A 115,343-nucleotide genomic window follows, 5' to 3' on the forward strand; every position below is an offset into this window, starting at 1 on the left:
GCGTTGTTCAGAGTCGGGTTCGGTTGATATTCGGCCCACAGCGAGGTCGCGCCACCGATCAGGAACAGCGCCAGCATGCAGGCGATGATCGCGCGGCTCTGACGCAGGTCCTTGACGTAGTGGCCGAAGGTGAACACCAGCGCCACCGGAATCAGAATGATCGACGCGACTTCGAACAAGTTGCTCCACGCGGTCGGGTTCTCGAACGGATGCGCCGAGTTGACGCCGAAGAAGCCACCACCGTTGGTGCCCAGTTGCTTGATCGCAATCTGACTGGCGGCCGGGCCGAGCGGGATCACTTGATCAACGCCCTGCATGGTCACTGCATTCACATACTGCGCGAAGGTTTGCGGCACGCCCTGCCAGACCAGATACAGCGCCAGCAGCAGGCACAGCGGCAACAGGCCGTAGAGGGTGGCGCGGGTCATGTCGACCCAGAAGTTGCCGAGGGTTTTCGTCGATTTGCGGCCGATGCCACGGCACAGCGCGACCAGCACGGCGAGGCCGGTGGCGGCGCTGACGAAGTTCTGCACGGTGAGGCCGACCATCTGGCTCAGATAGCTGAGCGTCGCTTCACCGCTGTAGGACTGCCAGTTGGTGTTGGTCATGAAACTGACCGCGGTGTTGAACGCCTGGGTCCATTCCTGGCCCGGCAGATTTTGCGGGTTCAGCGGCAAGTGATCCTGGAACAACAGAATCGCGAACAGCAGCAGGAAACCGGCAAGGTTGAAGGCGAGCAGTGCCAGCGTGTACTTCTGCCAGCTCTGTTCAGCCTCGGGGTCGACACCGGCGATGCGGTAGCAACCGCGCTCGACCGGGCCGAGAACCGGTGTCAGCCAGGTACGCTGACCTTCCATCACTTTGTAGTAGAAGCGCCCGAGGAACGGCGCCGGTAGCAAGACCACCGCAAAGAACGCGAGGATCAGCCAATAGTCATAACTGTGCATAGCCGCTCCTAGTTCCGATCCGCGCGCAACAGCGCAACCAACAGATAAATGAACAGCCCCACTGCCAACAGCAGTGACACCCCGTCCAGAACGCTCATGGAAGATCTCCGTGTTACGGCGTATTGCCGCGTGTGCAGGCATTGTCGGAAAGGAGGCTGTAAAGGAACGAGAGCGAGGGTGTTGGCTGTGCATAAAGAAAGCGTAAAGAGTGGGTTTATGCAGGCTTTACAGGTGGGTTTTGCGCTGTATGGGCGGGCCTCATCGCGCGCAGGCTCGCATTTTGAAATGCACTCCCCTGTGGGAGCGAGCCTGCTCGCGAAGACGGCATAACCGCCAACATCGCACCCAAGTGGCGCACAAAAAGCAGCCATCCCCCAACAAACATCCCCGATACGACAGCATTCAACTCATTACGACTTGTTTCAGCGCAATGGCACGCCCACTGCACACACCCTCCCCCGAGCTTTCCAAACCGTTCAGGGAGCAACCGCATGAACACACAACTCAAACCCACGCTGGGCACTTTGCACCTGTGGGGCATCGCCGTAGGGCTGGTGATTTCCGGGGAATACTTCGGCTGGAGTTATGGCTGGGGCGTGGCCGGAACGCTGGGTTTCCTGGTGACCTCGTTCATGGTCGCGACCATGTACACCTGCTTTATCTTCAGTTTCACCGAACTGACCACCGCGATTCCCCATGCGGGCGGGCCGTTTGCCTACAGCCGCCGCGCCTTCGGTGAAAAAGGTGGATTGATTGCCGGCCTGGCCACGTTGATCGAATTCGTTTTCGCTCCGCCGGCCATTGCCCTGGCAATTGGCGCTTACCTCAATGTGCAGTTTCCGGCGCTCGACCCGAAACACGCAGCAGTCGGTGCCTATATCGTCTTTATGGGCCTGAACATCCTCGGTGTGAAACTGGCCGCGACCTTTGAGTTGATCGTCTGCGTATTGGCGGTAGCCGAGTTACTGGTATTCATGGGTGTGGTCGCGCCGGCGTTCAGCTTCAGCAACTTTGCGCTCAATGGCTGGGCGGGGTCGGATGTATTTGGCGCGCCGGCGATTGCCGGGATGTTCGCCGCGATTCCTTTCGCTATCTGGTTCTTCCTCGCCATCGAAGGCGCCGCCATGGCCGCCGAAGAAGCCAAAGACCCGAAGCGCACGATTCCCAAGGCCTACATCAGCGGCATCCTGACCCTGGTGCTGCTGGCGATGGGTGTGATGTTCTTTGCCGGTGGCGTCGGCGACTGGCGCACCCTGGCCAACATCAACGACCCGTTGCCGCAGGCGATGAAAACCGTGGTCGGCGACAACTCCGGCTGGCTGCACATGCTGGTATGGATCGGCCTGTTCGGTCTGGTGGCGAGTTTCCACGGAATCATTCTTGGCTACTCGCGGCAGTTCTTCGCCCTCGCCCGCGCCGGCTATCTTCCCGCTTCGCTGGCGAAACTCTCGCGCTTCCAGACACCGCACCGCGCCATTATTGTCGGCGGCATCATCGGCATCGCCGCGATTTACAGCGACGGCCTGATCAACCTCGGTGGCATGACCCTTACCGCCGCGATGATCACCATGGCCGTATTCGGCGCCATCGTGATGTACATCATGAGCATGCTCAGTCTGTTCAAACTGCGTAAATCGGAACCCAATCTCGAGCGTACTTTCCGCGCGCCGTGCTATCCGTTGATTCCGCTGATTGCCTTGGTGCTGGCGGTGGTGTGTCTGGTGGCGATGGCGTGGTTCAACACGCTGATCGGCTTGATCTTCCTTGGCTTCATGGCCGTCGGTTTCGGCTACTTCCTGCTGACCGGACAACTGCGTGCCGACGCACCAGCCGATGCGATGCTGACAGGTCATTGAGGGATTTCGGGTGTACCGGGTGCAAGCGGCCTAGAATGGAACCACTGCGAGTTCACTTCGCTCAAAAGTGGTATGCAGCGTTGCACGGCGAAATCCTCGTCCGTCGACCTGCCCTTAAGGAGAGCCGTTATGCCTTGGTATGCCTGGTTGATTCTGGTCGTTGCAATCGGCTCGATCGTGGGTGGATTAATGATGTTGCGCGACACCGCCAACAAGGTCGATCTGACCGATGAAGAACGCCGACGCGTTGCCCAACGCAATGCCGAAGCGGACGCCAAAGACGCCCAAGACCGCTGAACACAACCCCGCCTGATCGGCGGGGTTTGTGCTTTTTATAGCCATTGGAGCTATCTGCACGCTTTTAAGAAGTAGAAGTACAGTCACCATCTAATTTTCCTTGGTTAAGATGGGGACATTGTTGCGGAGAGTTCCAGATGCGTTATTCGCAGGACCATAAAGCCCAAACCCATCAGCGCATCATCAAGGAGGCTTCGGCACGTTTTCGCAAGGACGGAATCGGCGCTACCGGCCTGCAACCCCTGATGAAAGCGCTGGGTCTGACCCATGGCGGTTTCTACTCACATTTCAAGTCCAAGGACGAGTTGGTCGAGAAGGCCTTGCAAGAGGCCGGCAACCAGGTCGATGGGTTATGTGCCGAGATTTTTGCCCAGGACAACGCGTTTGATGTGTTCATCGAGACGTATCTGTCCGAATGGCACCAGACATCACCACACGAAGGCTGCCCATTGCTGACCATTTCTTCCGAGTTAGGGCTGCGCGGGCAACCGAGTCCCACCAGTGACGTGGTACTCAACGCACGGCTGGAGCAGATCGAAAACAGCCTCGAAGGTGAGAACAGCGCTGACCGCGCCATCGTCATCATGTCGACCCTGGTCGGTGCACTGCTGCTGTCGCGCAGTGTCGCGGATGCCGGGTTTGCGCAACGCATCCTCGATATCACCCGCGATCACCTCAAGAACCGCGACTAAGCCTGCCAGCGCTTGAACAATACGCTGGCATTGACCCCGCCAAACCCGAAACCATTGGACAGTGCATATTCGATAGACATTGGCCGAGCCTGGCCATGAACAATGTCTACACCTGCGCTCGCCGGATCGGGATTGTCGAAATTCAAAGTCGGCGGCACCACCTGATCACGAATCGCCAACAGTGTGAAAATGGCTTCAAGCCCGCCTGCAGCGCCGAGCAAATGACCGGTGGCTGACTTGGTCGAGGTCACGGCGATTTTATTCTCGGTACCGAACAACGCCTTGATCGCGGCCAACTCACCCAGATCGCCCACTGGCGTCGAGGTCGCGTGAGCATTGAGGTGCTGCACCTGATCCGGCTCGATACCCGCCTGCGCAAGTGCCAGCGTCATCGCCCGCCGCGCCCCGCTGCCATCTTCAGGCCCGGCCGTCAGGTGATAGGCGTCGGCGCTGGTGCCATAGCCGACCAGCTCCGCCAGCGGCGTCGCGCCACGCGCCAGCGCATGCTCGAGGGATTCGATCACCAACAACCCCGCGCCCTCGCCCATGACGAAACCGTCGCGCCCGCTGTCGAACGGCCGCGAGGCGCGCTGCGGGGTGTCGTTGTAACCGCTCGACAGTGCCCGCGCTGCCGCGAAACCGGCCAGACTGACGCGGTCGATGCAGGCTTCCGCACCGCCACACACGGCAATATCCGCTTCGCCGGCGCGGATCAATCGTGCCGCGTCGCCAATCGCTTGAACACCCGCAGCGCACGCCGTCACCGGCGCACCCAAAGGCCCCTTGAGGCCGTGTTGAATGGACACGTGACCTGCCGCGAGATTGACCAGAAACGACGGAATGGTAAACGGTGACAAACGCCGAGGACCGCGACTGTCGGTGGTGCGCACGGCGTCGGCAATCGCGCCAAAACCGCCGACACCGGAACCGATGATCGTTGCGCTACGCTCCTGGCTTTTGCTTTCTGAAGGATGCCAATCGGCCTGCTCCAGCGCCTGTCGGGCAGCCTCCATGGCGAACAGAATGAAGCGATCCATCTTCTTCTGCTCTTTGGGCGGCGTGGCGCGATCCGGATCAAATCCTGCTTCAGCGTCCTCCTCCAGCGTCGGCACCGCGCCGCCGACTCGCGTGGGTAAATCAGCGACCGTTGCCTCAGGCAAGTTACGCAAACCAGAGCGACCGGCCAGCAAACGCTGCCATACGACTTCGAGATCGCTGCCCAAGGGTGAAACCAGGCCCATGCCCGTGACGACTATTCGACGCGAATCCATACTGTGGTGACCTCTGATCAATTCAATTGCCGGACTTATAGCGTTGCGCTGCAGCACTGCGGGAAAGGTTCGGCGCCATGACATGGCGAGCCGCAACAAAGGCGTGCCATTCGCCTGCGTCAGGCAGCGAAGGAATGGTGATCAACTCGCCCTGATCCAGACCGGCCAGCGCCGCATCGACCATCTCGCCCGCCTCCATGACCATTTCTGCCGGAATGCCACTGGCATCGATACCTGAGCGCTCCCAGATTTCGGTGCGGGTCACACCCGGCAGCACGGCCTGGATCTGCACGCCGGTGCCTTCGAGTTCAGTGTTCAGCGACTGCGTCAGGCTCAGTACATAAGCTTTGCTGGCGCTATAAGTAGCGTTGAAGCGTTCAGGAAACAGCGCCACCACCGAGGCGATATTGATGATGGTGCCACGACCGGCCTTGGCGAAACTGGCGGCGGCCGCCGATGCCAGGCGGGTGACGGCGGTGATGTTCAACTGGATCAGTCGCTCCAACTGGTCCATATCGGCGTTGGCCAGCAAACCGTCCGCCGCTACACCGGCGTTATTGACCAGCAAGCTGATGCTGGAATCGCTGCGCAGGCGTTGTTCCAGTTTGAGCACGTCATCCTTCTGCGTGAGATCGGCCTTGAGCACTTCAACCTGAACGCCATGGGCATCACGCAACTGGCTCGCAGCACTCTCCAGACGCTCCTTGTCACGGGCAACCAGCAGCAGATCAAAACCACGCGCCGCAAGGCGCTGAGCGTAAATCGCACCGATACCCGACGATGCGCCGGTGACGAGAGCAGTACCTTTGGATCGTGCGGAATTCATGTAAGTGCTCCTGGAATGCTTGATGGGGAATCGTCATTGAGTCGCATAGGCTCAACGAACCGGCAAATTATTATAGGCATAATCCTGGCGCAATATGATAGCCGTAATTTTTAGTCGTCCGACCGACGCCTTTTTCACGTCATCACGAGCCATGCATTGCGCTAAACAAAAAGGCCGGTCAATGACCGGCCTCTTGGCTTATACACTCAGCTTAGTTGACTTCCAGCTTGTCACGATTGCGATCAAGGATCGCCTTGCCGATACCTTTCACTTCCAGCAACTCATCCACCGATGAAAACGGCCCGTTTGTTTCTCGATATGCAACAATCGCCTTGGCCTTCGCTTCACCTACTCCGGCCAGCTCTTTTTGCAGCGTTGCCGCATCGGCATCGTTGAGATCGACTTTTGCGCTTTGTGCAGGTGCTGTTGTATCCATCACCAAAGGCGCTTTGGGTGACTCCGCTGGCGCCAAGGGTGCGGCGATCGCGGCAATCGAAGCGCTGGCAAGGAAAGCAAAAATCAGAGAACAGAAGTAACCGGTACGCATTTTTGACGCTCCATCATCGTTTGAGAAAGCAGCTTTTCCGAAGCTGCTCTCCAAACGTAGGTCATGATGGGTGTATGTCAAAAATGCGAGCGTTACAGAATGTGAAACAATCAGGGTTCGAGACGGCGTTGCTGATAGATCCAGTCGACAATTTCGCCATCGGGGGTGTAGCCGCTGACGGTATCACGCAGCAACTGGCGAACGCGCGAATAATCATCCTGCTCGACGGCATCCAGCAAATCCGTCAAACGAAGCTTGAGCAAATCCCATGGCAAATGATCTTCGCTGGCACTCATGATCATCGGGTGCTCAGTCGCCAATACGTTATCGCCAATCAACAACTCTTCATAAAGCTTCTCGCCGGGGCGTAACCCGGTGAACTCGATCGAAATGTCGCCTTGCAGATTTTTTTCCGAACGCACGCTCAAACCGGACAAATGAATCATCTTCTTCGCCAGTTCGACAATTCTTACCGGTTCCCCCATATCGAGTACGAACACATCGCCGCCCTGCCCCATGGAACCGGCCTGAATCACTAGTTGCGCGGCTTCAGGGATAGTCATGAAGTAACGGGTAATCTTCGGATGGGTAACCGTCAGTGGCCCACCGGATTTGATCTGACTGTGGAATAGCGGAATGACCGAACCAGAAGAGCCCAGCACATTCCCGAAGCGAACCATCGTGAAGCGAGTCTTGTTGACTCGGGATACTTTGGATTTGTCACCGAATAGAACGGGGGCGATTTCTCGACTCAAGGCCTGAAGCGTCAGCTCGGCAAGTCGCTTGGTACTGCCCATTACGTTAGTGGGGCGAACAGCCTTGTCCGTGGAAATCAACACGAAATTGGACACACCCGATTGCAATGCAGCCTGGGCAGTATTAAGCGTCCCGATGACGTTATTGAGCACCCCTTCCGCAATGTTGTGTTCAACCATGGGCACGTGTTTATACGCGGCAGCATGATAAACAGTTTCAACATTCCAGGTCTTCATGACATCCAGCAATTTATGCGGATGACGAATGGAACCGAGTATTGGCAAGAGCTGGACCGACGCCGACTCCCGGTTTCCTCTTTGCTCCAGTTCCGAAAGTACGCTGTAAAGGTTGAATTCACTGTGGTCAAACAACAAAAGCCTGGTGGGGCCAAGCGAGTAAATCTGCCGGCAAAGCTCTGAGCCAATGGAACCGCCAGCGCCAGTAACCATTACCGTCTTGCCTGTGATACAGCGCTCAAGCAGATCCGGTTGTGCAGGTACCGAATCACGCCCCAACAGATCCGCGATATCCACTTCCTGAATATCCTCGACCTTGACTCGGCCACTGGCAAGGTCAGTGAAATTCGGAACACTGCGAATATGTAGCGGAAAACTCTCCAGAAGCGTGAGAATCTCCCGGCGACGTGCACGTGTCGACGACGGCAGCGCCAGAAGAATTTCCTGCGCACCTGTTTCATCGATCATCTGTTGAATGTGCTTGGGTTTATAGACCTGCAGCCCGGCAATTACCCGATCAGCAATGCTCGGATCGTCATCGATAAATGCCACCGGGCGCATGGTTCGCCCCATGCGCAATGCTGCGACCAATTGATTACCCGCGACGCCTGCCCCATAGACTGCAACTTTGATAAGGCTATCGTCACGACTGGAAAACGGAACGTGTTGAGCGCCGGCGAACCAGTCACCCATGAAATACTGACGCATGCACAACCGCAAGCCTCCGATGATGACAAGGCTTAGCCACCAGTAATTGAAGACAATCGAACGCGGGACTACTGCCTCGTGGTTGCTATACCAATAGACAACCAGCGCCAGAATCAATGCGGACAGACTGACCGCTTTGATAATAGCGACCAGCGCATCGTTGCCGAAATAGCGCATGACCGCACGATACATGCCAAAGCGAATGAACAAGGGAATCGCAACAATAGGTGCACATACAAAAAGCCAGAAATGCACCTTGAAAGGGTTGTACATATCGTCCAGGCCCAAGCGAACGATAAAGGCCAGCCACAACGCGGCCCAGACGAGCACGATGTCTGTGGCAACCTGAAGCAGTCTCTTGCGGCGCCGGGGAAGGCCTAACAGGTACTCTCTGATTTTATCCATAAACCCTTCAATTACCTTGATCACTCCTTTGAGCAGCACTCTCCATCGTGCCGGCTCAACGGCATTTCGTGATCACTCTAAACCTAAATGACCTGGCAATTACTGCTTAGTTCTTGACCACCGGAATCTCGAGATCTCCGGCGTGAAACTTTATTGCCAAAGCGATCAATGGAATGTAAGCCAAAAGCACACCCGAAGCACCGTCCAAACCGAGGCTCGTGACACAAAAGGCAATGGGCAACAGCCAGAACAGATTGATCACGCCGACCGCAACAGTGACCGGTAAGTGTTTGCCAAAGCGACGTGAAGCGAACTGGTAGGCATGACTACGATGTGCTTCATAGATCTTTTCTCCTCTCAGCATGCGATGAAACAGCGTGTACGTAGCGTCGACAATGAACACACCAAGCAAAATCATCCAGGCCCAGAGCATCGGTGCGCTCACCCATGCCGCCTGCAGAGACAATCCGCCAAGGACGATGCCCAGAAACCCACTGCCAGCGTCGCCCATGAATATCCGTGCCGGAGGGAAGTTCCAGTATAGAAAGCCGCCAACGGCAGCAGCGAGCAACAAAGGCGCCCAGATCAGATTCTCCAATCCCGACAACCAGTAAAGCAGACACGCACCGACGCAGGCACAAATCGCTTCTACACTGGCGATTCCGTCAATGCCGTCCATGAAGTTGTAAAGATTGAGTAGCCACACAAGATAAAAAGCACCCAGCACAAAGCCCAGCCAACCCAGCTCGATCGAAGTACCGAACAACTCAACGGGTGGCATGCCCCCTATCCACCCCAACAACCACAAAGCTGAAGCAAAATGCCCCAATAATCGCCATCGCGCGGCGATATGCCCGTGATCATCCATGAATCCAATCAGGGCAATGGCAGCACCGCCACATGCCATTGCGAAAAAAAACCGGGCGGAAATCAAATCCGTGAAAAACAGAAAACCCAGGGACAAGATAAATGCAACAACAATCGCTACACCGCCACCGCGTGGCGTAGCCACAACATGAGAGCTGCGTGCATTGGGAACATCCATCAGACTTCGAGATATCGCATACCGGCGCAAAACAGCAGTCAGCAAAAAAGAAATACCGAAAACCAATGGAATGAAATATCCGTAACTCATCTTTTGTGAGACTCCAGAAAATGCTCGGCCGTCGCCTTCAAACCCTCATCCAGCGTGAAGGGCGGACGCCAGCCTAACAACTCTCGATTCTTCTTGATATCGACCTGTAGCGAGCCGAAAAGCCGCTGAGCGACTGCACCTCGCCCCACCAGGCTAGCCAAGAACTTCAGTAGCGAAACAGGAATGGGGACGAGCCAGGTTTTTCTACCCAAGAAAGTCAGAAGACGTTGCATCAATCGGGTTGTAGAAACATCTTCATCATCACTGACCAGAAACACCTGGTTTGCGGCCCGAGGATGATCGACACACGTACTGACCAAATCAACGACGTTATCCAGTGAAACGAGACTTCGCAGGTTGTGAACAGATCCGAAAGGCATTGGAATGCCCTTCGTGAGCCAGTGCATCATTTGACGAAAGTTCGCACCTACACCTGGACCATAAATTAGTACCGGGCGGATGATTACAACTTCTATTGCGCCTGTCTGGGCAAGCTGCATTAGTTGTTGCTCTGCTTCGTGTTTGGAGATTCCATAAGCATCTGATGGGAGCGGAGTGTCGCCGGCACTAAAGGCATGGCCGAGCGGAGTAGTTTCGCCATTAACCTTGATAGAACTAATATAGATGAACCTCTTGGCACCGGCCGCGACGGCCTGCCGTGCCAGACAAAGTGTTCCTTTGACATTAACCGTGCGAAAATCTTCAATCGATTGTGCCGAGTCTTCTTGCATGACATGCACTCGCGCCGCAGCATGTACAACAACATCCACACCAGTTAGAGACTCTCGCCAGTCGGTATCGTCACCGATATCTGATACACGAGTAACCTTTACTATTTCTGGTAACTTATCACTGACATTACGGAGTGGAGCCACCACGGAAATATCTGGAAAAGTGACAAAATGCTGAACCAAGGACCTTCCAAGGAATCCTGTCGCACCGGTGACAAGTATTTTTTTTGGCATTTTATACCGACTTCAAGCGGGTTGATAAGTAAAATTACCTAAGTTACCACGTGATGCAGAAAGGTGAAATCTATAGTGTGATACTTTCAGAGCACTCCATATCCAAAACCATGCTAGATTATGAAAATGTCAGCTCGAGCAGATCATCAAAACTTTAAAGATTGATCAATCAAACGACTTATTAAATACGAATTAAAAGTACGCACTACCAACCTGATGCCACGCGCATAAATAACACGCAAAAAAAATTAACGCAACTTCAAAACTCTCAGCACCTTATTGATAATTCGATAAAGAGTAAGCTTTGCCCCGCCCTCGTACATCGATATCTCTATCAGTAGTCGATAATGGGATATTCTTTTAACAATTCCATTCCAAACTGATACACGAACAGGCTTAATTCGCCCATCACCTAGTAGATTCCCTCCTTTTTGAAAAAGGGCAGTCCATTGAGATGCAACTACTGAGATCTCGAACCTGCTATGCACATCGGCATAGGCCCTCTCGGCAATACTCGCCCTGTATACCTCATCATTTATATAACACTCAATAGCTGTAGCCCAACAATCAGAAGAACCAGCTTCAATCAACAATCCAGTCACGCCTTCATCTACGGAGCCAACGTAGCTTTCGGACACTGAATAGATTCCCGCGCATCGAAAGGCAGAGTACTCACGATATTTATTATTAGTTTTGTATTTATTGGAGCTCTTGCTATCAAGTGGGGCCAAGCCGATCTTCCAACCCCGCTGAGCTTGAAAGGCTATGTAGTCGGCATAACTATGCATATGTTCAAAAAATCTTACCCTGGGACCTAGCTCCAACCAACTAGGAAAACAACCAATAAACTCGAAAACGACGTTATCAAATTTATTTATAATCAGTGGAACAACATCCCGTAGAATTGCCAAGTCCGCCTCACGCGATGGACTACCCGCGAAACCGATTCTATACTCCGAGTTCGTTTCATTCTGGCCTATCGGTAATAACGAAAAATCAAAAAAAGCAGGGAGCAAAACAGTATTAAAGTTTTTTGGAAGCAAAAAATCCTTAAGGGTCGCGGAATTCGTTATTATGACGCTTGCGTTTTCCACTACAAATTTTAGTGAGCGCCGTATAATTGGATGCCTGTAATATTTAGCTAAAGGAGTGTCTCCGCCTATTAGCCAAAAATTATCATCAATGTAGTAATAGTAGGGAATATTGCTGCGCCTAAGAGCTTCCATCCAATATACTGCGACAGGATCAGCTGTGCGCACAAATAACGGCAAAGCATGTTTGGAAAAAGACTCCTCATCAAGTTGAGCCAGATAAACCTTTTTGTATCTGACACCAAATCTCGCGCACTCCGACAGCAATTGTTCTGTCAATTGAGTAGTCGCAATATCCGACTCAATAATCAGCAGAATATCGACACCAGAATTAATATTACTCATCATTCGTAAAGCATACATATGGAACTTTTTTACGACCACTGAGCGGCCAAAGGGACGTAACAGAGCACTCTACAACCTGAACGGATATATCCAAATCTCTACCAAAGATCCTAACACTCGCAACGCTCTCTTGTTTCAGTGGCGCCATTAAAGAAAAACTAATAACGCCAATACCACGCACGCTACTCAATGACTCCACAGAATTCCATAAGATAGAGTTATCTTTACCAACAACCTCAACACCAAGCTTTGCCGTTACAGAATCGTCGGACAAATAAACACAGACAGAAACGCTATTATAAAAGCCTTTAGATGCTATCGGGTACTCGACATACCCCTCATCAAAAAGCTTTTCACTAAGACTCATCTCATTCGATGAGACACGACGGTAGTTGGCGCTCAGATAGTCATTGAAACGCCTAAGTTGGTTATCCGGCAACTCAAGTTTGCCCGCGAGGAACGTGATTAGCTTTTCATTTTTTAGTATGTGTCTCTCACACGCTACAATGTGATCATATTGCGATTTTAACTGCTGACTTAATTGCATGTACTGCTCTACGCGGAGTTCAACTTCAAGCGTTTCGCGAAATTGCCGTTCAGCCGCAATCAGGGCGTGGCTACCTTCGCCTTCGTGAGTCAGCGAGTTCTCTCTAGCTTTCTGTAAAGCAGGCGTATCTAAGAAAGGATAGACATCCAAATGCTTGGTCAACTCGATATAATCATCATCCGATTTATCTTTCCACACTACAAGGTGGTAAACAACCTGATGACAAACATCAGTTAAATTCTGACGAAGCTCTCTTTGGCAGGCAAGCTCCAATCGACTGAACCGAGGAAAGTAAAAGAACTCCATTCTAAGCAATCGAATATCTAAGCCTGGATTAGAGTGGTCCGACTCCGATAGCCCCCACGGAGCTGCGTGGGGGTGGTAATACTCTCTTTCATCTATGGGCGCCCATGGAAAACTTGTCCAAAACCTTGGGGTATGCTCATTAAATACTTGGAGATGATATGGATTGGCTAAGTTTAATTTTTGCTCGAAATATGGCGCAACAATACAAATCTGAGATTTGTGCTTACAGACTCGATAGAGTTCTCTCATTGTAAACATCAAGTCTGAAACATGTTCCAAACTATGAGCAGCATGTACTAAATCAACAGAATCGTCTTCAAACGGTAGCGATTTATCAAGATCCGCGACCACCATAACACCAGGCAGCGAAAATCTATCGACACCCACAAATTCCGGCAGGCATTTTGGCCCACAGCCAATATCTAACTTCATCGGCATTACCTATACAGTCGATATTTCCACAAATGGGTATACAGGGAGGCGCTTCAAACCCGCATAACGATATTTAACCAACTCAAACATATAAACAGGATGTGTCGCACGCGCAAACACACGGAGCTTGTAATCCGACGAGGACGAAGCGGTTACATGATCTACAGTAAATTCCACAGGTAACGATAGATCTACTCCACTTAACGACACTACTCTGTTAAAAACTACAGAGCCACCTCCACCAACGAGCTCAACTCCCACCAAACCATCCTGAAGCCCATCGGTCGTGAATGCCACCATAATAGATTTAATAGTTGCAGGAATGGCGATCGGATATTCAACATATGGAATATCATGAAGAGATTTTGATAACTCAAGAACAATATCAGCACTACCGCTTTTAGCGGCTTGTGAAAATTCTTTCATTTGGCCAAATTGGGGCATCAAACTCTCCCACAAATCATGCTTTCGGGCCATGAATCCTAATCGCTTAGAATTAGAAGCTGCCTGCCTAAGCCTAGCTAACTCTTCGAGACTTTCAATCAATTTTTTGGGACTTTTTATTACATCATTTGCTGGAAGAGCAATGCTGCCACCGTGCTCACTGGCTATCATTTTCAATCTGCTTTCAACCGTTGAAAACCCATTGAATTTGACTGATTGAGTCATGAAGTCTAGAACGCTGCAGCTGGTCGAGCCTGAAAATTGTTGCTCACAATATGCCCTGTTATTATTTTTTACTTCCTGAAAATCAATTCCGTCCAAACTTTGCAACATATCAAGCCAAGAACGTGCAATGAACGGTGAAGATACAACACAACCAATATTCAGCTCCCGCAACTCTGAATAAGGCATGTAATCAGGAACAACGAGCAAAGCATTCAAAACATCCGCAGACTTAGCTACGTTCATTGTCTTGTATTTATTATTGATTGTTTCGCTAGGCGCATGAATAAGAACATCGGGACTGTATTTAGAAATCTGCAATAGAGCAGATTCCCAATTCAGCTCAAAAGGTATAGTTACCAAATCAAACTTATCATGCTTCTTGAATTCTTCTGAAAACGCAGAACTAGCGCCGCCCACAATTAACTTAATGCTTCTGCCTGATTCAACATACTTCAAAAAAGCGGGCAGCATTACCTCTTGAAGGGCAGATAGTCGATGACTCCCTCCTGCGAAAGCGATAACTAATTGCTCTCGAACAGGAACTGATTCATCGACACCTATCTTCAAGTCACGAAAGGACGGGGAAAAAACTCTACATTCGAATGAATCAGATGTTCCTTAAAGTACTCTTGCAAAGTACCGGTACTTGTTAAAACGCCAGAAAAATCCTTCAGCTTATTTCGCAGTGCTTTCTTACTAAAATCTTCAAAGAAGTTCATTTCCTTGCTTTCTTGAAGTAAAGTAAGGTTATCATCTGTAAAATAATAGCAAGGAACTTGCATTTTTTGCGCAGCTGCTATCCATTCAAAAAACGGATCCAACTGCCGAACAAAGACAATGCAACTAGCATGGGCAATTTCAGAGATCGGCCAACCACCAGGATATCGAACTACGCGAACTCGACTTTTCCATTCTTCAGGCAAATAATCAAAATAGATACTGGTGCAAGCATCGTGATTACCAGTGATCACCAGAACTTTTCTGTTATCATCTGATTTATTTAACGAACTTTCTATCTCAAAATTAGTTCGGGTACGTGCGTGCGCGACAGCCATCTCTCTCACAGCAACAGCGGTACAGTGAGATGCAGAATCAGGTAACCCGAATATATCATAATCTTCAAAATTTTCCGGCCGTAGCGCGTTATCGCGCTCTTGCCTCATTTTCTCTTCGGATGCCCAAGTATCCAGCGCATACGTGTTACCGAGGCTGTCATTGGTCGCAGGACCACCAATCTCCCCAACACATACATCCACGAAACGTAAAATATACTTCCTTGAGACCCTTCGCCATAAATCCCAATCACACAAACGTGTCATAAGGATATGAGGATCATACAGTCCTATATCATCAAGAATACCACGGGGCACCAGAACAGCATTATTCGAAATGCAATTCCAACTGTTTATATTATGAGATGCTAAACTTGCACCGAGGGGAACAAGTTGCTCATTACCAGACCCCACATCCTTAATTCTCATCCCGACTGTGCCATAAATGACCTGATCGGGTGTAGCCTTAGCATGCCCATAAAGCTCTAATAAAGCATCGGGGAAGAATACGTCATCATCGAAAGCAAACGCGATATATTGACCGCGCGACCTCGAATAAGCCTCGTACTCAGATACAGCAGGGAGCCCAATGTTTTTAATATGCCGTAGACAACTTACTCGCGAATCCCTGGCCATGAACTCAGCAATAATCTCAGCACTACCATCGGTACTCGCGTCGTCTACTATGATCAGTTCAAGATCAGTTAGTGTTTGGCTTAAAACGGACTCAATAGCGCTACGAAACTTACCACTTTTTGCCCGTCTAAAAGTCGGCAAAAGAACGGAGACGATAGGGCGTTTCTCCTCAGCATACGAACTGCCGGGCATCCATTGAGTTTCGCGAATAAGATCTCTGACTTTCATGTTCAAACCTTAAACAGTTGCCGAATAATTATCTGAATAAGTCTTTAGCACCTGGTCGGTTTTCCCATCCATGCGGACTTTTCCTTTTTCAAGCCAAATCGTACGCTCGCAAAAATCGCTAACCAGATCTGGAGAATGACTCGAAAAAACAAGAATTTTTCCTTGAGTCATAAACTTCTTCATCCGTTCTTGAGCTTTATGAGCAAAATTTATATCTCCAGCGCCCATAACTTCATCAAGAAGCAAAACTTCAGGATTGATTGCGGTCGACACTGAGAATGCCAAGCGAATAAACATGCCAGCTGAGTAAGTGCGTACCGGATAGTTCAAAAACTCGCCCAACTCTGAAAACTCTGCAATTTCTTGCATTTTTGCTTTGATTTCTCGAGGTTTCAAACCTAGTAACAGTGCGCGAATTCGAATATTGTCCCATCCGGATTGATTCATCTCAAAACCGGTCGCAAATTCAAACATGGGACAAACATGTCCTAGTGTGTTCGCTGTCCCAGAGGTAGTAGGATATATACGCGCCATAACCTTTAACAGGGTGCTTTTTCCGGCCCCGTTCAATCCGATTAGACCGACGCGCTCGCCTCGTTCAATTGACAAATTGATATTAGAGAGCGCATTAATCGTATATTCCTTAGTGTTGGACATGACTGGCCGACGGAGTATCGTATTTTTCAACCTACCTACGAAGTCAGTCTGCCCAGAAAAAACGACGCTCGCATCCTTTAGGGCTATAGAAATATCGCTCATAACATATAAACCACTTTCTTGTCCATTTTAGACCCAAGCACTATACAGATTACCCATAGAAGAGTTAGATAGGCTGCGCAAAACATATAGTCTTGCTTGACGGCAAACGTTCCCTCCAAAATAGGGAAACGCACAACATCCACCAGATAATAAAGCGGGTTATACTTATATATAAAATCCAGACCGCGATCTTTCAACATAGCGACCGGAAACATGATCGGAGTAACAAAGAACAAGACCTGAAAAATCCCGCTCATTGCATGCGGAAGATCCCTAAAGCGTGCAGATAGGTATGCACTTAGAGTTATATGCCCTAGACCCGCAACCAATAGAATCCCCAGCCCTGGCAGCGCATACAGCCAACCAATGGGTTTAAATCGATCAAAAAATAACAGCGTACCTGCCAGAGCAACAACGCCAACAAGCATTACAATAGTCAACGTTACCAATACTCGAAACAGATAAATTTGTTTCGGAAAAGAAAACTGTTTGATATAGCCCTCAGACCCCACAAACGCATATCCTCCATCAACAAAAGACGAAACGAGGAAGCCCCAAATTATCAAACCGCATGTAAGGTACGGAAGAAACTCCGCCATTGGCTGTTTAAGTAACACTCCATATACCATACCCGCACCCAATACCATCATTGCGAGGTTTATCAGTATCCAGAACGGCCCCATAGCCGACCTTCGAAAGCGTGCCTTAATATCCTGAAGCCCCATGTATAGCCATACACGCCACTCGAGAAGCGATTTTAATGCACTAGGTAAAAAACTATTCTGACTGATCATCTAAAGCCTATTTAGCTCAAGCACTATTAATTTACCGTTGCGGGAAACTTCATTGAAGCCCAGTTTTTCGTATAACTTAATCGCCCTGACGTTATCTTCCAGAACTTCTAGAAACACACTATCAAGCGCAAGCTGCTGCCAACAGGTTTCAATCAACAGCTGGCAGCCTCGCTTGATATAACCTTTACCCGCATTGTCTGGCGCAGCGACAAAGCGTCCGACCTCGGCACGCTTTCTTTTTAGATCCACGCCATAAACAGCGCATTGCCCAACCAACTCACCATCTGCCGCGATGACGAACACAAAATCATCAGACTTTTTTGAATAGAACTCGAACCACTTTACGTGACTGTCCCATTCGATGATGTTTGAGTTAATAAACCATCGGCGGTTTTCGTCTCGGTTTCTCCAGTCCAAAGTAGACTGTAAATCAGCCGCCTCTAATAGACGGATCTCGACGACTTCATCAGATGCTGAGTGGAGGGTAGGTTTCATTTTGCGTACTTGGCAACCAATTGAGATACGGTGTCTACATCGGCTTTACTGAGGCCCATGTGTACCGGGAGCGAAATAATTTCCTGGGATGCCAATGCTGCTTTAGGGCAGGTGCCATTACCATGCGCATACATACGATACTCCGTGTTATCACGGTAATGTACGCCTGGGTATACCTGGTGCTCGTTGAGGGCCAGCATCAGCTCTTCACGGTTTTTGACACGGATTTGCACAAGGTGAGTTGACGACTCACATTCCGGATTAATTTCAATAAAGCGTACTTTATCGCTACCTTCTAGGTTTTCGCGATACCACTTAGCGAGCTGGCGACGGTAAGCGTTATCACGATCCAGATACTTCAACGCAACCAAGCCCATGACAGCCATGATCGAGTTGCCGTGGTATTTGAAACCGACTTCTTCAACATCGTACATCCACTTGTACGCGCCCTGAGCGGCAGTACGTGCGTAAGTATCCTTGTTGATACCCAACCAGCTCATCTTTCGTACGCGTTCGTCATCTTCCGCGTTTTTGAAGCAGATCATGCCCGAGTCGGCTGTTGCCAGGTTTTTTACGGCCTGGAAGCTAAACACCACAACGTCCGCTTCTGGACATACATGACGCCCATTGATGCGAGTACCCGACATATGGGCAGCGTCAAGAATCAAAGCAATGTTACGTGCTTTACAAATTTCAAGGATTTTCGAGTACTGACCGACGTTGCCACCAATACCTACAAAAATCAGTGCCTTGGTCTTGTCGGTGATGCGCTGCTCGACGCTAGCGGGGTCTAGACACAGCGATTCGTCAACATCCGCGAATACAGGCGTCAGGCCTGCGTAGAGAATTGCGTGGTTAGTCGATACGAAAGTCAGCGGAGTAGTAATGACTTCTGCATCATCGCCCCATCCATTCTTCGTCTTGAGCAAGCGGAAAGCTAGCTCCAGACCTACGGTGTTCGACGAAAGAAAATGTGCGTGCGGCAGCCCGGTATAGGACTTCCATGCTTCTTCCATCTCAACAGTTTTAAAACCTAACCCAGTCCAGCCTTTCTCAAGACATTCACGAATCCCTTCAAGGCATTCGTCGACACGAAATTTAGGTACAAACAGTTGAATTGACATGTATTTAGCCTCGAATCACAAGTGCTGTGCGGTTTAAATTTTTATCCAATTACATCTTTCGCGGAAAGGCCCCAAAAGCCAGCCCAGCCGTTTGCGGATCAATGACTCTCGTGCTCCAGGAGGCGCTTGAGGTACTTTCCGTAGCCATTTTTGATTAATGGCATAGCTAACGCGAGCAATTGATCGTCTGATATCCATCCCTTGCGCCATGCCAACTCTTCAGGGCACGCGACTTTAAGGCCTTGTCGGTTTTCCAAGGTTGCAATGAAATGGCTCGCTTCAAGCAGGGATTCGTGAGTCCCAGTATCCAGCCAAGCATATCCCCTTCCCATAATTTCCACCGAGAGGTTGTTACGCTCTAGGTAAACGCGATTCACATCAGTGATTTCAAGTTCGCCACGCTCAGAGGGTTTAATACTCTTAGCAATTTCCACGACGCTTGCATCATAAAAATAAAGACCGGTCACGGCGTAGCTCGATTTCGGCTCTAACGGCTTCTCTTCCAAACTAATAGCCTTGCCCGACTTGTCAAACTCGACCACGCCATAACGCTCTGGATCATTGACATGGTATGCAAAAACACTTGCGCCACAATCACGCTGCATAGCGCTTGCCAAGAGTTCCTGAAAATCATGCCCGTGGTAAATATTATCGCCAAGCACCAATGCGCACGCATCACCGTCGAGGAATTCCTCACCAATGATAAATGCTTGAGCCAGTCCATCAGGGTTTGGCTGAACGGCATAACTAAGGTTGATTCCCCATTTTGAACCGTCGCCGAGGAGTTGCTCGAAACGAGGCGTGTCCTGAGGGGTGGAAATAATTAATATGTCTCTAATTCCCGCCAGCATTAAAGTGCTCAGCGGATAGTAGATCATTGGTTTATCAAAAACCGGGAGAAGCTGTTTTGAAATTGCAAGTGTTGCTGGGTGTAAACGCGTACCCGAGCCACCCGCAAGAATTATACCTTTACGAAACATAATCATCCCTGCCAAGCCATATCAGAAATCGTACGCCTAATGTGATTCTTCCAGTCAGGAATATTTATATTAAACGCACTTTTAATTTTAGAGTTATCAAGTCTAGAGTTTTTTGGCCTGATAGCTTTCGTAGGATATTCGGCGCTGCTGACGGCTAGAATATCTTCCTCAGTGCACTTCAAATCCATCCCTAAATCAAGAGCCTCAGAGACCAAATAGCGAGCGTACTCATACCAACTCGCATAACCTGACGCCACCAAGTGGTACGTGCCACTCAGGCGTTGGGGATCCTCACAATTTAGAATTCTGTAAAGACACAGGACTGTCGTATCGGCAACCAACGACGCGCTAGTAGGAGCTCCAGCCTGATCATTTACTACTGAAAAAGTACTTTTACTCGCAGCAAGGCGCAGAATCGTTTTCGCAAAGTTACCACCCCGGGCGGAGTAAACCCAACTTGTTCTCATTAAAAGGTGGTTACATCCACTATTAACAACCGCACTCTCACCTAGAGCTTTTGAACGCCCGTAAGCGCTCAATGGGTTAGGACGATCAACCTCTGTGTAAGGCAAAGCTGACTGCCCATCAAAAACATAGTCAGTAGAATAATGTACAAGCCAAGCACTGTTGATTGCGGCGTAGTCCGCCAGAGCTTTAACCAGATGATAGTTGATTTTTTGCGCTTCTTCCTCGAAAGTTTCAGCCAAATCTACAGCGTTATAAGCGGCCGCATTAACAATAATATCTGGACGTTCCAATTCAAGATAAGCTGATACAGCGTCCAAATCAGAAAGGTCGACTTTGCTACGATCACAAGCGACTAAGTTCCCAAGCAAAGGCAGGGAGCGTTGTAACTCCCAGCCTACTTGCCCATTACTTCCAAATAAAACAATTTTTTTCATGTGTACTGCCTGCTTACCCAATCACGATAAGCTCCGCTAGTGACATTACCTACCCATACCTGATTATCGAGGTACCACTCGACAGTCTTTCGAATGCCAGTTTCAAATGTTTCAGCGGGTTTCCAACCCAATTCCCGCTCAAGCTTTCGAGCGTCAATTGCGTAACGACGGTCGTGGCCTGGACGATCGGTAACATAAGCGATCTGGTGATGGTAAGGCTGGCCGTCAGCGCGAGGACGCAACTCATCGAGCAAACCACAAACGGTGTGGACGATGTCGAGATTTGGCTTCTCATTCCAGCCACCAACGTTGTAAGTCTCTCCGACCAATCCGGCTTCGAGTACACGGCGAATAGCACTGCAGTGGTCTTTGACGTATAGCCAGTCGCGAATTTGCTGGCCGTCGCCATATACAGGCAAAGACTTACCTGCAAGGGCGTTGACGATCATCAACGGAATAAGCTTTTCCGGAAAATGGTACGGGCCGTAGTTGTTCGAGCAGTTGGTCGTCAGAACAGGCAAGCCATAGGTATGGTGGTAAGCACGTACCAAGTGGTCACTTGCTGCCTTGCTCGCCGAATAGGGACTGTTCGGTTCATACTGATGGGTCTCGGTGAACGCAGGATCATCTTTTGCCAGCGACCCATAAACCTCATCCGTAGAAACGTGCAGAAAGCGGAACGCCTCTTTTGCACCCAGCTCGAGTCCGCCCCAATAAGCTCGCACTGCTTCCAATAGTCGGAATGTCCCGACAATATTGGTTTCGATGAAATCTTCCGGACCGTGAATTGAGCGATCAACGTGGGATTCAGCGGCGAAATTGAGGATCGCACGAGGCTGGTGCTCGTTTAGCAAGCGTGTTACCAGCGCACCATCACCGATATCACCTTGCACAAATACATGCCGCGCATCCCCGTCCAGACTTGCCAGGCTTTCCAGGTTCCCGGCATAGGTCAGCTTGTCCAGGTTGATCACCTGTTCATCCGACTGTGCCAGCCAGTCCAGTACAAAGTTCGCCCCGATAAAACCGGCACCGCCGGTGACTAAGATGGTCATAAATTTAGATCTTTTTCAGTAGAACAACGAGAATAAGCCCCAGATTTCCAGACAACGTCTGCCGGTATATACCGGCACGCTGAAAACCCAGGATTCTTGAAAAGAGTTTCTGAGTGCGTGCATCTTTGAATCGAGCCAGAGTCACTTGATGCTCAGGGCTCAAACGATGATACATCGCTTCAAGCGCATTGATGATCTGGTCGTTCCACCTGCAGAAACGACCTTGAAAAATCAAGGGTAAGCGCTTGAGGCGCGCAGACCAACCTGAATTCCCACCAATCAGATTTTCCTCATGCTGGCGATAAAGGAGCATAGGCTCAGGGTCGTAATGAACTTCGCCACCCGCTCCAGAAACAAGAAGGTAAGCCCACCAATCGTGGCATGGCACATCAACACGGTCGCCCGCCTCCAGCAACAGATCGCGCGCTGCCCGGTTAAAGACCATGGTGTTGCCACCACCAATACTCTGAACCAGTGCATTTGAGAAATGGGGAGGAAGACTAAAACGTGGTGAATACCCGCACGAGACACCCGATTCGCCAATCAGCTCGGTACGGCCACAGTAGAGAGCCGGGACCTGATCGGGTACTCCCTGTAACCACGCAAGCGCCTTCTCGAGCTTTGCATCCTTCCATATATCGTCCTGATCCGACCAAGCAAAAAAATTTGCCTCGATATCAGCTCGACAGGACAAGGACAGGAAATTCGCTACAAACCCTCTCTTGGGACCTTTCGATACTTGGACGCGATCCGCCCCCATTTCAGTTCGAAATGTTTCCAAAATTTCCAGAGTTTGATCTTGAGAGCCGTCGTCGGAAACATAAAGCGTCCAATTGCGATACGTTTGACGTTCAAGTGAGTCGAGTTGCTCAGCAAGAAATGATGCACCGTTGTATGTACACATAAGAATTGCGACATTCGCAATATGCTCGCCAGCTACCTGGACGGCATTATCTGTACCAAAACTCTGGCTGGAAACCGTCACAAAATCCCTCTTTGCACGAACCGTCGCCCCAAAAAGGCGCCCATCACTAATAAAAAAACATCCGATCTTTGCTTTTGCTCTTACCGTCCGATTGCGCATTCTACATCAATTGACACGCCTCACACCCAAAAAAGCGACGACAGCCACGGCGGCTCTAGCCCGTCGCCGAGCCAGACATAGCTGCATCCGAGAGAGGTAAAACGGAAGATTGATACCTAGTGACTACGCAGGATTCCACAGGTGAAGAGCTAATGATCAGCGTGAACAAGACCTCGCAGAGGTGACATCATATAGCCATCAGCGAGAAAGCAGATCCGCAGGCAAGAGAACTACTAACGGCTGCTGACGAGCTAAACCTGCGCCATCACTGCGCTTTTGAAGAACCTTAAAATACAAGCGCCCGCCCGAGCGCAACCGAGCTGTACGAGGCCAATACGGAACAAGTTCCAATCGTCAACAGCAATAACAAATAACAGCCTCTAACCGCCAAAATAAACTATCAGCCTTTATTCCACACCAACATCATCTTCCAACAGACAATGAAAAATAATAGCTTATCGCGAACCCGACGCCGACAACACCACGCACTAAAAGAAAGCCTGAACAATTGTGAGCGACTCAACGAGAACCAACTTGATACAAAGGCAGTAGTATCACTCCCCACCACCCTGGCAATTAGTTGCACCTGACTAAACCACCAACCATTATTAATAGTTTTATATCGAGCCACCAAAGAGCGCAATCCGGTATTGGCGCCTACTTGATTACTATCATGCTGGCGATAATCCATGGAAGGTATCGGATCAATGAACCATCGATACCCATGACTACGCGCATATGCGTAAAAGAACCAATCATGCAGACTGACGCCCTGTAAAGCATCCCAATTGCTTACCACCGACAGCTTAATCGACTCAAACAAACGCTTGGTCAAAACGTAGGTACAGCCCGGGCCAGCCGCTTCAAACAGATAATCCCATGCAACTTGGGGTTGCGCCTTATCCAGCAACCTTGTTTTACCATCCAGCCAGAAAGCCGTAACATTACTGGAGTATGCGTCAGCCCGTTGCTGCCCGAGCTGAGACACCGCACGCAGAAGCTTATCCGCGTACCAGACATCATCCTGATCAGATAAAGCAAAAAACTCAAAATTGCCGACATCAACATCGCGGATCAGTCGAAAGAAATTGCGAGATGCACCACCAAATCGCCCAGCGGACGGCAACAGGATGACATTCGGCAGGTTAGTTGCAAGCGTCGCACACCAAGCTTCAGTTCCGTCTGTCGAGGGGTCCACGCTGATATATACAGTTACTTCAACCCCAGACTGCGCAAGAATCGAAGTCACCTGCTCTTCAATCCACCGAATTCCATTATACGCCGCTAGCAAAACCGCAACTTTTGGTAATTTTACAGTCATGCCATCCCACTTGTAGCGTTCAGCTCGGAAATCAAAAAAATTAAACTGCAGTCAAACGAGAGGAGCTGCAGCCCGCCTCGGCCAGACAGAAACGACCCATTACGATTGAGGAGCACAACTCTACGAATGAGATGCTCGACCCCTTAAGCAACACCATGAATCCTGGAGATAGCAGTGGCTGCGGTACAAGGTAGCCCTCTGGCGCAGAGCAGCAATCAAACAAGATGCTTGCGCGACCTCTGGGAAAAACGCCCGAGAAACCAGCCGAGCACTGGACCGACAAGCATTCCGACCAACAGAGCCAAGACCACGAGCATAGAAACCGGCAACCGGGGCATCGACCAGCCAAGAAACAATAGCGACACTGACTGCTGATTCTCCAGCACAAAGGCCAGAATCACTAACACCAGCAAAAGAACAAGAGCACCAAGAAGCACGCGCTTGAGGTTACGCATTTGCGCCTCCTTGATAATAAGTAGAGAAAATCAAACCCCCTCCTCCTCTTCCTCATTCACCCGATCGCGCAGCTCTTTACCCGGCTTGAAATGCGGTACGAACTTACCGTCCAGACTGACGGACTGACCGGTCTTGGGATTACGACCGACGCGCGGCGCACGGTAGTGTAGAGAGAAACTGCCAAACCCACGGATCTCGATACGATCCCCGGTGGCCAGACATTGGGACATTTGTTCAAGCATGGTCTTGATGGCCAGCTCCACATCCTTGGATGAGAGCAGCCCTTGATGGGTGACAATTCGTTCGATCAACTCCGACTTCGTCATATTTTTCCCTTCTTTTTCAAGCAGCTAGATCAGCGCTTGAAAGGTTTTAGCACGCCCGGAAGATTTTGAACAGCCCAGGGATTGACATATCTTCCACCGCGTCGAAACGCCCGTTTTCAGGGCATCACAGCAACAAACAGGGCATGGCATGCTTAACGGCATATCACCAGCATGGTTCGTGTCACGTAGCCTGCCGGGTTGAAGCCAAAAGGAAACTCATCTTCATCCTTGGCATCATCCGATCGCGTAATCACCTTGTACCCCGCCCCCTTGCACTCCTTTGCCGCACGCTTCTGACATTTCTCCCAGCCAGAGCCCAATCCAGAGCAGTCGACCTCTATACCACTGACACCACGCACGGCATGGGTCTTGGCACTGGTCGTACAGCCTGCCAAAACCAGTACACCCATGAGGACAATAAACTTGTTCATCCACTTCCTTATGCCAGGCAACTGCCCGACGACTACACGCTTAAGACCAAGCTTAGTCGTGAATAGGCGATTGATCCGATTAAAGAAACAGACCACCCGGAAGCCAGATTGGTTTCACCAAAACCTTCATGCAAGCCGCGGACACTAAATCGCAGACACAAAAAAGGGCGACCGAAGTCGCCCTTTTTCATGATCAAGCAGAACTTAGTTCTGTTTGGCCATTGCCTGGCGCAGCAGTGCCGCCATGGTGGTGTCGCCAGTAGGAGCTTCTTCAGCCTTCAGGCTTTGGATAGCTTCTTTCTCTTCAGCATCGTCTTTCGACTTGATGGAGAGCTGGATCACGCGGCTCTTGCGGTCAACGCTGATGATCTTGGCTTCTACTTCCTGGCCTTCTTTCAGAACGTTGCGCGCGTCTTCAACGCGGTCACGGCTGATTTCGGAGGCTTTCAGAGTCGCTTCGATATCGTCGGCCAGAACGATGATGGCGCCTTTGGCGTCAACTTCTTTCACAGTGCCTTTAACGATTGCGCCTTTGTCGTTCTCTTGAACGTACTCGGAGAACGGATCGCTTTCCAGCTGCTTGATACCCAGGGAGATGCGCTCGCGCTCTGGGTCAACCGACAGGATAACGGTGTCCAGCTCGTCGCCCTTCTTGAAACGACGAACAGCTTCTTCGCCAACTTCGTTCCAGGAGATGTCGGACAGGTGAACCAGACCGTCGATGCCGCCGTCCAGACCAATGAAGATACCGAAATCGGTGATCGACTTGATGGTGCCGGAGATTTTATCGCCCTTGTTGAACTGGCCAGAGAAATCTTCCCATGGGTTAGATTTGCACTGCTTGATGCCCAGGGAGATACGACGACGCTCTTCGTCGATGTCCAGAACCATAACTTCCACTTCGTCGCCGACTTGTACGACTTTCGAAGGGTGGATGTTCTTGTTGGTCCAGTCCATTTCCGAAACGTGTACCAGACCTTCAACGCCTTCTTCCAGCTCAGCGAAGCAGCCGTAGTCGGTCAGGTTGGTTACACGAGCGGTAACGCGAGTGCTTTCTGGGTAACGGGCTTTGATAGCAACCCATGGATCTTCGCCCAGTTGCTTCAGGCCCAGGGAAACACGGTTGCGTTCGCGATCGTATTTCAGAACCTTGACGTCGATTTCGTCACCAACGTTGACGATCTCGGAAGGATGCTTGATGCGCTTCCAGGCCATGTCGGTGATGTGCAGCAGGCCGTCCACGCCACCCAGATCGACGAATGCGCCGTAATCGGTGAGGTTTTTGACGATACCTTTGACTTGCTGGCCTTCCTGCAGGGATTCCAGCAGAGCTTCACGCTCGGCGGAGTTCTCGGCTTCCAGGACGCTGCGACGGGAAACGACAACGTTGTTGCGCTTCTGGTCCAGCTTGATGACCTTGAATTCCAGCTCTTTGCCTTCCAGGTGCGTGGTGTCGCGCACTGGACGGACGTCAACCAGGGAACCTGGCAGGAACGCACGGATGCCGTTAACGTCGACAGTGAAGCCGCCTTTAACCTTACCGTTGATAACGCCCTTGACCACTTCCTCAGCTGCGAATGCTGCTTCCAGAACGATCCAGCACTCAGCGCGCTTGGCTTTTTCACGGGACAGCTTGGTTTCACCGAAACCGTCTTCAACCGAGTCCAGAGCAACGTGAACTTCGTCACCGACATTGATAGTCAGATCGCCAGCGTCGTTGTAGAACTGCTCAAGCGGGATGAGTGCTTCAGACTTCAGGCCAGCGTGAACGGTTACCCAGCGAGCTTGGTAATCGATATCAACGATAACACCGGTGATGATGGAGCCTGCCTGAAGGTTCAGGGTTTTTAGGCTTTCTTCAAAGAGTTCCGCAAAGCTTTCGCTCATTTTAATTCCTGTAAATGAGGGCGAAGGATACGCCCATCTCCACACCCCAGACGGTGTGGGTTAGTTTCATTAAAAAGAAGCACCACAGGACTATGACTGGTCCCCTGCGGCCTTCTTGGTCACCCGGCGATATCGCGAATGGCGATCTCGCTCATGATGCGTTCAAGCACCTGATCGATGGACAACTCCGTGGAATCCAGCTGTATGGCGTCAGCCGCCGGCTTAAGCGGGGCTACCGCTCGCTGGGTGTCACGCTCGTCGCGTGCACGGATCTCATCTAGCAGACTCGACAGACTAACACCCTCGACTTTGCCCTTCAACTGCAAATATCGACGGCGCGCCCGCTCCTCGGCACTGGCGGTCAGGAAAATCTTCAGCGGCGCATCAGGAAAAACCACCGTGCCCATGTCGCGACCGTCGGCCACCAGGCCCGGCGCTTCCTGGAATGCACGCTGGCGCTGCAGCAGCGCCTCGCGCACGGCGGGCAATGCAGCCACTTGCGAAGCACCGGAGCCGACGCTTTCGGTGCGGATCACATCACTGACTTCGTCGCCCTCCAGAATGATTCGCTGCAACTGACCTTCGGTCGCCGCAATGAACTGCACATCCAGATGAGCGGCGAGTTTCTTCAGCAGCTCTTCATTGGTCAGGTCGACACCATGGTTGTGCGCAGCAAAGGCGAGCAAACGGTATAGCGCACCGGAATCCAGCAGATTCCAGCCCAGACGCTTGGCCAGAATCCCGGCGACCGTGCCCTTGCCCGAGCCGCTTGGCCCATCAATGGTGATGACCGGTGCAATGTTTTTCACGACTGAGCCTCTTGTGCCACACGAATACCGACCTGCCCGCACAGCGCGAGGAAGTTGGGGAACGACGTCGCGACGTTAGCGCAATCATGGATGCGGATCGGTGCAGTGGCGCGCAACGAGGCAACGCTGAACGCCATCGCAATACGGTGATCGCCGTGACCATGCACTTCGCCGCCGCCGATCTGGCCGCCGTCGATGATGATGCCGTCCGGGGTTGGCTGGCATTTCACGCCCAGCGCCAACAGGCCGTCAGCCATCACCTGAATACGATCCGATTCCTTGACCCGCAGCTCTTCTGCGCCAGTCAGCACAGTGCGCCCTTCGGCACAGGCTGCGGCGACGAACAGCACCGGGAATTCGTCGATAGCCAACGGGACCAGCTCTTCAGGAATCTCGATACCTTTAAGCTTAGCTGCCCGCACGCGAAGGTCAGCGACCGGCTCGCCGCCAACTTCACGCTGGTTCTCCAGAGTGATGTCCGCGCCCATAAGACGCAGGATGTCGATGACGCCAGTGCGGGTCGGGTTAATGCCGACGTGCTCAAGCACCAGCTCCGAACCTTCGGCGATCGAGGCCGCTACCAGGAAGAATGCCGAGGAGGAGATATCACCTGGCACTTCAATGTGGGTCGCGGTCAGCTTGCCGCCAGACTCAACCGAAGCCGTGGCGCCATCCACATTTACCGGGTAGCCGAAACCACGCAGCATGCGCTCGGTGTGGTCGCGAGTCGGAGCCGGCTCGGTCACAGTGGTCTTGCCTTCAGCGTACAGACCGGCGAGCAACAGGCAGGACTTCACCTGAGCACTGGCCATCGGCATGGTGTAAGTCAGGCCTTTGAGCTTGTGGCCGCCACGAATGGTCATCGGCGGACGACCTTCGGCAGCAGTTTCAATCACCGCGCCCATTTCACGCAGCGGATTGGCTACGCGATTCATCGGGCGCTTGGACAACGACGCATCGCCAGTCAAAACGCTGTCGAAGTTCTGCGCAGCCAGCAAACCGGACAGCAGACGCATCGAGGTGCCGGAGTTACCCAGATAGATCGGGCCCGGCGCCGGTTTCAGACCGTGCAGGCCGACACCATGAATAGTCACGCGGCCGTGGTGCGGGCCCTCGATGACCACGCCCATGTCGCGGAATGCCTGCAAGGTCGCCAGGGCGTCTTCGCCCTCAAGGAAGCCTTCGACTTCGGTGACGCCTTCGGCCAGCGAGCCGAGCATGATCGAGCGGTGGGAAATCGATTTGTCACCCGGTACGCGAATCCGACCGGACAGGCGGCCACCAGGTTGAGCCAGGAAGATCAGATCGTTGGAATTCATAGCGTCCACATAGGCCCTGCGGGCCAGGATTTTACTGAAATGCTCGCGGGCAACCCGGGCGCGCGTGAAAACGCCCAACAATTGGTGCCCATCCCCTGCATCGACCGCGTCGCGCAAGGCGTCGAGGTCGCTGCGAAATGTATCGAGTGTGCGCAGGACAGCCTCGCGGTTGGCGAGGAAGATGTCGTGCCACATCACCGGGTCGCTTCCGGCGATTCTTGTGAAATCGCGGAAACCGCCCGCAGCGTAACGGAAGATCTCAAGATTTTCATTGCGCTTGGCCAACGAGTCGACCAGACCAAAGGCCAGCAGGTGCGGCAAATGGCTGGTCGCAGCCAGCACTTCATCGTGACGCTCGACCTGCATGTGCTCGACGTCGGCGCCCAATTCGCGCCACAGACGGTCGACCACAGCCAGCGCAGCCGGATCGGTTTGCTCAAGCGGCGTGAGGATTACTTTGTGGCGACGGAACAGTTCCGCATTGGAGGCTTCCACCCCGCTCTGCTCGGAACCGGCAATCGGATGGCCCGGCACGAAACGCGGCGGCATGGCGCCAAACGCTTCGCTGGCTGCGCGTACAACATTGCCTTTGGCGCTGCCGACGTCAGTCAGAATCGCCTGCCCCAGATCCATGCCCGCCAGACGCGCGAGCACTTTTTCCATGGCCAGGATCGGCACTGCCAACTGAATTACGTCAGCACCCTGACAGGCTGCCACCAAGTCATCTTCACAGCGATCCACAACGCCCAACTCAACCGCCAGCTTGCGCGACTGCGGGTCGAGATCGACCCCGACCACTTCGCGGCAGATACCGCTTTCACGCAAGCCTTTGGCAAACGAACCACCGATCAACCCCAGACCGACCACCACAAGGCGACCGATCATAGGTGCAGCAGATTGCAGTGCAGTGACATCACCCACGAGCCAGAACCTTGCGCAGCGCTTCGAGGAAGCGGCTGTTTTCCGCCGGCAGACCGATGGTCACTCGCAGGTGGTTCGGCATGCCGTAGTTGGCCACCGGACGCACGATCACGCCTTCGCGCAGCAAGCCCTGAAACACCGGGGCCGCAACTTGAGCGAGATCGACGCAGATGAAGTTGCCCTTGGACTCGATCCAGTTCAGGCCCAGCTCACGGAAACCGGCTTGCAACTGCTGCATGCCCGATTCGTTGAGCTGGCGGCTTTGCGCCAGATATTCCTCGTCTTTCAACGCCGCACACGCCGCCGCCAACGCGAGGCTGTTGACGTTGAATGGCTGGCGAACACGGTTCAGCACGTCCGCCACCACGGGTGTCGACAGACCGTAGCCGACACGCAGCGCTGCCAGACCGTAGGCCTTGGAGAACGTGCGCGAAACCAGCAGATTCGGGTAAGCCGCTAGGAAATCCAGACCGTCCGGCAGATCACTGCCTTCGGCGTACTCGATGTATGCCTCGTCGAGCACCACCAGCACATGCTCCGGAACATCCTGCAGGAATTCGTCCAGCGCTTCAGCGCCGAACCAGGTACCGGTCGGGTTGTTCGGGTTGGCGATGAACACTACGCGAGTGTTGGCATCGATGGCCGCAAGCATCGCCGGCAGGTCATGCCCCCAATCCTTGGCTGGCACCACTTTGGCTTGCGCGCCGACCGCCTGAGTGGCGATCGGATACACCGCAAATGCGTGCTCGCTGAACACCGCATTGAGGCCCGGGGCCAGATAGGCGCGCGCAACCAGCTCGAGAATGTCATTGGAACCGTTGCCCAGCGTGACCTGATTGAGGTCTACGCGGCATTGCTCGGCCAGCAGCGATTTCAGTGCGAAACCGTTGCCATCCGGATAACGGGTCAGCTCGGCCAACTCTTCACGGATCGCCGCCAAGGCTTTCGGACTGGCACCCAACGGGTTTTCATTGCTCGCCAGTTTGACGATTTTTGCCGGATCCAGATCCAGCTCGCGCGCCAGTTCGTCCACAGGCTTGCCTGGAACGTACGGCGAAAGTTGTTGCACGCCCGGCTGTGCCAGAGCGAGGAAGTTGCCACTCATTTGCTACCGCCCCTTAGAGAACTGCTTTCGGGTAGGAACCCAGCACTTTGAGTGCTACTGCTTCCTGACTGATCTTTTCCAGCACACCTTTGATCAACGGATCACGGTGGTGACCGACGAAGTCGATGAAGAACACATACGTCCATTTGCCGCTGCGCGACGGACGGGTTTCGATGCGGGTCAGGTCGATCCCGTTGTCATGGAACGGCACCAGCAACTCGTGCAGCGCGCCGGGTTTGTTGCTCATCGACACGATGATCGAGGTCTTGTCGTCGCCGGTCGGCGGCACTTCCTGGTTACCGATCATCAGGAAGCGCGTCGAGTTGTCCGGACGATCTTCGATCTTCTCGGCCAGACGAGTCAGATCGTAAAGCCCTGCCGCCATGTCACCGGCGATCGCCGCCGAGTTCCATTCGCCTTTAACCCGCTTGGCCGCTTCGGCGTTGCTGGATACCGCCACGCGCTCGACATTCGGGTAATGCGCGTCCAGCCACTTGCGGCACTGGGCCAGCGACTGTGCGTGGGAATAGATGCGGCTGATGCTGTCGGTCTTGGTGTTTTCACCGACCAACAGGTGATGGTGAATGCGCAGCTCGACTTCGCCACAGATGACCATGTCGTGTTCGAGGAAGCTGTCCAGCGTGTGGTTGACCGCGCCTTCGGTGGAGTTTTCCACCGGGACCACGCCAAAGTTCACCGCACCGGCCGCCACTTCACGGAACACTTCATCGATCGCCGCCATCGGCTTGCTGATCACCGCGTGACCGAAGTGCTTCATGGCTGCCGCTTGGGTAAAGGTGCCTTCAGGGCCCAGATAAGCCACTTTCAGCGGCTGCTCCAGCGCCAGGCACGACGACATGATTTCGCGGAACAACCGCGCCATCTCTTCGTTGCCCAGCGGCCCCTGATTGCGCTCCATCACCCGCTTGAGCACCTGAGCTTCGCGCTCAGGACGATAGAACACCGGCACTTCGCCTTCGGCCAGCGAGGCCATCTTTACTCGCGCGACTTCCTGGGCGCAACGCGCACGCTCACTGATCAGCTCCATGACTTTGGTGTCCAGAGCGTCAATGCGAACGCGCAGTGCCTTGAGTTCTTGCTCGGACATCAGCCGTGTTCCTTCTCGAATTCAGCCATGTACGCCACCAGCGCGTTGACCGCGGTGATGTCGACAGCGTTATAGATGGAGGCGCGCATGCCGCCTACAGAGCGGTGACCCTTGAGGTTGAGCAGACCGCGCTCTTCGGCACCGACCAGGAACGGCTTATCCAGACGATCGTCAGCCAGACGGAACGGCACGTTCATCCACGAGCGATCCGACTTGTTGATCGGGTTGCTGTAGAGGCCGCTGGCGTCAATGAAGTCGTACAGCGTGCGCTGCTTGACGTCATTGAGCCTGGCGATCGCTTCAACGCCACCCTGCTCTTTCAACCACTGGAACACCAGACCGGACAGGTACCAGGCCAGGGTCGGCGGGGTGTTGTACATCGAGCCGTTATCCGCTGCGACTTTGTAGTTGAGCATGGTCGGGCATAGCGAGCGCGCTTTGCCGAGCAAGTCTTCGCGGATGATGTTGACGACGATGCCGCTTGGGCCGATGTTTTTCTGCGCACCGGCGTAGATCATGCCGAAACGCGAGATATCGACCGGGCGCGAGAGGATGTCCGAAGACATGTCAGCCACCAGCGGTACATCACCGACTTCAGGAATCCACTGGAATTCCAGACCGCCGATGGTTTCGTTTGGCGCGTAGTGAACGTAAGCGGCGTCTTTCGACAGGTTCCACTCGTTCTGGCCCGGAATGGCGAAATAGTCGTAAGGCTTGGCGGTGGCGGCAACATTGACGTGACCGTAGCGCGAGGCTTCTTCGATGGCTTTCTGCGACCAGATACCGGTGTCGATATAGTCGGCCGAGCCGCCTTCAGGCAGCAGATTCAGTGGAATCTGCGCGAATTGCTGGCTGGCGCCACCTTGCAGAAACAGCACTTTGTAGTTCGACGGGATATTCAGCAGGTCACGCAGATCCTGCTCGGCCTGGGTGGCGATGGACACGAACTCATCACTGCGATGGCTCATTTCCATGACCGACAGACCCTTGCCGTGCCAATCAAGGAGTTCACCCTGGGCACGTTGCAGGACAGCTTCAGGAAGCGCCGCAGGACCGGCGCAGAAGTTATAGGCTCGCTTGCTCACATCCAATCTCGCTCTGATTTGGTGGTCACTTAAATCTATTGGTCTGCGGATGATCGTTCCCACGCTCTGCGTGGGAATGCATCCGATGACGCTCTGCGTCATGGGACGCGGAGCGTCCCGAGCGGCATTCCCACGCAGAGCGTGGGAACGATCCTGCGCAGTGTCGCAAATTTTCAAACGGGACAAATAACAAGGGGGCGAATTCTCATCCGCCCCCTCGTTTGTCCGCTTATTCTTGCGGTTCTTCGTCTGCTGCGGCGTCGAGTTGCTGGTCTTCGCCAGCATCGTCGATCACGACGCTGCCTTCGAATTCCTCACCCTCTTCACCCTCAAGCTCTTCACCTTCGACTTCCGAAGGTTCCTGAACCCGCTCCAGTCCGACCAGGGTTTCATCCTTGGCCAGCTTGATCAGCGTCACACCTTGAGTGTTACGACCCAGGCTCGACACTTCGTCGACACGGGTACGTACCAGAGTGCCCTGATCGGAGATCAGCATGATTTCTTCACCGTCCTGCACCTGAACCGCACCGACCAGACGGCCGTTACGCTCGTTGCTGACCATGGCGATAACGCCCTGACCACCACGCTTGTATTCAGGGAACTCGGTGATGGCCGTGCGCTTGCCGTAGCCGCGCTCGGAAGCGGTGAGAATCTCGCTGCCTTCTTCCGGAATCAGCATGGAGATCAGCTTTTGCCCTTCCGGCAGACGCATACCACGCACACCGCGGGCGGTACGGCCCATGGCGCGAACTTCGGATTCCTTGAAGCGCGTCACTTTGCCGCCGTCGGAGAACAGCATGATTTCCTGCTCGCCATCGGTGATGGCGGCGGAGATCAGGATGTCGCCTTCGTCCAGTTCCAGCGCGATCAGACCGACGCTGCGCTGACGGCTGAAGGCCACCAGCGGAGTCTTCTTCACGGTACCGTTGGCGGTCGACATGAAGATGAACGGTGCTTTCTTGCGGTCAGCAGCCTTGATGCGAGCGCGACGCTCTTCGTCGGTCTCGTTGCTGTTTTCGATTTCTTCAACATCAGCCTCGGCGCCTTCGGCTTCTTCTTCATCAGCCTGACGCTTCATGGCTTCGAGATCGACCGGCAGCATGGTGGTGATGTATTCACCCTCGCTCAACGGCAACAGGTTGACCAGCGGACGACCACGGGCGGCGCGGGACGCTTCCGGAATCTCGTAGGTCTTGAGCCAGTACACCTTGCCCTTGCTGGAGAACAGCAGCAGCGTGGTGTGGCTGTTGGCAACCAGCAGGTGAGCGATGTAGTCCTCATCCTTGACGCCAGTAGCCGACTTGCCTTTACCGCCACGACGCTGAGCCTGGTACGCAGCCAATGGCTGGGTCTTGGCGTAGCCACCGTGAGAGATGGTCACGACACGCTCTTCTTCCGGGATCATGTCACCCAGGGTCAGATCGAGACGGGCATCGAGGATTTCGGTGCGACGCTGGTCGCCGTATTCGGCACGGATCACTTCCAGCTCTTCGCGGATCACTTCCATCAGGCGCACGGCGCTGTTGAGGATGCGGATCAGCTCGCCGATCTGATTGAGGATCTCTTGATACTCGGCCAGCAGTTTTTCGTGTTCCAGACCGGTCAGACGGTGCAGACGCAGTTCCAGAATGGCTTGTGCCTGTTCTGGAGACAGGAAGTACTTGCCTTCGCGCAGACCGTATTGCGGATCGAGGTTTTCCGGACGGCACGAATCGGCACCGGCACGCTCAACCATCGCCACCACTGCCGAGGACTCCCACGGCGTGCTGACCAGCGCTTCTTTAGCTTCCGACGGCGTCGGCGAGGCTTTGATCAGGGCGATGACCGGGTCGATGTTCGACAGGGCAACGGCCTGACCTTCGAGGATGTGACCACGCTCGCGCGCCTTGCGCAGTTCGAACACGGTACGGCGGGTAACCACTTCGCGACGGTGACGGACGAAGGCTTCCAGCAGATCCTTGAGGTTCAGGATGCGTGGACGGCCGTCGATCAGCGCAACGATGTTGATGCCGAATACCGATTGCAGCTGGGTCTGGGCATAGAGGTTGTTGAGGATCACCTCAGGCACTTCGCCGCGACGCAGTTCGATCACGACGCGCATACCGTCCTTGTCGGACTCGTCGCGCAGCTCGGTGATGCCTTCCAGCTTCTTCTCTTTGACCAGCTCGGCGATCTTCTCGATCAGACGCGCCTTGTTCAGCTGATAAGGGAGCTCGGTGATGACGATCTGCTGACGGCCACCGACCTTGTCGATGTCTTCAATGATCGAACGCGCACGCATGTAAATGCGCCCGCGACCGGTGCGGTAGGCTTCGATGATGCCGGCGCGACCGTTGATGATCGCGGCGGTCGGGAAGTCCGGACCCGGGATGTATTGCATCAGTTCATCGACGGTCAGCTCAGGGTTGTCGATGAGCGCCAGGCAACCGTCGATGACTTCACCGAGGTTGTGCGGCGGAATGTTGGTCGCCATGCCCACGGCGATACCGCTGGAGCCGTTGACCAGCAGGTTGGGAATACGGGTCGGCATGACCGCCGGGATCATTTCGGTGCCGTCGTAGTTCGGCACCCAGTCCACGGTTTCTTTGTGCAGGTCAGCCAGCAGCTCGTGCGCCAGCTTGGTCATGCGCACTTCGGTGTATCGCATGGCCGCAGCGTTGTCGCCGTCGACCGAACCGAAGTTGCCCTGACCGTCTACCAGCAGGTAGCGCAGGGAGAAAGGCTGAGCCATACGAACGATGGTGTCGTACACCGCGGTATCACCGTGCGGGTGATACTTACCGATCACGTCGCCGACAACACGGGCAGATTTCTTGTACGGCTTGTTGAAGTCGTTGCCCAGCTCGCTCATCGCGAACAGTACGCGACGGTGCACGGGCTTGAGGCCATCGCGCGCATCCGGCAGTGCACGGCCGACGATCACGCTCATCGCGTAGTCGAGGTAGGACTGTTTCAGCTCGTCTTCGATATTGACCGGGAGGATTTCTTTGGCCAGTTCGCCCATGAGAAGCCTGATTCCTTTTTCTGGTGAAACTTCGTCATATCCATGTGGGAGCAACGAAGCTCGTCGGGGCAGGCCGAGTGCCATGCGCCGACTTACGACAAATCAACATTGGATCGCGGATTTGCGCAGTAAAGACAGCTCCGTGGAGCTGCCTCGGAAAACGCCGGATGTTATCACAAAGGCCGCCACGCACCTATCCCCCTGATGCGCATGGAGCATAGTTAGTTGACCGGTGACAGGCTTAACGGGGACGAGAGAGGCTCAGAGCTTCTTTGAATGCAGAATTCAGGCTTGGTTTGGGGATGTTTATTGACTTTTAAGGCCCTTTCGCGAGCAGGCTCGCTCCCACATTGTTCTGTGGCGTTCACAAAAACTGTGGGAGCGAGCTTGCTCGCGAAGATGTCGACGCGGAATTCAAGCCTGTTAATGCAGGCGCTTGCGGCACATCAACTGGGCCATTTTCGCGGTATCCGGGCGCTCGACGATGCCCTTTTCGGTGACGATGGCGTCGATCAGGTCGGCCGGCGTCACATCAAACACCGGGTTGAACGCATCAACGTCGGCACCGACACGCTTACCGCCGACTTCCAGCAACTCGGCACCGTCACGTTCTTCAATCGGGATGTCGTCGCCACTGGCCAGATTCATGTCGATGGTCGAACTCGGTGCCACCACCATGAAGCGCACGCCGTGGTGCATGGCGTTGACCGCCAGTTGATAGGTGCCGATCTTGTTCGCCACATCACCGTTGGCGGTGATGCGGTCAGCGCCGACGATCACCCAGGTCACGCCTTTGGTTTTCATGATGTGCGCGGCGGCGGAGTCGGCATTGAGCGTTACCGGGATACCTTCGTTGGCCAGCTCCCACGCGGTCAGGCGCGAGCCTTGCAGCCACGGACGGGTTTCATCGGCGTAAACGCGCTCGACCATGCCTTCTATAAAGGCTGCGCGAATGACGCCCAGTGCCGTACCGAAACCACCGGTGGCCAGTGCGCCAGTATTGCAGTGGGTCAGAATCGCCTGAGCATTGCCCTGATGTTTGCGGATCAGGTCGACGCCGAGCTGCGCCATGGTCAGGTTGGCTTCACGGTCGCTTTCGTGGATGGCGATGGCTTCGGCTTCCAGCGCCGCCAGCGGATCGGCATTTTCTTTCAGGCGATCGAGGCGATCATGCATACGGCCGAGCGCCCAGAACAGGTTGACTGCGGTCGGGCGAGAATCGGCCAGCAGGGCGAAATCCTCTTCCAGCGCCGCGTACCAGTCGCCACCTTCGGCAATCCGCGCACGTGCTGCCAGCACGATGCCGTAGGCTGCACTGATGCCAATGGCCGGCGCACCGCGCACTACCATCGAGCGAATCGCTTCAGCCACGCCAGCGGCGCTGGTGTAGGCGATCCAGGTTTCCTCGAACGGCAAAATACGCTGATCCAGCAGGTGCAGCGCGCCGTCACGCCAATCGATGGCCTTCACTTTTTCCGCAGCCAACAGTCGATCGCGCATCCTACACCCCGCACTCATGAACAAAAGCCGCCGATTATAGCGATCCCCCCGCGAAGACGCTCGGGTATACTTCGCCATCCTTTACAAAAGCACTGGAACCGACCCTCGATGCCGAAACCTGCCATTGCGCTCGACTTATTATTGCTGCCGACCTGGCTGGTACCCGTCGAACCTGCAGGCGTTGTGCTCAAAGAGCACGGCCTGGGCATCCGCGACGGTCGCATCGTGTTTATCGGCCCGCGCGCCGAAGCATTGAAGTGTAACGCCACTGAAGTTCGCGAACTGCCGGATGTGCTGCTCGCCCCCGGCCTGATCAATGCCCACGGCCACGCGGCGATGACGCTGTTCCGTGGCCTGGCCGACGATCTGCCGCTGATGACCTGGCTGGAAAACCACATCTGGCCGGCCGAAGCGAAATGGGTCAGCGAAGATTTTGTCCGTGATGGCACCGATCTGGCCATCGCCGAGCAGATCAAGGGTGGCATCACCTGTTTTTCGGACATGTATTTCTTCCCGAAAGTCGCCAGCGAGCGCGTGCACAACAGCGGTATTCGCGCGCAGATCGCGATTCCGATCCTCGACTTTCCGATTCCCGGCGCCGCGAGCGCCGATGAAGCCATTCGTCAGGGTGTCGAGCTGTTCGGCGACCTGAAGCATCACGACCGCATCAAGATCACGTTCGGCCCTCATGCACCGTACACCGTCGGCGACGAGAATCTCGAGAAAATCCGCGTGATTGCCGAGGAGCTGGACGCAGCGATCCACATGCATGTCCACGAAACGGCGTTCGAAGTCCAGCAAGCACTGGAGCAACGCGGCGAACGTCCGCTCGCTCGCCTTGGTCGTCTCGGCCTGCTCGGCCCGCGTTTCCAGGCTGTGCACATGACCCAGATCAGCGATGACGACCTGGCGTTGCTGGTAGAAAGCAACACCAGCGTGATCCATTGCCCGGAATCCAACCTCAAGCTGGCCAGCGGTTTCTGCCCGGTCGAGCGTTTGTGGCAGGCTGGGGTAAATGTCGCGGTCGGCACCGATGGCGCGGCAAGCAACAATGATCTCGACCTGCTCGGCGAAACACGCACCGCTGCGCTGCTGGCCAAAGCCGTCGCCGGTTCGGCCACCGCGCTGGATGCCCATCGGGCGCTGCGCATGGCCACACTGAATGGCGCGCGCGCACTGGGCATCGAAGCGCAGGTTGGCTCACTGGAAATCGGCAAAGCCGCCGACATCGTCGCTTTCGACCTGTCCGGCCTGGCCCAGCAACCGGTGTATGACCCGGTTTCGCAGCTTATCTATGCCACCGGTCGCGATTGCGTGAAACACCTGTGGGTCGCCGGCAAGCAACTGCTTGACGACCGCCGCCTGACGCGGCTGGATGAAGAACAACTCGGCGCCACCGCCCGGGCCTGGGGCCAGCGCATCAGCGGCCACACCGAATCGTAAACACCGCGGAGCACAATCCGCGGCTACAGCCTTTTTCAAGTTTCAGAGGATTCAACATGAGCAACGTCGACCACGCCGAAATCGCCAAATTCGAAGCCCTGGCCCATCGCTGGTGGGATCGTGAAAGCGAATTCAAACCGCTGCACGACATCAACCCGCTGCGGGTCAACTGGATCGACGAGCGGGTCAATCTGGCCGGCAAGAAAGTCCTCGACGTCGGTTGCGGCGGCGGCATTCTCAGCGAAGCCATGGCCCAGCGCGGTGCCACCGTAATGGGCATCGACATGGGCGAAGCGCCGCTGGCGGTCGCGCAACTGCATCAGCTGGAATCCGGCGTCAGCGTCGAATACCGCCAGATCACCGCCGAAGCGCTGGCCGAAGAAATGCCTGAGCAGTTCGACGTGGTGACTTGCCTGGAAATGCTCGAGCACGTACCGGATCCATCCTCGGTCATCCGCGCCTGCTTCCGCATGGTCAAGCCTGGCGGCCAGGTGTTCTTCTCGACCATCAACCGCAACCCGAAGGCGTACCTGTTCGCCATCATCGGCGCTGAATACATCATGAAGCTGCTGCCGCGCGGCACCCATGACTTCAAGAAATTCATCCGCCCGTCCGAGCTCGGTGCCTGGAGCCGCATGGCCGGCCTGACCGTCAAGGACATCATCGGCCTGACGTACAACCCGCTGACCAAGCACTACAAGCTGGCCAACGACGTTGACGTCAACTACATGATCCAGACCCTGCGCGAGGAGTAAGCCGATGGCCATCAGAGCAGTTCTCTTCGACATGGACGGCACCCTGCTCGACACGGCGCCGGACTTCATCGCCATCTGCCAGGCGATGCGCGCGGATCGCGGCTTGCCGCCGATGAACGACAAGCACATCCGCGACGAGATCTCCGGCGGCGCCAAAGCCATGGTCGCAGTGACGTTCTCGATGGACCCGGAGTCGCCTGGCTTCGAGGAGCTTCGCCTGGAATTCCTCGAGCGCTATCTGGTCGGCTGCGCGGTACACAGCAAGCTGTTCGATGGCATGGGCGAACTGCTCGCCGACATCGAGAAGGCCAATCTGATCTGGGGCGTGGTCACCAACAAGCCGCTGCGCTTTGCCGAGCCGATCATGCAGCAATTGGGGCTGGCCGAGCGTTCGGCACTGCTGATCTGCCCGGATCATGTGAAGAACAGCAAACCGGATCCGGAGCCGTTGATCCTTGCGTGCAAGATGCTTGATCTGGATCCGGCGACGGTGCTGTTTGTGGGCGATGATCTGCGCGATATCGAATCCGGCCGCGATGCCGGTACGAAAACCGCGGCGGTGACGTTTGGCTATATCCACCCGGACGACAACCCGCGGCATTGGGGTGCGGATGTGGTGGTGGATCATCCGTCGGAGCTGCGCAAGGTGCTCGATAGCGCGCTTTGCAGTTGCTGAGACCTGACGCAGAGCGTCATTGGTTGCATTCCCACGCATAGCGTGGGAACGATCTGACTTGATGAGGTTTTTATGTTTGATTATTCCGCTCGTCCCGAATTGCTCAAGGATCGGGTCATTCTGGTCACCGGTGCCGGTCGTGGCATTGGTGCGGCTGCGGCGAAAACCTACGCCGCTCATGGCGCCACCGTATTGCTGCTGGGCAAGACCGAAGCGAATCTGACGCAGGTGTATGACGAGATCGAGGCGGCGGGCCATCCGCAACCGGCGGTCATTCCGTTCAACCTCGAAACCGCCCTGCCCCATCAGTACGATGAGCTGGCCGCGATGATCGAGAGCGAATTCGGCCATCTCGACGGTTTGCTGCACAACGCTTCGATAATCGGTCCTCGCACACCGATCGAGCAATTGTCCGGCGAAAACTTCATGCGCGTCATGCAGGTCAACGTCAACGCCATGTTCATGCTGACCAGCACTCTGCTGCCGCTGCTCAAGCTGTCGCAGGATGCGTCGGTGGTGTTCACTTCCAGCAGCGTCGGTCGAAAAGGCCGAGCTTATTGGGGTGCATATGGCGTATCGAAATTCGCCACTGAAGGTTTGATGCAAACCCTGGCCGATGAAGTCGACGGTGTGGCGCCAGTGCGCTCGAACAGCATCAACCCCGGCGGTACGCGCACCAGCATGCGTGCTCAGGCCTATCCGGGGGAAAACCCGTTGAACAATCCGACACCCGAGGAGATCATGCCGGTCTACCTGTACCTGATGGGTCCGGACAGTACCGGCATCAATGGCCAGGCGTTCAACGCGCAATAACTGCCATACGTCGCATTTGTTGCCGCGGCAGATTCCTGTCGCGGCATGCATTTGCCGCTGATGACTGTCATATTTCAGTCAATTTTCCAGCGTACCCATCCCTAACCACTAGCCAACCCATTGATTCAAAACGGTTTAAATAAAACCGAACCGAATGGCACGACTTTCGCTCTAACTTTTCTCAAAGCAAGCCGCGTGAAGGCAATGGGGCGAAGCCGATTTCGATAGCTTACTAATCGTCATCCGGCAGACTAAACTTACGCCAAACGTCCTACGGGACTGATGGATCAGTATGACGCGCAGCCCATAGCCGCTCTCACCCAGCCTGTAAGACGGACTTACTGCTAAGGGTTCACGCCATATGAAATCACCCTCCCAGACCAATGCAATTGACTTTGACAGTGCCAAATTGCAACGCCTGGGCTTTGGTCAACTGCCGCCCCTTCTGGAGCGACCGGCCAGCTTGGCGCAACTGCGCCAGCAAATGAGCCTGCAACTGCAAACCAGCCTCGAACCGCAACGTATCCTCGGTCTGTTTTTCCGCGAAGTTCAGCGCCTCGTGCCGCTGGACGCGCTCAGTTATGTGCACCAGGGCAGTGATTTGCGCCTGGAGTTCGGTACTCGCGGACACCACTCGATCAGCTATACCCTGAGCCACGAAGGCGAGCACATGGGCGAGCTGGTGTTCCGTCGCAATCAGCGCTTCAACGAACTGGATCAGGGCAACCTCGAATCGCTGTTGTCGTCGCTGCTGTACCCGATGCGCAATGCCCTGCTCTACCGCGCCGCCACGCAGAGCGCCCTGCGTGATCCGTTGACCGGCGCCGGTAACCGCATCGCCATGGAGCAGACCTTGCAGCGCGAGATCGACATGTCGCGTCGGCATGTGCAGCCGCTCTCGGTGCTGATGCTCGATATCGACCACTTCAAACGAGTCAACGACAGCCATGGCCACAGCGCCGGCGATCACGTGCTTAAAGCCATCGCCGCGACGATCAAGGCACAGTTGCGTAATGTCGATATGGTGTTTCGTTATGGCGGGGAAGAGTTTTTGATTCTGCTGTCCAACACCAGCCGCGAAGCTGCGGCCATGGTCGGCGAACGGCTGCGCTATGCAACTCAGGCGGCCGAATACTATGCGGATGGGCAGTTGATCGAATTGACTGTGAGCCTGGGATGTTCGACGTTGTTGCCCGGCGAATCAGCCGACAGCTTGCTGCGCCGCGCCGACAGTGCGTTGTATGTGGCCAAGCGTGAAGGTCGCAACCGGTTGGCGATGGCCGGCTAAGGCTTTCCAACCAACACAAAACAGTGTGGGAGCGAGCCTGCTCGCGAATGCAATCTGACATTCAACCATGAGTTGACTGACGGACCGCTTTCGCGAGCAGGCTCGCTCCCACATTGGTTTCATGTAGCCGAAATCAGCTCTCGACTACCGCCCTGCGCTCTCGGTTGACCAACAAGCGCTCCGACGTTTCCAGTTGCATGCAGCGCTCCAGAAACAGATACATGTAGTCGTAGCTCTTGCAGATTGCTTGTCGCAACTCAGCCTGCAAGGCCTTGCTCGGGTTCATCCCGGCCAGGGTGCAGATGATTTCCAGCGCCTCCCACGGATGGGCATCGTCATACTGGGCATGCATCTTCAACCACTTCATCGCCCGCTTGCGATCTTCTTCGGGAAACGCTGCGGCATACACACCGGTGGAGCAGACCAGCGCCGACCACTCCCCGGTCGCGCCTTCGATGGCATAGTTAGTGGCCGCGATGGCCACAATCAGTGAATCGGCTGAACTGGTGTGCCAGCACCAATGACTCAAGGCATGCAACTCAGGCGGTACATGCTGGGCCTGAAGGTCTTCCAGACTGACGCCATGGGCGCGACTCCAATGCACCCAGTAATCGGCGTGATTGAGTTCAACGCGGATATTGCGCATCAGCCAGCGCCGCGCCATGTCTTCGCCCGGGTGACGGGCAAACCTGGTTTTGGTGAGATTCTGCGCCATGTACAACGCGAATTGCTCAACCACCGGCCAGCCCCCGATCAGGTACTGACGCATGGTTCTGGCGCTGAGCTTGTTATCACGCATGCGCAGATAAAGTTCATGTTCGACAACCCGGCGCTTGCTCTCGCTGCAGTCCTGAATGAGCTGTTGTGCCCAGGCTGGATAACTTGCAGCTTCCATGAGTGGTCCGGTTCGGTTGAATGTGTCGATCACTGTTCGGCTCCTTTTGATTTGTGATTGTAAGGATCGGCGAGAGACTTCAACGGAACGTGCCAGGCGCTTTGAATAACAGCGGTTGCGGTCTGGCGGGCCGACTTTGCAAACTGTCACAGGTAAACAACTGTGGGCGTTCTATAACATACCCTTGAGCGTAATCCACACCGATTTCAAGCAATGCCTGCTCGATCTGGGTTGTTTCAACAAACTCGGCAATTGTCTGCTTACCCATGACATGCCCGATGTGATTGATCACTTCGACCATTGCGCGGTTAATCGGGTCGTCCAGCATATCCTTTACGAAACTCCCGTCGATCTTCAGGAAGTCTACAGGCAAATGTTTCAGATAAGCGAATGAAGACATTCCGGCGCAAAAATCATCTAACGAAAAGTAGCAACCTAAGCCTTTGAGTTCATTAATAAATCTTATTGCACTGCCGAGATTTGCAATTGCACTGGTTTCTGTAATTTCAAAACAAATCATTTCAGGCGGTATTGCGTAGTTAACAAACTGCTCGCGCAGAAAGTGCAAAAACGCGTCATCTCCTATAGTAATGCCTGACAGATTAATCGCACACATTGCTAAAGGACCTTCATGTTCTTGCGCAATACATTGAGCAATAACCTTGAATACGTTCTGAACTACCCAACGATCCAACTGACTCATCAGCCCATAACGTTCAGCCGCGGGAATGAAACTGTCAGGCAGAATCATTCGCCCGGCTTCATCGTGCAGACGCAACAGAATTTCGATGTGCCCGCCCTTGCTGTCACTTGGCTTGAGTGGCGCGATTTCCTGGGCGTACAGACAAAAGCGGTCTTCTTCCAGCGCCATGTGCAGACGTTGCACCCAAGCCATTTCACCAAAGCGCAGCGACAGCTCGGAATCGTCGGCGTGGTAAACCTGGACGCGGTTGCGGCCCTTTTCCTTGGCCATGTAGCAGGCCATGTCGGCAGCGCGCAGCGAGGCCTCGAGCGTGGTCGGTGTCTGCGCTATATGCACAAGGCCGATGCTTACCGTGGTCAGGAATGGCCGCCCTTTCCAGACAAAATGCAGATTCTGTACGGTCTGGCGCAGTGCATCGGCAATTTTCTCCGCCGCCTCCGGTGCGCAGTTCTCCAGCAGAATGCCGAACTCATCACCGCCGAGCCGCGCCAGCGTATCGCCCTCACGCAGTCCCGATTGCAGCAGTGTGCAAATATGCCGCAACAGCTCATCGCCCGCAGCGTGACCACAAGTGTCATTGACCAGTTTGAATTGATCGAGATCGAGGAACATCAACGCATGGCGCCCGGAATGGCGCGTGAGGTTGTGCAACGCCTGCTCCAGGCGATATTCAAACTCGCGGCGGTTGGCCAGCCCGGTCAGCGCATCATGGGTCGCCTGCCACGACAGATTGGCGATGTATTGCCGCTCCTGAGTCATGTCGTGCAGTACCAGCACCGTGCCGCTGACCTTGCCGGCATTGCGGATCGGCGCACCGACCAGCGTCACCGACAATGTCGTGCCATCCAGGCGCTGGATCAGTTTCGAATGCTCGCTGCCGCCACTGAGTTTGCCGCTGAGAATGTGCTCGATCAGCGTCACGCCTTCAGCCTGAGCGTTGTCGTCGAGCAGATTGAACAGCGCAGCCAGCGGCAGGCCGGCGGCTTGTTCAGCCTTCCAGTGGGTCATGGCTTCAGCGGCAGGGTTCATGTAATCGATGGCGCCGCTGACATCGGTGGTGATGACGCCATCACCGATCGAATGCAACGTGACGTGCGCCCGATCCTTCTCCAGTTGCAGCGCCTCGGCAAAAGCGTGGCGCTGCTTGAGCAGTTTGTGCGTACGCAACAGCGCCAACAGGATCAAACCCAGTGCAGTAGCAATATTGGTGAACAACAGGAGTCGCAGAATCATCCGCGACCCCTCGCCAAGCGCATCACTGAAAGCCTTGGCCGCGGGCGTCACGCCCTCGTTGATGGCGAGAATCTCACCTTTCCAGCGTTGGATATCACCGAGTGTGGCCTCGTTGTCAAAGATGCGCTGGTGCATCTCCCGGGCCACGTCATCGAGTTGTACCAGATAGGCATCACCCACTGTCCAGCGGTCGATGGCGGTTTCCAGGTAGCTGAAATGGCGAAAATTCAGATACAGCCAGATCAGGCTTGAGACATCGTCCGGATGGTTTCCGCCCTTGAGGATACCCTCACGTGCGGCTTGCAGATCGGGCGGTTGCCGATCAAGCGCCAGACGCAATTCATGCCCACCCTGCGGCACACTGATTGCGTTTTGATACTTGTGGTAAATGACTTCGTCACGGCTGTCGGCGTACAGATTGAGGTAGTAGATCGCGTCTTTCTGGCCTTTGGACCAAAGGCTTTCGCCGGCGACGTAACCGCGAACGGCTGATAGCACGTAGAGACTCACGCCTCCCAGTAACGCTTGAAACAACACGACGGCAATAAATGGCCAGACGATGCCCAACAACCGTGGCGTTCCGAGAGTCCGCTTTTGCTTCATGAGATCCCTTGCGCAAGCACTGCCAGATGAACACCGGAAAATCCCGCTCCTGACAGCTCAGCCTAGGCTAATTTTCGACATAACAAAGGGACAGCTCTGCCGTCCTCTAGGTCGATTGCGCAAATGGCTGGCCTGTTGAAGCGCTTGAGGTGATTTTACTCAATGCAATTCAAGCACTAAGCACAGAAACCCGCACGAAACTCAAGGGCGCTGGATCTGTTGCAGATGACCGTAGAGCTTGGCGTACAGGCCGCCATCGGCAATCAACTGCTGATGATCGCCGTCTTCGGCGACCTGGCCACCGTCGAACACCAGCACGCGATCAGCCTGCTTCACCGCTGACAGTCGGTGAGCGATGATCAGCGTGGTGCGGCCATTGAGGAAGCGCGCCATGGCCTGATGGAGGTTGTACTCGGTGGCGGCGTCGAGGGCCGAGGTGGCTTCGTCGAGGATGACGACTTTCGGCTCGGCGAGGATCATCCGCGCAATGGCCAGACGTTGCCGCTGACCGCCGGAAAGGCGTACGCCGGAGCGGCCGACGATACTGTCCAGACCCTTGGGCAAGGCGCGGATGGTCGTTTCGAGTTGAGCAATTTCCATCGCCTGCCAGCAGGCTTCGTCACTGCGGGTGCGGCCCATGGTCAGGTTGGCGCGCACGGTGTCGTTGAACAACGCCGGGTGTTGCAGCACCACGGCGACGTTTTCCCGCACCGTATCCAGACCGATCTCCTGCTGGCTCGAGCCGCCGAAACGGATGGTCCCGGACAGTGGTGTATATAGCCCGAGCAGCAACTGTACGAGGGTGCTTTTACCGCCGCCGCTGGCGCCGACAATCGCGACTTTCTCACCGGGCGCAATCGACAGATTCAGTTGATCCAGCACCAGTTCATCACCGTAGCCGAAGCTCAGGCCTTGCACCTGAATACCGACGGTGTCACGGCCCTTGAACGGATCGACACCCCCTGGATACTGCGGCTCATCGGCGCGCGCCAACAGTTCGTTGATCCGCGCCAGCGCACCGCCCGCCGCGTAGTAGGCGTATTGCAGGTTGAGCAGTTGTTCGACCGGGCCGATCATGAACCACAGGTAACTGAACACTGCGAGCATCTGGCCGATCGACAGGTCGGAGAACAACACCGTGAGCATCGCCGCCGCGCGGAAGATGTCGATACCGAACTGGAACAGCAAACCACTGGCGCGGTTGGAAGCGTCGGTTTTCCACTGCGAGTTGACCGCGTAATTGCGCACTTCCTGCGCACGCAGGCCGAGTCGCCCGAGGAAGAAGCCCTGACGGTTGCCGGCGCGGATTTCCTGAATCGCATCGAGGGTTTCGCTCAACGCCTGAGTGAAGCGCGCGGTACTGTCGTTCTCGAGTTTCTTCAGGTGCTTGACCCGCTTGCCCAACTGCACCGTGGCGTAGATCACCAACGGGTTGAACAGCAGAATCAGCAGTGCCAGTTTCCAGTGCATCCACATCAGGATGCTCGCGGTACCGACCAGTGTCAGCATCGCCACCAGAAAACGGCTGAGGGTTTCGCCGACGAATTTGTCGAGGGTATCCAGATCGGTGACCAGGTGCGTGGTCACTGTGCCGCTGCCCAGGCTTTCGTATTCGCCCAGGGAAATCCGCTTGAGCCGCTCAATCAGGCGCACACGGATGCGGTAAACGATGTCCTTGGCCAGCCGCGCAAACAGCCGTGCCTGCAACACGCCAAAACACAAGGCGCTGCAACGCAACGTCAGGGTGACCACCAGCATCAGGCCGATGTAACCCGCCGCTTGTTGCCACATGCCCGGCAGCATGTGGTTCATGACTTTCAGTGCGGAATCACCGTGGCCGAGCAGAACTTCGTCCACCAGCAACGGCAGCAGCAACGGAATCGGCACACTGCACAACGTCGCCAGAACGGCCACGCCATTAGCGATCCACAGGGATTTTTTGTGTGTAAGTGCCAGTCGCCGGACTTCTGCCCAGCTCAGCCGGTCGACACGCTTTACGGCTGGCGTGTCATCGGCCAGATCAGACACAGGCCGCGCGTTCCAGCCAGCGGCCGAGCAATGGCGACAGCTCGCTGAGCGGTTGATAGCCGTTGGTCAGCAGCGCCAGTTGGCCGTTGCGCTCGGCCAGCAGGGTCGGGAAACCGGCGATGCCAAGATCCTGCACCCAACTGAAATCGGCCTGAGTCGCTTTGTGTTGATCGGCATGATCGAACAACGCCGCGAATTCGATGCGCGGCACACCGGCCTTTTCTGCCAACTCGACCAGCACGCTGGCCTGGGTGACATCGCGACCTTCAGCGTAAAACGCCTGCTGGATCAGCCCGACCAGTTTCCACGCGCAATCCGGCGCCAGGCTGCGCGCAGTGACGATCGCCCGGCAGGCCGGCTCAGTGTCATAGACAAAACCATCGGGCAACGCACCGTCGAACTTGAACGCCTGGCCGGTGGCCTCGGTGACCGCTTGCCAGTGTTCAAGAATGTAGCGCCGCGTAGTCGGCTCCAGCGCCGAGCCACTGCCGGTGCGCAAACCACCGACCACCAGATGCAACTCGACCCCGGCTGCTTGGGCCTGCTCGACCAATGCCTTGGCCACCGGAGCGAAACCCCAGCACCACGAACACATCGGATCCATCACATAGAGCAGGCGTGCAGACATGGTTAAGCCTCGGTGGATGCTTGCTTGTAGTTGTAGCCGATCGGGTGCGGCTGGTTGCGCGCCTTGGCCAGCTCGATCTGCTTCTGCCGATCGATGGCGCTGCGGCGGGTCTTCTCGCTCAGCTTGTCCCAGCAATGCGGGCAACTGATGCCGGCGACGTAATGCTCGGAGGCGCGATCTTCAACGCTGACCGGTGTGCGGCAGGCATGACATTGATCGTAGTCGCCTTCGCTGAGGTCGTGACGCACGGTCACGCGGTTGTCGAACACGAAGCAGTCGCCCTGCCATTTGGTTTCTTCCTGCGGCACTTCTTCAAGGTACTTCAGGATGCCACCCTTGAGGTGGTAAACCTCTTCGTAGCCTTCGCTGAGCATGTAGCTCGAGGCTTTCTCGCAGCGAATGCCGCCGGTGCAGAACATCGCGACTTTCTTGTGCACGGCCGGATCGAAGTGTTCTTTGATGTAGTCGGGGAATTCGCGAAAACTGGTGGTTTTCGGATCGATGGCGCCTTCGAAAGTGCCGATCGACACTTCGTAATCGTTGCGCGTATCGATCAACAGCACTTCCGGGTCGCTGATCAACGCGTTCCAGTCTTGCGGATCAACGTAGGTGCCGACCTTTTTGTTCGGGTCGACGCCTTCGACACCGAGGGTGACGATCTCTTTCTTCAGTTTGACTTTGGTGCGGTAGAACGGCTGCTCGTCGCAGTACGACTCTTTGTGATCGATATCGATCATGCGTGGGTCGCTCTTCAGCCAGGCGAGCAGGCCATCAATGCCTTCGCGGCTGCCGGAGACCGTGCCATTGATGCCTTCTTCGGCGATCAGCAGGGTGCCTTTGATTTCGTTGTCGACCATCGCTTGCAGCAGGGGCTCGCGCAGGTTGACGTAATCTTCGAGGGTGACGAACTTATACAGTGCCGCCACGACAATAGGTTGTGTCATGGGTATTTCTCCAGGTGGCTACCCTCGCAAAGGGTGAACCGGATTCAAAAAAAACGCGCCGGGTAAGCGGCGCGTTGCGGATTCTAGCAAAAAACCGAAGCTTAATGCTTGCTGCCGCCGGCACAGGTCGGTGACGCCGGGGCGGCGCCGATCTCTGCCCATTCCTGCGGAGTGTAGGTGTGCAACGCCAACGCATGGAACTCGCCCATCAGCTCGCCGAGCGTGCCGTAGACTTTCTGGTGGCGCTTGACCCGGTTCAGGCCGTCGAACTGCGCGCTGACCACCACAGCCTTGAAGTGCGTCTGCAACCCGCGACTGTGCATGTGGCTTTCATCCAGCACTTGCAGATGTTCGGGCTGAAGCAGCGCCAGCGTCGATTCGATGCGTTGTTGCATGGTCATCACGAACTCCGCTTACTTCTTCTTGGCCGGCGCAGCTGCAGGAGCCAGCTCTTTGGTCATGTCGTCGAGCAGCTTGTTGACGACAGGTACGGCGCTTTCCAGTTTGGCCTGGGTCATCTGGGCAGATTGCTGAGTCAGCTGCGGCATTTTTTCGAGGACTTTCTTGCCCAGTGGCGACTGGTAGAACGCGACCAGGTCTTTGAGCTCGGATTCGCTGAAGTTGGTGGTGTAGAGCTTGACCATGTCCGGCTTCAGCTTGTTCCAGCCAATGGCCTGGTCCAGCGCGGCGTTAGCCTTGGCCTGGTAGGTTTCCAGGACGGCTTTCTTGGCTTGCGGGGCTTTGGTCTGTTCGAAACGCTGAGCGAACATTTGCTGCACTTGCATGTACACCGGAGTGCCCAGCTTGTCAGCGTGCGCCAGGGTCAGGAAAGCTTCAGCACTGGCGTTGTGGCTGGCGGTATCGGCAAGCACCTGGCCGCTGGCGCAAACCAGTGCAACCGCGGTGCAGATGGCACGAAGACGAGTCATCGAGTTTCCTTTTCAGCTAGGCGAGGTAAAACCCCAAGGGCGACCATTCTGCGCCTAAAAAACCTCGTCGCTCAACCCCCGAGCCTTGCCGCGCTTGATTGGCCGGGTTTTACCGGTCAACAATCGGCTCGATGGAACCACCACGGCCGAAGCCGGCCTAAACTGCGCAAACAGACCAACAGGAGTGTGCACGATGAGCCGTATCGAAACCGACAGCCTGGGCCAGATCGAGGTCCCGGACGACGCTTACTGGGGTGCTCAGACGCAACGCTCGCTGATCAACTTCGCCATTGGTCAGGAACGCATGCCGCTGCCGGTACTGCACGCCTTGGCCCTGATCAAGAAAGCCGCCGCCCGCGTCAACGATCGCAACGGTGATCTGCCTGCCGACATCGCCCGCCTGATCGAACAGGCCGCTGACGAAGTGCTCGACGGCCAGCACGACGACCAGTTTCCGCTGGTGGTCTGGCAGACCGGCAGCGGCACCCAGAGCAACATGAACGTCAACGAAGTCATCGCCGGTCGCGCCAACGAACTGGCCGGCAACCCGCGCGGCGGCAAGACGCCGGTGCACCCGAACGATCACGTCAACCGCTCGCAGAGCTCCAACGACTGCTTCCCCACTGCGATGAGCATCGCCACCGCGCAAGCCGTGCAGGAACAACTGCTGCCATCGATTGCCGAGTTGTCCGGCGGCTTGGCCGAACTGGCGGCGCGGCACATGAAACTGGTGAAAACCGGGCGCACGCACATGATGGACGCAACGCCGATCACCTTCGGTCAGGAATTGTCCGGTTTTATCGCGCAGCTGGATTACGCCGAACGCGCTATTCGTGCGGCACTGCCGGCGGTGTGTGAACTGGCTCAGGGCGGCACGGCCGTCGGCACCGGGCTGAATTCGCCGCACGGTTTTGGTGAGGCGATTGCCGCCGAACTGGCGGCGCTGTCGGGTCTGCCATTCGTCACCGCACCGAACAAGTTCGCCGCCCTCGCCGGCCACGAGCCGCTGACCAGTCTTTCTGGCGCGCTGAAAACCCTCGCCGTGGCGCTGATGAAAATCGCCAACGACCTGCGTCTGCTCGGCTCCGGCCCACGCGCAGGTTTTGCCGAAGTACGCCTACCGGCGAATGAGCCGGGTAGCTCGATCATGCCGGGCAAGGTTAACCCGACCCAGTGCGAAGCGCTGTCGATGCTCGCCTGTCAGGTGCTGGGCAACGACGTGACCATCGGCATTGCCGCCAGCCAGGGTCACTTGCAGTTGAACGTGTTCAAACCGGTGATCATCCACAACCTGCTGCAATCGATTCGCTTGCTTGCCGACGGTTGCAGCAACTTCCAGCAGCACTGCATCGCAGGGCTTGAGCCGGACGCCGAAGTCATGGCCCGACACCTGGAACGTGGGCTGATGCTGGTGACGGCGTTGAATCCGCACATTGGTTATGACAAATCAGCGGAGATTGCCAAGAAGGCTTACAGCGAAGGGCTGACCTTGCGTGAGGCGGCGTTGGCGCTGGGCTATCTGACGGATGAAGAGTTTGATGCGTGGGTGCGGCCGGAGAATATGATCGAGGCTGGCGCCAAGGGTTAAGATTTGTAGCGCCTGAAAGTCCGTCTTCGCGAGCAGGCTCGCTCCCACATTCGATCGCATTCCTGACATGGGATCGCGGTCAATTGTGGGAGCGAGCCTGCTCGCGAATGGGAGCGACGCGGTCTAACTGGCGGCCACCTTCATCCGCCGCGCCTTCAACCCGGCAATCAACGAAGGCCCCAACGCCACCAGCGCCGACCCCAATACCACCAGCACCGCCCCGCCATACCCGAGCCCGTTGATCTGCTCGGCATGCACGTATTCCGGCCAGATCCCCGCCGCAATCGCCACCGCGCCAAACGTCACCAACGGCGTGATCGCCAACGTCGCACTGACCCGCGACGCCTCCCAATGCGCCAGCGCTTCAGCGAACGCGCCATAGGCAATCAAGGTATTCATGCAGCACGCCAACAGCAGCCAGCCCTGCAGCGGGCTCAGGTTCAGCGCTTCGAGCGGATGCACCCACGGTGTCAGCAACAGTGCGCAGAACAGATAGATCACCATCATCACCTGCAACGAATTCCACACCGTCAGCAATTGCTTCTGGCCCAGCGCATAAAAGGTCCACACCGTCGACGCCAACAGCACCAGCAAAACCCCTGCGGTGTAGTCCGACAATGACGTCAGCAGCTCGGCCAGGCGCTGATTGAAAAACAGTACAAAACCGATCAACAGCACCGCCAGCCCTATCCCCTGACCAATGCTGAAACGCTCCTTGAACACAAACAGACTGGCGATCAGCAGCATGATCGGGCCCATTTGCACCACCAGTTGTGCGGTGCCAGGGCTGAGCAGATTGAGGCCCATCAGGTACAACACGTAGTTGCCGACCAGCCCGAGCACCGCCATCAGCACCAGCCAGCCGCCCTTGGGCCCGAGCACTTTGCGGCTGGGAAGGCGTTTTACCGCCGCCAGGTAGATGAAGAGGCAGCCGCCGGAAACCAACAGACGAAACCAGGTCACCGTCACCGGGTCCATCACCAGCAATACCTGTTTGAGTTTGATCGGCAGGATGCCCCACAGAAACGCGGTCAGCAGGGCCAGGAACAGACCGTAGACCCAGCGACCGGATGAAATGTGCATGCGAACCCCAAAGCCTGCTGACAAGTGCGCCCATTCTAGGCCTGCCACTGGTCGCGACACAGGGACAGTTGCGGTCAGGACGCGAATGAAACTGTGCAGGTCGCAGCATTAAATTGACGCGGCGCCGTTGATCGGCTCAGCGGGCGCGCCAAGTGCTTCAGGCATAAGCTCATTGGATCCCTTTCAGCGCATCAGCCAAGGAGACCGATCATGTTAGCAATGCGCGCGCAGGACAACGCCCCCGCCATGCGCTTTCGCAGCGAGCGGGTGTGCCGGGTCAATGGTGAACTGTTTTTCAGTACTCGGGAAAATACCCTTGAAGGGCCTTTCGACAGTCATGAGATCGCTGAGCAGCAAATAAAAGCCTACATCGCGCGGATGCAAGCATTGGATTCCAACCGGTAGACTCGGTCGATCGCTTCGCGAGCAGGCTCGCTCCCACAGGATTGGGGTGAACATAAAAAATAGGTACACCCTTAACCCATGTGGGAGCGAGCCTGCTCGCGAAAGCGGTAGATCAGACACCAAACAGGTCAGGGTTTAGCGTACCGCCTCAAACAACCCCGTCGCGCCCATCCCGCCGCCCACACACATCGTCACGATCCCATAACGCAAATTACGCCGCTGCAACTCGCGCACCAGATGCCCGACCTGCCGCGACCCGGTCATGCCGAACGGGTGACCAATCGAAATCGACCCGCCATTGACGTTGTACTTGTCGTTATCGATCTCCAGCCGATCACGGCTGTACAGGCACTGCGAAGCGAACGCCTCATTGAGTTCCCACAGATCAATGTCCGCCACCTGCAAACCTTTCGCCTTGAGCAGTTTCGGCACCGAGAACACCGGGCCGATGCCCATCTCGTCCGGCTCGCAACCGGCCACGGTGAAGCCGCGGAAAAACGCTTTCGGTTTGAGCCCCAGTTGCAGGGCTTTTTCCAGGCTCATCACCAGGGTCATCGACGCACCGTCAGACAGTTGCGACGAGTTGCCCGCCGTTACCGAACCGTCTTCAGCAAACACCGGTTTCAATCCAGCAAGGCTTTCATAGGTGGTGTCCGGACGGTTGCAATCATCGCGATCGACCACGCCGTCGAGAATCTGCACCTCGCCAGTGTTTTTGTCCTCGACGCGATACTTCACCGCCATTGGCACGATTTCATCGTTGAACAACCCGGCCGCCTGCGCCTGTGCGGTGCGAATCTGACTTTGCAGCGAATAACGATCCTGCGCTTCACGGCTGACGCCATAACGCCGCGCCACCACTTCGGCAGTCTGGCCCATCGTGTAATAGATGCCCGGCGACTGTTGCTTGAGCAGCGGGTTGATCAGGTGATCGGTGTTGACGCTTTTCATGGTCAGGCTGATCGACTCGACACCGCCGGCGACGATGATGTCGCTGCAACCCGAGGCAATCTGGTTGGCGGCAATCGCGATCGCCTGCAAACCTGAGGAACAGAAACGGTTGAGGGTCATGCCGGCGGTGCCGGTGCCCAGACGCGAGAGCACCGCGACATTGCGGCCGATGTTGTAACCCTGCGCGCCTTCGTTGGAGCCGGCACCGACGATGCAGTCCTCGACGCTGGCCGGGTCGATATCGTTGCGCTCAAGCAGGGCGTTGACGCAATGAGCCGCCATGTCATCGGGACGGGTCTGGTTGAACTTGCCGCGAAAGGATTTGGCCAGGCCAGTCCGCACGCTGTCGACGATCACCACTTCACGCATGGCATACCTCATTGTTGTTGTCAGTTGAGAGTGGACTTGAGCATAAGTCCACCGCATCAACGACCGCGACAATCATTCACCCCGCGTATGCGTGTCTATCGGCTCAGTCCTTGTGTTTCTTCGCGTGCTTGTCGGACTTCTCGAAGGCCTCTTCGAGTGCGCGGTTGATCGTGCGCAACACCTTCACCCGGGCCCAGCGCTTGTCATTCGCTTCGACCAGCGTCCATGGCGAGATTTCCGAGCTGGTGCGGTCGACCATATCGCCCACGGCCGCACGGTAATCATCCCACTTGTCGCGATTGCGCCAGTCGTCTTCGGTGATCTTGAAGCGTTTGAACGGAATCTCTTCGCGCGCCTGGAAGCGCTCCATTTGCGTGTCCTTGTCGATGGCCAGCCAGAACTTGACGACGATCACCCCGGCGTCCGCCAGTTGCTCTTCGAAATCATTGATCTCGCCATAGGCGCGCAGCCAGTCGGCCGGCGTGCAGAAACCTTCGACCCGCTCGACCAACACCCGGCCGTACCAGGAGCGGTCGAACACGGTGAACTTGCCGCGCGCCGGAATGTGCCGCCAGAAACGCCACAAGTACGGCTGCGCGCGCTCCTCTTCGGTCGGCGCAGCAATCGGCACAATGTTGTATTGACGTGGATCGAGCGCCGCCGCAACTCGACGGATCGCCCCGCCCTTGCCTGCCGCGTCGTTGCCTTCGAATACCGCGATCAGCGCGTGGCGGCGCATGCGTTTGTCGCGCATCAGCCCGGACAGGCGCGCCTGCTCGGTGATCAGTTGCTCTTCGTAGTCTTTCTTCTCCAGGCGCTGGGTCAGGTCGAGGCTGTCGAGCAGGTTCAACTGATCGACCGGCGTACCCAACGGCGCGGCGCTGACATCGTGGGGATGAACGTCCGGACGCTTCAGCGCATTTTGCAAACCTTCGAGGAGAATCTTGCCGACCGCCAGGCTGCGGTAATTGGCGTCGGCGCCTTCGATCACATGCCACGGCGCGTAGTCACGACTGGTACGGCGCAGTACACGCTCGCCGTATTTGACGAACTTGTCGTAGGTCTCCGACTGCTGCCAGTCCAGCGGGCTGATTCGCCAGCTGTGCAGGGGGTCATCAGCCAGCGCCTTGAGCCGGGCCTTCATCTGTTTTTTCGACAAGTGAAACCAGAATTTGAAGATCAGCGCGCCTTCATCGCAGAGCATCTTTTCCAGACGTTCGGCCCCGGCAATCGCCTGATCCAGACGCGGATCCTTGAACAAACCGTGCACCCTGCCCTGCAGCATCTGGCTGTACCAGTTGCCGAAGAAAATCCCCATGCGCCCCTTGGCCGGGAGCATCCGCCAGTAACGCCACGCCGGTGGCCGCGCCAGCTCTTCATCGGTCTGCTGATCGAAAGTGCGCACTTCGATCAGGCGCGGGTCCATCCACTCGTTGAGCAACTTGACCGTTTCGCCCTTGCCCGCGCCTTCGATGCCGTTGATCAGGATGATCACCGGAAAGCGCTTCTGCTGCTGCAATTCGAACTGGGCTTCGAGCAAGGCTTCGCGCAATGCCGGCACGGCCGCCTCATAGGTGTCTTTGTCGATGGCGTGACCGATTTCAGCGGATTCAAACATGGGACGGCTCCTTCCAGGATTCAGCAAGACTAGCGGATTGGGCACAGCAGCGGCGCAGAAATTCCCGCGGGTGGCGGATTGTCCGCCAGTCTCGGCGGCAAGCCTTGCCATGGATCAAGCAACGCCTGCGCGATCAGCTAGAATGGCCGCCTTGTCGTTGTCGAGCCTGCCATGAAACCTGTACTGCCCCATGCCCAACTCGATTGGGATGACCAGGGACGCCCGCGTTCGCGGGTGTTCGATGACGTGTATTTTTCCGACAAATCAGGTCTGGAGGAAACCCGTTATGTGTTCCTCGAACAGAACCGTCTGGCCGAGCGCTTTGCCGCGTTGCCGGCACACGGGCGGCTGGTCATTGGCGAAACCGGGTTCGGCACCGGGCTGAATTTTCTCTGCGCCTGGCAGCTGTTCGAACAGCACGCCGTGGCAGGAGCGCGGCTGCATTTCGTCAGCGTCGAAAAATACCCGCTGAGTCCAGCCGATTTGCACCGGGCCCTGGCCTTGTGGCCTGAACTCAAGCCACTGTCTGATCAGTTGCTGACGCACTACGTGGCGATCCATCAGGGTTTTCAGCGCATCACGCTGGCCAACGGCCGCGTGACGCTGACGCTGTTGATCGGCGACGCACTGGAACAACTGCCGCAGCTCGATGCGCAAATCGACGCGTGGTTTCTCGACGGCTTCGCTCCGGCAAAAAACCCCGACATGTGGACCGCCGAACTGTTTGTCGAACTGGCGCGACTGGCGGCACCCGGCTCGACCATCAGCACCTTCACCAGCACCGGTTGGGTACGGCGTTTGCTCAACGCCGCCGGGTTCAAAATGAAACGCACGCCGGGCATCGGCCACAAGTGGGAAATCCTCCGGGGCGAATTTCTCGGCTGGCCAGCGCAAGTGTCGCCGCCTGCTGCGCAAAAGCCGTGGTTCGCCCGCCCTGCCCCGATTGCCGGAGAACGTCGTGCGTTGGTGATCGGCGCCGGTCTGGCCGGATGTGCCACGGCGTCCAGTCTGGCCGCACGCGGCTGGCAGGTGACGTTGCTGGAGCGCCATGAAGCGGTGGCGCAAGAAGCCTCGGGCAACCCGCAGGGCGTGCTGTACCTGAAGTTGTCCGCCCACGGCACAGCCTTGTCACAACTGATCGTCAGCGGTTTCGGTTACACCCGGCGCCTGCTCGAAACCCTGCAACGCGGCAGCGACTGGGACGATTGCGGCGTGCTGCAACTGGCGTTCAATGCCAAGGAAGCCGAGCGTCATGCGCAATTGGCTGAAGCCTTCCCGGAAGATCTGTTGCAGTGGCTGGAGCAACCCGAGGCGCAGGCGCGTGCCGGTGTCGGTGTGGCCCATGGCGGTCTGTATTATCCCGAAGGTGGCTGGGTGCATCCGCCCGCGCTGTGTCAGGTGCAAGCGGCGCAGCCAAACATTGAACTGCTCAGCCATTGCGAAGCGCTACAACTGCGCAAGGTCGATGGTCAGTGGCAAGCGCTGGACGGTGACCGTCTGCTCGCCAGCGCGCCGGTCGTGGTGCTGGCCGGTGCCGCCGAGATCAAACGCTTCCCCCAGAGTGCCGAGTTACCGCTCAAACGCATTCGCGGGCAGATCACGCGTCTCGCCGAAACCGTAGAAAGTCAGACGCTGGCCACGGTGGTCTGTGCCGAAGGCTACGTCGCGCCTGCCCGTTTGGGCGAGCACACCCTCGGCGCCAGTTTCGATTTCAACAGCGATGACCTGACGCCGACCACCGCCGAACACGCCGGCAATCTGGCGATGCTCGAAGAGATTTCCACTGACCTCGTCGCGCGTCTGCAGATCAGCGAACAGCCTGTCGAAAGGCTGCAGGGCCGCGCAGCCTTTCGCTGCACCAGCCCTGACTATTTGCCGATTGTCGGACCGCTGGCCGATCGCGCAGCATTCCTCGACGCTTATGCGGCGCTGAGCAAAGATGCCCGTCAGGTGCCGGCCATCGTCTGTCCATGGCTCGACGGCCTGTACATCAACAGCGGCCATGGTTCACGAGGACTGATCACCGCGCCGCTATCGGGCGAGCTGCTGGCTGCCTGGCTGGACAACGAACCACTGCCGCTGCCCAGAAGCGTCGCCGAAGCCTGTCATCCCAACCGTTTCGTGTTGCGCCAACTGATTCGTGGCAAGTAGTGCTCATACGTCGCTCAGGGTGCAAAGACCCAGGTCCGCAGTGCGCAGCGCATCGGTGGTCAGAAGCGTCACCACATCGTCTATGGCGCTTTGCCGTTCGGCCTTGATGACTTCCGCCTGGCTCAAATAGTCGGCATCGGACAACTCGTCCTGCTGCGCGTCCAAAGCACTCATGCGCGGCGCATACACATCATCGAGAGGGGAAAATTTTCGCGCAAATGTGCGTTGCAGGTAGGCTCTCCAGAATGACCGTTCACTCATGAACTTCAGCCATTTTGGCGAGAGTTCCGCTGTGGCAACCTGGTGTTTCGCCACCTCCAGATCGGCTTCGGTTACCCCACCCAGTGTGCCAAAACGCATGTTTTGCGGCTGGCCTGGCAAATCCAGCGCCTTGGCGAGGCCAACACGATAGGCCAGATTCACCTCCAGCGGATCGACCGTCGGGGCCTTGGCGGCATGTTCCTGAGCAATTTCGTTCAGTTGTTCCAAGCGGAACAGACCGCGCCCCAGGTCGAGCAGCGGCTTGGCGCTGTTGATCCGGCCACCCGCGCCCCGGGTCACGCGATCGACTTCCACAGCGACCTCCAGATAACTGAAATTGATCGCCGCCGTGTCGGTGCAATTGATCGGGTTGGCGGCCGCGCTCAGTACCTGATCACACAGCGCGCTATCGGACTCGGCTGCCTCGAGCACGGCCCAGACCCGCCGCTGCATGTCCTTGCTGACCTTCTCCGAATCGGCGGTATCGCCCAGTTCAGAAAGCAAATGAAACAGGCCCTCGGCGCGTGAGTCATCCTTGAATGCGTTCCAGATCCGTTCACGCCTGGCCCAAACCTCACCGGTCTCCTCAGAAAGCCAAAGCGAGCGTGCCTGTTGCTCGTCGAGTCGCGGCATGTCGTTTTCCAGATAGCCCATGCCGACGCCGAAATTGTCGCGATAATTCTCAAGGTGTGTTTTGCTCGGCTCGGCCAGAGGATTGAGGCCCAGGTCCAGCGCCTGGCTGAAACGTCGCGGAGTCTTGAACAGCCAGTCAGGCAGGCTTTTTATGGCATTGCTGCGCAAGTCCACCCAATCCAGATACAGCAGACGCGCAAGCCCCTTGGGCATTTCCGTGAGGCCAGTGTCTTGCAGCAACAGACGGCGCAGATTGAACATCTGACTGACATCCGGTGTGGCACCCAGCGGATTTCTATTGAGGTTCAGATGGTGCAGCGATCGCAAACCGTTGAGTTTTGTCAGCGTCTGCCCGGTCAACTGGAGCTTGTTCTGCGCCAGACTCAAGTGGGTCAGATCAGGCATATGCGACAGCACTTCAGGAAAACGAGTCATGGCGTTCTGGTCGAGTTCCAGCGACTCGAGTTTTGTGAATGACTTGAGGAAGTACGCCACATCATCGTCCAGCGCCATGTCCTTCATGGACAATTGCTGGAGGTGGTCAAAACTGATCCCCGGTGGCAGCGTCGGCAACTTGCCGACGCGCATGCCATCAAGACGCAAGACACCGACCGATTTTCCATTTTCATTGTTGACGGAGTAGAACCGACGGAATCCGTTTTCGATCAGCTCGGCCATGGTCTTGCGACTGTGCCGTACGTCCGCCAGATCCCCTCCCAGCGTACTCATGGCGGCGGTATCCTCGCTCCAGAGAAACAGCGCTTCACGCAGGCTCTGCAGATCCCGGCGCAAGTCATTGACCCGTGTCGCACGGGTCAACAGGTCTTCTCCCAGACTGTCAATGAATTCACTGGCCTGCGCTTCACTCAGACGCGGATAGAGCTTGCGGACTTTGCGCATCAGCGCGGGCGGATGTTTCACCGCCGGCGGATGATCGCCCTGGATACAGGCAGGCTCGACGACCAGTGGTTCGGATTGGCCGCGGATCAGCGTGCGTGCCGTGGCCTCACGCTCATCCAGTGCCGTGTTGAGCAACTGTTTGCGCAGCCGTGCCGTGTCGGCCGGCACCGGCTCGGGAAATCCGGCGGCTAGTCGTTGGCGTGGCGGCAGTGCCTTGAGGATGGCGGCGTACAGGGCGTCAGGGCCGGAAGCAACCGTGCCGAGGCTTTTGCCATCGCCGCCAAACGCTTCATAGCCCTCGACGGTTTTCACCAGCGAGCAAGTATCGGCGGAAGTCGCCGACGCGTCGCCAATGGCTTGCAGAATCGGCCCGCTGAGCGTCTTGTCGCGTAGCTCCAGACGCAGGGAATCCCAACCGCTCAGACGGGGCAGCAACTGAATCGCCAGACTGTCGGTGTCGGCATTGGCAAGCCGCGGCCAATGAAACCCCGCCAGTGCGCGATCCAGACGCACCTGATCGATCCCCTCCCTGACTTGCTGCCCGAGCCGCAGTGGCACTCGCCCGGTCGAGCGCAGATGCAGGCGCTGCGCACTCGGCGCGCGATCGATGAGCGCTTTCGCATAGCGTGCCGGGATGTCGGCAAACACCTGGCGCAACTTCACAACATCACCAACGTCACTCTGATCGACGCGCTGATACATACGCTCGAAAGCTGCGCGATGATCTGCCTTGAGCGCCGCGCCCAGTTTCTTTGCCAGGATCGGTTCTTCGGCGCTTTTCGCGACTTTGCTGCCCAGCAAGGCGTCGACCTCTTTCTGGTACAGGCCATCAAGCACGGTTTGCAACAACTGCCCGCGCGCCAGTTGCTGTTCGCTGACTACCACACCCAGCGACTCATCGAGGGTCTTGGTCAGGGGATAGGTCGCCGTCACGCTGCCTTCGGCGTCGGTCACCTCGATGTAGCGGTCGGTCGGCCAGCCGGGCATTTTCGGCAAGGCCTGCAACTGCTCTTCGACAGGCTGGCCGGAATGGGTTTCGCCGCTCTGCAGTTCGAGGGTCAATTGCCGCAACTGGCGCACGATACGCGCGCGCTCCACGGTTTCACGCAAGCGTACAGGCAAGCTCAGATTGTCGGTAAAGGCCTGTTGCAAGCCTTCGTGCGGGGTGTCGCTGAGGCGGCGCATCATGTCCAGATCGGTATCGACGAATTCGCTCAACTGCGGATCGATACGCTTGAGCGTGTACGCCGAACTGCCCCACTGTTGCGGTTCTTCGGCGGGCAGCCGCCAGCCACCTTCAACGTGCCGGACAAGCTCTGGAACATAAGCCTGCGCACGCTCGGCATGTTCCAGACGCCAGACTTTCGCGGCGGAATCATAAGGCCCGGCGAAGAATCGATGATCGACGCGGGCCATGGTTTTCGCGCCGATCTGATAAAACTCCGTGGAGCTCGGGGCGACCGTCAAACCCGCCGGAAGGAAATGCTCATAGCGTGAGAGTTCAGGTTTCCACAGTCGCGGCTTGCCGGCACTATTGAGAATGGCGCTGAATTCACCGAAGAACTCCGGGTGTGAGCGCAGCAGTTTTTTGCCAAGCGCGCCCAAGGTTTTTTGCCCGCCGGCAAAGACGCCCATCAGCGCGATATTTTCCGCCACGCTCAACAGGTGCGACAGCGCTTGCTGATGATCGCCATGACGCCAGTCTTCGACACCTTCATAAACCTCACCGAGCAACTGCCCGACTGCAACGCCCATCATCAACTGGCCAAGCACGGGCACGACGAAGCCGGCCACGGAGACGATGGTCACACCCAACTGAAGAAAATCCAGCAGGCGCTTCTGGCGCACTTCCTCATCAATATCGGCGGTCGGCACGGCCAGCTTGCGCGCATCGAGTTGCAACTTGCCGACGTGGCTTTGCACCATGAATTCAAAGAGCGCCACAGTAATCGGCAACTGCTTGATGTGGCCCAGCTCAGCGCTGTCAGCGACGGATTTGAAAAAGTCGGCCTTGTCGTCTTCATCAATGCTGTTGGCGAAATAATCCTTGTAACTTTTTACCTTCAACTGCTGCGTCAGGTACTGCTTGAACGCGGTAAAACTGCTGTATTCATACAGCGGTCGCTCGGGCTCACCCGCCATGTACACCAGGCACCACTCATCGGGGTACAACTCCACCGAACGGGCAGAAAACACCACCACGCCCCAGACGCAACTGTCGAAAATCTCAATGCCTTGCATGATCAGCGTTCGATTGCCATAGCGCAGTGTTTGCGCTGACACCCCGCCATCGAAGTCGATCAGCTTCTGCAGCATTTGCTGACCCGCCAAGGTGATATGGCTTTTAAGCGCGGCCTGGTGCAGGTCGAATTGCAACAGCAGCTTTTTCATTTTCGCGATATCAGCGGTCATGGTGCTGGTGGCGATCACCTTGTCATCGCTGTCGCGCAAGCCGAACACCTGCTGGAAATGCTCCTGATAGCGCTTGCCCAAATCCAGCTCTCGGCAAAAAGCGGCAAACGTGGCTGGGGTCAGCCCGGTGACCCCGTCTGGGGCACTGTGCACTCGAATAAAACTGCCTTGCGGAAAGCTCTCAGCGGCCTCGTCTTCGCTGAAGTTCTGCATCGCCGCTTGCAACAGCGTCGGTGTAGCGTGCGGGAACGTCTGAATACCGTTCTCGTCGGTTGAGGTCGCAGGGCAACCGCAATCAACGCCCGGCAGACTCAGAAAGTCTTTCTCGACATCAAAGACTACCGACCATTTGCGACTCAAGGCATCGCTCAGTTCATTGATGCAGAACGTCTGCAAGGACTTCAATGCGAGCAGATCCGCCGCCACGGTCGCCTGAATCTGGTGCAGATCACGGCTTGTCTGATCAAGGGCTGACAAGTCGGCCACCGTCGCTTTCAATAAATGCGCCGGCAGGCTTTTTTGCAGAGTCCGGGCGGTATCGAGATCCTCTGTGGCATCGAGCAATGTGCTGAGGATTGTTTTTTGTGGAAGCTTTACTTTGGTTGACATCGGCAATAGTCCTTTATTGCGAAATGGAAGTTTTAACATATCGAAATCGAGGAATGACCAACCCCCCAAACCTCATGTTCCTGCACGCATAAAACCACAGCAACTCGCACCAACAACATAGATATCTACCACCATTTTTCCGGCAACTTCAGGGTGCCCAGAGTGCCATCTCCCCTGCAAATACCGCAGACACACTCAGACCTTTCCGTGGCGATAGATATGTATATCTTTCAATCAAAATACCGCTGACTTCATGGCTCAAGCGATCAACTAAACACGTTATTCTTTTTTGTTTCGACGGCCTAGGATCAAGTCTCTTCTTCAACACGAGACTTCCAACATGATTATCCAGACGCAACAACAAGCAAGCGTTTTGACCCATGAAGCCACGCTGAAAAAACTGCTCAATGAAATGGGCGACCGGGACAAGGCAACCGTCGTTGCCCAATTCATCAGCGACGGATTGCTCAAAGCCGACCCGGTCAGGCTGGGCGAATTCCGTGCATTACTCGATGAGGCGCTGCCCTACCAGAACTACATTGATCAATTGCTGGGCAACCTGGAAACGCTGGAGGATTTCTGCATGCGAAAGCTGCGACAGGCGTTGCAGCAACAGTATGGAGGGCGGTTCAGTGTCAACGACAGCATCAAGCTCAAACCCGCGACAGCCGTGGACGATGGCTCCCACACCTACACCTTGCTGCAGGCAGCGATGCTGAATTTCACGGAACAGGAAGCGGCTGCCGGTTACTTCTCGGACGACAGCAAGACCTTACCCAAAGTCGACGAAGAAGCGCCCGACGGCTCACCGCCTACTCAGATAACCGCACAAGCGTTTGCGCTGCTGAGTCGCCAGCTTGATCTCGGGGGCGAATACCGGAAACACATTTCCAGAACGTTCAGAGTCTCAAGTCTCGAATTGATCAGCCTGCGCATGCATAAAACAAACATGAAGCTCGCCGCCTACGAAAAATATTTCAGCAAAGCGAACTTCCCTCTTTATCGGCTTGTCACCCTGTTGAACCTCGCCAAAGGCAACGAAGATATTGTTTATGGTGACCTGTTCAACAACGCCAGAATCAAGCTGTATTCGATACAGCTATTTGGCAAATACATGACAGATGCCGTATTGATAACCTGTCGCCAGACCGATCACTCGACGAAAGACAGCTACTACGTATACATCCCCAATGATGCCGGCGACAGCTTTTACCAGGACGACAGTGAAGACCAGTGCAGGTATCGCCTGGCCGTCAACTTCGTTGCAAGTAAACAACTGCAAGAGCTGTTCATTTCGCAATTGACCCACCGCGAACAAAGTGAATTCCGGACATTGAACCTGCAAAGCATTTCGTTCGTAGAAAACATCGCGTTCATCCCGCTGGAGACAGGCCTGTACAAACATCTTTTCGATCGCCATCTCGACAAGTTGACAGCAGATACCGGGAAGCTCGCGGTGGCGGTTGCCAATGTCGACGAGGCCGCCTACGCCAATCGCCGGGAGAGTCAGGCGTCACTTATAGGCGCAGCCCATCTCAACAGCCCGAATGAGGACTTCAACAGGCGCTTGCGTGTTTATGCCACGGATGAATTGCTGGCCCTCGTTTTCGCCAGCCTCGATCGTTGGACCGCCATCGAAAAACACGACGCGCTGTCTCGACTGGTGGATCTGAAAAAACGCTTGGCCACAACAGACTCCGCTAAGCCCGGCGCACCCATGAACAGCGAAATGGCGGACGACTACTTCGGGCAGTTCGAGGTGCAGAAACATTTGCGCGAACAACCCGGCGCTCTGCTGCACAAGCTGGAACCTGTTGCCTTATAACTTATCGTTCTAAAACTCCACTTACCGGGGCGGGTCAGTTTCTGAGTACCCGCCCTTCTGGCGAGGTACGGCTTGACCCCTCCCCAACGGAAAAACCGGTAAGGATTTTATGTGCGGATTAGCTGGCGAGTTACGTTTTGATCAACAACCTGCAGACCTTGCAGCGATCGAGAGAATCACCCATCACCTGGCCCCTCGCGGCCCCGACGCGTGGGGCTTCCATGCCCAAGGGCCGATTGCCCTGGGTCATCGGCGCCTGAAAATCATGGACCTGTCGGACGGCTCTGCGCAGCCGATGATCGACAGCCAACTCGGCCTGTCTCTGGCCTTCAACGGTGCGATCTACAACTTCCCGGAACTGCGCGCCGAGCTTGAAGCGCTGGGTTATGCCTTCTATTCCGGTGGCGACACCGAAGTGCTGCTCAAGGGCTATCACGCCTGGGGCGAAGCGTTGCTGCCGAAGCTCAATGGCATGTTCGCGTTTGCCATTTGGGAACGCGACGCCAAACGCCTGTTCATCGCCCGCGACCGTCTCGGCGTGAAGCCGTTGTACCTGTCGCGCACCGGCCAGCGCCTGCGCTTTGCCTCGGCATTGCCGGCACTGCTCAAGGGCGGCGACATCAACCCGATCCTCGACCCGGTGGCGCTCAATCACTACCTGAATTTCCACGCGGTGGTCCCGGCGCCGCGCACCTTGCTGGCCGGCATCGAAAAACTGCCGCCCGCTACATGGATGCGCGTTGAAGCCGATGGCCGCACCGAGCAGAAAACCTGGTGGACCCTGCCTTACGGCCCACACGACGACGAGAAAAACCTGACCCTGGAAGACTGGGTCGACCGCGTGCTCGACAGCACCCGCGAAGCGGTGGCGATTCGTCAACGTGCGGCCGTGGATGTCGGCGTGCTGCTGTCCGGCGGTGTCGATTCGAGCATGTTGGTCGGTCTGTTGCGTGAAGTCGGCGTCGAGAACCTGTCGACCTTTTCCATCGGTTTCCAGGATGCCGGCGGTGAGCGTGGTGATGAATTCCAGTATTCCGATCTGATCGCCAAACACTACGGCACGCAGCACCATCAGTTGCGCATCGACGAGAAAGAAATCATCGAGCAATTGCCCGCCGCGTTCCGCGCAATGAGCGAACCGATGGTCAGCCATGACTGCATCGCTTTCTATCTGCTGTCGCGTGAAGTGGCCAAACATTGCAAGGTGGTACAGAGCGGCCAGGGCGCCGATGAACTGTTCGCCGGTTACCACTGGTATCCGCAAGTCGACGGCGCGGCCGATCCTTACACGGCTTACCGCAACGCATTTTTCGACCGCAGCTATGACGACTACGCCGCCACTGTGCAGCCGAAATGGCTGACCGCGAACGATGCCGCAGGCGACTTCGTCAAGGAACATTTCGCCCAGCCCGGCGCCGAGGCCGCAGTGGACAAAGCCCTGCGTCTGGACAGCACGGTGATGCTGGTCGACGACCCGGTCAAACGCGTCGACAACATGACCATGGCCTGGGGCCTGGAGGCGCGTACGCCGTTTCTCGACTATCGACTGGTCGAACTCTCGGCCCGCGTACCGGGCAAATTCAAGCTGCCGGATGGCGGCAAACAGGTCTTGAAAGAAGCCGCGCGCCGGGTCATTCCAAGTGAAGTGATCGACCGCAAAAAAGGCTACTTCCCGGTCCCGGGCCTCAAGCATTTGCAGGGCGATACGCTGAACTGGGTACGCGAACTGCTGCTCGATCCGAGTCAGGATCGTGGCCTGTTCAACCCGGCCATGCTCGACAAACTGCTGACTGATCCGCAAGGCCAACTGACGCCGTTGCGCGGTTCGAAACTGTGGCAACTGGCAGCCCTGAACCTGTGGCTCAGTGAACAAGGAATCTGATCGATGAAACCCCACGCCACGGCCATCAACCAACGGCTGCTACGCGGTCAGACGCCGTCCTATGAACGCCTGCAGGCACGTCTGGCCGAAGATGGCAGCACGCTGGCCGCCGAGCCGATCGCCGTACATTGCGGCTGGGGCCGGTTGCTGATCGGCCACACCTTTCCCGATCCGGCATCGCTGGCGCAGGAACTGCTCAAAGAGCAGCCCGGCGAACGCGATATCGCTTTGTACGTTGCAGCACCGCAGCAAATTCTCGGACTTGAGCCGACGCAACTGTTTCTCGACCCGTCCGATACGTTGCGCCTGTGGTTCAGCGATTACCGGCAGGCCACCCGAGTGTTTCGCGGCTTCCGTATTCGTCGGGCGCAAAGTGAGGCGGACTGGCAGGCGATCAATCAGTTGTATCAGGCGCGCGGCATGTTGCCGATCGATGCCACCCTGCTCACTCCGCATCATCAGGGCGGCCCGGTGTACTGGCTGGCCGAGGATGAGGACAGCGGCGCGGTGATCGGCAGCGTCATGGGCCTGAACCATCAAAAGGCTTTCAACGACCCGGAAAACGGCAGCAGCCTGTGGTGCCTGGCGGTGGATCCGCAGTGCTCACGACCGGGTGTCGGCGAAGTGCTGGTGCGGCACCTGATCGAACACTTCATGAGTCGTGGTTTGAGTTATCTCGACCTGTCGGTGTTGCACGACAATCGTCAGGCGAAAAACCTCTACGCCAAGCTCGGTTTCCGCAACCTGTCGACCTTCGCCATCAAACGCAAAAACGGCATCAACCAGCCGCTGTTTCTCGGCCCTGGGCCGGAGGCGCAGTTCAATCCGTATGCGCGGATCATTGTTGAAGAAGCGCATCGTCGCGGCATCGATGTGCAGGTGGATGACGCCGATGCCGGACTGTTCACCCTCAGCCATGGCGGCCGTCGCGTGCGTTGCCGCGAATCGCTGAGCGACCTGACCAGCGCGATCAGCATGAGCCTGTGTCAGGACAAAAGCCTGACGCACAAAGTGCTGAAAGGTGCCGGGTTGAATCTGCCCTCGCAGCAACTGGCGGGCAATGCCGACGATAACCTGGCCTTTCTCGATGAGCATCAACGGGTGGTGGTCAAGCCGCTCGACGGTGAACAGGGCCAAGGCGTGGCGGTGGATTTGCAGAGCATCGAAGAGGTGCAGCAAGCCATCGAAACGGCGAAGCAATTTGATAGCCGCGTACTGCTGGAAAGCTTCCATGAAGGGCTTGATCTGCGGATTCTGGTGATTGGCTTTGAAGTGGTGGCAGCAGCGATTCGCAAACCCGCGGAAGTGGTCGGCGATGGCCAGCATTCGGTTGGCGCGTTGATCGAGGCGCAGAGTCGTCGTCGGCAGGCGGCCACCAGCGGCGAAAGCAAGATTCCGCTGGACCACGAGACCCAGCGCACCCTGCATGCGGCGGGTTATGACTACAGCAGCATCCTGCCGGCCGGTGAACATTTGTTTGTGCGGCGCACGGCGAATCTGCACACCGGCGGCACTCTGGAAGATGTCACGGCGATTCTGCATCCGACGCTGGTTGATGCCGCCGTGCGCGCGGCGCGGGCGCTGGATATTCCGATGGTCGGGCTCGACTTGATGGTGCCAGCGGCGGATCAGCCGGAGTACGTGTTTATCGAGGCCAACGAACGCGCCGGTCTGGCCAACCATGAGCCGCAGCCGACAGCGGAGCGCTTTGTCGATTTGTTGTTTCCGCACAGTCAGCCGGCGATTTAACCCTTTCCTGATCGTTCCCACGCTCTGCGTGGGAACGCCTCACCGGACGCTCTGCGTCCACTCTTGGGACGCAGAGCGTCCCCGGCTGCATTCCCACGCAGAGCGTGGGAACGATCAGTGCTCAACCCATCAGGAGTTTCCATGACCACGCAAATCCCCGAACCGGATCTGAACTATCTGCAAAAAGTCCTCCTGGAAATGCTCGCCATTCCCAGCCCCACCGGGTTCACCGACACCATCGTGCGTTACGTCGCCGAGCGTCTGGAAGAACTCGGCATTCCGTTTGAAATGACCCGGCGCGGCACCATTCGCGCCACGCTCAAAGGCAAAAAGAACAGCCCCGATCGTGCCGTCTCGGCGCACCTCGATACCATCGGCGCTGCCGTCCGCGCGATCAAAGACAACGGTCGCCTGACCCTCGCCCCGGTCGGCTGCTGGTCGAGCCGTTTTGCCGAGGGCAGCCGCGTCAGCCTGTTTACCGACAACGGTGTGATTCGCGGCAGTGTCCTGCCGCTGATGGCGTCCGGGCATGCGTTCAATACCGCCGTGGATGAGATGCCGATCAGTTGGGATCACGTTGAACTGCGTCTGGACGCCTATTGTGCGACCAAGGCCGATTGCGACTCGCTGGGCATCAGCGTCGGTGACGTGGTTGCCTTCGACCCGCTGCCGGAGTTCACCGAAAGCGGCCACATCAGCGCCCGTCACCTGGATGACAAGGCCGGTGTCGCCGCGCTGTTGGCATCGCTTAAAGCCATTGTCGACAGCGGTCAGGAACTGATGATCGACTGCCATCCGCTGTTCACCATCACCGAGGAAACCGGCAGCGGCGCAGCGGCAGCATTGCCGTGGGATGTCAGTGAATTTGTCGGCATCGACATCGCTCCGGTCGCCCCGGGGCAGCATTCCAGCGAACACGCGGTGAGCGTGGCGATGCAGGATTCCGGCGGGCCGTATGACTATCATCTGTCGCGGCACTTGCTGAAACTGGCCAGCGAGAACGAGTTGCCGGTGCGCCGCGACCTGTTCCGCTATTACTTCAGCGATGCGCATTCGGCGGTGACGGCCGGCCACGACATCCGCACTGCCCTGCTCGCGTTTGGCTGTGACGCGACCCATGGTTATGAGCGTACGCACATCGACAGTCTGGCGGCGCTCAGTCGCTTGCTCGGCGCTTATATTCTGAGCCCGCCGGTGTTTGCCAGCGATGCGGCGCCGGCCAATGCTTCGCTGGATCGCTTCAGTCATCAGATCGAACATGACACGCAGATGGAGAGCGATACGCGGGTGCCGTCGGTGGACAGTCTGGTGGGGCAGCGTTCCGACAGTTAAATTTTTGTAGGCATAACCATCGACTTCGCGAGCAGGCTCGCTCCCACAGGGAATCCATTTCCAAGTGTGGGAGCGAGCCTGCTCGCGAAGGGGCCAGACCAAGCAACACAAAACTGGCAGGCAACCCGCAATCGCCGTAGCATCCCGACACTGATTTGACCGAGGTGCCCATGCTCATTCCCCACGACCAACTTGAAGTCGACACCCTTACCCGCCTCATCGAAGATTTCGTCACCCGCGACGGCACCGACAATGGCGATGACACGCCGCTGGAAACCCGTGTGCTGCGCGTACGTCAGGCACTGACCAAAGGCCAGGCGCTGATCGTCTTCGACCCGGAAAGCGAGCAGTGCCAATTGATGCTCAAGCACGACGTGCCCAAGCATCTGTTCGATTGAATGCTTCAGCGGAGCTTTTCGGTGGCCTGCTTGCGCTTGATCCGGTCATAGACCTCTGCGCGATGCACATTGACCTTTTGTGGCGCTTCGACGCCGAAGCGCACGCTGGAACCGTTCACCGACAGCACGCGCAGGGAAATGTCGTCACCGATTGAAATCAACTCACCAACGACACGGCTGAGTACAAGCATGAGATTCGTCCTTCAGGGTTAGCGAACCCTGAAGATGCGCGGCTTGAGGCGGCTCTACAATGCGCGGCAGGCAAATCAGTTTTGCCTTACAGCCCCCCTTACACCGAGACGTAAGACGTTTCCCACAATCCCCCCATTCAGGCAGCGGAAAACCGTGGCCCGAACAGAATCACGCTGGCGCCGATGACGCACAACGCCACGCCGATCCAGTCCGAACCCAATGGACGCACGCGCTCCACCACCATCAGCCAACCGATCGAAGCAACGATGTAAATCCCGCCGTAAGCGGCATAGGCACGACCGGCGTAGTTGGCTTCGACACGGGTCAGCAACAGCGCGAACAAGGTCAGACTGAGCAGCGCAGGAATCACCCACAAGGCACTCTTGCCTTGGCGCAGCCACATGAAGAAGGCGAAACAACCGGCGATTTCAAACAGCGCCGCGAGGAAAAACCACAAGTAATTGAGCATTGACGCGTCTCGACAGGGTGACCATTGCGGCCACCCTAACGACGCCGCCTGCAACGGGCAAGGTCAGCCGTTGTTCTGCTTGGCCTTGGCGCGCATTTTTTCCGCCATGGAGGTCATTTCGTTATAGAGCAGTTGCGGGTTCTTCTGCTTGATCGCCCAGGCCATCCGGCCCTGCTCGTGGGGCAGAATCATGAATTCGCCAGCCGCCACTTGCTGATAGATGTAGTCGGCGATGTCCGCCGCCGTAATCGGCGAACTTTCCAGCAACTTGCCGACCTGCGCTTTCATCGCCGGGGTCGGGCCACGGAACGAGTCGAGCAAGTTGGTCTGGAAGAACGACGGGCAAACCACGTGCACGCCGACTTCCTGCTGCGCCAGTTCGATCAGCAGGCTTTCCGAGAGTGCAACCACGCCGGCCTTGGCCACGTTGTAATTACTCATTGCCGGGCCCTGCATCAGTGCGGCCATGGAGGCGATGTTGATGATCTTGCCTTTGCTTTGTTCAAGCAGTGGCAGGAACGCCTTGCAACCCTTGACCACGCCCATCAGGTTGATCGCGATCTGCCAGTCCCAGTCTTCCAGCGACAGCTCGCTGAAGAACCCGCCCGAGGCGACACCGGCGTTGTTGACGATGATATCAATGCCACCGAGCTTCTCTTCGCAGGCCTGAGCGAACGCGGTGAGCTGGCTGTAATCACGCACATCGCAGCGCTGAACAAAACCGTCACCGCCCGCCTCGCGAACCATTTTCAGGGTTTCCTGCAGACCGGGTTCGCTGACGTCGGACAAGGCCAGTTGCCAGCCTTCACGCGCCCAGCGCAGCGCGATTTCGCGACCCAGGCCCGAGCCCGCACCAGTGATCATCATGCGATTTTGCATAGCACACAGCCTTGTTGTTCCGGGGAAGATGCGCCGAGTGTAGCGAAGGATCGGCGCGTGCCCACGCTCCATCAAGTTGCTGAATGCAAGATCAAAAGATCGCAGCCTTCGGCAGCTCCTACATTGATTCGTGTAGGAGCTGTCGAGTGAACGAGGCTGCGATGTTTTCGCTGCAAAGGAAATAAACGAGCAATCCAAATACATTAAAAAAACATTGAATTTTCTTTCATACGCGCCAGTCGGAACTTGTAAGCCGGCTGGAATTACTTAGTCTCCAGTCGCCCCCTGAACACAAGACTTCTCGAACGCTATCAACAAGGAAATCGACATGGGCACAATTCTAATCATTATCCTGATCCTGTTGCTGATCGGTGGTCTGCCGGTCTTCCCGCACTCCAGAAGTTGGGGTTATGGTCCTTCAGGCATTATCGGCGTGGTGTTGGTGGTGCTGTTGGTCCTGCTGTTACTCGGTCGGATATAACGCTTCAAGCGCAAAAAAAAGAGGCCCTGTTCAGGGCCTCTTTTTTATTGCGCGGATTTTACTGTCGCCAAGCGATCAATCCGGCTTGCCGTGAATCACACCAGCGGTGTTATCCATCAGGCTCTTGGTCGCCGTTTGCAGGAACGCTTCCAGCTTGAGTTTCAACTCGGCAGTGCGCGGTGCATTCGGAACGACTTCGGCGTGAGGATTCGCACCCAACTGGTACCGCCACATCTTCGGCCCCATGTCTTTGTCTCTCGGCAACACCAGAATCTGGTCGGCCGTAACGATAGCGGTGGTCTGCTCACTGCCCGATGGCTTGATCACACCGAAACCGGTGTCGCCTTCCGGCAGGTTGAGCAAGTCGCGGCCCCAGCACTGATGGCGTACTTCACCGCCCAGACGGCCCATGATGGTCGGTACGATGTCGATCTGCGTGCCCACGGTGTGGTCACGGGTACCGAACTTCTCCTGAATGCCCGGCGCAATCATCAGCATCGGCACGTTGAAGCGACCCAGGTCCATTTCGGTGATCTGGCGTTCGTTGCCGAAACCGTGGTCGCCGACGATGACGAACAGGGTTTCCTTGAAGTACGGTTCTTTGCGCGCCTTCTCGAAGAACTGACCCAGCGCCCAGTCGGAGTAGCGCATGGCGGTCAAGTGTTCGTTGAGGCTGCCACGGTCAGTCACGCGCTCGACCGGCAATGGCGTCGGCAAGGCGTATGGCGTGTGGTTGGACAGGGTCTGCAGCAGCGCATAGAACGGCTTGCCGTTTTCGCGTGCTTTCAGCTCCTGCAGACCACGGTCGAACATGTCCTGGTCGGACACGCCCCAGGTCGGATCGGAGAACACCGGGTTGACGAAGTCATTACGGCCAACGAAGTTGGTCATGCCCTGGTTACTGAAGAAGCCCGACTGGTTATCCCAGGCGAAATCGCCGTTGTAGACATACACGTCGTCGTAGTCACGGGCGCTGAGCACCTGCGGCAGGCCGGACAGCTTATGGCTGCCTTCCGGGGTCTGCATCAGGTATTCGAAACCTGGCAGGTTGGGGAAGCAGGCCATGGTCGCGAACATGCCCTGATGGGTGTGCGTACCGTTGGAGAAGAAGCGGTCGAACAGCAGACCTTCCTTCGACAGTTTGTCCAGGTATGGCGTGATGTTGCCTGGCGCGCCCAATGCACCGACCGAGTGACCGGCCATGCTTTCCATCAGGATCACCACAACGTTCTTGATCGGCAGGGTCTTGTCGGCCGGCGGCGTGTAATCACGGCGTACGGCGGCAATATCGGCATCGACCAGTTTGTCGTCTGGCATCAGCAGCATGTCGCGCACGACTTTCTGCGCCTGCTCTTGCGGCAACGTAGCTTTCCAGATGTTGTCGCGATCCTCGCCCATGCGCGACTTGGCGGCCTCGATCAGCGACAGCGTGGCGTTGAGGCCGAGCTGGTTGGCGAAGTTGGAATCGGTGGTGTACACGTCACCCCAGCGCATCGGCGGGCCTTGACGCAGGGTGCCACGGGCGGCGACCACGCAGATCAGCAGGCAGACCACGAATACCGCCAGGCGGGTGTACCACGGCGCGACTTGGCGGCTGCTGACACTACCGCCGCTGAAAGGCCCGCGCGGACGCGTGGCACGATCGGCACCTTTGAACGCAAGGGTCAGAATGACAGTGCCGATGACCCACGCCAGCAGGTAACGCACCACCGGAAAACCGTACCAGAGCATGCTCATCACGGTTTTCGGGTCTTCTTTCACGTACTGAAACACCAGACCGTTGAGGCGCTGGTGAAACTCGCGGTAGAAGTCCATCTCCATCAGGCCGAGGAACAGCGCGATGCTCGAAGCGATGGTCAGCCACAGACGGAAGAAACCGCGTGCGGCCATGGCGCGCGCACTGAACAGGGCCAGCACCAGCGGAATGCACAGGTAAACCACCAGGCGCAGGTCGAAACGCAGGCCGTTGGCGAAGGCTTCGAGGAAGGTCGAAGCCGGAGTGTCGAGGATCATCTCGCGGTTGTAGACCAGCAGCGCGAGGCGCAGCACGGAAAACATCACCATCATGACCAGAGCACACAGCAGCGTGTAGGCCAGATGCGATTTGACGGTCGGTTGCAGCAGGCGAGCGGAAGATCGCTGCTGATTCAGGGCGTCCGGGTTTGCCATGTCGTTTTAGGACCCATTGGAAGTTGAAGTTGCAAAAATACAGCGGCGCCATGCCCTCTATTGGTCATTCCAGACCCCGGGGCTTGCGCAGTGCGCAAATGTTGCACGATCACCCGCACCATTGCCATTGATTACTGCCCCGCCGCCAGACACTTTCATTTACGGCAGCGGGCAAACAGCGCGGGCGAATTGTCAGGAACACTTTGTGAAAATTTCGTGCAACGCATATCTGGAAACACAATATAGATACAAAACAAAACGCCCCGACTTGTTCGGGGCGTTTCGTTGAACGCGGGCCGATTACTTCTCGGCGCGTTCCTTCAGAGCTTTCAAGGTGTTGAACGGCGCATCGACGACAAACTTGTTGGCAACCATCGCCGGCACGCTGCCGCCTGGCTCGGTGTGCACTTGATAGGTCACTTCAACCTGGTCGCCCTTCGGTACGAACTTCCAGAAGCCTTTGACCTGCTGCACGCGGACAAAGCCTTTTTCTTCAGGAACGTACGTCGGCAGACCTTTGAGGTTGCGGGTCAGGCTGCCGTCGGCGCCTTCGACGGTGGTGACTTCGATCACCGAGTCACGCGGAGTTACCGGCCAAGGCGTATTGAACTGGCTATAGGTCCAGCTCTTGTCGCCTTCGTGCTTGAGCAGTTTCTGGGTCTTGCACTCGTGAATCCAGGCGCAGGCGCCAGCGACGTCTTCCTGCAGTGCGCGCAGTTTGGCGACGGTGGTTTTCATCAGCGCAACGCCTTGGTAAGACTTGTAGTCCGAACCCGGCACTTCACTGAGGGAAATCTTGATGCCGTCTTCGTTCTTGGCGACTTTCCAGTCTTCAGCCTGAGCGACGGACGTGGCCAGCACAGCGGTCAAACCACACAACACAGCGATACGATGCAGCGAACCCATAGTCTTATTCCTTATTGTTGAAGTTCCGTTCGTTTGACACATCACGCCGCGGTCATTTGCTCCCACCAGCCGATCAGCCTGATCGCTTCTTCCGAGCTGCTGCCACAGACTTCAACATCAGCCGCGAAGCCGGAACAGACTGCCGGGCGCTCCGGGCGGCCGAAAATGCTGCACAGGTTTTCGACCGAGAGTTGCACGCAACGTTCGCCTGCAGGTTTGCCATCAGGCATGCCGGGAATCGGCGAACTGATGGAAGGGGCAATGCAGCAAGCGCCACAGCCTTCACGGCATTTCATGACGAACAATTCCTCGCGACGGGCGATGTGTAAAAGGGACGCGGAACAGAGTAACCGCTAAAACGGCTGTTTCAAATTGCCGGAACCGGGGTTTTTAGCGATAACTCAATATGACTGACCAGTCTCCGACAAAGCGTCTGGTCTGCGGGTCACAGATGGGTTGGTTTTACTGTTTGAATTCGAAATCCAGCGCGGCACCTTCGACTTCGCGGCGCTCTTCGTTGCGCAGTTGCAACTGCATTTCGTTGCTGAGCAAGCGGCCGTTGAGCTGGAATCCGTTGTTTTTCTCGCCAAACATCTGCGGCAGGATCGGCTCGCGCTTGGGCAATTCAACCGTGCCCTTGGGTTTCAATTCCTCGACCATGTCCTTGGGCAGGCTCAAATCGAGTCTGGCCGACGGCAACCTGGTTTTTACCACTTCACTGGCGGGTTTCGATTTCGAGGCGACTGGCTTGCGCTTCTTGATGACTTTTTGCTGGGTTTTCTTCGCCGTAGCGGTCTTCTGCGCGGGCGGATTTTTTTTCGTGGGGCTCGTCGCAGCCGGTTTTTCCTGAACCGCAGCGGCCACAACTCCAGGCGCCTGACCGATCATCAGCAAACCCAGCAAAACCCAAGCAGCAGGAGCAATCGCTTTCATGGACCCAACGACACTAACGGCAGAGGGCCATATGCTCGCTTGTTGGACGCCACAAGACAAGCATCACCCACCGCTCGTTCAGAATCCGCCAGCGGTTTCCTGACACAGTTGAGTCGCCAACAGACCCAGCGTCATCAACGCCCGCTCCGCCTCGCGATTCCACGGAATCCCGCAATTCAGGCGGATACAGTGGTTGAATTGCTCGGTATTACTGAAGATCAGCCCCGGTGCAATGCTGATGCCCTGCTGCAAGGCGCGCACATGCAGTTCTTGTGTATTGACCCTGCCCGGCAGACTCACCCAAAGGATGAAACCGCCCGTGGGCCGGGTCATTTGCGTGCCTTCGGGGAAGTACTGCTGCACCGCCAACTGGAAGGCGCTGAGGTTTTTCCGGTATTCCTGGCGGATGTACCGTAAATGCCGGTCATAGCCACCGTTTTCCAGATAAGCGGCGATCGCCATCTGCGTCACGCTACACGCCGAGTGGGTGCTGAAAGTCTGCAAGCGCTGGATTTCCTGCTGATACTTGCCGGCGATCATCCAGCCGATGCGTACGCCGGGTGACAAGGTTTTGGAGAAGCTCGAGCAGTAGATCACCCGATCCAGTCGGTCATAAGCCTTGAGCGCTTTGGTTTTGCCTTGCTCGAACATCAGTTCGCCATAGATATCGTCTTCGACAATCTGAATATCGAAATCCGAGGCCAGACGCAGCAACTGTTTCTGCCGCTCTTCGGGCATGGTGCCGCCCAGCGGATTGCTCAGGCGCGTGGTCAGCACCAGCGCTTTGATCGACCATTGGTTGGCCGCCAGTTGCAGGGCTTCGAGGCTCATGCCGGTGGCCGGATCGCTGGGGATCTCGATGACTTTCAGGCCGAGCAGGTCAGCCAGTTGCAGCAGACCATAATAGGTCGGCGATTCGGCGGCGATCAGATCGCCCGGGCGGGTCAGCACACGCAACGACATCTGCAGAGCATCGACGCAACCGTGGGTGATCACCACTTCCGACGGATCGACCACCACACCGGCATCGCGCATACGGATCGCCACTTGCCGGCGCAGCGGTTCAAAACCGGGGCTGAACATGTAGCTGAAGGCACGCGGGCTATGGAACCGGGTGACCTTGGCCAGTTGCTGATGCAGCGCGCGCACAGGTAAGTAGTCGACACTGGGCACTGCGGCACCGAGCGGGAACACGCCTTCGCGACGCGACTCGACCAGCACTTGCTGAATGATGCTGCTGCGAGTGACCAGGCCGGGACGCTCGACTCGGGCAATGTCCGGCGTCGGCGCAGTCAGCGCGGGGGTCTGGTGGACGTAATAACCGGACTGCGGACGCGCCCGAATCAAGCCCTGATCTTCGAGATTGGCGTACGCCTGCAACACCGTCGCATGGCTGACATTGAGCTGCGAACTCATCTTGCGCACCGAAGGCACGCGCTCCCCCGGTTGATAGACACCACGACGGATATCTTCGGCCAGTTGCTGAGCAATACGTTGGTAGAGCAAGAGATTGGTCATGACGCAGCACTCGATTTCACGGGCATTTTATTCTTGTGTGAAACAATACCGGAACAGTTTAGAAGTGTACTGGGACAGTTGCCACATTACTCGACCATACAGTGCGGTGTCTGCCCCCGACTGTACTGATTTGCGAGCTGATCGACAGACGTAAAAAAGCCCGGTACTGCATGACAGCCCGGGCTTTCCAGAGACGCAACCCTTAACGGGCAGCGCCGAGCTGGCCTTTTTCGTCGGAGAAGACAATTTCCACCCGACGATTCTGTGCCCGTCCGCGCTCGGAAGCGTTGGCGTCCACCGGGTATTCGTCGCCGTAACCTTCGACCTGAATGCGTTTGTCGTCGATGCCCAGGTCCATCAGCACGTCCGCCACCGATTGTGCGCGATCGCGAGACAGTTTGAGGTTTTCCTGTTTGCCGCCAGTGCTGTCGGTGTAACCCTCGATACGCACCACACGTTTCGGGTTCAGTTGCAGGAACTGCACGATTTTCAGGACGACACGGTTGGCCGAGTTTTTCAGCTCCGCTTCACCGGTATCGAACAGCACATCACCGAGAGTCATCACCAGACCACGGTCGGTCTGCGTGGTGGCCAGTGCGACGATCTGCTCTTCGAGCCATTTACCCTGCTGCTGTACGCTCAGCAGCTTCGATTCACGCAGGGCCAGTTGCAGACGCTGACGCTCCAGTTCGAGTTTGGCCGCACGTTCTTCGTTAAGCACCTGATTGGTGTGCTCGCGGGCGATCTCGCTGTAGCGCTGGCTCAGGTAGGCGTAATGGATCACGTCGGAACCGCTGCCCCAGTAGGTCGACAGGCGATCGGCACGGGCCAGCGACTCACCGGCACGGATCACGTCCTTCGGCGCAATGCGCAGCACGTTGGAGTCTTCCTTGACCTTCTGGAAGTCGGCGCTGGCTTCTTGCAGCGCGGATTCGCTGTGTTGACCGGCGCAACCGTACAGGCTGACACACCCGGCGAGGATCAGACCGCCGACAACTTTCGACTTGAAGCTCATTGGGCATCTCCCAGTTGCTTGCGCAGTCGGACGATGCGGGTATTGAGCACATTCACCTGTTCTTCACTTTTTTGCGTCAGCACTTTGGCCTCGGCCAGACGTGCATCCAGTTCCGCCTGCTCGGAACGCATGCGCGCATTCCGGTAGGACTCGTCAGCCATGTTGCCTTTGGCGCGGTTGTATTTGGTTTCGGCCAGTTTCATTTCCGGCACTTCGTCGGCGGTGGCGCCGACAGCCTTGGCCTGGGTGATGGCTTGTTCGGTGAGACGCATTTGTTCGTTGGGTGCCGGATCGGTCGCGCAACCGGCCAGGGCCAGAACGGCCATCGCCGCGAAAAGAGGTCGAATACTCACAAAGAATCCCTACTGTTTTTGGGCACTGACAGGTCGTTGCGGCTGTTGCTGCTGCGCCTTCCAGCGCTCGATGTTGCGCTGCAGCGCGGCTTCCGTCAGTCCGGACGCGGGCAATTCTGTCATCTTTTTGGCTAGCTGTCCGCGCAACCACGGATCGTTGCAGGCAGAGTTGTGGGAAACCGCGAGGAACAGGCCCGGCCGGTCGACGGGTTGCTCGAACGCCAGCAAGTCACTGGCCATCCCCAATGCCTGCGCGGCAGCCATGCCCGAATAGCGCCCGGCGAGTACATATTCGACTTCACCGAGGAGCAATTTCTGCAGGGCCTGGGTAAGGTTGGCTGTCTTGGTCAGGGTCAGATTCTGCTCGGCGAAAGCGCCGAATGCCTGGGTGATTCGAGACTTTTCCGACAACGCGCCGGCGTGGCCATGCAGGTCCTTGGCTTCGCTGTAGACCAGTGTCGAGCCTTTGCGCGTCCACACCAGGTAGTCGTTTTCCAGCAGCGGCGGATAGATGTAGTCGAGGTTTTCCAACTCAGTGAAGGTCAGCGGCGCGTCGGCGAGCATGTCCATGCGCCCACTGCGCACTTCGTCGAGGGCTTGCGAGCGTTTGCCGGCGTAGAGCAACTCGACCTTGATGCCGAGATCTTTGGCGACTTGTTGCAACAGTTCGGCGCTGGCGCCGATCAACTGTTTGGGATTCTGCGGGTCTTGCCAAAGGTATGGCGGCGCATCCGGGCTGCCGGTGACGACGAGGCGCTCGCATTTGCCGGCGGCTATCGCCAGCCCCGGCAACAGGGCCAATCCCAACAACCATCCGCAACGCAGATCCATGGCAAAACGCTCCCACTCAAATCCGAGACAAAAAAAAGCCCGACCAACAGGCCGGGCTCTTTATAAGTGAAGCCGCTGGATTAGACCAGCTTCTCCAGCTCAGGTACCGCTTCGAACAGATCCGCCACGAGACCGTAATCGGCCACCTGGAAGATCGGCGCTTCTTCGTCCTTGTTGATCGCAACGATCACTTTGGAGTCTTTCATGCCGGCCAAGTGCTGGATCGCGCCGGAGATACCGACGGCGATGTACAGCTGTGGCGCAACGATTTTGCCGGTCTGACCGACCTGCATGTCGTTCGGTACGAAACCTGCGTCGACGGCGGCGCGCGAAGCACCCACCGCGGCGCCCAGCTTGTCGGCCAGGGCGTACAGGTGTTTGAAGTTGTCGCCGTTCTGCATGCCGCGGCCGCCGGAAACGACGATCTTGGCAGCGGTCAGCTCTGGACGATCGGACTTGGCCAGTTCTTCGCCAACGAAGCTCGAAGTGCCAGCGTTGTGTGCAGCAGCTACAGCTTCAACAGCAGCCGAACCACCTTCAGCAGCAACCGGGTCGAAACCGGTGGCACGCACGGTGATCACTTTGATTGGCGCGGTCGACTGTACGGTAGCGATGGCGTTACCGGCGTAGATCGGACGCTTGAACGTGTCAGCGCTTTCAACCGAGATGATCTCGGAGATCTGGTCAACGTCCAGCTGCGCGGCAACGCGCGGCAGGATGTTTTTGCCGTTGGAAGTAGCGGCAGCCAGGATGTGGCTGTAACCAGCACCCAGCTCGGCTACCAGCGGAGCAACGTTTTCCGGCAGCTGATGCGCGTAAGCGGCGTTGTCAGCGTTGAGGACTTTGCTCACACCAGCGATTTTCGCCGCGGCTTCAGCCACGGCGCCAGCGCCTTGGCCAGCAACCAGAACGTGGATGTCGCCGCCGATTTTGGCCGCAGCAGCCACGGTGTTCAGCGTGGCCGGGGCCAGCACTTTGTTGTCGTGTTCAGCGATTACCAAGATAGTCATTTTTAGATTACCTTCGCTTCGTTTTTCAGTTTCTCGACCAGTTCAGCCACCGACTTGACCTTGATGCCTGCGCTGCGTGCAGCCGGCGCTTCGACTTTCAGGGTCTTGTTGGTGGAGGCGGTGGAAACGCCCAAAGCGTCCGGAGTCAGCACTTCGAGAGGCTTCTTCTTGGCTTTCATGATGTTTGGCAGGGACGCGTAGCGCGGCTCGTTCAAACGCAGGTCGGTGGTGACGATTGCCGGCAGTTTCAGGGAAACCGTCTGCGCGCCGCCGTCGATTTCGCGGGTCACGGCAACGCTGTCGCCCGAGACTTCGACTTTCGAGGCGAACGTGCCCTGACCGAAGCCGCTCAGTGCAGCGAGCATCTGGCCGGTCTGGTTGTTGTCGCTGTCGATGGCTTGTTTGCCAAGGATCACCAGCTGTGGCTGTTCCTTGTCGACAACAGCTTTCAGCAGCTTGGCAACGGCCAGGGAAGTCAGATCTTCGGCGGATTCGACGAGGATGGCACGGTCGGCCCCCAGAGCCAGTGCGGTACGCAGCTGCTCCTGAGCGGTGGTCGGGCCGATGGAGACGACGACGATTTCAGTCGCAACACCTTTCTCTTTCAGGCGTACGGCTTCTTCCACTGCGATTTCGCAGAACGGGTTCATCGACATCTTGACGTTGGCGAGATCGACGCCGGAATTGTCCGCCTTGACGCGAACCTTGACGTTGTAATCCACAACGCGTTTGACAGCTACAAGAACCTTCATGGATTCCTCGTTACTCTCCGGTGAAAAGAAAGTCGCCTAGGCGAACCTGGCGGTTGATGCTCATCAGGCTAAAAGGGCACCTCTAAAAACGCCGACTCGGGTGTCTGGTGACTACAGGGTGCGAAGACCTGCGACCGTTCGTCAGGGGTGACCGACGAGTCATTGATCTTCACGCTGTGTAAACTGCGCGCCGGACTGCGCTGCGCATCACCTTCTACTGCCTGTGCCCTGTCTTTAGGCGTGCTCTTGAAACCGCCAGTCTGCCTACGACGAGCGTAAAACCGCCCGTATCTTGACCGGAACGCCTATTCCGGTCAATACAGCAAAATGACCATTCATAAGCCGCGCTTCTTTGATTTCTCTGGGCTGGAGCCGATTCAAACAAACGTTTGTATTGGACGCTCGGAGTGGTGTAGATATAATGCGCCGCCTAGAGAGAAAGGTCGGTCTCCAATATTCCCCTTGACGTTAACGTAAAGGAATAGCGGATGCGACATCAAACCTCCAAATTAGAAAAAAAACTGTTGAGCCTTGAGTAGGAGATAGCCTGTGGAACGCGAATACATGGAATTCGACGTGGTCATCGTCGGTGCCGGCCCCGCTGGCCTGTCCGCCGCCTGCCGTCTGAAGCAGAAGGCCGCCGAAGCCGGTAAGGAAATCAGCGTCTGCGTGGTCGAAAAAGGCTCCGAAGTCGGCGCACACATCCTCTCCGGTGCCGTGTTCGAACCACGCGCTCTGAACGAGTTGTTCCCGGACTGGAAAGAACTCGGCGCGCCGCTGAACACGCCAGTCACCCGCGACGATATTTTCGTGCTGAAAAACGCCGAAAACGCGCAGAAGATTCCAGACTTCTTTGTGCCCAAGACCATGCACAACGAAGGCAACTACATTATCTCCCTCGGCAACCTGTGCCGCTGGCTCGCCCAGCAAGCCGAGAATCTCGGCGTAGAAATCTACCCGGGCTTCGCCGCTCAGGAAGCGCTGATCGACGAGCAAGGCGTGGTGCGCGGGATCATCACCGGTGATCTCGGCGTCGACCGCGAAGGCAACCCGAAAGAAGGCCTGTACACCCCTGGCATGGAACTGCGTGGCAAGTACACGCTGTTCGCCGAAGGCTGCCGTGGCCACATCGGCAAGCAACTGATCAAGCGCTACAACCTCGACAGCGATGCCGACGCTCAGCATTACGGTATCGGCCTGAAAGAAATCTGGGAAATCGACCCGGCCAAACACCAGCCAGGCCTGGTGGTGCACACCGCCGGTTGGCCGCTGGACATCATGGGCACCGAGAACACCGGCGGCTCGTTCCTTTATCACCTGGAAAACAACCAGGTGGTGGTCGGTCTGATCGTTGACCTGTCCTACAGCAACACTTACCTGTCGCCGTTCGACGAGTTCCAGCGCCTCAAGCATCACCCGGTGCTGGCTCAGTACCTGGAAGGCGGCAAGCGCATCAGCTACGGCGCTCGCGCCATCTGCAAAGGTGGCCTGAACTCGCTGCCGAAAATGGTCTTCAAGGGCGGCGCGCTGATCGGTTGCGACCTCGGCACCCTGAACTTCGCCAAGATCAAAGGCAGCCACACCGCGATGAAGTCCGGCATGCTCGCCGCAGAATCCGTGGCTGACGCGCTGTTCGCGGAAAAGGACGGCACTGAAGAGCTGACCACTTACGTCGACGCGTTCAAGAAGAGCTGGCTTTACGACGAACTGTTCGCCAGCCGTAACTTCGGCCCGGCGATCCACAAGTTCGGCGCCATTGTCGGCGGCGGTTTCAACTGGCTGGATCAGAACATCTTCGGCGGCAAACTGCCGTTCACCCTGCACGACACCAAGCCGGACTACGCTTGCCTCAAGCTCGCGGCGGATTGCAAGAAGATCGACTATCCGAAGCCGGACGGCAAACTCAGCTTTGACAAGCTCAGCTCGGTGTTCATCTCCGGTACCAACCACGAAGAAGAACAGCCTTGCCACTTGAAGCTGACCGACCCGAGCATCCCGATCAGCAAGAACCTGCCGCTGTACGACGAACCGGCGCAGCGCTACTGCCCGGCCGGCGTGTACGAAGTGATCACCAAGGAAGACGGCGAGAAGCGCTTCCAGATCAACGCCCAGAACTGCGTGCACTGCAAGACCTGTGACATCAAGGACCCTTCGCAGAACATCACCTGGGTCACGCCGGAAGGCGCTGGCGGCCCGACTTATCCGAACATGTAAGTCGAACCGCTGAACATCAAGGCTCCCAAATCGGTGGCCTTTTTGTTGCCCAGAATTCCTCTGACACCACAAGGGATCTGCGCCGGATCAGGCGGCGCGCTCGTCTCCAGGGCTACGCTCGAAGTAGCGCTTGTACTCGCGGCTGAACTGCGACGTACTCTGATACCCCACCCGATGCGCCACCTGCGCCACACCCAGCCCTTCCGCCACCAGCAACGTCTGCGCCTTCAACAACCGCAAACGCTTCAGATACTGCACCGGCGACAACAGCGTGCTGCGCTTGAAATGCTCATGAAAGGTCGACACGCTCATGTTCGCGCAACCGGCCAGCGTCTCGACATTCAATGGTTCGGTGTAATGCGCATGCAGATGACTGATCGACGCCGCCACCCGCGCGAATTGCCCCTGCTGCTCGACCAGCGCCCGCAACACATCGGCCTGCGGCCCGCGCAACGCGGTGAACAACAACTCCCGCACCCGCGCCGGCCCGAGAATCTGGCATTCCAGCGGATCGTGCAGGCAACTGAGCAAGCGCTCGACACAGCCACGCATGTCATCGTCGAGCACCACTGAGGTCATCGACTCCGGCGTCTGCGCGGGAATATGCCGGCCCGGCGCCAGCCCCATGGCCAGCACCAGTTCACCGAGCAACACCCGATCAATCGCCACCGACACGCCGAGCAACGGCGCATCCGGCAAGGCGAAGGTCTCACATTCGAACGGCACCGGCAGCGCCTGAATCAGATAATGCCCGGCGCCGTATTCCATAGTGCGTGGCCCGAGAAACGCCAGTTTGCTGCCCTGGGCGATGATCATCAGGCTCGGTTCATAAATGTGCGGGCCACGGGCGACGTCGCAACTGGCGCGCAATACTTGCACACCGGGCAATCCGGTCGGCGAATAACCATCGCGAAGCGCCAGCGGTTCGATCAGCGAAACCAGCCGCGCATTGGCATCAAGATGACGGGTCAATTGCATCGAATTGTTCTTCACGAAAAATCACGAAAATAGGGGATGAAAGCATCATCGCAGATCCTTTTGCCAATGCGACCGATCAAACCCGCATGCCGGAGGATTAGGCATGAGACCCGGAGGAATCGTCATGGCCGACCGGTCAGTCGACGCCCAAAATGCGCCGCCTCACTTGTTCCTGCTTTTGCGAGGTTTCACATGTACACCGCCATCGGCTATGCCGCCCAATCGGCCACCACCCCCCTCGCCCCGATGAAGTTCGAACGTCGCAGCCCGCGCGCCGACGACGTTGCCATCGAGATTCTCTACTGCGGCGTCTGCCACTCCGATATCCACCAGGCACGCAACGAATGGGGTATCGCCGTTTACCCGTTGATGCCGGGCCACGAGATCGTCGGAAAAGTCACCGCGATCGGTGCGAATGTCACCCAACATAAAGTAGGCGATCTGGTCGGCGTTGGCTGCATGGTCGACTCCTGCCGTACCTGCGAAGCGTGCCAGTCGAACCTTGAGCAATATTGCCTCGAAGGCCCGACCATGACCTACGCCACCCCGGATCGGGTCGATGGCAGCAACACCATGGGCGGTTATTCCGACAGCATCGTCGTCAGCGAACACTTCGTCGTGCGCATCCCGGAAAAACTCGCACTGGCCAGCGCCGCGCCGATTCTCTGTGCCGGCATCACCACCTACTCGCCGCTCAAGCACTACGGCGTCAAGGCTGGCGACAAGGTCGGGATTCTCGGCATGGGCGGTCTGGGCCACATGGGCATCAAGTTCGCCAAGGCCATGGGCGCCGAAGTCACGCTGTTCACCCGCTCGGCGAGCAAGGCTGAGGAAGGTCGTCGTCAGGGTGCCGATCATGTGATCGTCTCCACCGACGCCGAGCAGATGAAAGCGGCTGCCGGTTACTTCGACTTCCTGCTGGACACCATTCCGGTGCAGCACGATCTCAACCCGTACCTCGACACCCTGCGTTTCGACGGCGTACACATTCTGGTCGGTCTGATCGAACCGATTGATCCACCGGTCCACGCCGGCAAACTGGTGATGAGCCGCCGCGTACTGGCCGGCTCTTTGATTGGTGGCGTCGCCGAAACTCAGGAAGTACTGGATTTCTGCGCCGAGCACAACATCACCTGCGACATCGAAATGCTCGACATCCGCCAGATCAACGAGGCTTACGCCCGGATGATCGCCGGTGACGTGAAGTACCGTTTCGTGATCGACATGGCGACGCTCAAGGTTTAAACCTTCAGGCCTAGCTCTGCCGAAAGCCGGGCTGTGACCCCTTTGATCAGGGGAATCAGCTCGGCCATTTTTTCCAGCGGCATGTATGGCACGGTGCTGGCGATACTGATCGCCGCCACAATGCCCTTGCTCGCATCGCGAATCGGCGCCGCCACACAGCGGATCGACGGTTCGTTGTCTTCCAGATCGAACGCGTAGCCACCGGCGACGTACTCGGTCATGCGTTGCTCAAGCTGTTCCCACGACTGCTGGGGATGCTGCGGCCAGAACTGACTTTTCCCACCCGCCGGCAGGCTGATGTCGTACAGACGCTGCCAATCTTTCGGCGAGTCATCGAGCATCAACGCCTTGCCAATCCCGGTGCGCGCCAACGGCATGCGATGGCCGACCCGCGAGCGCATTTCCGGGCCATTGCGTCCCGGGTTCTTCAGCAGATACAACACTTCATCGCCTTCACGAATGCCCAAGTGCACCGTATCGCCGGTCAGCGCTGACAACTCGTCCAGATACGGCCCGGCCAGCGTCACCAGCGGCAACTCTTCGCGCGCCTGAAAACCCAGCTCGATCAGCTTAGGCCCGAGCAGATAACCGACTTGCGGCACCACGCGCAGGTAGCGCTCGTCGACCAGGCAACTGGCCAGACGATGGGTGGTGCTGCGTGTGGTGCCGATCAGCCGGGCAATCTCCTTGAGATCACGGGCGCCACTGGCCACCGCTTGCACCACTCCGAGGCCGCGCAACAGCGTTTGCGTGCCGGTGGGCGCGGCGTCCTTGGTTTTTTCCGGGGCGTCTTCCTGCATATCCAGCCTTTTACCGTTGAGCGAGGGAACGGGCGGCATTATGGTCGCCCGACGCAGACCACTACAACTCGATACGCTCGACCTTGCCGACCAACAGCACGTAGGACAATGCACCGATCAATGCGAGCACCGCGATATAGGTGATCGCCGGCGCGAACGAATCGCCGCTGGCGAGGAAGCCGATGACGATCGGCGTGGCAATTGCCGACAGGTTGCCAATGAAGTTGAACACCCCGCCGGTCAGACCGAGTAGCCGCGCCGGCGCCAACGTTGACACCAACGACCAGGTGATCGAAGCCAGACCGTTGCCGAAAAACGCCAGCGCCAGAAAGGCAATCACCAGCGGCGTCGATTCAACAAAATTGGCGCCGATGATCGAGGTGGAAATCAGCAACCCGCCAATGATCGGCAACTTGCGCGCAAAGCCGACGGTGTAGCCGCGACGGATCAAGAAGTCGGAAAAGAACCCCGAGCACAAAACACCAATAAACGCGGCGAGAAACGGCAGCGACGCCAGCAGGCCGGACTTGATGAAATCCATGCCGCGATATTTCACCAGATAGGTGGGGAACCATGTCAGGAAAAACCACAGCGTCGAGTTCAGGCAGAACTGGCCGAGGTAGATGCCCCACAACTTGCGTTTGGTCAGCACGATGCCCAAGTCGGTCCAGCTGAATTTGGCTTTGACCTTGGCCGTCTCCTGCTGAATATCGACCAGACCACCGCCCTCGCGGATCAGATCGATTTCCGCCTCGTTGGCACCTTTGAAATCCCGTGGCTCGCGATAGACCGCGTACCAGATCACAGCCCAAATGATGCCCACCGCGCCGGTCGCGACGAAGACCATGTGCCAGCCGAATTCGTGTTGCAGCCAGGCCAGCACCGGGGTCAGGAATGCCAGACCGACGAACTGCCCGGAGGTGTAGAAACCGATGGCCGTGGCGCGTTCACGCTCGGGGAACCACGTCGTGACCACGCGGCTGTTGATCGGATACGCCGGCGCTTCCAGCGCACCGACCGCCATGCGCAACACAAACAACGCGATGAAACTGGCAGCGAAACCGAGCATCACCGTAGCCACAGACCACAGCAACAAAGCGACGCTGTAAAGAATGCGCGGCGGTACGCGATCGACCAGCCAGCCGCCGGGGATCTGCATGGCAGCGTAGGTCCAGCCGAACGCAGAGAAGATCAGGCCGACGTGAATCGGATCGATGCCCAGCTCACTAGTCAGCGCCGGCGCGGCAATCGACAGGTTGCTGCGGTCGAGGTAGTTGATGACCACGGTGATAAACAGCAACACCATGATGAAAAACCGCTTACGGCTGGGCGTGACTAAAGACGCCTGCCCGGTGAGGGTTTGCGGTTGCATGGGGAGAGCCTCTTTTTATGTTTATTGAGGTCGGCCTGAGGCCTGATCGTTCCCACGCTCTGCGTGGGAATGCAGCCCGGGACGCTCTGCGTCCCAAAAGCGGACGCAGAACGTCCATTGAGGCATTCCCACGCAGAGCGTGGGAACGATCTCATCGGGTGTGTCAGGCAGTGCTCACCACTCGGCAAAACTGCCATCGGCATGACGCCAGATCGGATTGCGCCAGCGATGCCCAACCGCAGCACGCTCGATCACGTATTCCTCGTTGATCTCGATGCCCAACCCCGGCCCGTTCGGAATCTTCACGAAACCTTTGTCGTAATCGAACACCCGCGGATCCTTCACGTAGTCGAGCAAGTCGTTGCTCTCGTTGTAATGGATGCCCAGGCTCTGCTCCTGGATAAACGCGTTGTAACAAGCCGCGTCCAGTTGCAAACACGCTGCCAGCGCAATCGGCCCCAGCGGGCAATGCAGCGCCAGCGCAACGTCGTAGGCTTCGGCCATGTTGGCGATCTTGCGCGTTTCAGTGATGCCGCCGGCGTGGGAAGCATCCGGCTGGATGATGTCGACGTAGCCTTCGCTCAACACGCGTTTAAAGTCCCAACGCGAGAACAGTCGCTCGCCAAGGGCAATCGGCGTGCTGGTCAGCGGCGCCAGTTCCTTCAGCGCTTCGTAGTTTTCACTGAGCACCGGCTCTTCGATGAACATCAGTTTGTACGGATCGAGTTCCTTCATCAGCACCTTGGCCATCGGCTTGTGCACGCGGCCATGGAAGTCGACACCGATGCCGACGTTCGGCCCGACCGCATCACGCACAGCGGCGACGTTGGCCAGCGCCAGATCGACTTTTTCGAAGGTATCGAGAAACTGCAACTCCTCGGTGCCGTTCATTTTCACCGCAGTAAAACCACGGCTCACCGCCTCTTGCGCCGCACGCGCGGTGTCGGCCGGGCGGTCGCCGCCGATCCACGAATACACGCGAATCTTGTCACGCACCTGACCACCGAGCAGATCACTCACCGACACACCAAGGGCCTTGCCCTTGATGTCCCACAACGCCTGATCGATACCGGCCAGTGCGCTCATGTGGATCGCGCCGCCACGGTAGAAACCGCCGCGATACAGGACGGTCCAGATGTCTTCGATATTGCGTGGGTCTTTGCCGATCAGGTAGTCGGACAATTCTTCGACGGCAGCCGCAACGGTGTGCGCGCGGCCTTCGACCACAGGCTCGCCCCAACCGGTGACGCCTTCGTCGGTTTCAACCTTGAGGAAACACCAGCGCGGCGGGACGATGAAGGTCGTGAGTTTGGTGATTTTCATCTTTTTGTCTCTCTTATAGATGCAGCGCACGCAGCGCCAGAAAGTCTTAGCGAAGGGCCTTCCACGCGGCCACGTAGGCCTTGGCGTTCACTGCCACCTGCTCCGGCGTCATGCCCGGTTTGAACAAGCCGGAACCGAGGCCGAAACCTTTCACGCCAGCGTCGATAAACGCCTGCATGTTGTCCGGGGTAATACCGCCGACCGGCGCCAGCACCGTCCCCGCCGGCAACACCGCAAGCCAGGCTTTGACGACCGCCGGTCCCATCTGCTCGGCCGGGAACAGCTTGAGAATGTCCGCGCCCTCCTCCAGCGCCGCGAAGGCTTCGGTGGGCGTGGCGACACCCGGCGACAGAAACAGCCCCGCCGCTTTTGCCGCGCGCAAGACCTTGGCGTCGCTGTGCGGCATGACGATCACTTGGCCGCCGGCTTCTTTCACCAACCCGACCTGTTCCGGCGTCAACACCGTGCCGGCACCGATCAGGCAATCAGCGGGCAAGGTTTTGCGCAGGATGCGGATACTTTCGTACGGCGAAGGGGAATTGAGCGGTACTTCGATGACGCGAAATCCGGCCGCATACAGGACTTCTCCGACAGCGGCGGCTTCCTGCGGATGCAGGCCACGCAGGATCGCGATCAGACCGTTTTGCGCCAATGCTTGCTTGAGCATGTCAGGCCTCCAGTCAGGGTTAACGGGATGAGGAATCAATCAGTCCGGCGGCCAGCGCCAGTTGCCACAGACCACGCTCGGTGGCCTGCTCGGCCAGCGTCACGTTGGCGAAACCACAGGCGTCGAGGGCGCGGCTGTAGCGCACACAGAGTTGCGCATTGCCGATGAGGATGATCGAAGGAAGATTCGGATTGTTGCGACGACGTCGCTGAACCGTGGTGAGGGCCGCCAGTTCATGGCCGATCATCAGGCCGGACAGATAATCCGCCTGCGCGGTCGGGCTCAATTCACCGGTCAGCCCCAGCGTGCGAGCACTGAACAAGGTCGACAGCACGCCCAGCTCGCCATCCGCCGACTGCGCAATCTGCACACCGCGGTCAAACGCCAGAGCATCGAACGTCGCACCCTGCTTCAGGGTCCGGCCGAGAATGCTGTGTTCACTGAGTACGGCGAACACTTCGCCGGTCATGAAGGTATCGAAATGAGTGATGCAGCCATCGACCACGTCGACCCATTTCGAGTGACTGCCCGGCAGGCCGATCAACAGATCAGCACCCGCCTCAATCGGCAGATTCTGCAGCACGCCAAGGACCTGGGTTTCTTCGCCGCGCATCACATTCGGCAGGCGCGAACGCTGAATCACACCCGGCACGATATGCACGACCGTGCCGCGCAGACTGACAACTGTTTGTAGGGATTTTCCGAGATTAGCGACGTTCGCCGGCGTCTCGCAGTAGGCCGCTTCACGCCAGCCCTGCGCACTGCCGACCATGCCGCAGGCGATCACCGGCAGATCCGGCTGCGCATCGAGCCAGTCGCCGCACGCCTCGTCAAACGCCAGTTCAAAACCATCGGCGCATTCGCGACCGTTGATGACTCGCGGAGTCTTCGGCAGTTGCATGATCCCGGACGACAGCGCGCGCTGCTCCAGCACCACACCGCCCGCCGCGAGTTTGTAAGCACGTAATGAGGTCGTCCCCCAATCGAGCGCGATCAATTGCGCCAGCATCGCTTCACCTGTTTTGTTTTTGGCAGTGAGTGCGATGGACTATAGACCTCTCAGGCGCTAAATCTCAATATGTAATTTTACATCCCATATTCTGGGACAGAATCAGTCCATTTTGTCCAACGCTGAACGACATCCAGATTATTGTTGATCAGGATCCTCACTGTTTCGTACTCGCTGAATCCCACCTCATGTGTGCGGCCCTTGTCGTCAGTTATTCCAGGCTCCCGGCGTCCGTCAGCGCGAATAATGGTGTACGCCGCGAAGGGCGCCGGGTTTTCCTCTGAACCTGAAACAACCTTCAGCTTCGTGTTGTTCGGTGCAAACGAAGCCAACATGCCGGCATAGGGCACGTCGCTACAGAGTCCGAGGCTGTCAATCTGGTCATATCCCAGCGCCAGGTCATAGCGCCAGCGCACGATGCACACTGAGGCAAAAGGCAGCAACGACCTCGGTCGGTCGGACTGTTCAAGCGAAATACGCGCGGGCGCCACGCGGGGATTTTCTATTGCAGCAATGAACCGCGACGTGGGCATGTACATGACTTTCGAGTAATACGCCACGAACGGGAACGCGGTGATCACCACCTTGCACGGAATGTATTCCTGCGGTTTGAGGATCTGCACCAACTCAACCGGTCGGATGTGGTTACGGCCGTCGTTGACGGCGTGATTCTCGACACTGATATTCGCGAACATCTCATAACGACGATCGCCCTCGATCAAGCGCATGCCGCTGACGATTCCCGAGGCCTCCAGGACGATTTCATGTTCGATGGAAAAATCCGCATCGCCATTCAACGAGCAATGGATCCAGGTACCAATCTGCCCTCGTCGCCCATGATCCTCATACAGGTCAATGAGGTTTCGGTCGGAGGTGAAACGCAGGTCGTAAGAGGAAGACATCTCGTGATTGATCGAGACAAATTCAAGCCTTGCGGGTGGAACATCCAAGTGCATGCAAGAGGAACACAACGCAAACAAAAAAACCAAAAGCAACCTTGCCATTACCACTCCAAAAATCAACTGCTGGGCACGTCATCGAAAACTGTCGTAGTCCGACAGGGCAGAAAAGACATCTGCAACGGGGATGAACAGTGATTTGGTGTAATACGCCTTATAACCCGTTGCCGTAACCACCACTTTGCACGGAATCATCTGCTTGTCTTTCAACAAGCCTTTTATGGCGTCACGACTCAAGTACTTCGAGGTCCTTTTCTTTTCACCAACGTCCTTGAAAGCAATGCTCGCGGTATATCCGAATCCGGCCTTGTTCAAATGCTCCTTGTTTTCTCTGACCAAACCCATTGCTGCTTTCGATATCGTATGTTCAATGGAAAAGTCCGTGTCATCACCCAAGGCACAAACAAACACCTGATCAAAGCTGTTCGCTTTCTTTTCCCGCCAGAAAATCTCCAGCAGTTCCACATCCGAATTGAAATTGACCTCAAAAAAAACGCTATTCGAGCGCGGCGTAATCGATTCATAGCCCAATGACGCGGGGGTGATGTCATGAGACTTTGCGCAGGCAACGCACAATAACGACACAGCGATCAGCAATACCCATCTCATGCACCTTCCCTCAAGTAACCAGCAATTGAACTCGCCGACAAATCCAATGCCGACTGCCCGCACTCCAGGCGGGACTCATACAATCTCAAGGCCGAGTAATGGTTGAATTTGACGATCCCCATAACATCGGGACCGGATTCGATATCCCACTTGCCCCCCACCCAAGCGACTACGTCGGTTCGATCCATCTCGTCAGGCTCTGCCCGAACGTTGATCCAGGTTTCAGCCTTGGGCGTTGGCTCCAACCAGTAAATATCCGAAATCAACGCCACCATCACACCTTCCCCCACAGGATCCAGAGTAACGAGCATTTTCACGATATAACCTTTATCGGTGAGAATCTGCGACAAATGCGCGCCGTTCCACCCGCCCAGACTATGACCCACAATGTAGACATGTGCGGACTTGTGAGGCAGCTTGGAGAATACAAACTCTTCGAGGTCGGCATCCCCTTTTACATCGTTGTATCCCATGTAATAGGGTTGGAATTTGCCGCCATAGCTCGAGCCCAAACGGACCTGCAAAGCTTCCATGGCCCGCAAGGTGTAGTTGCTAGGCCCGTCTCCGTAGTAACTTTCCGAATCGCCAGCACCGCCAATGAAAAAAGCCACAACCTCTCTGGCAAGCGTCACGGGTTTGACCGTCTGATCCTCTTTTGTCGTCAACTCATGACTGGCGACCAGTCTCCCGATGCATCCTTGAACGGCTCCGGATTGAGCTCCCATCGGTATTACTCCACGTACAGTTTGATGGTTTCTTTGAGGTGCGAACTGACCGTGTGGGTATGACCCTTGGCATCAGTGACGCCTCGTTCCAGCGTTCCATCTGCCCGTTCGATGACGTAGGCAATATAGGAAAGCGGTTCACCGCTGTTTTCATCAACAATCTGCATCCGATCATTGAAATGCACCGGCATCGGCAGCAATCCGCTAAACGCCGCCCCGCCGCCACTTTGGCCGATAATCACCGTCCCCGAACCACCGACCACGACATTGCCGTGCCCGCCAGTGCTGTCGAGCGTTGCGGCATTCAGGCCATTGATGAACACGGTGCCGGAAACGGCTCCGGTAATCGGACTGCCGCACGCCGATTTATCGGTCATGCGCGCGGCGGCGAGGCCGTCGAAGAAGACGTCGGGCGAGCCGGAGGCAATCGGGTTGGTGCCATGGCCTGGCAATGGGCATGCGGTCGGATCGGTGACGCGTGCAGCGGGTTTACCACTCAATTCAAAGCTCCTTGCTTCAGGGGTTCCGGGGGCGGCTGATGAATATCGATGTCGGTCGCGGCGAAGCGCCAGCGGTTGTCGACGGGGTCGAACAGGGCGTGGCAATGCTCACGGCTGTCGGGTGATGCGGCGGTTTGCAAGTGTCGCCAGGCTTCGTCGGTTTGCCAGGCCAGTTCGGCCGGCGAGGCGTCGTCGAGTTCGTTGAGCCAGGCGTTGTAGTTGCGCAGGTGATTACGCTCGTAAGTCGATTGCAGCAGTTCGGCCATTTGTGTGCCGAGGTCGAGATGATGCTGGGCCGTCCACTGGCCGATCTCGGAATAGACGTACCAACCCATCGGCATCAACCCGCCGTCCTTGAGCAACGAATGCTCGGCAGGGGCAACGAAACCACAGCAAATGTGCAGCATCAGCCAGCCTTGATGGGCGTTGATAAACGCCGTCGGATCGAAGGTGCGCAGCGCTATCACGCGGTAATCGTCAAGCCCGGCACTGCGCCTCATCAACTCGGCATCGAGCCGTGACACGAACGCACGAATGGCTTCGCCGCCCGTACGATTGACGGTGCAGAGAATATCGACCGGTTGGCGCTGGGGGTTGTCGCTCGAGCCCGAGTTTTTCACCAGGCCGTACAGACGCATTGTCGCCCGTAGTCCGCTCATCGCTGGTCACTCGTTGACGCAGCGAAGGCTCCACGGGCGTGGAGAAGTTGTGCCAGAGGCATTGCAGATGTCGTCCGTGAGCGCGCAAAAATGGCGCGTAGGATGCCGGACTAGAGCGCTGGCGACAATCGAATTACTGCCGGATCGCCATCATTGTGATCAGCCCTCGGCAAACTCACGCAGGACCTGGCCATCCATGCGGTAGCGCACCCACTCTTCCTGCGGTTGCGCGCCGAGGGATTTGTAGAATTCGATCGCCGGGGTGTTCCAGTCCAGCACGCTCCATTCGAAGCGGCCGCAGTCGTTGTCGCAGGCGATTTTTGCCAGGTGACGCAGCAGGGTTTTGCCGGCACCGCCGCCGCGTTGCTCCGGGGTGATGTAGAGGTCCTCGAGGTACAGGCAGTTGCTGCCCAGCCAGGTCGAGTAGCTGAAGAAGAACACGGCGAAACCGATCGGCAGACCATCGCGCAGGCAGATCAAACCGTGTGCGGTGGCGCCTTCGCCGAACAGGCTGCGTTCGATGTCGGCAACGCTGGCGATGACTTCGTGGCGGGCCTTTTCGAAATCGGCGAGTTCAGTGATGAAGGCGAGGATTTGCGGAGCATCGCTGGGGGTCGCCGGGCGGATTTCGATCGTCATGGACGGGCCTTGTCGGAAAAGGAAAACGCCATACTAAGGCCGTGCGCGGCGCTCGTCACATGGCAAAACACACACTACCCTGCGCACTGTTACAAACATTGCAGTTCCCTGTGGGGGCTTGCTCGCGAAAGCGTCCTTTCAGTCAGCTGCATTGTTGATTGACAGACAGCATTCGCGAGCAGGCTCGCTCCCACACAGGGACTTCGACAATCTGAAAGGATGCTTATGAACCGTGAGTTTTTTACACCCGTGGAGGCACTGGCAGCAGAGTTGCTGCCGCATGCATTGGAGCCGTCCGACGACGGCGCCCACGACCTCGCCCACTTGCAGCGCGTCTGGCACAACGTGCGTACGTTGCATGAAGAAGAAAGTGGAGATCTTGAGGTGCTGTTGGCCGCCGTGCTCTTGCACGATTGCGTGTCCGTCGAGAAGAATTCACCGCTGCGTTCGCAGGCTTCGCGGCTGGCGGCAGATAAAGCTTCGTCAGTGCTGGCCGATCTGAACTGGCCCGAAGAAAAAATCGCGGCCGTCGCCCACGCCATCGAAGCCCACAGCTTCTCCGCCAACATCACTCCGCGCACCCTCGAAGCGAAAATCGTCCAGGACGCCGACCGCCTCGACTCGCTGGGTATGCTCGGCGTCGCCCGTACGTTCTACATCGCCGGTCGCATGGGCTCGGCGCTGTACGACCCGCAGGATCCCGAAGCGAAACAGCGCGACTACGACGACAAACGTTTTTGCCTCGATCACTTCCAGACCAAACTGCTGCACCTCGCCGACGGTTTCCAGACTGCCGCCGGCCAGCGTCTGGCGCAGGTCCGTCATCATCGTCTGAAGGGCTTCATGGAGCAATTCAAGGAAGAGATCGGCATCGCTTGAGCATTACTCCGGCGTGCAGTGATCCTGACTTCGCCAACCTCAGACCTAAGCCGCATGCCTGACGTGTTAAACAGACGACGCTGAGTTTTTCCGGTCAAGGAACCGCGTCATGTCGCAAACAACACCCAAGGTCGCAGGCAAGCTGTTCGGCTTGTTCTGTCTCGCCAGTTATCTGCTGTCGCTGTCCTATGGTTCGACGTTTTTGCTGTCGTTGTTGATCGGCTCTCGCGGCGGCAATGAGCACGATGCCGGCAGTGTGATTTCGGCGGCGATGCTCAGTACGTTTGTTGCGGTGCTGATGTCCGGGCATCTGTCGGACTGGCTCGGCGCGGCGCGCTCGATTGCACTGTTCGGGCTGTTGCTGGTCGCGGCGAGTCTGGGCTTTGCGCTGACGCCGGGGTTTGGTCATCTGTTGTTGTTTTTCGGTTTGTTACTGGGATTGGGCTGGGGTGTTTTCTACACCTTGGGGCCGATCATCGTCGCCAGTCTGGTGACGCCGGCGCAGCGGGCCAAGTACTTCGCGCTGCTCTCGGGCAGCATGATGACCGGCATTGGCAGCGGCCCATTACTCGGGCGTGCAGCCAGTGCCTTGGGGTTGCCAGTGACCTCGGCGTTTTATCTGGCGGCGCTGGCAAGCCTGATCGGTGTGCTGCTGTTCTGGCATCTCGGTGCTCGATTGAAAAGCACACAAGCCACGTCTGCCGCGAGAATCACCTGGCAAGCAACCACTCAAGTGCTCGGTTCACGAGCGCTGTTTGCGATCATCATGGTTGGTCTCGGCGGCTGCGTATTCGGCGGTCTGTCGAGTTTTCAGACCAGTTACGCGGCGGCGCGCTCGCTGGATTATTCGTTGTTCTTTCTCGGTTTCATGAGTGCAGCAATCAGCAGTCGGATGCTGATCGCCGGCTATGTCGTCAAGCGTGATCCATTGCGCGCATCGTGCCTGCTATCGGGGCTGATGCTGGCTTCGATTGTGCTGTTCGCGTTCGGCGTGCACAGCGGCTTCAGTTATCTGCTGGCAGCGGTGATGCTCGGCGTCGGTTATGGCCTGACCTATTCGGTGATCAACGGACTGGCGGCCAACGAAGCACCGGCCGGCACCACGTCGCAGGCCTTGTTGCTGTTCAGTCTTGCCTACTTCATCGGCGTGTTCGGCTTCCCGTTTCTGGCCGGGAAGATCATCGTAGAACACGGCATGAGCACGCTGCTTTTGACGGTATTGATCGTCGCGTTGGCCAACTGGCTGATTACCGTTGGCCGCTTGCTCTGGCGACGGATCAGTCTGAAAGCGGCGCAGGCAATCTAGACCGTTCGTCGCTGATCAGGCACCAATCCGCTCACCGGGCAGACCAACGAGAGGTAAGGATTCCAATCACTGGAGACGCCCTATGATCCCGTCAAGGTTGACCGCTTTCGTATTCAGCGCCCTGCTCTGCCCTGCGGTTTTCGCCGCATCCGCCACCGCTGCGGGCACCGGCCCTACCGATCCGACCCCACCACGCGCGCCCGCCATCAACAGTGCCCCCGGAATGAACACCGATGGCTCTGGCGTGCCCCTGATCAATCAGCCTCCCGCCACCGGGACCGACCCGCGCACGCAGGGCAGTGACCCGGGTCGTCAGGGCGGCATGAACACTCCCGACGCCCCCGCCACGCCAGACAACGCGGGCCCCGGCGTCGGCTCCAAAACCACCACTGGTGGCTCCGGTTCCGAAGGATCCGGTCAGTAGTTCGCCGACGCGAGCGTCCTGTTCAACCCAATGAAGAGGTAACCATGAACGTCGATAAAAACCTGGAAAAAGAAGTCCTCACCCGCCTGCTGCACGCCCACCCAAGTGGACTGGGCAAGGAGGTGCTGGACAATTACCGGGGCGAGAAAGTCGTGGCCAGCGCCCTCGCCGCTTTGCAGGATCGTGGACTGATTCACCACGGGCATGTGACCTGCAACGAGGCTGGCGAACATTCGTTGAACCTGCCGATCAAGCTCAGTGCCGCTGGCGTTGAGGCGGCGCGCAAGCTGGATCTGCAGTAGTCCTGAGGCCGCTCGCTGCCGATGCGGCGAGCGGTATCCAGCATTGAATTTTGTGTTGAAACTAATGGTCCTTTCGCGAGCAAGCTCGCTCCCACATTGGAATGCATTTCAATGTGGGAGCGAGCTTGCTCGCGAAAGCTATCTATCAGGCGTCGCCGGACTCGCGGATAAACGCATCCACTTCATCTGCCCCCGGCGATGTCGCCGGCCCCCAGCGTGTCACCGCCAACGCCGCTGCCGCATTCGCCCGCCGCGCTGCTTCATGCGCTGACAAACCCTGCGCCAACCCGGCAACAAACACCCCGGCATGGGCATCACCCGCGCCATTGCTGTCCACGGCTTTCACGGCAAACCCCGGCACATGCCGACGCTCGCCGACCTGATGAATCCAGCACCCTTGCGGGCCGTCACGCACCACCATCAGTACATCGCCGGGCAGATGTTCAGCGAGACGATCCAGCGTCGCGCCAATATCCTCAGCGCCGGTAAAGCGCAGCGCTTCAACACTGTTGCTGGTCCAGACATCAATGCGCGGCAGCAACGCTTTCATCAGCGGCGAGTCCGGCGACTCCACCAACGGGCCCGGATCGAACACAACATTGATCGAGTCCGGTAGCGCCAACGTCCAGTCGAGCAACGCTTGGGCCTTGCCTTCGTGGAGCAGGCTGTAGCCGCTGAGATAAACGTAATCGCCCGCCTCGGCCGGCACGCTGTTCAGATCCGCCTCAGTCACTTCACCTTCAGCGCCGATGTAGGAAATGAAACTGCGCTCGGCGGACGCATCGGTCAGTGCCACACACAAACCGGTGTCTTTCGGTGCGGGTTCGGTGAGGCCGATGTGAATTCCCTCGGCATTCATCGCCTGACGCGCGAGATCGCCGAAACGCCCACTGCCATGGCGACCGAGATACACCACCGGCAGGCCGTTACGCACCGCCGCCGCCATCACGTTGAAACCGCCGCCGGCTTCGAAACCGGCCGACTGCGCCAGCACGTCACCGCCAATCTGCGGCAGTTTATCCACGGCCATGACCAGGTCGATGATGACCTGGCCGGTGTGCAACATCTTAGGCATGAGCATTCTCGGTTTGCGCGGCGCGGCGATCTTTCGCCCCGCCCAGTACAAAGTAAATCCCACCAGCGACGACGAAGGTCACGATCCAGCCGAGGCCGTTGTGGCCCAGCCACGAGTCGGACAGGAAGCCCTTGAACCAGACGTTCTCGGCAGTGGTGCCGATGGTGGTGAAACTGAAGCCGAGGACAATGGCAATCGCCCATGCACCAAACGCACGCCACTCGATACCGCCGCGATACCAGTAAGCGCTGCTCGGGCTGACGTCGAGCAGGTCCTTCGGGCTGTAGTAGTGACGATGAATCAGGTCGACGACGAAGATCCCTACCCACGCAGTGATCGGCACCGCCAGCAAGGAAATGAAGGTAATGAACGGACCGTAAAAGCTGTCGGCGATCAGCATGAAGTAGATCGAGCCGGCGAAGATCGCGACAATATCGACCACCACCGCGTAGACGCGCTTGACCTTGAGGCCGAGGGTCAGCGTGGTCAAACCAGCGGAATACACCGACAGGTTGTTCGACAGCAGCAAGCCACCGAATGCGGTGATCAGGTACGGCACCGCCATCCAGGTTGGCAGCATGTCGCGAATTGCCACGATCGGGTCAGTCGCCGAGGCCAGGTCGTTGTTGCCCACCGACAGCAGACCGCCAAGAGTGATCAGCAGCACCAGCGGAATGCCCGCACCAAACGCAGCAGACGCGACCAGACGCACAGCCTTGACGCTGCGATGCTGATAGCGCGACATGTCGGCGCCAGCGTTGGCCCAGCCGATGCCGGTGCCGGCGGCCATGGTGCCGATACCGATGATCATTGCGCTCATCGGCGCCGGTGTCGCGTTGAACACTGCGCTCCAGTCGATGGTCGCGCAGAGGAAGCCGCCAACGAGAATGTTCAGCGCGCCGAACACGTAGGTCGCCCACTTCTGGATGACCAACAACGTCGCGTGACCGAGGCCGGATACTGACAAGGTCAGCAGAACGAAAATCGCGATGAAGATCAGCGTCAGCACCGGTGCGCTTTTCGCTTCGACCGGTGAGCCGAACAGGATCGAGCACAGCGACAGCAGCACGAAAGCGGCAGTGGTGGTGTTGACGGTTTCCCAACCGAGACGCGACATCAGCGAGACCAGTGTCGGGCCGATATTGCCGCGCACGCCGAAGATCGCTCGTGACAAGGTCAGGCTCGGCGCGCGGCCACGGCGGCCGGCAATCGAGATGATCCCGACCACCGCAAACGAACCGGCAGCGCCGATGATCGCGACGATGATCGCCTGCCAGATCGCCAGCCCGCGAAACGCCACCAGCGTGGCGCCCAATGGCAAACCGAGGATGGAAATGTTGGCGGCGAACCAGACCCAGAACAGTTGCAGCGGATGGCCGTTGCACTCGGCCTCCGGCACCGGTTCGATGCCGCGGGTTTCCAGTTGCCCGGCGCTTTGCCCGGCGTTTGATGAACTCATGAAGGTGCTCCTGTTTGCCTTTTTTGTGGTTGTGGCAATGATGCAAAACGACAAGACATCGCGGCCATCCTCGGCCTGTCTGCGCGATCCATTGCGGGTTAAATATTCGAATATGCGGTGCGGCCATCGCGAGCAGGCTCGCTCCCACAAGTACCGTGTAATCCATGTGGGAGCGAGCCTGCTCGCGAAGACGTCAGCCCAATCAGCGCAAAGCCAACAGCCCCTGCACCAACGGCTCAAGCTCCAAATGATTAACGGCCTTAACCGTCTCGATCATCTCGGCAGGCCAACTCTCAAGACCCAGGCAGGCCCCAAGCATCGCGCCAAGAATCGCCGCAATGGTGTCCGTGTCGCCGCCAAGGCTGGCGGCCATGCACAGCGCATCAAACGCGCTCATCTCACCGACCGCCACTTGCTGTGCCAGTGCAAACGACACCACCACCGATTCCTGTGACGCCACCGAAGTGCCGATCACGTCGTAGAGCAGATCCGCCAGTAAAGCCTTGTCGCTATCGACACTGATGGTGCGCGCCCAACTGATGCGCGAGGCAATACGCCCACCGGCGACCCAGTGCCCGTGCGCCTCGGCTTGCTGAGCGATTTGCTGACCGAGGTTCAACGCCTCGCCCAGGTCCATGCCGTTGATGCCGGCAGACACCACCGCCGCCACTGCTGCCGCACTGGAAATCCCCAGCGTGGTGTTGTGGGTGACCTGGCAGGCCTGTACCACCGCCGCAATAAACCGTTCAGGGTCGACAACATCCGCCGCAATCCCCACCGGCGTAATGCGCATCGCCGCACCGTTGGTGGTGCCGTAGCGCCCGGCTTCTTCCGGCGAATGGCCGGCGAGGATCATTTCGATCGCGCGTTTGGTCGACGGCCCGAGCAAGTCCTGCGAGCCTTTGGCCTGCATTTCGGCTTCCCACTCGATCAAACGTTGCGCGAGGATCGCCGGCTCGATGCGGCCCTTGCCTTCGACCAGCAATTCGCCGACCAGAATCGCCTGCTCGGTGTCATCGGTGATCGAGCCTTTGGGCATGTTCGCGGCGATCGGCTGCAAGGGGCCGGCGTCCTGCAGATCGGTGATCTGGCCGAAGCGGGTCTTGATCGTTTCGCGGTTCAGCGATTGCGTCGGCATGCCCAGCGCATCACCGAGGGCCAGGCCATAGAAAGCGCCGAGGGCACGGTTGAGCGCGGTCATTTCGATTCTCCAAATTGCAGGTGCAGACGGAAATGCACCGGGTCGAGCAGGCTTTCAACCAGCTCCATGAAACGGTTCTGGCGGTCGTAAGTGGTGCGCAGGGCTTTGAGGAACACCGTGCCCTCAGGGCGGCCAAGCAGTGCGGCGTCTTCGGCATTCAACGGTTCGGCGCCGATCCATTGATCGCCGCGTTCGCCGATGTAACCGTAGGCGGCCAAAGTAATGGTCAGGGAATTGTCGATCAGACCAACGCGCGGCAGGCTTTCCAGGCCGCCGGTGGCTGGCATCAACGAGCGTTCGAGGGAGACCAGCGTGCCCTCGTTGGAACGGCGACGACGGTCGAGGGTGATGAATTGGTCAGTGCCGAATCGCGACAGCAGGTCTGGCCGGGTCACGGCTTCCAGACGCAACACTTCGGTATTGATCATCGCCCCGCTATCGGCCAAGGCCTGCGCCCAGCCGCTGCGCTGGTCGAGGGCGACACCGTCGAAAGTGACGATGGAACCGACACCGCTTTGCGTGGCGATGTAGTTACGTCGTTTCAGTTCGGCCAGCGCTTCGCGCAGCGTGCCTCGGCTGACTTTGAATTCTTCAGCCAACTGATGCTCGCCAGGCAACAGAAAGCCGTCCTCCATGAGGCCGCTTTCGATGCGTCGGACGAGTTCGTCGACCACCCGTTGTTTCTTGTCAAATCGTACCTGTCTAATCATGTACAAATTGATACCCGAAACAAGCGTGGGCGGGCAAGGGATATTTAGGGAGAGTGACGAAAGGCGGGAGAATCAAAAGCCCCTCACCCTAGCCCTCTCCCGGAGGGAGAGGGGACTGAATGGGGGATATTTGGGAGATACATCGACCTGAAAGTGCTTTACCGAATCCATAATCGACGAGGTCTTTCAGTCGACGAATCACCTCGGTCGACCCTTCCCCTCACCCTAACCCTCTCCCGGAGGGAGAGGGGACTGAATGGGGGATGCTCAGGAGGTTCGCCGACCTGAAAGCGCCTTGCTGAATCCATAATCGACACAATCTTTCAGGTCGATGTATCACGCCAGACACCTCGGTCGGCCCCCTCTCCCTCCGGGAGAGGGCTGGGGTGAGGGGCTCTTGATCTTAGCGCTGCTTCAGACGGTCAATGACCACAGCCAGCAGCAGAATCGAACCACGAATCACATACTGATAAAACGTGTCGATATTCTTCAGGTTCATCGCATTCTCAATGATCGCCAGAATCAACACCCCGGCAATCACATGCCGAATCATGCCGATCCCGCCGCTCAACGACACCCCGCCCAGCACGCAAGCCGAAATCACCGTCAGCTCAAAACCCTGGCCAATCATCGGCTGCCCGGAGGTCATGCGCGACGCCAGAATCACCCCCGCCAACGCACCAATCACGCCATGCACGGCAAAGATAATGATCTTGGTCCGATCAACGTTCACACCCGCCAGCAACGCCGCTTCCTGGTTACCACCAATGGCCATGGTGTTGCGCCCGTAGGTGGTGTAATTCAGCAGCCAGCCAAAAAACAGAAAGCAAACGATGGTGATCAGAATCGGCACCGGCACACCAAACAATTGGCCGTTACCAAACACGAAGAACGATTCCTGCGACACGCCCACCGCCTTGCCGTTGGCAAAGATGTAAGCCAGACCGCGAACAATCTGCATGGTCGCCAACGTCGTGATCAAGGCATTGACGCGCAACTTGGCAATCACGATGCCGTTGATCAGCCCGACAATCAGGCCCATCACCAGCGCTGCACTGACACCGAGAAATACGCTGTTGGTGTCACGCATCACCACCGCCGCGACCACGCCAGCGCAGGCAATCACCGAGCCCACCGACAAGTCGAAATGCCCCGACGCCAGGCAGTACAACATCGTGCACGCGGCAATCCCGGTGGTAGAAATCGCCAGGCCCAGACCGCGCATGTTCAGCGGCGAAAGGAAGTTGTCGATCAGCAAGGTGCAGGCGACAAAAATGCCCACGGCCGCCAGCAACATGACCCAGTCATCAAGGAAGCGGCGCATGTCCAGCGGTTTGCGCTCTTTGGGCAGGGTTTCGTTTTGGGTTGTCATCATAGTCACCTCTCAGTTCGCCACGCCGTCAGCGCGGTGGCGCGGCAAAGCCAGTTGCAGCAGGTTGGATTCATTGGCCTGGTCGCGGCTGATTTCGCCGCGCAGGGCGCCTTCGCAGAGCACCAGAATGCGGTCGGAAATACCCATCACTTCCATCAGGTCGCTGGACACCACGATCACCGAAATGCCGTCGGCGGCGAGGTTATGGATGATCTGGTAGATCTCCGCTTTCGCACCGATGTCGATGCCGCGTGTCGGCTCATCGAGCAGCAAAACTTTCATCGGCATCGACAGCCAGCGGCCGAGAATGGCCTTCTGCTGATTGCCGCCGGAAAGGAATTTGATCTGCTGGCCGGCGTGCGGGGTTTTCACTTTCAGCGCTTTGATCTGTTTGTCGGCGTTGCCTTTTTCCCACAGACCGCGAATCAGGCAACCGAGCCCCGAATGCGCGCCACGCGCACTGATGTTGATGTTCTCGGCGACGCTGGCCAGCGGGATGATGCCTTCCTTCTTGCGATCTTCCGGACACAGCAGAATCCCCGCCGCAATCGCGTCGCGCGGTGAGCGCAGTTTCAGTTCATGACCGCGCAATTCGAGACGCCCGGCCGTGTGACGTTCGAGCCCGCTGAGTAAACGAAACAGCTCGGTGCGCCCTGCCCCGACCAGTCCGAACAGGCCAAGAATTTCACCTTTGTGCGCCTCGAAACTGATCGGCTCGCGCAGACCCGGGCCGAGCAGGCCGGCGACCTTCAGCGCGACGGCGCCGCGTGGACGATGGCGATAATCGTAGATGTCCTGAATGTCGCGCCCGACCATGCAGGTCACCAGTTGATCGTGGCTCAACTGGCTCATGTCCTCGAACGTGCGCACGTAGCGACCGTCCTTGAACACTGTGACCGCGTCGCAGATGCGGAACACTTCTTCCATGCGATGGGAGACGTAGAGCACGACTTTGCCCTCGTCGCGCAGGCGGCCGATGATCGCCATCAAGCGGTCGATCTCACGGGCCGAAAGACTGCTGGTCGGTTCGTCGAAGGCGATCACATGCGCGCCGCGCGACAGGGCTTTGGCGATTTCCACCAGTTGTCGCTGGCCGAGCGACAAGCGCCCGACTTTGGTCTGCGGATCGATTTCGTCGGCCAGGCCTTTCAGGCAATTCAACGCTTGCTGGCGCAAAGCACCGCGATTGATCAAACCGAAACTGGCCGGTAAATGGCCGAGGAACAGGTTTTCGGCGACGGTCATTTCCGGCACCAGATGCAGCTCCTGGTGAATCACCGCGACGCCGCTGCCGATGCTGTCAGCCGTCGACTTGAACGCCATGGTCTGCTCGCCGATCTGCAACTCGCCGCTGCTCGGGATGTAAGCGCCGCCGAGGATTTTCAGCAGAGTCGATTTGCCGGCGCCGTTCTCGCCCATCAAGGCATGAACCTGCCCCGGATGCGCGACGAAGCTGATAGCGTCCAGCGCTTTCACGCCGGGAAAGGTTTTACCGATCCCGCTGAAGCGCAGGCTGCCGCTGGCGCTGTGTTGTTGTGTTTGTACTTGCGCGTGCATAAAGCCACCTCTTCACACCAAAAAACGGCCCGGCTGCCCGGGCCGTCGCGGCATCAGTTCCACAGGCCGATTTTTTCCAGCTCTTGTTTGAAGTTCTCGCGGGTGATCAGGGTGACGTCGTCCATCGCGGTGTACTTCGGCGGCTCTTTGCCGGTGGTCACCCACTCGTACATCATCTCGGCGGTCTTGTAGCCTTCGATGTGCGGGCTTGGCAGCATCGAACCGAAGAAGCCGCTGTTAGGCTTTTTCAATTCGCCGATGGCGTCGGTGCCGTTGATGCCGATACCGATCACGTTGGCCGCGGCAAAACCGGCGGCTTCGGTGGCGCGTACGCCGCCGAGCACAGTGTTGTCGTTCATGCCGCCGATGATCAGGTTTTTCGCCGCGCTTGGCAGCTTCACCAACGCCGAGTTGGTGGCGTCCATGCTGCCCGGTACGTCGAGGGTTTTCAGCGCGGCGAAGAGGATGTGGTCTTTCGGCATGCCGGCGTCTTCAAGGGACTTCACCGAGCCGTCGGTGCGCTTCTTGCCGGTGTCGAGTTCGTTGTAGGTGTTGACCACCGCGTAGGTGTCTTTCCAGTCCCAGTTGCGTTTTTTCGCCTCGGCGACCATGGCGTTACCCTGCTTCTGGCCGACTTCGAACGCGGCCATGCCGAGGTACGGCACGTCTTCCATGAATTTGCCGTTGGCGTCGACGAAGCGGTCGTCGACGGCAATCACTTTGAGGTCATTGAGTTTGGCTTTGGCCATGATCGCCGGGCCGAGCGAGACATCCGGCGGGCAGATCACAAAGCCCTTGGCGCCATTGGCGGCGAGGCTGTCGATGGCCGACAAGGTTTTCTCGCCGTCCGGCACGGCGATCTTGATCAGTTCGAAGCCCTTGTCCTTGGCGGCTTTCTCGGCGAAAGCCCACTCGGTCTGGAACCACGGCTCTTCCGCCTGCTTGACCAGGAAACCGATTTTCACGGTGTCGGCAGCGAGCAGCGCACTGCTCAGGCTGAACGCGGTGACCGCCAGGGCGGTACTGCACAGGGTACGAATCCCGAAACGACGTTTCATAAGCTGACTCCTTGTTATTTTTTTTGAGCAATGTTTGAAAAGCGTTAAAGCAATTTCCTGCAAAGCCTGTTGAAAATAGTCATATCGTATGATGATTGGATTTCAAACGGACCTGTCCGTGTGAAAAGCCCTTCGCTCAGTCGTGGTACATCACCGAGCGCCCACCATCGATGGTGATGCATGAAGCATTGATGAACGGCGCCTCATCACTGGCCAGAAATACCGCGGTCATCGCCACTTCAAGCGGCTGACCGATGCGCTTCGGCGGGTGCAGATCAAAAGCGCGCTGACGCTCGGCGTGCGGGTCGGCGAAACCGTTCCAGTAGTCGACGTTCAGTTGCGTTTCAATGTAGCCCGGTGCGATGGCGTTGACGCGAATGCCTTTCGCCGCGTATTCGATGCCGAGTGCGCGAGTCAGACCGAGCAAACCGTGTTTGGCCACCGGGTATGGGAAGCATCCGGGAATGATGTGGCTGGAATGGGTCGAGGCGATGTTGATGATGCTGCCGACGCCCTGCTCGATCATTTGCGGCAACACCGCTTTGCAGCCGAACCACGCACCGTCCAGATCGATGGCGAAGCAGCGATGCCAGTCTTCTTCCGTCATTTGCAAAGGATCGCAGAACACGTTGACCCCGGCGCAATTGACCAGCACGTCGATGCGCCCGTGCAGCTCAACGGCGCGTTTGGCCATGGCGTGCAGATCGTGCTGACGCGAGACATCTGCCTTCAGCGCCTGCACATCAAAGCCCCGTTCACGCCAGTGCGCAGCAACCTGTTCGACCTTCTCGGCCTGGATATCACTGATGACCAGTTTCGCTTGCTGTGAGGCGAACGCCGCAACAATGGCTTCCCCGATGCCTTGCGCAGCACCGGTCAGCAGCACGACCTTGTTTTTCAGACGCTCGCCCTTCGGCGGCGCGGGCACCGGCGGCAGGGAAAGGGGTTCAGCCATGGATCAGGACTCCTGTTTCGCAGGCACAAAAAAACCGGGCATCTGCCGATGTCCGGTCTGGAAGGCGATTTGAACGAAACAGGCAGGCGCGGCCGACGGCTTCGGGCCGTTGCGAGACGCGGACTCCACACGGGAGTGCGATAGACATTCGCTGCATCACTTCACCTGTTTTGTTCTTTTTAAGTGTGAGTGCGTGTTACTGCTGCAGCCGACTATAAACCCGACCGCCAAATAATCTCAATATATAATTTTGCATCCCATATTTTGGGATTTAATCCGCAAAGCGCGTACAGCGTTTTCCTGCAACCTCCACGCGCATCGACAGCACCGCACCATCCAGTGGGTGATTGTGGGGGCTTTTGGCGCTGGTGATGAACAGGGTTTTCAGGTCTTCCCCACCGAACACACAACTGGTCGGGCGACTGACAGGCAGATCAATTTTGCGATCGACGTTGCCTTCAGGCGTTAATCGCAGCAGGCAACTGCCGTCCCAACGGGCATTCCAGATGTAGCCTTCGGCGTCCATTGCCGAGCCGTCCGGGCCACCCTGCTGATCGGGGCCGTACCAGACTTGTGCAACATCGAGATTGCCGTCGGTGTGGATGAAATAGCGATGGAGCGTGCTGTCGAGACTGTCGCCGAACAGCAGTGTGGTGCCGTCATCGCTCCACAGCAGCGTGTTGGGAATTCCCAGATTACGCAGTAAGGGGGTGACGCGTTTATCCGGATCGATCCGAAACAGGCCACCGGAACGACGGGTGATCGGCAGGTCTTCGCCCTGCTCGCCGATGTTGTTTTGCATAGTGCCGAGCCACAAACGACCCTGGCCATCGCAGCGCGCTTCGTTGGGGCGATTGCCGGGTTGCGGATCGGCGACGCAGAATAGCGTCAGGCGCGGTTCGAGACCGGGCGAGTCGAGATCGAGGCGATAGACGCCGCTGCTCAGCGTCACCAGTGCATCGCCGCTGGCGCAGGGGATGAACGCGGAGACATGCTCGGGCATTTGCCAGATCTGCACGTTCTGGCCGATCAGACGCAGGGCCTGTTTGCCGGCAATGTCGACCCAGTACAACGCCTGGGTCGGCGCGTCCCAGAACGGGCCTTCACCGAGCTGGGCGCGGTGTTGGGTCAGGGCGGTCCACGGCATATCAACTCCTCGGATCTTGTTGTTATTTAATGTGGGAGCGAGCCTGCTCGCGAAAGCGTCGTGTCAGTCGATGCATGAGTTGCCTGATACACCGCCTTCGCGAGCAGGCTCGCTCCCAAAGGGAAATTTGTATTAACCGGCTTTTTTTTCGGCCATGACTTTCGGGTAGAAACGTTTGATCGCCAGGTCGGCGTTATCGATCAGGGTCATGCACGCCCACACGCCGCGCGCGGAATCCCGGGCGGCGATGGCGTCGGCCATGTCCTTGTGAATCGGCAAAGTGCGGCGCAGTTCATCCGGGTCGGCCGCAGAAACTTCAAATGACACCGCGAGCAACGCACCGAGCGCCGGGACCATTTGTTCGATGAATTGATTGTGGCTGGCGGCGAGGATGCATTCGTGGAAGACCTGATCGGCGCGGTTGTAATCGGTGCCGCTGTCGACCGCACGCTCAAGGGCGTTGTAGGCCAGTTGCACCGCTTCAATCTGTTTCAGGGTCGCGCGCTCACAGGCCCAGCGCACCGCCATCGGTTCGATGGTGCGGCGCAGGTCGAGCAAGTCATCGACGAAATTTTCCGGCAGCCCGTTGCGCGACAGCCAACCGACCACTTGCGGATCGAACAGGTTCCAGCGCCGTACCGGCAGCACGCGGGTGCCGACCTTCGGCCCGACTTCGAGCATGCCTTTGGCGACGAGGGTTTTGATTGCCTCGCGGATGACCGTGCGGCTGACGCCGAGCTGTTCGCCCAGATCGGCCTCGACCTTGATGGTCTGCCCCGGTTTGACCTGGCCAGCGGCGATCCAGCTGCCCAGCCAGTCGACCGTGGATGCGTGAAAGCTGCTGGACATGAACACCTCAAAGCGGATCGCAATGGGTGATCAAGCTAATCATCATATGATTAGCTGTCAACGACAATCCCCTGTAGGAGTGAGCCTGCTCGCGATTGCGGAGTGTCAGTCACCACAAGGATTGACTGATCCACCGCTATCGCGAGCAGGCTCACTCCTACAGGGGGGTTGTGTGTCTCAGGGTTCGAGGCCGATGCGGAAGAACTCGCCGCCGCTCCACACCCCCAGCCAGCGCTGGCCATCGATTTCGCGACTCACCGCCAGTTCCACCAGTTGATAGAACACATTGCGATGAATCAGCGCTTCAAGGTTGGTACGCACATGCACGTAAGGCGCCGGCTCTTGCGTTGTCGGATCGATCTCGACACGGATCGGATGCTCAGGCCCGGCCTCGGCGGTTTCATCGACGTTGGTGGTGAAGCGCAACAGCTGCGCCTCCCCTTCGCCTTCAACCTCGACCGCAATCGCCACGAACGGCGCATCGTCAACCTTGATCCCGACCTTCTCGACCGGTGTGATCAGGAAATAGTCATCGCCATCGCGGCGCATGATCGTCGAGAACAGCTTGACCATCGGCTTGCGCCCGATCGGCGTGCCCAGGTAATACCAGGTGCCGTCGCGGGCGATGCGCATGTCGATATCGCCGCAGAACTCCGGGTTCCACAAGTGCACCGGCGGCAAGCCTTTGGTTTTGGGGATCTGTCCCAACAGGTCATTGGCTTTTTGCGGCCCACTCATGGCGTTCTCCTTGAATTATTGGTCGCCGACTCCCAACAGGCTGCGCGCGTACTGTGCCAGCGGCGGGCCGATCAGGTCTTCGGGCTTGCTGTCGTGGAACGTCAGTAAACCGCCACGACTCTTGATCCGTGCAGTATCAATCAAATACTGGGTGCTGGTCTCGATCAACATGATCTGAATCACGCCGCCGTCGATGCCGAGACGATCCACCGCCTCTTCATCAAGCCATTCGTCGGAGTTGCCGATGCGGTCGTCAGCCTTGGCGAAACGCGTGTACAGCAGATAGTGCGCGCCGGCGTCACGAGCTTCGCCCATCGCCTGATCGAGACCTTCCGGCGCACGGGCACGGCGGACCATCGGGAAGTATTCGACGAAACCTTTGAAGGCTTCTTCGGCCACGACGTTGGGGCGCGGGTAGGAACCACCCGGCGGCGCGAACGCGCCTTGCGCGATGTAGATGAACGAGTCCGGCTGAATGCGGAAATTGTTCACCCGACGGCTGTCGCTGTGATCCAGCAAGCCCGCGTCGCTCATCTGGTAGCGAGTGCCTTCGGCCATATCGCTGACAGTCATACAGCCGCCAAGCGCCAAAACGGCCAGCAGCAAAACCAGGCTACGCATCCCTATTCCTCCAGAGGCCGGTGACGGAAAACCGGCGAATGGCCGTTGGATGCAGCTTTTGCGCCAGCTCGGGATCTTTGTCGAATGATGGATGGCTTTCGCGAGCAGGCTCGCTCCCACAGGATTGCGAAAAACCCTGTGGGAGCGAGCCTGCTCGCGAAAAGAGGTATTAGCCGCCGATGATTTTCATGACTGTTGCGCCGCCAGAGAACGCCACTTCCTGCTTGTCGCCCAACGCCTTGACCAGCAAACGCTGGAGCGCCGGCAAGGCCTGATGGCGCGGCTTGTCGAGCAGATCGCCGACATAGTGGCGGTTGCTCGACGACAGGCAGCCATGCAGCCAACCGGTCGACGACAGGCGCAACCGTGAGCATGTCCGGCAGAACGGTACGCTTTCGTTGGCGATCACACCAAAGTTGCCCAGGCCGGGAATCGCATAGCGCACGGCGGTGGCATCTACGGGGGCATCGGTTTGCGCGTACTCGTAGCGTTCGCCAATCAGCTCCAGCAACTGCTGCAGGCTGACAAATTGTTGCAGGAACGCATTGTTGTCCTTGGCCAGATGTCCCATGCGCATCAACTCGATGAAGCGCAGTTCGTATCCGCGTTCCAGGCAGTAATCGAGCAGCGGCATGACTTGATCAAGGTTCTGCCCGCGCAATGGCACCATATTGACCTTGATCTTCATCCCCGCCGCTTTCGCCTGATCCATGCCATCGAGCACAGTGGCCAGATCGCCGCCTCGGGCGATGCTGCGGAACGCGCCGGCGTCGAGGGTATCGAGGGACACGTTGATCCGGCGCAGACCGGCATCCACCAGCAGCGGCAGTTTTTTCGCGAGGAGTTGACCGTTGGTGGTCAGGCTGATGTCGTCCAGGCCCATCTTGCCGACGGCGGTCATGAACGATTCAAGTTTGGGACTGACCAGCGGCTCGCCGCCGGTAATGCGCAGCCGCTCGATGCCGGCGGCTTCGATCAGATACGCCACGCCACGCGCCATGGCTTCGGCCGACAATTCATCCTGCGCAGCCACTAACCGCTTGCCGTTGGGCACGCAGTAGGTACACGCGTAATTGCAGGCTGAAGTCAGACTGATCCGCAAATTGCGAAAACGCCTGCCTTGACGGTCAACGATCATGATCACTCCGGCGAAAGAATTTCGAGCCGCTAAAACTTGACTCACAAATCAAGTTTTAGCAAGCCCTATGCCTGAGTATATTCCTGCGGTACTGCGTCATGTAGCGAAATCATGGCGCAATAAGGCAACTGAATGGTTCAGCTGCTTGGAGTTTCCGGATCGCGCTTGCGCTTGTTGCCCATGCGCACACCGATGTCCATCAGAAACTGGAAGAAACCTTCCTGATCTTCCAGCACATTGCTCCAGAACGGCGAGTGATACAGCGCCACAGCGCCGTGCACCAGCGCCCAGGACGCGCAGTAGTGGAAGTACGGCGGCACGTCTTCGAGCTTGCCCTCGCTGATGCGGCCCTTGATCAGCAGGGTCAGGCGTTCGAAGTTCGAGGCACGGATCTTGTGCAGCTCCTCGACCATTTCCGGCACCTGATTGCCCTTGACCACCTTCTCTTCGAGGCGGTCGAACAGTCGATAACGCTGCGGGTCGCGCATGCGGAATTCGAAGTAGGCGCGGGACAGCGCTTCCTTGTCCTTGTCGACATCGGCCGAATGCAGCAGCTCGTTCAAATCGCGCTCGTAATCGAGCATCAGGCGCAGATAGATCTCGGCCTTGGATTTGAAGTGCTTGTAGATCGTGCCTTTGCCGATACCCACGGCATCAGCAATCATCTCGACGGTGACACTGTCTTCACCTTGGTCGAGGAACAGCTTGAGCGCGGTATCGAGAATTTCTTGCTCGCGGCGACGAAACTCACGGACCTTACGAGGTTCTTTGTGCATAAGAAAGGTCTGAAGGGTCAAAATTCGAAGCCGCGTATTATGCCTAACTTGCGCAAAAATGCACGGATCATCCGACCATATCTGTGTTTCTTGTTCATTTTGAGAACGTTTTGGGCGCAATGAGAACTCAACTGAAGCGAACGTATTCCAAATTTGTTTAAAAACCCCGACCGGCTAACTGGACTGCACGCCAGACTGATCAATACTTGAACTGTCGGGCGACATCTCCCCCAAGTGTCGCGCCGATAAAGGTACCAAGGGACCGCGTGCCTTTGTTTTACTCCTAATGGTCTTAACCCGGATTCACCCCCCAGAACCCGGGTTTTTTTTGCCTGCGATTTGGCTAGCGCTTACAGGGCAGATTTAACACTCGCCAGCGGGAACAGCCGCTTGAAGTTCTCGGTGGTCTGCTCGGCAAAGCGTTCGTAGCTCTCACCGCGCAGCATCGCCAGGAATTCCGCCACTTCGCGCACGTACTGCGGCAGGTTAGGCTTGCCGCGATAAGGAATCGGCGCCAGATACGGCGAGTCGGTTTCCACCAGCAGGCGATCCGCCGGGACTTTGCTCGCGACATCACGCAACGCATCGGCATTGCGGAAGGTGACGATACCCGACAGGGAAATGTAATAACCCATGTCCAGTGCCGCTTTGGCCATGTCCCAGTCTTCGGTGAAACAATGCAGTACACCGGCCTGAGGCAACGCCGCTTCGCGCAGCAATTCAAGGGTGTCGGCACGGGCGCCACGGGTGTGGATGATCACCGGTTTGCCGGTCTGCTGCGCCGCTTGCAGGTGCAAGCGGAACGACTCCTGCTGCAATTCGGCGGCTTCGGGCTCGTAGTGATAGTCCAGACCGGTTTCACCGATCGCCACCACTTTCGGGTGATTGAGTTCATGCAACAGCCAACCCAGCGCAGGCGCAGCGCCCGGCTGTACATCCAGCGGATGCACGCCAACCGAACAATCAACGTCGTCATAACGCTCAGCCAGGGCTTTGACGTCGGCGGCGTTGTCGGCGCTGACGCCGATGCACAGGAAGTGCCCTACTCCGCGC

At 57.2% G+C, this 115,343-nt stretch carries 106 protein-coding genes (2 of these 106 cut by a window edge); 23 read left to right on the plus strand and 83 right to left on the minus strand.

The features are described 5' to 3' along the window. A protein-coding gene (gene kdpA, locus AB4N44_RS08715; protein ID WP_127929263.1) for a potassium-transporting ATPase subunit KdpA crosses the window boundary here: on the minus strand, window positions 1-947 show its 5' portion. 748 nt of this gene lie to the left of the window's left edge; only the first 947 of its 1,695 coding nucleotides appear in the window; it begins with the start codon at window positions 945-947; its stop codon lies off the left edge, out of view. Between the two features lie 8 nt (window positions 948-955). Then, on the minus strand, window positions 956-1,045 hold the full coding sequence (gene kdpF, locus AB4N44_RS08720) for a K(+)-transporting ATPase subunit F (RefSeq protein ID WP_007899818.1): 90 nt from the start codon (window positions 1,043-1,045) through the stop codon (window positions 956-958). A gap of 393 nt (window positions 1,046-1,438) precedes the next feature. On the opposite strand from kdpF, the gene eat reads away from it, so the two are divergent. The 3 genes from eat to AB4N44_RS08735 all read left to right on the plus strand — a co-directional run bounded on the left by eat (window position 1,439) and on the right by AB4N44_RS08735 (window position 3,792). Then, complete coding sequence (gene eat, locus AB4N44_RS08725) at window positions 1,439-2,803, plus strand: ethanolamine permease (RefSeq protein ID WP_460109273.1); 1,365 nt, start codon at window positions 1,439-1,441, stop codon at window positions 2,801-2,803. A 129-nt stretch (window positions 2,804-2,932) separates the two neighbouring features. Further along, window positions 2,933-3,100 carry a DUF2897 family protein gene (locus AB4N44_RS08730; RefSeq protein WP_007908505.1) on the plus strand — a complete coding sequence of 56 codons (168 nt, stop codon included), beginning with the start codon at window positions 2,933-2,935 and terminating at the stop codon, window positions 3,098-3,100. Window positions 3,101-3,237: 137 nt separating this feature from the next. Next, window positions 3,238-3,792, plus strand: a complete 555-nt coding sequence (locus AB4N44_RS08735) for a TetR/AcrR family transcriptional regulator (RefSeq protein ID WP_460109272.1) — start codon at window positions 3,238-3,240, stop codon at window positions 3,790-3,792. Here AB4N44_RS08735 and fabF read toward each other — a convergent pair. The 30 genes from fabF to mtnA all read right to left on the minus strand — a co-directional run bounded on the left by fabF (window position 3,789) and on the right by mtnA (window position 38,412). Continuing rightward, on the minus strand, window positions 3,789-5,063 hold the full coding sequence (fabF, locus tag AB4N44_RS08740) for a beta-ketoacyl-ACP synthase II (RefSeq protein WP_460109269.1): 1,275 nt from the start codon (window positions 5,061-5,063) through the stop codon (window positions 3,789-3,791). The two genes, AB4N44_RS08735 and fabF, sit on opposite strands and share 4 nt — an antisense overlap. Window positions 5,064-5,085: 22 nt before the next feature. After that, window positions 5,086-5,889 (minus strand): SDR family NAD(P)-dependent oxidoreductase, encoded by an 804-nt coding sequence (locus tag AB4N44_RS08745; protein WP_460109267.1) that lies wholly within the window; start codon window positions 5,887-5,889, stop codon window positions 5,086-5,088. A gap of 211 nt (window positions 5,890-6,100) precedes the next feature. Further along, complete coding sequence (locus AB4N44_RS08750) at window positions 6,101-6,436, minus strand: ComEA family DNA-binding protein (RefSeq protein ID WP_127929268.1); 336 nt, start codon at window positions 6,434-6,436, stop codon at window positions 6,101-6,103. A gap of 110 nt (window positions 6,437-6,546) precedes the next feature. Then, window positions 6,547-8,541 carry a polysaccharide biosynthesis protein gene (locus AB4N44_RS08755; RefSeq protein ID WP_460111591.1) on the minus strand — a complete coding sequence of 665 codons (1,995 nt, stop codon included), beginning with the start codon at window positions 8,539-8,541 and terminating at the stop codon, window positions 6,547-6,549. A gap of 106 nt (window positions 8,542-8,647) precedes the next feature. Continuing rightward, window positions 8,648-9,676: an MraY family glycosyltransferase gene (locus tag AB4N44_RS08760; protein ID WP_460109265.1), complete on the minus strand. Its 1,029-nt coding sequence runs from the start codon at window positions 9,674-9,676 to the stop codon at window positions 8,648-8,650. Beyond that, window positions 9,673-10,641, minus strand: a complete 969-nt coding sequence (locus AB4N44_RS08765; RefSeq protein ID WP_460109262.1) for a UDP-glucose 4-epimerase family protein — start codon at window positions 10,639-10,641, stop codon at window positions 9,673-9,675. The genes AB4N44_RS08760 and AB4N44_RS08765 overlap by 4 nt, the downstream gene beginning before the upstream one ends. A 248-nt stretch (window positions 10,642-10,889) precedes the next feature. After that, window positions 10,890-12,095, minus strand: coding sequence for a glycosyltransferase family protein (locus AB4N44_RS08770; RefSeq protein WP_460109260.1), 1,206 nt, complete (start codon window positions 12,093-12,095; stop codon window positions 10,890-10,892). Continuing rightward, entirely contained in the window at window positions 12,070-13,362 is a 1,293-nt protein-coding gene (locus tag AB4N44_RS08775; protein WP_460109259.1) for a class I SAM-dependent methyltransferase, read from the minus strand. The genes AB4N44_RS08770 and AB4N44_RS08775 overlap by 26 nt, the downstream gene beginning before the upstream one ends. Before the next feature lie 9 nt (window positions 13,363-13,371). Further along, window positions 13,372-14,598 carry a hypothetical protein gene (locus tag AB4N44_RS08780; RefSeq protein ID WP_460109258.1) on the minus strand — a complete coding sequence of 409 codons (1,227 nt, stop codon included), beginning with the start codon at window positions 14,596-14,598 and terminating at the stop codon, window positions 13,372-13,374. Further along, window positions 14,595-15,947, minus strand: coding sequence for a glycosyltransferase family 2 protein (locus tag AB4N44_RS08785; protein ID WP_460109255.1), 1,353 nt, complete (start codon window positions 15,945-15,947; stop codon window positions 14,595-14,597). The genes AB4N44_RS08780 and AB4N44_RS08785 overlap by 4 nt, the downstream gene beginning before the upstream one ends. Window positions 15,948-15,956: 9 nt before the next feature. Then, complete coding sequence (locus AB4N44_RS08790; RefSeq protein WP_460109252.1) at window positions 15,957-16,706, minus strand: ABC transporter ATP-binding protein; 750 nt, start codon at window positions 16,704-16,706, stop codon at window positions 15,957-15,959. Beyond that, entirely contained in the window at window positions 16,703-17,500 is a 798-nt protein-coding gene (locus tag AB4N44_RS08795) for an ABC transporter permease (RefSeq protein WP_460109250.1), read from the minus strand. The genes AB4N44_RS08790 and AB4N44_RS08795 overlap by 4 nt, the downstream gene beginning before the upstream one ends. Next, window positions 17,501-17,995, minus strand: coding sequence for a GNAT family N-acetyltransferase (locus tag AB4N44_RS08800; protein ID WP_460109248.1), 495 nt, complete (start codon window positions 17,993-17,995; stop codon window positions 17,501-17,503). Continuing rightward, on the minus strand, window positions 17,992-19,119 hold the full coding sequence (locus tag AB4N44_RS08805) for a DegT/DnrJ/EryC1/StrS family aminotransferase (protein WP_460109246.1): 1,128 nt from the start codon (window positions 19,117-19,119) through the stop codon (window positions 17,992-17,994). Before AB4N44_RS08805 ends, AB4N44_RS08800 begins: the two co-directional genes overlap by 4 nt. A 98-nt stretch (window positions 19,120-19,217) precedes the next feature. Beyond that, window positions 19,218-20,099: a glucose-1-phosphate thymidylyltransferase RfbA gene (gene rfbA / locus AB4N44_RS08810; RefSeq protein ID WP_460109243.1), complete on the minus strand. Its 882-nt coding sequence runs from the start codon at window positions 20,097-20,099 to the stop codon at window positions 19,218-19,220. A 2-nt stretch (window positions 20,100-20,101) separates the two neighbouring features. Continuing rightward, a complete protein-coding gene (rfbD, locus tag AB4N44_RS08815) occupies window positions 20,102-21,001 on the minus strand; it encodes a dTDP-4-dehydrorhamnose reductase (protein ID WP_460109240.1) in 900 nt (299 codons plus the stop codon). Continuing rightward, window positions 20,998-22,056, minus strand: coding sequence for a dTDP-glucose 4,6-dehydratase (gene rfbB / locus AB4N44_RS08820; protein WP_460109238.1), 1,059 nt, complete (start codon window positions 22,054-22,056; stop codon window positions 20,998-21,000). The genes rfbD and rfbB overlap by 4 nt, the downstream gene beginning before the upstream one ends. Window positions 22,057-22,060: 4 nt before the next feature. Beyond that, entirely contained in the window at window positions 22,061-22,960 is a 900-nt protein-coding gene (locus AB4N44_RS08825; RefSeq protein WP_460111588.1) for a glycosyltransferase family 2 protein, read from the minus strand. 580 nt (window positions 22,961-23,540) lie between these two features. Next, complete coding sequence (locus AB4N44_RS08830; protein WP_460109236.1) at window positions 23,541-24,461, minus strand: glycosyltransferase; 921 nt, start codon at window positions 24,459-24,461, stop codon at window positions 23,541-23,543. Between the two features lie 215 nt (window positions 24,462-24,676). Then, window positions 24,677-24,916, minus strand: a complete 240-nt coding sequence (locus AB4N44_RS08835; RefSeq protein WP_150750680.1) for a lipopolysaccharide assembly protein LapA domain-containing protein — start codon at window positions 24,914-24,916, stop codon at window positions 24,677-24,679. 30 nt (window positions 24,917-24,946) lie between these two features. Further along, window positions 24,947-25,243 carry an integration host factor subunit beta gene (gene ihfB, locus AB4N44_RS08840; RefSeq protein ID WP_003189779.1) on the minus strand — a complete coding sequence of 99 codons (297 nt, stop codon included), beginning with the start codon at window positions 25,241-25,243 and terminating at the stop codon, window positions 24,947-24,949. A 152-nt stretch (window positions 25,244-25,395) separates the two neighbouring features. Next, window positions 25,396-25,674: a hypothetical protein gene (locus AB4N44_RS08845; RefSeq protein WP_122597172.1), complete on the minus strand. Its 279-nt coding sequence runs from the start codon at window positions 25,672-25,674 to the stop codon at window positions 25,396-25,398. A 204-nt stretch (window positions 25,675-25,878) separates the two neighbouring features. Then, window positions 25,879-27,561, minus strand: coding sequence for a 30S ribosomal protein S1 (gene rpsA, locus AB4N44_RS08850; protein ID WP_053122458.1), 1,683 nt, complete (start codon window positions 27,559-27,561; stop codon window positions 25,879-25,881). A gap of 119 nt (window positions 27,562-27,680) precedes the next feature. Then, window positions 27,681-28,370 (minus strand): (d)CMP kinase, encoded by a 690-nt coding sequence (gene cmk / locus AB4N44_RS08855; protein WP_064391442.1) that lies wholly within the window; start codon window positions 28,368-28,370, stop codon window positions 27,681-27,683. Continuing rightward, window positions 28,367-30,574, minus strand: coding sequence for a bifunctional prephenate dehydrogenase/3-phosphoshikimate 1-carboxyvinyltransferase (locus tag AB4N44_RS08860; protein ID WP_460111586.1), 2,208 nt, complete (start codon window positions 30,572-30,574; stop codon window positions 28,367-28,369). The genes cmk and AB4N44_RS08860 overlap by 4 nt, the downstream gene beginning before the upstream one ends. A 28-nt stretch (window positions 30,575-30,602) precedes the next feature. Then, entirely contained in the window at window positions 30,603-31,715 is a 1,113-nt protein-coding gene (gene hisC / locus AB4N44_RS08865) for a histidinol-phosphate transaminase (protein ID WP_160041347.1), read from the minus strand. A 13-nt stretch (window positions 31,716-31,728) separates the two neighbouring features. Then, window positions 31,729-32,823: a prephenate dehydratase gene (gene pheA / locus AB4N44_RS08870; protein ID WP_460109234.1), complete on the minus strand. Its 1,095-nt coding sequence runs from the start codon at window positions 32,821-32,823 to the stop codon at window positions 31,729-31,731. Then, the gene (gene serC, locus AB4N44_RS08875; protein ID WP_127929286.1) at window positions 32,823-33,908 is read right to left on the minus strand and encodes a 3-phosphoserine/phosphohydroxythreonine transaminase; all 1,086 of its coding nucleotides are present in this window, start codon (window positions 33,906-33,908) and stop codon (window positions 32,823-32,825) included. The genes pheA and serC overlap by 1 nt, the downstream gene beginning before the upstream one ends. Window positions 33,909-34,137: 229 nt before the next feature. Beyond that, window positions 34,138-36,912, minus strand: a complete 2,775-nt coding sequence (gyrA, locus tag AB4N44_RS08880; RefSeq protein WP_127929287.1) for a DNA gyrase subunit A — start codon at window positions 36,910-36,912, stop codon at window positions 34,138-34,140. A 423-nt stretch (window positions 36,913-37,335) separates the two neighbouring features. After that, window positions 37,336-38,412 (minus strand): S-methyl-5-thioribose-1-phosphate isomerase, encoded by a 1,077-nt coding sequence (gene mtnA, locus AB4N44_RS08885; protein ID WP_316916893.1) that lies wholly within the window; start codon window positions 38,410-38,412, stop codon window positions 37,336-37,338. Between the two features lie 108 nt (window positions 38,413-38,520). Here mtnA and AB4N44_RS08890 point away from each other — a divergent pair, with 108 nt between their 5' ends. The 5 genes from AB4N44_RS08890 (at window position 38,521) to AB4N44_RS08910 (ending at window position 43,387) form a co-directional block, all read left to right on the plus strand. After that, window positions 38,521-39,855, plus strand: a complete 1,335-nt coding sequence (locus AB4N44_RS08890; protein WP_160041351.1) for a TRZ/ATZ family hydrolase — start codon at window positions 38,521-38,523, stop codon at window positions 39,853-39,855. A gap of 56 nt (window positions 39,856-39,911) precedes the next feature. Beyond that, window positions 39,912-40,610: a bifunctional 2-polyprenyl-6-hydroxyphenol methylase/3-demethylubiquinol 3-O-methyltransferase UbiG gene (gene ubiG / locus AB4N44_RS08895; protein ID WP_007908399.1), complete on the plus strand. Its 699-nt coding sequence runs from the start codon at window positions 39,912-39,914 to the stop codon at window positions 40,608-40,610. Between the two features lie 4 nt (window positions 40,611-40,614). Beyond that, window positions 40,615-41,286, plus strand: coding sequence for an N-acetylmuramic acid 6-phosphate phosphatase MupP (mupP, locus tag AB4N44_RS08900; RefSeq protein WP_127929289.1), 672 nt, complete (start codon window positions 40,615-40,617; stop codon window positions 41,284-41,286). Window positions 41,287-41,358: 72 nt separating this feature from the next. Then, window positions 41,359-42,099, plus strand: coding sequence for a YciK family oxidoreductase (locus AB4N44_RS08905; protein WP_085710824.1), 741 nt, complete (start codon window positions 41,359-41,361; stop codon window positions 42,097-42,099). A gap of 361 nt (window positions 42,100-42,460) precedes the next feature. Beyond that, window positions 42,461-43,387 (plus strand): GGDEF domain-containing protein, encoded by a 927-nt coding sequence (locus AB4N44_RS08910; RefSeq protein WP_127929290.1) that lies wholly within the window; start codon window positions 42,461-42,463, stop codon window positions 43,385-43,387. Between the two features lie 133 nt (window positions 43,388-43,520). On the opposite strand, the gene AB4N44_RS08915 is transcribed toward AB4N44_RS08910, so the two are convergent. The 7 genes from AB4N44_RS08915 to AB4N44_RS08945 form a co-directional block, all read right to left on the minus strand. Beyond that, window positions 43,521-44,282: a TenA family transcriptional regulator gene (locus tag AB4N44_RS08915; RefSeq protein WP_410479177.1), complete on the minus strand. Its 762-nt coding sequence runs from the start codon at window positions 44,280-44,282 to the stop codon at window positions 43,521-43,523. Between the two features lie 79 nt (window positions 44,283-44,361). Then, window positions 44,362-46,821, minus strand: a complete 2,460-nt coding sequence (locus tag AB4N44_RS08920; protein ID WP_316916895.1) for an EAL domain-containing protein — start codon at window positions 46,819-46,821, stop codon at window positions 44,362-44,364. Window positions 46,822-47,022: 201 nt separating this feature from the next. Then, the gene (locus AB4N44_RS08925) at window positions 47,023-48,849 is read right to left on the minus strand and encodes an ABC transporter ATP-binding protein (protein WP_460109230.1); all 1,827 of its coding nucleotides are present in this window, start codon (window positions 48,847-48,849) and stop codon (window positions 47,023-47,025) included. Next, the gene (locus tag AB4N44_RS08930; RefSeq protein WP_174245131.1) at window positions 48,842-49,444 is read right to left on the minus strand and encodes a DsbA family protein; all 603 of its coding nucleotides are present in this window, start codon (window positions 49,442-49,444) and stop codon (window positions 48,842-48,844) included. The genes AB4N44_RS08925 and AB4N44_RS08930 overlap by 8 nt, the downstream gene beginning before the upstream one ends. A gap of 35 nt (window positions 49,445-49,479) precedes the next feature. Further along, complete coding sequence (trhO, locus tag AB4N44_RS08935) at window positions 49,480-50,421, minus strand: oxygen-dependent tRNA uridine(34) hydroxylase TrhO (RefSeq protein WP_127929295.1); 942 nt, start codon at window positions 50,419-50,421, stop codon at window positions 49,480-49,482. Between the two features lie 101 nt (window positions 50,422-50,522). Continuing rightward, a complete protein-coding gene (locus AB4N44_RS08940; protein WP_007908388.1) occupies window positions 50,523-50,822 on the minus strand; it encodes a BolA family protein in 300 nt (99 codons plus the stop codon). A 12-nt stretch (window positions 50,823-50,834) separates the two neighbouring features. Beyond that, the gene (locus AB4N44_RS08945; RefSeq protein ID WP_122661658.1) at window positions 50,835-51,350 is read right to left on the minus strand and encodes a DUF2059 domain-containing protein; all 516 of its coding nucleotides are present in this window, start codon (window positions 51,348-51,350) and stop codon (window positions 50,835-50,837) included. Between the two features lie 193 nt (window positions 51,351-51,543). Between AB4N44_RS08945 and AB4N44_RS08950 the strand changes: the two genes are divergently transcribed. Next, a complete protein-coding gene (locus AB4N44_RS08950) occupies window positions 51,544-52,938 on the plus strand; it encodes a class II fumarate hydratase (RefSeq protein ID WP_127929296.1) in 1,395 nt (464 codons plus the stop codon). A 123-nt stretch (window positions 52,939-53,061) separates the two neighbouring features. Here AB4N44_RS08950 and AB4N44_RS08955 read toward each other — a convergent pair whose 3' ends face one another. Further along, window positions 53,062-54,021 carry a DMT family transporter gene (locus AB4N44_RS08955; protein ID WP_127929297.1) on the minus strand — a complete coding sequence of 320 codons (960 nt, stop codon included), beginning with the start codon at window positions 54,019-54,021 and terminating at the stop codon, window positions 53,062-53,064. Between the two features lie 210 nt (window positions 54,022-54,231). Between AB4N44_RS08955 and AB4N44_RS08960 the strand changes: the two genes are divergently transcribed. Further along, complete coding sequence (locus AB4N44_RS08960; protein WP_127929298.1) at window positions 54,232-54,426, plus strand: DUF6316 family protein; 195 nt, start codon at window positions 54,232-54,234, stop codon at window positions 54,424-54,426. A gap of 135 nt (window positions 54,427-54,561) precedes the next feature. On the opposite strand, the gene AB4N44_RS08965 is transcribed toward AB4N44_RS08960, so the two are convergent. Next, complete coding sequence (locus AB4N44_RS08965; RefSeq protein ID WP_102899990.1) at window positions 54,562-55,746, minus strand: thiolase family protein; 1,185 nt, start codon at window positions 55,744-55,746, stop codon at window positions 54,562-54,564. A gap of 103 nt (window positions 55,747-55,849) precedes the next feature. After that, window positions 55,850-57,364 carry a polyphosphate:AMP phosphotransferase gene (pap, locus tag AB4N44_RS08970; RefSeq protein ID WP_316916898.1) on the minus strand — a complete coding sequence of 505 codons (1,515 nt, stop codon included), beginning with the start codon at window positions 57,362-57,364 and terminating at the stop codon, window positions 55,850-55,852. A 171-nt stretch (window positions 57,365-57,535) separates the two neighbouring features. Between pap and mnmC the strand changes: the two genes are divergently transcribed. After that, window positions 57,536-59,515, plus strand: coding sequence for a bifunctional tRNA (5-methylaminomethyl-2-thiouridine)(34)-methyltransferase MnmD/FAD-dependent 5-carboxymethylaminomethyl-2-thiouridine(34) oxidoreductase MnmC (mnmC, locus tag AB4N44_RS08975; RefSeq protein ID WP_460109226.1), 1,980 nt, complete (start codon window positions 57,536-57,538; stop codon window positions 59,513-59,515). 3 nt (window positions 59,516-59,518) lie between these two features. Here mnmC and AB4N44_RS08980 read toward each other — a convergent pair whose 3' ends face one another. Continuing rightward, window positions 59,519-64,330: an NEL-type E3 ubiquitin ligase domain-containing protein gene (locus AB4N44_RS08980; protein ID WP_460158205.1), complete on the minus strand. Its 4,812-nt coding sequence runs from the start codon at window positions 64,328-64,330 to the stop codon at window positions 59,519-59,521. Window positions 64,331-64,670: 340 nt separating this feature from the next. Between AB4N44_RS08980 and AB4N44_RS08985 the strand changes: the two genes are divergently transcribed. The 5 genes from AB4N44_RS08985 to AB4N44_RS09005 all read left to right on the plus strand — a co-directional run bounded on the left by AB4N44_RS08985 (window position 64,671) and on the right by AB4N44_RS09005 (window position 71,516). Continuing rightward, a complete protein-coding gene (locus AB4N44_RS08985) occupies window positions 64,671-66,155 on the plus strand; it encodes a dermonecrotic toxin domain-containing protein (RefSeq protein ID WP_160041365.1) in 1,485 nt (494 codons plus the stop codon). Between the two features lie 109 nt (window positions 66,156-66,264). Continuing rightward, a complete protein-coding gene (locus AB4N44_RS08990) occupies window positions 66,265-68,037 on the plus strand; it encodes an N-acetylglutaminylglutamine amidotransferase (protein ID WP_160041367.1) in 1,773 nt (590 codons plus the stop codon). Between the two features lie 3 nt (window positions 68,038-68,040). Continuing rightward, window positions 68,041-69,786 carry an N-acetylglutaminylglutamine synthetase gene (gene ngg, locus AB4N44_RS08995; RefSeq protein WP_160041369.1) on the plus strand — a complete coding sequence of 582 codons (1,746 nt, stop codon included), beginning with the start codon at window positions 68,041-68,043 and terminating at the stop codon, window positions 69,784-69,786. Between the two features lie 141 nt (window positions 69,787-69,927). Continuing rightward, entirely contained in the window at window positions 69,928-71,118 is a 1,191-nt protein-coding gene (locus AB4N44_RS09000) for an osmoprotectant NAGGN system M42 family peptidase (protein WP_038364408.1), read from the plus strand. 170 nt (window positions 71,119-71,288) lie between these two features. Continuing rightward, the gene (locus AB4N44_RS09005; protein WP_003199186.1) at window positions 71,289-71,516 is read left to right on the plus strand and encodes a YheU family protein; all 228 of its coding nucleotides are present in this window, start codon (window positions 71,289-71,291) and stop codon (window positions 71,514-71,516) included. A gap of 5 nt (window positions 71,517-71,521) precedes the next feature. Here the strand turns inward: AB4N44_RS09005 and csrA are convergent, their stop codons facing one another. The 3 genes from csrA to AB4N44_RS09020 all read right to left on the minus strand — a co-directional run bounded on the left by csrA (window position 71,522) and on the right by AB4N44_RS09020 (window position 73,056). Next, the gene (csrA, locus tag AB4N44_RS09010) at window positions 71,522-71,707 is read right to left on the minus strand and encodes a carbon storage regulator CsrA (RefSeq protein WP_007908359.1); all 186 of its coding nucleotides are present in this window, start codon (window positions 71,705-71,707) and stop codon (window positions 71,522-71,524) included. Between the two features lie 137 nt (window positions 71,708-71,844). Then, the gene (locus AB4N44_RS09015; RefSeq protein WP_008088571.1) at window positions 71,845-72,177 is read right to left on the minus strand and encodes a YnfA family protein; all 333 of its coding nucleotides are present in this window, start codon (window positions 72,175-72,177) and stop codon (window positions 71,845-71,847) included. 63 nt (window positions 72,178-72,240) lie between these two features. Continuing rightward, a complete protein-coding gene (locus AB4N44_RS09020; protein ID WP_077574042.1) occupies window positions 72,241-73,056 on the minus strand; it encodes an SDR family oxidoreductase in 816 nt (271 codons plus the stop codon). Window positions 73,057-73,378: 322 nt separating this feature from the next. Between AB4N44_RS09020 and AB4N44_RS09025 the strand changes: the two genes are divergently transcribed. Next, window positions 73,379-73,537, plus strand: coding sequence for a DUF3309 family protein (locus AB4N44_RS09025; protein WP_169432680.1), 159 nt, complete (start codon window positions 73,379-73,381; stop codon window positions 73,535-73,537). A 75-nt stretch (window positions 73,538-73,612) separates the two neighbouring features. On the opposite strand, the gene AB4N44_RS09030 is transcribed toward AB4N44_RS09025, so the two are convergent. The 10 genes from AB4N44_RS09030 to AB4N44_RS09075 all read right to left on the minus strand — a co-directional run bounded on the left by AB4N44_RS09030 (window position 73,613) and on the right by AB4N44_RS09075 (window position 83,024). After that, window positions 73,613-75,706: an LTA synthase family protein gene (locus AB4N44_RS09030; RefSeq protein ID WP_460109218.1), complete on the minus strand. Its 2,094-nt coding sequence runs from the start codon at window positions 75,704-75,706 to the stop codon at window positions 73,613-73,615. Window positions 75,707-76,006: 300 nt separating this feature from the next. Then, the gene (locus AB4N44_RS09035) at window positions 76,007-76,612 is read right to left on the minus strand and encodes an START domain-containing protein (RefSeq protein WP_316916902.1); all 606 of its coding nucleotides are present in this window, start codon (window positions 76,610-76,612) and stop codon (window positions 76,007-76,009) included. A gap of 41 nt (window positions 76,613-76,653) precedes the next feature. Then, the gene (locus tag AB4N44_RS09040) at window positions 76,654-76,908 is read right to left on the minus strand and encodes a YkgJ family cysteine cluster protein (RefSeq protein ID WP_007908349.1); all 255 of its coding nucleotides are present in this window, start codon (window positions 76,906-76,908) and stop codon (window positions 76,654-76,656) included. Between the two features lie 166 nt (window positions 76,909-77,074). After that, the gene (locus AB4N44_RS09045; protein ID WP_127929308.1) at window positions 77,075-77,545 is read right to left on the minus strand and encodes a translation initiation factor 2; all 471 of its coding nucleotides are present in this window, start codon (window positions 77,543-77,545) and stop codon (window positions 77,075-77,077) included. 78 nt (window positions 77,546-77,623) lie between these two features. Then, entirely contained in the window at window positions 77,624-79,063 is a 1,440-nt protein-coding gene (locus tag AB4N44_RS09050) for an aminotransferase-like domain-containing protein (RefSeq protein ID WP_016985994.1), read from the minus strand. Between the two features lie 202 nt (window positions 79,064-79,265). Next, a complete protein-coding gene (locus AB4N44_RS09055) occupies window positions 79,266-80,078 on the minus strand; it encodes an OmpA family protein (protein ID WP_150750658.1) in 813 nt (270 codons plus the stop codon). Then, window positions 80,075-80,431, minus strand: coding sequence for a DUF4398 domain-containing protein (locus AB4N44_RS09060; RefSeq protein WP_460109215.1), 357 nt, complete (start codon window positions 80,429-80,431; stop codon window positions 80,075-80,077). The genes AB4N44_RS09055 and AB4N44_RS09060 overlap by 4 nt, the downstream gene beginning before the upstream one ends. Window positions 80,432-80,440: 9 nt before the next feature. After that, entirely contained in the window at window positions 80,441-81,262 is an 822-nt protein-coding gene (locus AB4N44_RS09065) for a substrate-binding periplasmic protein (protein WP_460109212.1), read from the minus strand. Window positions 81,263-81,342: 80 nt separating this feature from the next. Then, window positions 81,343-82,272, minus strand: a complete 930-nt coding sequence (locus AB4N44_RS09070) for an electron transfer flavoprotein subunit alpha/FixB family protein (RefSeq protein WP_127929312.1) — start codon at window positions 82,270-82,272, stop codon at window positions 81,343-81,345. A gap of 2 nt (window positions 82,273-82,274) precedes the next feature. Then, entirely contained in the window at window positions 82,275-83,024 is a 750-nt protein-coding gene (locus tag AB4N44_RS09075; protein ID WP_102900003.1) for an electron transfer flavoprotein subunit beta/FixA family protein, read from the minus strand. Window positions 83,025-83,573: 549 nt separating this feature from the next. Here AB4N44_RS09075 and AB4N44_RS09080 point away from each other — a divergent pair. Continuing rightward, window positions 83,574-85,238 carry an electron transfer flavoprotein-ubiquinone oxidoreductase gene (locus AB4N44_RS09080; protein ID WP_016985998.1) on the plus strand — a complete coding sequence of 555 codons (1,665 nt, stop codon included), beginning with the start codon at window positions 83,574-83,576 and terminating at the stop codon, window positions 85,236-85,238. Between the two features lie 87 nt (window positions 85,239-85,325). On the opposite strand, the gene AB4N44_RS09085 is transcribed toward AB4N44_RS09080, so the two are convergent. After that, window positions 85,326-86,216 carry an AraC family transcriptional regulator gene (locus AB4N44_RS09085; protein ID WP_016985999.1) on the minus strand — a complete coding sequence of 297 codons (891 nt, stop codon included), beginning with the start codon at window positions 86,214-86,216 and terminating at the stop codon, window positions 85,326-85,328. 192 nt (window positions 86,217-86,408) lie between these two features. Here AB4N44_RS09085 and AB4N44_RS09090 point away from each other — a divergent pair, with 192 nt between their 5' ends. Beyond that, a complete protein-coding gene (locus AB4N44_RS09090; RefSeq protein ID WP_007908332.1) occupies window positions 86,409-87,461 on the plus strand; it encodes an NAD(P)-dependent alcohol dehydrogenase in 1,053 nt (350 codons plus the stop codon). Here AB4N44_RS09090 and AB4N44_RS09095 read toward each other — a convergent pair. From AB4N44_RS09095 to AB4N44_RS09145, 11 genes are all read right to left on the minus strand, one after another. Beyond that, window positions 87,458-88,261, minus strand: a complete 804-nt coding sequence (locus tag AB4N44_RS09095) for an IclR family transcriptional regulator (RefSeq protein WP_034155326.1) — start codon at window positions 88,259-88,261, stop codon at window positions 87,458-87,460. The two genes, AB4N44_RS09090 and AB4N44_RS09095, sit on opposite strands and share 4 nt — an antisense overlap. Window positions 88,262-88,322: 61 nt before the next feature. Continuing rightward, complete coding sequence (locus tag AB4N44_RS09100) at window positions 88,323-89,633, minus strand: MFS transporter (protein ID WP_150750655.1); 1,311 nt, start codon at window positions 89,631-89,633, stop codon at window positions 88,323-88,325. A 174-nt stretch (window positions 89,634-89,807) separates the two neighbouring features. Then, window positions 89,808-90,956 (minus strand): galactonate dehydratase, encoded by a 1,149-nt coding sequence (gene dgoD, locus AB4N44_RS09105; protein WP_038364442.1) that lies wholly within the window; start codon window positions 90,954-90,956, stop codon window positions 89,808-89,810. Window positions 90,957-91,002: 46 nt separating this feature from the next. Beyond that, the gene (locus tag AB4N44_RS09110) at window positions 91,003-91,623 is read right to left on the minus strand and encodes a 2-dehydro-3-deoxy-6-phosphogalactonate aldolase (RefSeq protein ID WP_116030467.1); all 621 of its coding nucleotides are present in this window, start codon (window positions 91,621-91,623) and stop codon (window positions 91,003-91,005) included. Between the two features lie 19 nt (window positions 91,624-91,642). After that, window positions 91,643-92,632 (minus strand): 2-dehydro-3-deoxygalactonokinase, encoded by a 990-nt coding sequence (locus AB4N44_RS09115; RefSeq protein ID WP_460109207.1) that lies wholly within the window; start codon window positions 92,630-92,632, stop codon window positions 91,643-91,645. Window positions 92,633-92,709: 77 nt separating this feature from the next. Next, complete coding sequence (locus AB4N44_RS09120; protein WP_150750652.1) at window positions 92,710-93,636, minus strand: hypothetical protein; 927 nt, start codon at window positions 93,634-93,636, stop codon at window positions 92,710-92,712. A gap of 30 nt (window positions 93,637-93,666) precedes the next feature. Next, window positions 93,667-94,200, minus strand: a complete 534-nt coding sequence (locus AB4N44_RS09125; protein WP_127929317.1) for a hypothetical protein — start codon at window positions 94,198-94,200, stop codon at window positions 93,667-93,669. Continuing rightward, window positions 94,197-94,925, minus strand: coding sequence for an alpha/beta hydrolase (locus AB4N44_RS09130; protein WP_150750650.1), 729 nt, complete (start codon window positions 94,923-94,925; stop codon window positions 94,197-94,199). Before AB4N44_RS09130 ends, AB4N44_RS09125 begins: the two co-directional genes overlap by 4 nt. Before the next feature lie 5 nt (window positions 94,926-94,930). Then, window positions 94,931-95,425, minus strand: a complete 495-nt coding sequence (locus AB4N44_RS09135) for a PAAR domain-containing protein (protein WP_150750649.1) — start codon at window positions 95,423-95,425, stop codon at window positions 94,931-94,933. Next, on the minus strand, window positions 95,422-96,084 hold the full coding sequence (locus AB4N44_RS09140) for a hypothetical protein (RefSeq protein ID WP_460109200.1): 663 nt from the start codon (window positions 96,082-96,084) through the stop codon (window positions 95,422-95,424). The genes AB4N44_RS09135 and AB4N44_RS09140 overlap by 4 nt, the downstream gene beginning before the upstream one ends. A gap of 159 nt (window positions 96,085-96,243) precedes the next feature. After that, window positions 96,244-96,723 carry a GNAT family N-acetyltransferase gene (locus AB4N44_RS09145; protein WP_007908312.1) on the minus strand — a complete coding sequence of 160 codons (480 nt, stop codon included), beginning with the start codon at window positions 96,721-96,723 and terminating at the stop codon, window positions 96,244-96,246. Window positions 96,724-96,948: 225 nt separating this feature from the next. On the opposite strand from AB4N44_RS09145, the gene AB4N44_RS09150 reads away from it, so the two are divergent. From AB4N44_RS09150 to AB4N44_RS09165, 4 genes are all read left to right on the plus strand, one after another. Further along, window positions 96,949-97,602 carry an HD domain-containing protein gene (locus tag AB4N44_RS09150; RefSeq protein WP_414916860.1) on the plus strand — a complete coding sequence of 218 codons (654 nt, stop codon included), beginning with the start codon at window positions 96,949-96,951 and terminating at the stop codon, window positions 97,600-97,602. 109 nt (window positions 97,603-97,711) lie between these two features. Next, complete coding sequence (locus tag AB4N44_RS09155; RefSeq protein WP_460109196.1) at window positions 97,712-98,908, plus strand: MFS transporter; 1,197 nt, start codon at window positions 97,712-97,714, stop codon at window positions 98,906-98,908. A gap of 82 nt (window positions 98,909-98,990) precedes the next feature. Further along, window positions 98,991-99,332, plus strand: a complete 342-nt coding sequence (locus tag AB4N44_RS09160) for a hypothetical protein (RefSeq protein ID WP_007908306.1) — start codon at window positions 98,991-98,993, stop codon at window positions 99,330-99,332. A 44-nt stretch (window positions 99,333-99,376) separates the two neighbouring features. Next, on the plus strand, window positions 99,377-99,634 hold the full coding sequence (locus tag AB4N44_RS09165) for a hypothetical protein (protein ID WP_016986009.1): 258 nt from the start codon (window positions 99,377-99,379) through the stop codon (window positions 99,632-99,634). A gap of 145 nt (window positions 99,635-99,779) precedes the next feature. Here the strand turns inward: AB4N44_RS09165 and AB4N44_RS09170 are convergent, their stop codons facing one another. The 15 genes from AB4N44_RS09170 to AB4N44_RS09240 form a co-directional block, all read right to left on the minus strand. Then, the gene (locus AB4N44_RS09170) at window positions 99,780-100,709 is read right to left on the minus strand and encodes a PfkB family carbohydrate kinase (protein WP_460109194.1); all 930 of its coding nucleotides are present in this window, start codon (window positions 100,707-100,709) and stop codon (window positions 99,780-99,782) included. Next, window positions 100,702-102,168, minus strand: coding sequence for a purine-cytosine permease family protein (locus tag AB4N44_RS09175; RefSeq protein ID WP_016986011.1), 1,467 nt, complete (start codon window positions 102,166-102,168; stop codon window positions 100,702-100,704). The genes AB4N44_RS09170 and AB4N44_RS09175 overlap by 8 nt, the downstream gene beginning before the upstream one ends. Before the next feature lie 202 nt (window positions 102,169-102,370). Next, a complete protein-coding gene (locus AB4N44_RS09180; protein ID WP_127929324.1) occupies window positions 102,371-103,369 on the minus strand; it encodes an ADP-ribosylglycohydrolase family protein in 999 nt (332 codons plus the stop codon). Beyond that, the gene (locus AB4N44_RS09185; RefSeq protein WP_127929325.1) at window positions 103,366-104,079 is read right to left on the minus strand and encodes a GntR family transcriptional regulator; all 714 of its coding nucleotides are present in this window, start codon (window positions 104,077-104,079) and stop codon (window positions 103,366-103,368) included. Before AB4N44_RS09185 ends, AB4N44_RS09180 begins: the two co-directional genes overlap by 4 nt. Before the next feature lie 403 nt (window positions 104,080-104,482). Further along, window positions 104,483-105,451: an L-arabinose ABC transporter permease AraH gene (gene araH, locus AB4N44_RS09190; protein ID WP_026000669.1), complete on the minus strand. Its 969-nt coding sequence runs from the start codon at window positions 105,449-105,451 to the stop codon at window positions 104,483-104,485. Window positions 105,452-105,463: 12 nt separating this feature from the next. Beyond that, window positions 105,464-107,008: an L-arabinose ABC transporter ATP-binding protein AraG gene (gene araG / locus AB4N44_RS09195; protein ID WP_137218839.1), complete on the minus strand. Its 1,545-nt coding sequence runs from the start codon at window positions 107,006-107,008 to the stop codon at window positions 105,464-105,466. 53 nt (window positions 107,009-107,061) lie between these two features. After that, window positions 107,062-108,066, minus strand: a complete 1,005-nt coding sequence (locus AB4N44_RS09200; protein WP_064120360.1) for a substrate-binding domain-containing protein — start codon at window positions 108,064-108,066, stop codon at window positions 107,062-107,064. Window positions 108,067-108,202: 136 nt separating this feature from the next. Further along, the gene (locus AB4N44_RS09205) at window positions 108,203-109,021 is read right to left on the minus strand and encodes an SDR family oxidoreductase (protein WP_160041407.1); all 819 of its coding nucleotides are present in this window, start codon (window positions 109,019-109,021) and stop codon (window positions 108,203-108,205) included. 271 nt (window positions 109,022-109,292) lie between these two features. Then, window positions 109,293-110,168 carry an SMP-30/gluconolactonase/LRE family protein gene (locus AB4N44_RS09210; RefSeq protein WP_460109189.1) on the minus strand — a complete coding sequence of 292 codons (876 nt, stop codon included), beginning with the start codon at window positions 110,166-110,168 and terminating at the stop codon, window positions 109,293-109,295. 132 nt (window positions 110,169-110,300) lie between these two features. Further along, window positions 110,301-111,017, minus strand: a complete 717-nt coding sequence (locus tag AB4N44_RS09215; RefSeq protein ID WP_460109187.1) for a FadR/GntR family transcriptional regulator — start codon at window positions 111,015-111,017, stop codon at window positions 110,301-110,303. A 177-nt stretch (window positions 111,018-111,194) separates the two neighbouring features. After that, window positions 111,195-111,755, minus strand: coding sequence for a DUF1285 domain-containing protein (locus AB4N44_RS09220; RefSeq protein WP_426619343.1), 561 nt, complete (start codon window positions 111,753-111,755; stop codon window positions 111,195-111,197). A 15-nt stretch (window positions 111,756-111,770) separates the two neighbouring features. Continuing rightward, window positions 111,771-112,376, minus strand: coding sequence for a DUF4823 domain-containing protein (locus AB4N44_RS09225; protein ID WP_007908280.1), 606 nt, complete (start codon window positions 112,374-112,376; stop codon window positions 111,771-111,773). A 169-nt stretch (window positions 112,377-112,545) separates the two neighbouring features. Next, complete coding sequence (locus tag AB4N44_RS09230; RefSeq protein WP_034155348.1) at window positions 112,546-113,514, minus strand: GTP 3',8-cyclase MoaA; 969 nt, start codon at window positions 113,512-113,514, stop codon at window positions 112,546-112,548. Window positions 113,515-113,651: 137 nt separating this feature from the next. Further along, the gene (locus tag AB4N44_RS09235; protein WP_007908276.1) at window positions 113,652-114,290 is read right to left on the minus strand and encodes a TetR/AcrR family transcriptional regulator; all 639 of its coding nucleotides are present in this window, start codon (window positions 114,288-114,290) and stop codon (window positions 113,652-113,654) included. 350 nt (window positions 114,291-114,640) lie between these two features. Next, window positions 114,641-115,343 carry the 3' portion of a TatD family hydrolase gene (locus AB4N44_RS09240; RefSeq protein ID WP_460109184.1) on the minus strand. Its footprint extends 89 nt past the window's final position, so the window shows 703 of its 792 coding nt (coding positions 90-792); its start codon lies beyond the right edge, outside the window — the gene reads right to left on this strand; its stop codon occupies window positions 114,641-114,643.

This window comes from Pseudomonas sp. S3_C06, assembly GCF_054667675.1.

Bases quoted from the DNA above. Each gene is read 5' to 3' on its own strand.
- AB4N44_RS09130 (WP_150750650.1), bottom strand. From the start codon at position 94,925: ATGGGAGCTCAATCCGGAGCCGTTCAAGGATGCATCGGGAGACTGGTC.
- rfbA (WP_460109243.1), bottom strand. From the start codon at position 20,099: ATGTTTCGTAAAGGTATAATTCTTGCGGGTGGCTCGGGTACGCGTTTA.
- AB4N44_RS09210 (WP_460109189.1), bottom strand. From the start codon at position 110,168: ATGCCGTGGACCGCCCTGACCCAACACCGCGCCCAGCTCGGTGAAGGC.
- AB4N44_RS08930 (WP_174245131.1), bottom strand. From the start codon at position 49,444: ATGTGTTCGTGGTGCTGGGGTTTCGCTCCGGTGGCCAAGGCATTGGTC.
- AB4N44_RS08910 (WP_127929290.1), top strand. From the start codon at position 42,461: ATGAAATCACCCTCCCAGACCAATGCAATTGACTTTGACAGTGCCAAA.
- AB4N44_RS09180 (WP_127929324.1), bottom strand. From the start codon at position 103,369: ATGACCGCGCTCAACCGTGCCCTCGGCGCTTTCTATGGCCTGGCCCTC.
- AB4N44_RS08790 (WP_460109252.1), bottom strand. From the start codon at position 16,706: ATGAGCGATATTTCTATAGCCCTAAAGGATGCGAGCGTCGTTTTTTCT.
- fabF (WP_460109269.1), bottom strand. From the start codon at position 5,063: ATGGATTCGCGTCGAATAGTCGTCACGGGCATGGGCCTGGTTTCACCC.
- AB4N44_RS08765 (WP_460109262.1), bottom strand. From the start codon at position 10,641: ATGCCAAAAAAAATACTTGTCACCGGTGCGACAGGATTCCTTGGAAGG.
- AB4N44_RS09215 (WP_460109187.1), bottom strand. From the start codon at position 111,017: ATGTCCAGCAGCTTTCACGCATCCACGGTCGACTGGCTGGGCAGCTGG.
- AB4N44_RS09165 (WP_016986009.1), top strand. From the start codon at position 99,377: ATGAACGTCGATAAAAACCTGGAAAAAGAAGTCCTCACCCGCCTGCTG.
- kdpF (WP_007899818.1), bottom strand. From the start codon at position 1,045: ATGAGCGTTCTGGACGGGGTGTCACTGCTGTTGGCAGTGGGGCTGTTC.
- rpsA (WP_053122458.1), bottom strand. From the start codon at position 27,561: ATGAGCGAAAGCTTTGCGGAACTCTTTGAAGAAAGCCTAAAAACCCTG.
- AB4N44_RS08735 (WP_460109272.1), top strand. From the start codon at position 3,238: ATGCGTTATTCGCAGGACCATAAAGCCCAAACCCATCAGCGCATCATC.
- AB4N44_RS08965 (WP_102899990.1), bottom strand. From the start codon at position 55,746: ATGCGTGAAGTGGTGATCGTCGACAGCGTGCGGACTGGCCTGGCCAAA.
- AB4N44_RS09160 (WP_007908306.1), top strand. From the start codon at position 98,991: ATGATCCCGTCAAGGTTGACCGCTTTCGTATTCAGCGCCCTGCTCTGC.
- AB4N44_RS09030 (WP_460109218.1), bottom strand. From the start codon at position 75,706: ATGGCAAACCCGGACGCCCTGAATCAGCAGCGATCTTCCGCTCGCCTG.
- AB4N44_RS08940 (WP_007908388.1), bottom strand. From the start codon at position 50,822: ATGACCATGCAACAACGCATCGAATCGACGCTGGCGCTGCTTCAGCCC.
- mnmC (WP_460109226.1), top strand. From the start codon at position 57,536: ATGAAACCTGTACTGCCCCATGCCCAACTCGATTGGGATGACCAGGGA.
- AB4N44_RS08770 (WP_460109260.1), bottom strand. From the start codon at position 12,095: ATGTATGCTTTACGAATGATGAGTAATATTAATTCTGGTGTCGATATT.
- AB4N44_RS09015 (WP_008088571.1), bottom strand. From the start codon at position 72,177: ATGCTCAATTACTTGTGGTTTTTCCTCGCGGCGCTGTTTGAAATCGCC.
- AB4N44_RS08830 (WP_460109236.1), bottom strand. From the start codon at position 24,461: ATGACTGTAAAATTACCAAAAGTTGCGGTTTTGCTAGCGGCGTATAAT.
- AB4N44_RS08985 (WP_160041365.1), top strand. From the start codon at position 64,671: ATGATTATCCAGACGCAACAACAAGCAAGCGTTTTGACCCATGAAGCC.
- AB4N44_RS08805 (WP_460109246.1), bottom strand. From the start codon at position 19,119: ATGTCAATTCAACTGTTTGTACCTAAATTTCGTGTCGACGAATGCCTT.
- AB4N44_RS08785 (WP_460109255.1), bottom strand. From the start codon at position 15,947: ATGAAAGTCAGAGATCTTATTCGCGAAACTCAATGGATGCCCGGCAGT.
- mtnA (WP_316916893.1), bottom strand. From the start codon at position 38,412: ATGCGCGATCGACTGTTGGCTGCGGAAAAAGTGAAGGCCATCGATTGG.
- araH (WP_026000669.1), bottom strand. From the start codon at position 105,451: ATGACAACCCAAAACGAAACCCTGCCCAAAGAGCGCAAACCGCTGGAC.
- AB4N44_RS08990 (WP_160041367.1), top strand. From the start codon at position 66,265: ATGTGCGGATTAGCTGGCGAGTTACGTTTTGATCAACAACCTGCAGAC.
- araG (WP_137218839.1), bottom strand. From the start codon at position 107,008: ATGCACGCGCAAGTACAAACACAACAACACAGCGCCAGCGGCAGCCTG.
- AB4N44_RS08760 (WP_460109265.1), bottom strand. From the start codon at position 9,676: ATGAGTTACGGATATTTCATTCCATTGGTTTTCGGTATTTCTTTTTTG.
- AB4N44_RS08750 (WP_127929268.1), bottom strand. From the start codon at position 6,436: ATGCGTACCGGTTACTTCTGTTCTCTGATTTTTGCTTTCCTTGCCAGC.
- AB4N44_RS09225 (WP_007908280.1), bottom strand. From the start codon at position 112,376: ATGCGTAGCCTGGTTTTGCTGCTGGCCGTTTTGGCGCTTGGCGGCTGT.
- AB4N44_RS08980 (WP_460158205.1), bottom strand. From the start codon at position 64,330: ATGTCAACCAAAGTAAAGCTTCCACAAAAAACAATCCTCAGCACATTG.
- AB4N44_RS09170 (WP_460109194.1), bottom strand. From the start codon at position 100,709: ATGCCTAAGATGTTGCACACCGGCCAGGTCATCATCGACCTGGTCATG.
- AB4N44_RS09115 (WP_460109207.1), bottom strand. From the start codon at position 92,632: ATGCTGGCGCAATTGATCGCGCTCGATTGGGGGACGACCTCATTACGT.
- ihfB (WP_003189779.1), bottom strand. From the start codon at position 25,243: ATGACGAAGTCGGAGTTGATCGAACGAATTGTCACCCATCAAGGGCTG.
- AB4N44_RS09035 (WP_316916902.1), bottom strand. From the start codon at position 76,612: ATGGGTTCGCTGCATCGTATCGCTGTGTTGTGTGGTTTGACCGCTGTG.
- AB4N44_RS08745 (WP_460109267.1), bottom strand. From the start codon at position 5,889: ATGAATTCCGCACGATCCAAAGGTACTGCTCTCGTCACCGGCGCATCG.
- AB4N44_RS09175 (WP_016986011.1), bottom strand. From the start codon at position 102,168: ATGAGTTCATCAAACGCCGGGCAAAGCGCCGGGCAACTGGAAACCCGC.
- AB4N44_RS08890 (WP_160041351.1), top strand. From the start codon at position 38,521: ATGCCGAAACCTGCCATTGCGCTCGACTTATTATTGCTGCCGACCTGG.
- AB4N44_RS09155 (WP_460109196.1), top strand. From the start codon at position 97,712: ATGTCGCAAACAACACCCAAGGTCGCAGGCAAGCTGTTCGGCTTGTTC.
- AB4N44_RS09100 (WP_150750655.1), bottom strand. From the start codon at position 89,633: ATGCAACCGCAAACCCTCACCGGGCAGGCGTCTTTAGTCACGCCCAGC.
- AB4N44_RS09095 (WP_034155326.1), bottom strand. From the start codon at position 88,261: ATGCAGGAAGACGCCCCGGAAAAAACCAAGGACGCCGCGCCCACCGGC.
- AB4N44_RS09020 (WP_077574042.1), bottom strand. From the start codon at position 73,056: ATGCAAAATCGCATGATGATCACTGGTGCGGGCTCGGGCCTGGGTCGC.
- mupP (WP_127929289.1), top strand. From the start codon at position 40,615: ATGGCCATCAGAGCAGTTCTCTTCGACATGGACGGCACCCTGCTCGAC.
- AB4N44_RS08945 (WP_122661658.1), bottom strand. From the start codon at position 51,350: ATGACTCGTCTTCGTGCCATCTGCACCGCGGTTGCACTGGTTTGCGCC.
- AB4N44_RS08795 (WP_460109250.1), bottom strand. From the start codon at position 17,500: ATGATCAGTCAGAATAGTTTTTTACCTAGTGCATTAAAATCGCTTCTC.
- AB4N44_RS08955 (WP_127929297.1), bottom strand. From the start codon at position 54,021: ATGCACATTTCATCCGGTCGCTGGGTCTACGGTCTGTTCCTGGCCCTG.
- trhO (WP_127929295.1), bottom strand. From the start codon at position 50,421: ATGACACAACCTATTGTCGTGGCGGCACTGTATAAGTTCGTCACCCTC.
- gyrA (WP_127929287.1), bottom strand. From the start codon at position 36,912: ATGGGCGAACTGGCCAAAGAAATCCTCCCGGTCAATATCGAAGACGAG.
- AB4N44_RS09150 (WP_414916860.1), top strand. From the start codon at position 96,949: ATGAACCGTGAGTTTTTTACACCCGTGGAGGCACTGGCAGCAGAGTTG.
- AB4N44_RS09070 (WP_127929312.1), bottom strand. From the start codon at position 82,272: ATGACTATCTTGGTAATCGCTGAACACGACAACAAAGTGCTGGCCCCG.
- rfbB (WP_460109238.1), bottom strand. From the start codon at position 22,056: ATGACCATCTTAGTCACCGGCGGTGCCGGTTTTATCGGGGCGAACTTT.
- AB4N44_RS08960 (WP_127929298.1), top strand. From the start codon at position 54,232: ATGTTAGCAATGCGCGCGCAGGACAACGCCCCCGCCATGCGCTTTCGC.
- AB4N44_RS08775 (WP_460109259.1), bottom strand. From the start codon at position 13,362: ATGAAGTTAGATATTGGCTGTGGGCCAAAATGCCTGCCGGAATTTGTG.
- AB4N44_RS09050 (WP_016985994.1), bottom strand. From the start codon at position 79,063: ATGACCAATCTCTTGCTCTACCAACGTATTGCTCAGCAACTGGCCGAA.
- AB4N44_RS08835 (WP_150750680.1), bottom strand. From the start codon at position 24,916: ATGCGTAACCTCAAGCGCGTGCTTCTTGGTGCTCTTGTTCTTTTGCTG.
- AB4N44_RS09125 (WP_127929317.1), bottom strand. From the start codon at position 94,200: ATGAGATGGGTATTGCTGATCGCTGTGTCGTTATTGTGCGTTGCCTGC.
- AB4N44_RS08800 (WP_460109248.1), bottom strand. From the start codon at position 17,995: ATGAAACCTACCCTCCACTCAGCATCTGATGAAGTCGTCGAGATCCGT.
- AB4N44_RS09220 (WP_426619343.1), bottom strand. From the start codon at position 111,755: ATGAGTGGGCCGCAAAAAGCCAATGACCTGTTGGGACAGATCCCCAAA.
- AB4N44_RS08905 (WP_085710824.1), top strand. From the start codon at position 41,359: ATGTTTGATTATTCCGCTCGTCCCGAATTGCTCAAGGATCGGGTCATT.
- csrA (WP_007908359.1), bottom strand. From the start codon at position 71,707: ATGCTTGTACTCAGCCGTGTCGTTGGTGAGTTGATTTCAATCGGTGAC.
- AB4N44_RS09045 (WP_127929308.1), bottom strand. From the start codon at position 77,545: ATGAAAGCGATTGCTCCTGCTGCTTGGGTTTTGCTGGGTTTGCTGATG.
- AB4N44_RS09120 (WP_150750652.1), bottom strand. From the start codon at position 93,636: ATGGCAAGGTTGCTTTTGGTTTTTTTGTTTGCGTTGTGTTCCTCTTGC.
- AB4N44_RS09040 (WP_007908349.1), bottom strand. From the start codon at position 76,908: ATGAAATGCCGTGAAGGCTGTGGCGCTTGCTGCATTGCCCCTTCCATC.
- AB4N44_RS08730 (WP_007908505.1), top strand. From the start codon at position 2,933: ATGCCTTGGTATGCCTGGTTGATTCTGGTCGTTGCAATCGGCTCGATC.
- AB4N44_RS08920 (WP_316916895.1), bottom strand. From the start codon at position 46,821: ATGAAGCAAAAGCGGACTCTCGGAACGCCACGGTTGTTGGGCATCGTC.
- AB4N44_RS09230 (WP_034155348.1), bottom strand. From the start codon at position 113,514: ATGATCGTTGACCGTCAAGGCAGGCGTTTTCGCAATTTGCGGATCAGT.
- AB4N44_RS09005 (WP_003199186.1), top strand. From the start codon at position 71,289: ATGCTCATTCCCCACGACCAACTTGAAGTCGACACCCTTACCCGCCTC.
- AB4N44_RS09235 (WP_007908276.1), bottom strand. From the start codon at position 114,290: ATGCACAAAGAACCTCGTAAGGTCCGTGAGTTTCGTCGCCGCGAGCAA.
- AB4N44_RS09090 (WP_007908332.1), top strand. From the start codon at position 86,409: ATGTACACCGCCATCGGCTATGCCGCCCAATCGGCCACCACCCCCCTC.
- ngg (WP_160041369.1), top strand. From the start codon at position 68,041: ATGAAACCCCACGCCACGGCCATCAACCAACGGCTGCTACGCGGTCAG.
- rfbD (WP_460109240.1), bottom strand. From the start codon at position 21,001: ATGAAAAAAATTGTTTTATTTGGAAGTAATGGGCAAGTAGGCTGGGAG.
- AB4N44_RS09205 (WP_160041407.1), bottom strand. From the start codon at position 109,021: ATGGCTGAACCCCTTTCCCTGCCGCCGGTGCCCGCGCCGCCGAAGGGC.
- hisC (WP_160041347.1), bottom strand. From the start codon at position 31,715: ATGAGTGGCAACTTCCTCGCTCTGGCACAGCCGGGCGTGCAACAACTT.
- pheA (WP_460109234.1), bottom strand. From the start codon at position 32,823: ATGTCCGAGCAAGAACTCAAGGCACTGCGCGTTCGCATTGACGCTCTG.
- AB4N44_RS08950 (WP_127929296.1), top strand. From the start codon at position 51,544: ATGAGCCGTATCGAAACCGACAGCCTGGGCCAGATCGAGGTCCCGGAC.
- AB4N44_RS09200 (WP_064120360.1), bottom strand. From the start codon at position 108,066: ATGAAACGTCGTTTCGGGATTCGTACCCTGTGCAGTACCGCCCTGGCG.
- AB4N44_RS09055 (WP_150750658.1), bottom strand. From the start codon at position 80,078: ATGAGCTTCAAGTCGAAAGTTGTCGGCGGTCTGATCCTCGCCGGGTGT.
- AB4N44_RS09145 (WP_007908312.1), bottom strand. From the start codon at position 96,723: ATGACGATCGAAATCCGCCCGGCGACCCCCAGCGATGCTCCGCAAATC.
- ubiG (WP_007908399.1), top strand. From the start codon at position 39,912: ATGAGCAACGTCGACCACGCCGAAATCGCCAAATTCGAAGCCCTGGCC.
- AB4N44_RS09110 (WP_116030467.1), bottom strand. From the start codon at position 91,623: ATGCTCAAGCAAGCATTGGCGCAAAACGGTCTGATCGCGATCCTGCGT.
- AB4N44_RS09140 (WP_460109200.1), bottom strand. From the start codon at position 96,084: ATGAGCGGACTACGGGCGACAATGCGTCTGTACGGCCTGGTGAAAAAC.
- pap (WP_316916898.1), bottom strand. From the start codon at position 57,364: ATGTTTGAATCCGCTGAAATCGGTCACGCCATCGACAAAGACACCTAT.
- AB4N44_RS08755 (WP_460111591.1), bottom strand. From the start codon at position 8,541: ATGGATAAAATCAGAGAGTACCTGTTAGGCCTTCCCCGGCGCCGCAAG.
- AB4N44_RS09185 (WP_127929325.1), bottom strand. From the start codon at position 104,079: ATGATTAGACAGGTACGATTTGACAAGAAACAACGGGTGGTCGACGAA.
- AB4N44_RS08825 (WP_460111588.1), bottom strand. From the start codon at position 22,960: ATGTGTACATACAACGGTGCATCATTTCTTGCTGAGCAACTCGACTCA.
- AB4N44_RS09000 (WP_038364408.1), top strand. From the start codon at position 69,928: ATGACCACGCAAATCCCCGAACCGGATCTGAACTATCTGCAAAAAGTC.
- eat (WP_460109273.1), top strand. From the start codon at position 1,439: ATGAACACACAACTCAAACCCACGCTGGGCACTTTGCACCTGTGGGGC.
- AB4N44_RS08860 (WP_460111586.1), bottom strand. From the start codon at position 30,574: ATGATCGGTCGCCTTGTGGTGGTCGGTCTGGGGTTGATCGGTGGTTCG.
- AB4N44_RS08845 (WP_122597172.1), bottom strand. From the start codon at position 25,674: ATGAACAAGTTTATTGTCCTCATGGGTGTACTGGTTTTGGCAGGCTGT.
- AB4N44_RS08915 (WP_410479177.1), bottom strand. From the start codon at position 44,282: ATGGAAGCTGCAAGTTATCCAGCCTGGGCACAACAGCTCATTCAGGAC.
- dgoD (WP_038364442.1), bottom strand. From the start codon at position 90,956: ATGAAAATCACCAAACTCACGACCTTCATCGTCCCGCCGCGCTGGTGT.
- AB4N44_RS09085 (WP_016985999.1), bottom strand. From the start codon at position 86,216: ATGCAATTGACCCGTCATCTTGATGCCAATGCGCGGCTGGTTTCGCTG.
- AB4N44_RS09075 (WP_102900003.1), bottom strand. From the start codon at position 83,024: ATGAAGGTTCTTGTAGCTGTCAAACGCGTTGTGGATTACAACGTCAAG.
- AB4N44_RS09065 (WP_460109212.1), bottom strand. From the start codon at position 81,262: ATGGATCTGCGTTGCGGATGGTTGTTGGGATTGGCCCTGTTGCCGGGG.